Source organism: Legionella drozanskii LLAP-1, assembly GCF_001467585.1.
Lineage (GTDB): Bacteria > Pseudomonadota > Gammaproteobacteria > Legionellales > Legionellaceae > Tatlockia > Tatlockia drozanskii.
The window spans coordinates 341,205-452,455 of record NZ_LNXY01000020.1; the positions used below are offsets into that span (position 1 = coordinate 341,205).

The window sequence follows — 111,251 nt, forward strand, 5'->3', positions numbered from 1 at the left end:
GCAAGCCTAAAGTAGTGGCTCTTATGCTTCTGACGGTTGTCGTTGGAATGTATTTAGCGGCGCCTGGATGGATAGCTCTTGCTACTCTTTTCGCCTCCCTAGTGGGCATTGGGTTTTGTGCGGGTTCTGCTGCAACCATTAACCACTTGGTGGATAAGCGTATTGATGCCATTATGGCACGTACTAAACAAAGACCCATTGCCGGCGGTAGAGTATCCGTGAAGCAAGCCATGTATTTTGCAACGATACTGGCTGTACTGGGCTTAGCTATTTTAATCCTGTTTGTGAATACCTTAACCGCGGCCTTAACTTTTATTTCTCTCATTGGCTATGCCGGAATTTATACGGGTTATTTAAAGCGCGCAACACCACAAAACATTGTTATTGGTGGTTTGGCAGGAGCAGCACCGCCGATGCTGGGATGGACCGCTGTGACTAACCATCTTGATCCGCAAGCGTTGCTTTTAGTGTTAATCATCTTTACTTGGACACCGCCACATTTTTGGGCTTTAGCCATTTATCGCATAGAAGAATATAAAAATGCCGAAATTCCAATGTTGCCGGTGACTCATGGTGTCGCTTTTACTAAATTAAATGTCCTTTTGTATACTATTTTGCTGCTCGTGGTCACTGCACTGCCTTTCGTTGTAGGAATGAGTGGTTGGTTCTATCTAATCGGAGCTAGTTTACTCGGTATACGCTTTTTATATTGGGCGATTATTTTATATCGTTCGGAACGAGCAGTAGTCGCTATGCGTACCTTTCGGTTTTCTATTGTTTATTTAATGATGTTGTTTGTATTTTTGTTGATTGATCATTATATCTAAGGGGATAAAATGTCTACTCAAAAGAATCGCATTACTTTGACTGTGATTATTTTACTGGGTTTCGCTGCATTGATTGCAGGTCTGTTTGTTTCACAACATCTGCATTTTAAGAAGAAAATTGATGCCAACAACTTTCATGGTACCTTGCTTGAAAAACCAAGAGGGGTCAATCAGTTCAGCCTAACAGGTATAGATAATCAATCGTTCAACAATGCAAGTTTACAAGGACAATGGACTGTAATTTTCTTTGGATTTACCAATTGTGGCTATGTTTGCCCGACGACGATGACCGAATTAAATAAAATGTACCGCTTGCTTGAAGAGAAGCAGGTTAAACCTTTGCCGAAGATTGTCATGATTTCAGTAGATCCAGAAAGAGATAATGTGGATAAACTGAATCATTACGTCAAAGCGTTTAATCCTGATTTTTATGGAGCTAGAGGCGATGATGAAATGATTAAGCAAATGACGAGAGAAATGGGTATTGCCTATGCGAAAGTAGCGACACCGAATGCTCAAGATTCGGAGAGTTACGATATGCAACACAGTGCGGCACTCATGTTATTTAATCCCCAAGGTGAGTTAATGGCGTTCTTTACTACCCCACATCGAGCCGATTTGCTTGCTAAAGATTATCAATTATTAGTTTCATAATTCATTGCATTACTAATCAAATAGCTATCCTCTCCTCTAGCAGGAGAGGAGCTTAATTTAAAATTTATTTTTAAATTACGTGCTAGTCTTTAGATATAAAGAATAAAAATAAAACAAGGAAACACAGATTCATGAAAATTGCTATATTGGCGACTAATCCGCAATTATATTCGCATCAACGATTAAAAGCTGCCGGCGAACAAGCGGGTCACGAGGTCAAAATTATTAACCCTCTTTATTGTTATATGAATGTTGCTGCTTCAAATCCCAAAGTCCATTATCGAGGTGGCGAACCTTTACCGAAATTTGATGCGGTTATTCCTCGAATTGGGGCTTCTATTACTTATTACGGTACGGCCTTATTAAGGCATCTGGAAACCATGGGTATCTATACGCTGAACGAATCGATTGCTATCTCGCGTTCTCGCGATAAATTTCGCTCATTGCAGTTGTTAGCACGCAAAGGCATACCGATGCCTTTAACCAGTTTTGCGCAATCTCCGGATGATACTGAAGATTTAATTCGCATGGTCGGTGGTGCGCCTTTAGTCATTAAGCTTTTGGAAGGAACACAAGGAAAGGGCGTTATTTTGGCAGATAGCCATCAGTCAGCAGTTAGCATTATTAATGCGTTTAAAGAGATGTCAGCCAATATTTTAGTGCAAGAATTTATTGAAGAATCACGAGGCACGGATATTCGCTGCTTTGTGATCGGCGATAAAGTCGTCGCCGCAGTAAAAAGACAAGCCAAAGAAGGTGATTTTAGAGCGAATGTTCATCAGGGCGGTAAGGCAATCAAAGTAAAATTATCACCGCAAGAACGTGCGATTGCGGTTAATTCTGCCAAAACAATGGGGTTGAAAGTAGCGGGAGTGGATTTAATCCGTTCTAACCATGGGCCTCTAGTCTTAGAAATTAATTCCTCACCTGGACTAGAAGGAATTGAAAAGGCTACGCATGTGAATATTGCTGCTAAAATTATTCAATATATAGAGAAAAATGCGAAGCCAAAAAACGTGAATAGACGATTCCAAGGATGACTTATCGAAAATCGATTACTATTGCTAAAGAAACAATCAAAGCGGGTGAATCGCGTTGTGTTAAGTTAGCTCTAGCGATGTTGTATACCTCAGCCCCACTTGAGGTGCCCGTTTATGTTTTTCATGGCAAAAAAGACGGCCCTGTTCTTTTTATCACTGCTGCTATCCATGGTGATGAAATTAATGGGGTCGAAATTATGCGCAGACTGCATCATTATTCTCATATCAAGCGTCTTCGTGGTACTTTAATTACCATACCGATTGTCAATGTGTATGGATTGATGCTTCATTCGCGTTATTTGCCGGACCGACGCGATTTGAATCGCCAATTTCCTGGCTCTGAGAAAGGCTCAATGGCTTCGAAATTGGCTAATCTGATTATGACTGAAATTGTGGAACATTCCACGCATGGCATCGATTTACATACCGGTGCTATCCATCGCAGTAATTATCCTCAAGTGCGTTTTAGCCAGAAAAATGTAGAATCTGGTAAGATGGCAGAAGCCTTTGCAACTCCTATTTGTGTGCCATCGAGTATACGTGATGGTTCTTTGCGTCATGCCACCGAAAATTTGAATATTCCGATGATTGTTTACGAAGCAGGCGAAGCTTTGCGTTTTGATGGGTTTGCAATAAAGTTGGGTGTGCAGGGAATATTGAGGGTGATGAAATATTTAGGCATGCTATCTCCTTCACAAGGCAAGCACGTTGCCAAGAAAAAAAGCGCAACTGCTATAGCAAAATCAACCTACTGGATTCGAGCATCGACCAGTGGCATGATGATTGATAGCAAATCCCTGGGTGATAAAGTAAATCGCCATGAGTCGCTTTGCCATATAGTTGACCCTTTGGGTGATAATAGAGAAAGCGTTTGCTGTCCCTATGAGGGAATCATCATCGGTAAATCAAATATTCCACTCGTGAATGAGGGTGATGCTTTGTTTCATGTTGCTTTGTTTGAAGATCTGAATGAATTAGAGCTGCCGCCTGTAAGCAGCCCCGATGATTGGGATTAATTAACCTTATTGCACCTGCTCGATTTGCCCCCTCGTCCGCGCAAGGAATTTGACTAATGGATGATTTTTTTCGCGGTAGAGGGTTGGGGAGAGCAGTATTTATTAAATTTTTGAAAATAGAACAGTTCGAAGCTGAGGATCTTATTCATGACTAGTCTTTTGTCGATGTTCGCTCCTGCCAACTAACCATTCTGGGTTGACTTCGAACTCTTCAGCAATGCGAATCAATAAAGTTTGATCAGGAAGAGTGATCCCATTGATAAAGGCTTCAGCTTTAAATTTGGGAATTTTTACTAATTTAGAAAAAACTTCAATACGCTCATCCCTACGAGGTGGAACACCAATACTATCAAGTTCTTTGTTTAGACGATCAGCAAATTGTTTATTGGGCATATTCAACTCAATGTGAAAATTTTATATATGTTCTATAGCATAAAACAAAAGTTTTGCAATTGGATTGAAAAAATTCTTTAAATTTTAGTAGTTAATTCAGCACTTAAGTCGACAAGGGATTTGAAGGAGAAGGCATTGAGTTCGCATGTTGTTCTATGATGCGTACAAGACCATTAACCCAAAAATCATTATCATTAACACAGGGTATTAAAGTTAAGCGTTCACCGCCTAATGCCGCCCATTGTTCTTTAGCACGGATACCTACTTCCTCCAAAGTTTCTAAACAATCGGCTACAAAGGAAGGAAAAGCAATTGCTAAGCGTTTGACGCCTTTTTTAATTAATTCGGGCAAGATCTCATCGGTGTAAGGTTTTATCCACGGTGTTTTACCTAATCGAGATTGAAAAGCCATGCCGTATTTATCTTCGGGTAAATTGAGTTTTTTTGCTAATTCACGAGTTGTGATATGACATTGTCCTTTGTAGCAAATTGGATTGATTTGATCGTTAGGTCCGCAAGTTGGCGCACATATTTGCGTACAACCAATTCGCATTAAGTGCCGTTCGGGTAGGCCGTGAAAACTAAATAATAAATAATCATTTTGACTAAGTTGAGGTTGAATCAATGCGGCTTGGGCATCAATAAAACCTGGATGCTGATAAAAATCACGAATGATCGTTAATGCGGGTTGGGAATTCTTACGTTCAATTAATTGCATTACTTTAGCGAGGGATGAGCCCGTCGCTGCAGAAGAATATTGTGGGTATAGCGGAAGCACGGTAAGCTGCTGGCAATCTTCTAGTTGTTTCAATGCTTGATCGATGGACGGGTTCCCATAACGCATCCCCAGTACTATTTTCCATTCAGCCCCTAGTCGAGTTTGCAATTTATTCGCAAGGTTACGACTATTAATTAATAGTGGAGAGCCTTCGTCGGTCCAAATGGCTTGATAGGCTTTTGCAGTTTGTTTGGGGCGAAAAGGTAGAATTGCTCCATAAACGAGAGGGTATCTTATCAGTGCCGGCAAGTCGATAACATGTTTATCAGTCAAAAATTCACGCAAATATTTTCTAACTGCGGATATTTTTGGACTGTTCGGAGTGCCAAGATTTATGAGGAGTAGACCTTTTTTCATCATCAAATAAGAATAAGAACCAATTTGCAATGATATCACAATGATAGAAAATTTGGGTGGCATTCAATGAATAGAACCTCAAATACAAGATTCTCCACGCAGAAATAACCAAGAATCAGTGCTTTGAGGTCTTCCCGAGAACTGAAACGCAGCCAAGACGCAGTCAATAAAACCATCCAATTTAGAAGGCTCGATTTCCTAGTAGGAAATAGTTGCCTTTCTAAGCATCAATCGGTTCGCTTAGCGCAATGACATTTGAGGCATGCAAACCACGTTCGCCTTTTTCAAGATCGTAGTTCACTTGTTGCCCTGGAACTAAAGTTTTATAACCTGTTCCTTGAATGGCAGAAAAATGAACAAAAATATCTTCGCCGCCGCCTGCGGGCATAATAAATCCCCAACCCTTGGCATTATTAAACCATTTGACCTCGCCTGTAGCCATGATTCCTCCTTTTGCTAAAGCTTATCAATCGTCAACCACAATGGTTGAGCAATTGCATTCGTCCTTAAATGACAATTGTGGAAAAACCCCTTTTCAATGGGTAATCTCAACATAACGTATAATAGGGATACGCCACAATAGTTTTTTAAAAAAAAATTGTGTAATTAAATTAAAATCTTGTCAAGAATCCCCAAAATCAATGATAAAATGAAAAGTTACATCGGAGACTTTCTTTTTGCCTGCTAAATTTAAGATAATACACTGACATTTTTTGAGTTGGATAGAGTTATGACGATAGCACTGCTTGATGGATTAAATGAACGACAACGTGAAGCGGTGACCGCGCCTTTGGGAAATACTTTGGTTTTAGCGGGAGCCGGTAGTGGTAAAACCCGAGTGCTGGTTAGTCGCATTGCTTGGCTTATAGAACAAGAACAAATGTCGCCTCACGCAATTTTAGCGGTTACCTTTACTAATAAAGCCGCTGGAGAAATGAAATCGCGCTTGCAGAATTTACTGGAGGTTCCTTTATTTGGACTGTGGGTGGGTACTTTTCATGGTCTATGCCATCGCTTACTGCGTCGTCACTACAAAGAGGCCAATTTACCCGAGCAATTTCATATTCTTGATAGCGACGATCAGACAAGAGTTATTAAACGGGTACTCGCTGCTTTAAATCTTGATGAAGATCAATGGCCAGTCAAACAAGCACAGTCATTTATTAATGGCAAAAAAGACGAGGGTTTACGACCCCAGCATGTTCATACCCTTGAATACGGTCCTGGCCGAACTTTAGTGAAAATTTATCAGGCCTATGAGCAAGCCTGCCGGACTGCCGGTGTCATCGATTTTGCTGAGTTATTACTGCGGACCCATGAACTATTGCGGGATAATCCCGAAATTTTGGCCCAGTATCGTCAGCGATTCCAAGCCATTTTAGTGGACGAGTTTCAGGATACAAATACAATTCAATACGCATGGATTCGTTTATTGGCAGGTGAACAGGCTGCGGTCATGGTGGTTGGGGATGATGATCAGTCGATTTATGGTTGGCGTGGCGCTAAAGTTGAGAATATTCACCAATTTTCTCAGGATTTTAAAAACACATTAATTGTTCGATTAGAACAAAATTACCGCTCTACCTCGACTATTTTAGAGGCAGCCAATGCGTTAATTACCAATAATGATTCGCGCATGGGAAAAGATTTATGGACGGCTGGTGCCTCAGGCGAAAAAATCGTTGTGTACTCTGCGTTTAATGAATTAGAAGAAGCACGTTTTGTCAGCGAACGTATTGCAATGGAAATAAGTCGCGGACGCAGCGCTGAAGAGATGGCTATATTATACCGCTCCAATGCGCAATCGCGCGTGTTAGAAGAAGCCTTATTACGTGCGGGGATTGCTTATCGTATTTATGGGGGCGTGCGCTTTTTTGAACGAGCGGAAGTCAAAGATACCTTGGCTTATTTACGGCTGGTAGCCAATCCAGATGATGATACTGCTTTTGAGCGTGTGGTGAATTTCCCGACTCGCGGTATTGGCGAAAAGACTTTGGAAGAAACGCGTCATTTCGCTAGAAACGAAGAGATACCACTTTGGAAAGCTGCGAAGGCAATTTTGCACGCCGGATTATTACCTCAGCGCGCTGCTTCTTCCTTAGAAAAATTTATCGCGTTGATTGAAAATCTACAACAAATGACAGCTCATCTCGAATTAGATGAACAAATAAGCACCGTCATTGAGCAAAGTGGTTTATATGCTCATTTCTCTAAAATTAAAGGCGATAAATCGGAATCTCGATTAGATAACTTGCAGGAATTGATTAACGCAGCAAAACAATTTCGTTACGAGCAAACGGAAGAGTCTGAGTTACCTTTATTGGTTGCTTTTTTAGCGCATGCTTCGTTGGAAGCGGGTGAAATGCAAGCGGCAGAACACGAGCGTTATGTGCATCTCATGACACTGCATGCTGCAAAAGGTTTGGAATTTCCTCTGGTGTTTTTAGTGGGTATGGAAGAGGGCGTTTTTCCGGGCAAACAAATCATGGACGAGCCAGGTCGCCTCGAAGAGGAACGTCGTCTTTGCTATGTAGGGATGACGCGAGCGATGGAAAAATTAATTCTTTCTTATGCGGAAGTGCGACGACAATTTGGACGTGAAGAATATCATCGGCCCTCACGTTTTTTGCGCGAATTACCGGCAGAATTAGTTGAAGAAATACGTGTTAAAGCAAGATTCCAAACATCTCAAACCATGTCACAAAAAACGCTCCCTTCTGATGCAAAAGAGGCAGGTTTAAGGTTAGGGCAAAGCGTAAGTCACGCTAAATTTGGGCAAGGGGTAATTTTGGCAGTAGAAGGATCGGGAGCACATACTCGTGTACATGTAAAATTTGCTGAAGAAGGGTCTAAATGGTTGGTTCTCGCGTATGCGAATTTGACCATTTTAGAAGACAATTGTACTTCCTATTAATTTAACCCTCGAAAAGCAGGGTTTCGATTGCGTAAAATATTGAATTTCGCTTAAGCTGGTGCTACGGTTTGTGGGCAAAATAATTTTGATTATTATCATAAGGGGATAAGGCGTGAAATTGACAAGTTTATTAACAGCAGGCGCATTAGCGTCAGCGATGGTTTCACCAGTTGGAGCAGCAGATACAAATGGCGCTAATGGTGGAACCATGGCTCCTGCAGAGAAAAAGCAGATCGAGCAAGTCATTCATGATTATTTGGTGAGTAATCCAGAAATATTGCTAGAAGCGTCTCAAGCTCTGCAGCAAAAGCAACAACAAACGATGCAAGTTCAAGCACAAGCAGCTATCAAAGATAATGCAGGCCAATTATTTAGTGACAACCTCACCGTAGTCGGTAATCCTAAAGGAAATGTGACGCTGGTTGAGTTCTTTGATTACCAATGTATTCATTGCAAGAAAATGGCACCAGTTATTGCCACTCTAGTTAAACAAAATCCTAATTTACGCGTTGTTTATAAAGAATTCCCAATTTTTGGTAAGAGCTCTGATTCTGCTTCAAGAGCCGCACTTGCTGCAGCAATGCAAGGTAAGTATATGGCGATGCATGATGCATTACTCAAACAAGAAAACCGTTTGAATGATCAAATCATCATGGATACAGCAAAATCAATCGGTCTCGATATGAATAAATTCAAGACAGATTTGACTAGCCAAACCGTGAGCAATGCGCTTGATGCGAATCGTGATCTCGCAGAAAAATTGCATTTAATGGGTACACCAGCCTTTATTATTGCAGCAACTCCAGATGGCAAACTGAAAGATGGTAGTACACCAACCTTCATTCCGGGTGCTGCAAGCGAAGAGTCTTTACAAGAGCTTGTGAAGAAAGAAGGTTCTAACGGTTAATCAGAGTGGTTTAGGCTTCGAGACGGGGCTAAAGCGCCTCCTCAGTCCGAACGGGAGTGGAGCAGGGTTTCGTGACGCTGCACAACCTCTGCTCGAGTAGAGATCCTCAGGATGTGCGGAGTATGTAGCTACCCGTTCGGGCTGAGGAGGCCGAAGGCCGTCTCGAAGCCTTTACTGAGCTAGGTTTAGGCTTCGAGACGGGGCTAAAGCGCCTCCTCAGCCCAAACCAGGAGCAGTCAGGGTTTTAACTCTACCTAAGCAAAAAATTGTAGTCTAGCTATCCCATTAGCTGTATTTTAGCTGTATTCGTTATTTCGAGATAAATATGATGAAACCAAGCACTTTTCAAGAGATTATATTAACATTGCAACAATTTTGGGCATCCCAAGGTTGTGTCATACTGCAACCCCTCGACATGGAGGTGGGTGCGGGGACGTTTCATCCTGCTACATTTTTACGTGCAATAGGTCCAGAACCTTGGTCAGCAGCTTATGTGCAACCCTCTAGACGACCGACCGATGGGCGCTATGGTGAAAATCCGAATCGGGTTCAGCATTATTATCAGTTTCAAGTGGTATTAAAACCGTCGCCGCTGGATATTCAAGAAAAATATCTTGATTCCCTGCGCGCGTTGGGCATAGACCCTTTAGCGGATGATATTCGTTTTGTTGAGGATAATTGGGAATCACCCACCTTAGGTGCTTGGGGCTTAGGATGGGAAGTTTGGCAAAATGGGATGGAAGTTTCTCAATTCACTTATTTCCAGCAAGTCGGAGGCTTGGCTTGCAAACCTGTCACCGGTGAGTTGACTTATGGTCTTGAGCGAATTGCTATGTATGTTCTAGGCGTTGACAATTTATTCGATTTACCTTGGGCTAAAACTGCCCATGGCCTAGTGACTTATCGTGATGTTTTTCACCAAAACGAAGTAGAGATGTCAACTTATAATTTTGAACATGCCAACGTGGATGCTTTGTTCCAGCAGTTTGATTATTATGAGAGTGAAGCACAGAAATTAGTTACTTTGAATCTTCCGTTGCCAGCTTATGAAATGGTGATGAAAGCGTCTCATGCTTTTAACTTATTGGATGCGAGGCGGGCTATTTCTGTCACTGAACGGCAACGTTTTATTTTGAGAGTGCGCCATTTATCCAGAGCGGTAGCGCAAGCTTACTATGATGCGCGCGAAGCGCTAGGTTTTCCAATGCAAAAGGTGTGTGATGGCGAATGATTTTTTGTTTGAATTAGGTTGCGAAGAGCTTCCTTCAGGTGCTGTTTGGCCCTTGGCTGATACCTTGGCAGCTAATATAGCAGCAGCTCTCGATAAAGCACAAATTGCTTATGGTGAGTTACGTCGATTTGCCACACCAAGACGGATGGCTATTTTTATTGCTGATCTTCAAGATGAACAGCCAAGCCAAATTGTTTCACGTCGCGGTCCCGCTCTTGTTGCAGCTTATAATGCTGAAGGTCAAGCGACGCCTGCTTTGCTCGGATTTGCCAAATCTTGTGGCGTTGCTGTCACTGATTTAACCATTAATAAAACCGATAAAGGCGAATGGCTAGTTCATGAGTCTAAAACTCAAGGCGCAAAGACCAAGGATTTATTGCCAGCCATGGTTAACCAAGCGTTGGCAAATTTACCGATTGCCAAACCCATGCGTTGGGGAAATGGCGATGCTGAATTTGTACGTCCTGTTCATTGGGCGGTTTTATTATTTGCTAATGAGGTTATTTCTTGTGAGATTTTAGGGGTCAAGACGAGTGCTAATAGTTTTGGACATCGATTTCACCATCCTCAAGCAATAAAAATTGATAACGCAAAAAATTATGAAACGCTATTGCGCGACGCATTTGTTATTGCCGACTTTAACTCGCGACGCGATGCAATTCTTGCTCAAGTTAAGCAACTTGCTGTACAACAGGGGGCAGAAGCGGTCATGCCCGGTGAGCTAGTGGATGAAGTGACCTCTATTGTTGAATGGCCTCAAGCCTTGATTGCGAATTTTGAAAAAGAATTTCTAGATGTTCCGCCTGAGGCGCTAATTGCTTCCATGCAGGCCCATCAAAAATGTTTTGCTTTGCGTAATCGTGCAGGTCAATTACTACCGCATTTTATTACCGTAGCTAATATAGCGAGTTCAAATCCGCCGCAAGTTATTGCAGGTAATGAGAAAGTGATGCGCGCTCGTTTAAGTGACGCTGCCTTTTTCTTCCGTCAAGACAAAAAACAGCCTTTAAGTCATCATATTCCAGCTACAGAAAAAGTCGTATTCCAAGCCCAATTGGGTAGTTTGCAAGACAAAGCGAAACGGGTTAAAGCGCTAATGGAATTTTTAGCATCGCCCCTGCAATTGGATAAACAACAAGCCGGTCGAGCTGCCGAGCTTAGTAAATGTGACTTAATGACCGGTATGGTTGGTGAATTCCCCGAATTACAAGGTTTGATGGGCTACTATTATGCGAAGCATGATGGCGAAGCGGATAGCGTAGCGCTGGCTTTAAACGAGCAATATATGCCCCGGTTTGCTGGCGATCAATTGCCGAGCTCAAAACTCGGACTTGCCTTATCGCTTGCAGAACGGATTGATACTTTGGTTGGTATTTTTGCCATTGGCCAAAAACCCTCCGGTGTGAAAGATCCCTTTAAATTGCGACGCCATGCTTTAGCGGTGGTGCGCATGTTAATCGAAACGCCTACACGACTTCAACTAACGGAGTTAATCGCTAAGGCCTTTGCTATTTACGGCAATACTCTTGCGGCGGCTAAACCTTTAGTGGATGAATTAAAACCATTTATTTTAGAACGTCTGCAATCGCATTATCAGAGCTTGGGTTTATCTACAGATCTTATTTTGGCGGCGCGTGCACGACAGGAAGACTGGTTATATGATTTAGATAAACGAATTCATGCTCTCGCAAACTTTGTTAAAATGCCTGAAGCTGCCGTGTTATCTGCTGCATGTAAGCGGGTTAATAATCTATTGCAGCAAGCAGACGATTCTGAAATAAAAATGATTGGCATCGATGAAAGTTTGTTGGAAGAAGGGACTGAAAAGGCACTTTTCGCACATCTAAAAGCTGTCGAAGAGTGGGTTAAACCGCTTTATAGCAGTGAAGATTATGGTAAAATTCTCACTCAGCTAGCGAGTTTACGAGAGCCTGTGGATGCGTTTTTTGAACAGGTAATGGTTATGGTCGATAATCAAACAGTAAAACGGAATCGACTCAACTTATTAACTCGGTTACAAAACCTATTGCAGGGTGTGGCGGATATCTCTTTATTACAATTAAATTTATGAACAAAGTAGTGCTTTTAGATCGTGACGGTGTGATTAATAAGGACTCATTATATTATATTAAGTCCACAAAAGAATTCATTCCTATTCCTGGTAGCATAGAAGCCATTGCTCGATTGACTGCTGCAGGTTATCGCATCGGAGTCGCAACGAATCAGTCTGGGGTTACTAGAGGATATTATGATGAAGCGGAGCTTGCAGCGATTCATAACAAAATGCTTAGTCTTGTCCATGAAGCAGGGGGAGAGATTGAAGCCATTGAATATTGTACTCATATGCCCGATGAAGGCTGCTCTTGTCGTAAACCACAACCAGGAATGCTTTTTGCGCTTGCCGCACGGTTAAAATGTTCTTTAACTGGTGTTCCTTTTATTGGAGACAGGGTATCGGATATCCAAGCTGCAGAAGCGGCTGGGGCGACGCCGATGATGATTCTTTCTCCCATGACCGATCGAGTGGGTTTGCAGGCTTATCCTCAGGTACCTATTTTTAATTCACTTGCACTTTGTGTTGACTATTTATTGACTCGCACATGATAGAACAATTAGCGATAGGTTATGAAACCGAAGAACTCCTCGAGCAGGCAAAGCATTTGCAGCAGCAATTAAAGCTCAGGATAGATAACCAGGCGAAAGAACAATTACTTTTGACAACCGATAAACTGGTTTTAAAAATAGGTGAGTTCTTACCTTTATATGCTGATTTTTCCAGCAAAACCTGGCAAAAGCGCCGAGATGCCGGCAAAAAGCAAGGACTTGTTCGTGCTTGTAAACCGGGTCCTGGTGTGCGAATCATCGATGCCACCGCAGGTTGGGGACGAGATGCCGCTGTTCTGGCTAGTTTTGGTGCTGAAGTCTTGATGTTAGAACGTCAACCGCTAATGATGGTTTTGCTTAAAGATGCTTTAGAGCGACAGGATGAGCGCTCAAAAAAAAATTTGAACCTGAAGCTAGGTATGATTGATACAGCAAGTTATTTACAAACGTTGGCTGAGGCAGATTACCCTGATGTGATCTATATTGATCCCATGCATCCTCAACGACAAAAAACAGCTTTAGTCAAAAAAGAGATGCAAGTTTTGCAGCAACTCATTGGTCCCGATAACGATACACTTCCTTTGCTAGAGCTTGCAATGACTAAGGTTTTGAAGAGAGTTGTAGTAAAATGGCCGCAGCATTTAATACCTCTTTTGTCCCCCACATCGAGCGTTTCTGGAAAAACAGTACGGTTTGATATTTATAGTAGATCATAGGTTGACAGTGTTTAATTCCTTTTTGGCAAATAAAGAGTCTTTAGTTTTTATTTGGCCAAAACAATAAAATTTTACTTTTAAATAGAAGAATAATTATGAAAGAGCAAACAGAGTTTAGAGAACCAGGCGAATTACCCGAAGAAGTTTGGATAGCTATTTTATCATGGCTTGATCCCGAGGAGTTGATAGACAGCGTGCAATTGGTGAGTAAATTGTTTTATAACCTAGCGAATGATGCTTCCATTTGGAAACGTTTATTCCTATTGTTTTTTCCCGACGAAGTCCCTGAGCCCTTTCCTGCGGTTTTCGATTGGAAAAAGGAGTTTAATTATCTCTATGTAGAACATTATGGTGCTTTAAAAACGGAATTACGGAAGTTAATTTTCCCAATTATCGCTGGTAATACTGAGAAAGTGTGTAAGTCATTGGTTTCTATCGAAGACTTACAAGCCGCTGATTTTATTTTAATTAGAACGGCAGTCCAATTTAAGCAGCAAGCCATTTTAGCTCATTTCCATTCGTTGGTTAGGCAACAACTTCAGCTAGAGGAAGAGCACTTACCTCTTGGTTGGGCTGTATTATTTAATCAAAAAGAAGTTGTTCATTCAATTTTAGCAGCGCAACCCCATTTAATTAACTATAACGCGCTTCAAGGTTTAACGAAACAACCTAAGAAACGGGATAAGAAAACAATAACCGTGCTTGCCGCAGAGGCAGGCCATTTGGAGTTATTAGAAGAATTTCTCAAGCACCCTGGAAATCCAGAAATCAATAATAAGCTTTTGAATATCTACCATTCGATTATTCGATCTAGGCAGATATCGGTGTTTAAATGGTTCACGGATTTTATAAGTCATAATGAAGAAATATTTCCACACGTGGTTAAAATTGATACTGGTTTTCTTGCCTGCAAATATAATGCTAGTACTATCTTCAAAGCATCAATTAATCCCCTACATCAAGAAATGATTTATTGGGAAAAAGAGTTAAAACGACTTACTCCTGAACCTAATTTATCATCTAAGAAAAAAGTAGATTTTGTTGCGATACAACAGAGAACAAAAGTATTAGTTCCCCAACTCCCAGAATTAGATCCTTTAAAGAAAGAATTTGATGAAATAGAACTTCCTATGCTTCATGAGCGACAAGAAGCTATTTTAAAGCTAGCGAAGAAAACAGACGATGACGAACTTAAAAAGCTCATCGCGCCTTGGGCTTATGATTTACAGAGAGATAAATTAGAGTCATTAATGAAAGCTTCAATGTATAGTGCATCAACGAATGGCCAGATTAATGTCATAAGATATGCTTTGGATAATAAATTATTTGATATCAATGACCCGTTATCGGACAGGGGAGATACTCTCTTATATCAGGCAACTGTTTCTAATAAAGACAAACTAGTTCAATTTTTATTAGCTTATGGAGCTAATCCTGAATCAGCACTTGCTTTATTAATCGCCTTAAGAGAAAGTCCATCAGAACCTGAAGACCATTCTGAATTGATAGATTTATTTTTAGCTACTCTTAAAGAGAGAAAGCAAACACTCAGCAGTTTTCGATTAATGGAAACAGTTGTTACCCACAATAAAATTGACCTACTTGAGTTCTTATTAACTGTAGACCCTCATAGTATCCATCTCGTTAATCAGTATAATCATACACCTCTTTGTTCAGCTATTGTTGCGAAAAGCAATGAGTGCGTAAGATTTCTATTAGCTAGTGGTGCTGAGATCAATTTAGAGGTATTAAATGCTGCCATTAGTGTAAACGATAGCAAGTTAGTGCAAGATTTATTAGAGCGTGCAGGTGCTAATGCATCAGAACTAGTCAATGCTCTCTATTGTAAACTGATTGAATCCTCAATATCTCGTAAGTTAGTTCCTGAGCCAATTATTAAGTCATTAAAAAATCCAGAGATGCAAAAGCTTTTACTCCCTTATCTCAATAGAGAAAAGACGATTTGTAATATGTTAGAACAAACACCTGATCTCATTGCTCTTAGAAATGCACTTGATTGTAATGATCTGCTGCTAAGATTTCCTCCAATTGCCAAAGAAAAGGTATTAGCCTTCGTTCAGACGCTACGTCCAAAGCAAAACCTAATGGCTACAGAGCTGCAAATTGAAATTGAATTAGAGAAAAAATTAAGGGAAACAGCCATTCATGGCGATGATTTAGAGCTCACGATTGCAACTTTGAAAATACAAATTAAGGCAATGGGCTTAAGAAGAGGGCAGAATGCACGCTGGAAAAAAACTGACAGCGAAGATTTTTCTATGGCTGTCTCCTTAAAATTACCGAGTGACTTAGCAAAATTAAACGCTTATTTGCGCTTAGCCAGCTTATGGAAGGGACAATCAAATAAAATAAGCCAATTAAAAAATCAATTGAAGGAGCTTTATTCTCAAGCTTACTTAGAAGGGAAAAAAGAGCAATTTGAAGCGAGATCATCGTCCAAACGAAAACCCGAATCTAAACAGCCGGGAGAAAAAACTGCTAAAAGAAGCAGGCTGACTGAAGCAGAAGAAGTTAGGGTTGAAACGTCGGAAGCTGAGCAATTATCAGATAATCGAAAAGGAAACTCTACAGATGAAAATGAACCTCCACAAGATAGGGGATTGTTTGCCTCTGAAAGTAATATATCCTCTTTGAATCGCCTGGGGATGTTTGGAAATAGAAACCTAGCGGTCGAGACTAACAGATCTACAGCAAGTACTAGTACAACAAGTAGGAGTGAAGCTGCTGCAGAAGAAGGGCAAGCAGTATACTCACCTAGCTTTTTTGTGGTGTCGGAGCACAATTCTCAACCTAACGAGGATATGGATTTCACGCTAGAAGAAGATAGCCAAAGCAAAATTTTTTATAATTCGAACAGCTTCATCGGATAGCGAAAGATACTTTCCTATTGCTAGACGACAATACAATAACAATGCTTGCCGCAGAGACAGGCCCTTTGGACTTCTTGCAAGAGCTTTTGAATCATCCAGGTAAGGAAATAACCTTTCTATCATTTACGATTGACTAGGGTCTGTTGACATTTCAGGGGACAGACCCTAATAAAATCAGGTTTATATTAGCATTTGCAAGTGGGGGACATTGTTTTATCTTTGCATTGCTGATAACCAGTTACTTTATTGCATTGAGCAACTCCGCCATGGCGTGCGCAGCATCTTGAGGATTTAGTCGACGTTTGTTTTCTTAGCGATTTTGCCGAATTGCTGGTAGCTGATTTAGAAGAACTTGCAGATTTGGGGGTGATAGTTGCCGATTTAAGCGATTTAGTAGAGTTGGACGTTTTGGCTTTTCCACATGAGCAAGTGGGAGAAGTTGTACCGTCATTGCATTTTTGGTAGTTGGTAGACGCATTGCAACCCGCAACGCCGCCATGATTTGCACAACAACCTGCTTTAGCATAAGTTTCATTCAGCAAGAAAGTCAGCAAGAAAATAATAAGAATGAGTTGACCAATGATATTGATTTTTAAATAAGAGTTAATTGGCTTCATTTGCGGAATTCCCTATCCAAAATGTTAACCTAATAAATATATCATTTTTAATTAGCCTAGCAATAGCCTAAGAGCATTTAATTCACACAAGAGGGTTTAGAGCAATTAACTTTTTGCACAATGACTGTTTTTTGAACCACCATCTTGCGATTCCACCAGCCCCCGCCCAGCGCTTGAAATAAGGCTACCGTATCAACAAATCGATTGGCTTGATTTTGGACTAGCGTAATGCGTGCTTGCTGATAGTTTTGTTCTGCGTTAAGTACTTCCAGGTAACCCACCTCTCCCTCTTTCCACAGTGTTTGAGCAATGTAAAGGCTTTTGCGGGTTGCTTTCACTGCCTTTTCGGCTGCTTTTAAATTGATTGCATCAAATTGAATCGCTTTTAAGGTGTCGGCAACATTTTGAAAAGCCGATAAGACAACCGAACGATATTGGGCATCCGCTTCTTCAAAAGCGGCGACGGCAGCACGCTGTCTGTGCTTGAGCAGACCGGCCGCCAAGATGGTTTGAGCGACGTTTCCAGTTAAGGCATAAAAAAGAGTGTTCGTACTAAATAGCGTACCCGGATTTAAGGCGGCTGAGCCCCCTAACGCCGTTAATACAATATTAGGGAACCGTTGAGCAATAGCAACACCAATGAGGGCACTGGCTGCATGGATTTGAGCTTCAGCGGCCCGAATGTCAGGACGTTGTTCGACTAAAGTAGAAGGCAGACTGAGAGGTAGCTCACGAGGTAAATAAAGTTTATTGAGATCAAACTTAAGCATTATTTCACTGGGATAGTGTCCGCAGAGTACGGCAATTAAATGATGTTGTTGGGCAAGTTGATTTTGTAAGGGGGGTAAACTGGTTTCTAATAGTGCTAAGGCGGCCTCTTGGGCAGCAACACCTTGTAAACCAATCTCTCCGGTATTATGTTCGATGCGCAATAAGCGAAGTTGTTTTTTTCCAATAGCAATACTGCGGATTGTTGCTTGAATTTGCGCATGTAAAGAAGCTTCTTGGATGGCTGCCATCACAATATTTGAGGTGATGGTTAAAGCGAGTGCTTCTCGTTGAAATACCGCTGTTGCTACTTGGGCTTCCAGAGATTCTACTTGCCGGCGATTTAAACCAAACACATCCGGCGAGTAAGAAACAGTCAATTGTGGCGTAATTAAAGTATAAAAAAATGCATTAGTGGCGACAACTGGTGTTAAGGTGTGTGCTGTTTCCTGACGGGTTACGTTAAGATTCGCATCCAGTCTGGGCCAAAAGTAAGCGCGTTGTGCCAAAGCCGTTTCTTGGGCGATCTTTAGTCCTGCATCAGCCGCTTTTAAATCTGGATTAACACGCAGTGCTTCTTTAATCAGTTGATTGAGCGGCGCCGAATGGAAAATCGTCCACCACTCAGCGGGGATATCTTTGCCAGTAATAAAAGACTGACTTTTTCCCGCGGTGGTGGGGGCTGAGGCAGTACGTGCGGGTATAGGTTCAGTCGTATAGCGAGTGACTGTAGGTGGGGGTGGACGCAGAAAATCAGGTCCACATCCACTGAGTAAGCTTACTAAGGCAGTGAGAAAGAAAAATATTGATTTTGGTAAACCGAGCTTAGACTTTTTAATTCGCTTTGCCCTGATCATCGTTTTTCCTTATCCTGCAAATTAGCTGCTTTTTTTGCTTTGCGTGCAAGGAATCGTTCTTCGATTAAATAATATAAGGCGGGTAATAAAATTAAGGTCAATGCGGTTGCTGTAATTAATCCACCGACAATAACAGTCGCTAAAGGACGCTGTACGTCAGATCCTAGACCATGAGCCGAAGCTGCTGGAATCATACCGACTGCTGCCACGGTCGCGGTCATTAACACAGGCCGCATACGTTCTTTGGCACCATGGATAACCGCTTCTTTTAAACTACCTATTTCAGGTTGTCGTTGCCAGCGATTAAGGTTGGAAATCATGATAATGGCATTAAGAACAGCTACACCAAACAAAGCAATAAAACCGACAGCGCTGGACACGTTGAAAGTCATCCCCCGCATAAGTAGAGCAATTAATCCACCAAGCATCGCAAGAGGTACTGCTAAAAGAATCAACCCTGGATGGCGTAAATTTCCAAACTGAGAGAATAATAGAACAAACATCAAACCAAGTAACATGGGAATAATAATCGCAAGACGCGCCTGCGCTCTTTGCTGGTTTTCTAATTGTCCACCCCAAGCTATTTCGTAGCGTGTATGATCGTAATGCAAGTCCTTCTCAAGCCGTTTTTTACCTTCCTCAGCAAAGGATCCTAGATCGCGTCCACGAAGATTTAAGCGAACTGTTAGCTGACGTCTACTCATTTCGCGAGTAATGGTCGTTTGCCCTTCAACAAATTTAATTTTGGCTAATTGAGCCAAGGCGACGTGAGCGCCATTTGCTGCAGTCAAGAGAAGATTGCCAATTGCCTCAGGGTTGTTGCGAATAGTGGGAAGAAATCTTGCAGTCACATCGTAACTGCGATCCTCAATATAAATACGCGTTATAGGATTACCACCTATTCCTGTTTGAATCACATCCATAATATCGGAAATATTGATACCTAGACGTGCGATGGCTTGACGATCAACATCAATACGTAGTTCAGTCATCGGTGGCTCTTGATCAATGATCACATCTTGGGCCCCGGGTATCGTTTTTAAAATGTGCACGACGTTATTGGCAATCTTGCGTACACCTATAAGGTTATTACCAAAAATTTTTACCACTAAGTCGCTATGTGCTCCAGCTACTTTATCCAATACCCCATCAATCATTGGTTGCGAGAAGGCGACATGGACTCCTGCTAATTCCATATATCGATCTGAAAGATGTTTGATAAGCTCCTGCTTTGTCCAACCTGACTCCCAGGTGTTATAGGGATGTAGTGTAATGGCACATTCGATATGAGAAGGCGTAAACGAATCAGTCCCCTCGTCATTGCGGCCTACCTGGGAGACTATATGATTCACTTCAGGGAATTCCAAAGTCGCTTTGCGTATCTGATTTGCCATCTCTGTGGCTTTATCGAGTGAAATTCCCGCAGGGAGAGTAACCCCTAACCAAATTGATCCTTCATCAAGATAAGGTAAGAAATCGCGACCAATGGAGATACCTAGAAGGGTGACTAATACCAAAGTCATCGCGAAAAGACTAAGGACTAATTTGGTGCGACCAAGGAGGCGACGCAGTAAAGATTCATAACGCGGCAATAACCAGGTGAGAATTCTATTTTTGTATATTTTCACTGGATTATGATAAGACCAATAAGCTAGTCCAGGAACAAGCGTTAATGCCACTAATAAAGCGCCAATTAAAGCAAAACCAACAGCGAAAGCCATGGGTGAAAATAATTTGTATTCGATTTGTTGAAAGGCAAAAAGAACGGAATAAGCAGTAATAATTACTAGGATGCCAAAGAAAATAGGCTGTGTGACTTGCAGGCTAGACTTTAATACCTCTTCTTCGGTTAAAACAGCCTCTTCATTTGCTTCTCGCCGCCGCAAAATATTTTCCAAGACCACAATTGCACCATCGACGATAATACCAAAATCAATTGCGCCTAATGAAAGTAGGTTGGCGGGAATATTGAAGTTATACATCAAAATAAAGGCAATTAATAATGAAATTGGAATGGTAATCGCAACGATTGCTGCAGCACGTAGGCTGCCAAGAAAAAATAACAGAACAAGCGTAACCAGGGTCATTCCATCAAATAAGGTCTTACCGACAGTATGGACGGTCGCATGAACAAGATCACTGCGATTAAGGTAGGGAACCACTCTCACATCTTTAGGTAAGATTTTATTATTGAGCTCATCAATTGCTGTTTGAACACCGTTCATAACTCGTGAGGGATTTTCCTTTTTAAGTAACTGTACAATCCCTTGAATCACATCGGGATTGTTGTCTTTCCCTACAATTCCTCGTCGCTGCTTATTTCCTAGAGTGATTGTACCGAGATCCTTGAGAAAAATAGGCACGCCACTATTTTGAGCAATTTGGATATTGGCAAAATCTTTCAAGCTGTGAATTAAACCAACACCTCTCACGACAATGCCTTGTTCACCACGAACCATAATACTTCCCCCGGCATTGGCATTGTTGGCATTGATGGTTTGAATGATTTGTCCAAGTGAAAGGTTATATTTCGATAATTTGATGGGGTCAAATTCCAGCAAGAATTGCGTGGTTACGCCACCAAAATTGGTAACATCAGTCACTCCTGTCACTTGTTTGAGTTTGGGAATGACTTTCCAGAATTGAAGTTCTGATAATTCACGGAGGGTACGTGTTTTAGAGTCCAGTGTGTAACGATAGATTTCACCGATCGGTGAGGTGAGCGGATCGAGTCCGGCTTGTGCATTATAAGGCAGAGTGACGTTATTAATACGCTCCAACAAACGTTGCCGCGACCAATAATCATCGGAGCCATCCTGAAATACGACGGTAATTAAAGACAGACCAAAAGTACTTCGCGAACGCATCACACTAACCGCAGGAGTTCCCATAATTTCCCGTTCCAAAGGAATGGTAATTTGCTGTTCCACTTCTTCCGCAGCCAGCCCATTCACTTGGGTAATTACTTGCGAAGTGGTCGGTGCAATATCGGGATAAGCTTCGAGTGGAATTTGTTTCCAGCAGTAATAGCCATAAAAGCTAATAAAAACAAAGACAAGAATGACAATACCACGACGATGGAAACATTGGGTAACGAGACTTTCAATCATTAAGTATGATTCCCCCTTTAACAACCACTCGTTCGTTAGCTTTCAGTCCTGAAAGCACTTCAACTTTCTCATTAAACTGTGGACCTAGCTCGAGTAAACGGGGTTCAAATTGCCAAGGGGCTACTTCAACAAAAACGATGCTATCAAATCCTCGTTGAATGATTGTTGTTAATGGAAGAACAACGCGATTATGGGGCTGACTCAGAAAACTCGCTTTACCAAACATATTGGGTTTCAATAATCCTTGCTTATTGTCAAAAAGCATACGTACGCTGACAGTACGCGTGTCGGGATTGAGCAAAGCGCCGATATATTGGATCTTCGAGCGAAAATGTTGCGAGTAAGCATCCAAAACGACATCAACATCTTGACCCACATAAAGATGTCGCAGATCTTTTTCTTGAGCGCTTGCTTTGACGTAAACTTGCGATAAATCAGCCACGGTCATGATGGGTGCTGTAATATCATTCCAAAAACCACCTAGTGCGGCATTGAGATCAACGACGCGCCCAGAAAGAGGTGAGCGAACAATTAACCTATTTTCTTTAATATCCGTATTTTCTACATTGAGTGCTTTTAAGCGAGCATTAGCGCGTTCAAGCTCAGAGATCGCTTGTAGATTATCACTTTGCGCTTGTTGCAGATCGCGCCGCGCGTTGATATTGGATAAACTAAGTCTTTGTTGACGCTTTAGGTTTTCTTGATTAAAAGTCAAACTGGCTTGCGCTCTTGAAACATCACTGAGTGCTTGAGCGAGATCTGGAGAATCAATTGTAAATAAAATATCTCCAGCTTTGACGGGATCACCTAAGTGTTTATTGAGAGTCGTGATTCGTCCTGCGAGGGGCGGCAATACTTTAACTAAAGTAGCTGGATCGGCCTCTACAATGGCTGGAAGAGTAAACGGAGAAATAACTAATTGTTCTACTACTGGTTTAATAATAATAAATTGTCGTAGAGGTGAGTGCTCAGGAATAACTAAGCGTCCACCGATGTGGAGTATGGGCGGTGTTTGTTGGACCGGCTTATTCTTTTTACTGTAGGTAATAAGGATTAACCAGAAAACAAGCATTGCAACTATTAGGGTTAATAGGCCCCAAAAAATGTGCTTGAAAATTAAGGATTTAGGTATCAAGTAGATCTACTCCTTAGATCCTGGCTAAGGACTGATTTTATCTGGATTATTTAAGATAAATCAAATTCATCCGCGTAATATTTTTGCGAAAGTTGAAAAAAAATAATCAATGAGAACAAATTTAGACAAAATGGGTTTGATCCGGGCTACAATCTTGCTAAACCTACGAACCCTCCGCTTTCGCGGGGGTCCATAGCGATGATTAAGCTTTTAAATTCGCCTCTTCAAGACAAAATTGCTACTCTTGTTTTACAACCTACAAGTCTATGATCAAGAAAAAGAAAGCTCATCCTTTTCTTCCTTATTTCCTTTTTCTAAAACATCGATCTCTTCATTCATTTTTGAGTCTGTTGGACTAGGCTGAGACTCTGTCTTGGGACTGCCAAACAATCGTAAACGCCAAGAATAGTCAGAAGATCGGGAATTAAGTTTTTTAGTTTTTTCCTCAGAGGTGGGCGCGTTATCTGTTGGAATACTAACAGGCATTACCATTGTATTATCTTCAGCGACAAGCAACTCATTTTGCTCTGGCGAAGCTTTTTTCTCAGAACGTTCTTGTTTTTGTCTTTTATTAGTCTCTTTCTCAGGCTTAGAATGGCTTCTTGATTTCCTTTTGCCTGATGCTGGTTTTTCTGCTTCTGCTTTTTCTAGTTTCTCCTTAGATTTTTTCCGCGGTTTTTCATCTTCAGCGTCCGGTAGAGGCTTCCGCTTTTTTGTTTCCTTTTCAATTTTAGCTTTTTGGGCTTTAGAAACGCCTTCTTTATAAGCCTCTTCATAACGATTCTCAAGACTAGCACTTTGTGCGGGATCAGTTAAAAGTAAATTCTGGAAAGCACTTAATCCAAGCAAGTCCTGAGGAAATTTTATTTTTGCAGGCTGTTGAGTGTGATTATTCCCATAGCGCAGGCCTTTTGATAGCCCGGTAGCGATAACCTGTTGCTTTAATACTTCAAAGCTTTTTTGTTCGCTACTTATTTCTGCTGTTTCTAATTTTTTCTCTAAATCAATTTCAATTTTTAGAACGTCTGTAATTCGTTTTCGATCTTGCATTTCCGCAAAATTGAAAAAAACTTGTTTTTTAATTGGAGGGCGTTTTAGCACATGATCATTAAAATGGATGATGTTTCTTATATGCATTAGAGAAGCTTTCTGAATGATCATTTCGTAAAGAATTTCTTGTAGATCAACATGAGGCAGCAAAAGTTTTTGCATCTCTGAATTTCTAGGGAGAAGATAAACTATAGGTAGTTTTGTGTGTGGATCTAGTAAATTAGCCAAATCCCTGACGGGAGCTCCAGGTCGCTCAAATATTTTTTGTACACTCGATGTTTTTTGGTTGCCAACAAATAAGCGGAATTCATTAGCACTAATGTCGACCAATGGATCTTTGAGCAAGAATTCTACGCAAAGGTTGCTGTCCCACAAAGTACTATCCCGATTATATCCTCCAAAGACAACTTTTATTCTATCGGAGAGGATGTTTTTATACACTTCGTCGCCCTTTTCGATAGTTAATGCCCGCAGCTTTCTAAGTAAGGGAACATTATCAGCCTCGATGGTAGCGTTTAATGCGCTCTTAAAATCAACCGCTTGGCTTTCTAGCATGAATCTTATAAGATTTATCTGGCCATATTGTGCAGCATGGCGCAGTACTTCGGGTACTATGATCCTAAATCGTCTAGAACTTTTGTTCCAATCAAAACCTGAGGCTTGATCAATATCTCCATGCTCGTAATCTGGTGAAACAAGGGTTAGAAATAGATCCCGACTCCCATTTTTCGCGACGTAAGGGGCAAGTAACCTATTTTTAGATGAGTTTGGACGGCGGAGTAGATCCTGAAAAAGCCGAACATGGCCTATTTCGGCGGCAAGCATGGTAATTGTTCTTCCTTGATGCTCGGACCAATCAATAGCAGTTGGCGTATGCTCCAAATTTAAACGAATTGTTTCTCTTTGATTACATAAGGCTGCCCAAAAAAACAGAAAGACTTCCTGCTGATTTCTTATTTCCGGCGTTAGTGCTCCCAAGTCTTCTCGCGAGCGCATCGTTTCAGTGAATACAAGAGAATAAAAATAATCTAAAGCAGTCTGATTATTTGCTCGAGCTGCAGTTTTTAGTAAGAGAAAATTATCGACCAGTAAGTCTCGGCTGGATATTTCGCATGATTTCAGTGCATCCAGATCGCCTCTTATAATTAAACTAATCAGTTTTTTTGTCCTTCGATTAGCTGAGCCGTATTGCTCAAGGTAATGAGTTTTAAATGTTTCTTTCCAGCTAATACCATCAGCTGCCTCGTCAGGTTGCTCCTCAGGGAAAAAGTTTATAAATAAATTTTTCCATATATAATCATCTTGTGATACTTGATCCAGCATGTGATCTACCTTTTGTATGTTGACAAGAGAGGTAGAGTCAGTAAGAGCGAGGATTGAGAGCCAAACTTCAGTAGGTAAGGAGGGAACTTGTTTCAAAGTATAGTTATTAATTTGTCGAGGGCGACGGCCTTCCTGTATATCCAGCGTAATTTCAAGCTGATAGCCTGCCTGCCATAATTTATCGAGAGCAGAGCGTAGGTAATTTTTGTATTTATCATAATCACTTTGGTCATTGTTTAAAACAATTAATTGATTGGCATGTGCTTCTGATTGGTCTAAATAGCTGAGTATAGGCATCTTTAATGACTCATCTTCTAGGGTATCGTTAATTAGCTGCCGTAAGTAATCTAATCGATTGATAAAATCTTGCCAGTAAGCCGGTGGTAAGACTCTTTTCACTGCGGGTTCAAACTCTTTCTCTAAACTTTTAAAATTGTCTATAACATGGCGCAGTTTTAATTGCTGCAAAAACTGAGAGAAAACGCTCGAATTAGAGCGCTCAAATTCCGGGGGGGTGTTAATCAGTTGTTCTTCTATTAAATAGTCGAGAATAGCTAGCTGATTATAATAGGCAGCACGATAAGCGAGTTTGTTTACTATATGGCTAAAGGCTATTTTCGCTGCTGCTTCGTCTGGAGCTTTTCCAGTTTCTTTTTGCAGCATATTGCGATACATGGACAAAAGGATTTTAAATAATTCGAGATTTTTATCATCATAAGAAGCGAGATAAAGGACTTTAATAAAAGTATAAGCAGCTTCTCCTGCAAGGTTCTTATAATAGAGTTGTTCTTCTGTTGATTTTTGAGGATTAATGCGCTGCTGGTGATGAAAGTCGATGTAGCTAAGTAAACTCTCAATACAGTCTAGGCGATTATTTTTAACCATATAATTCGCTAGAGTATTGCCTTTGATATCACGTTGAGAAAAATTATAGTTTTTATCGTATAAGAGTACCTCAAAAAGTTCTAAGTGACCTATTTCCACGGCTAACATAGCTGGCGTACGGTTTTGCAAATCGATGCATAAGGAATTGCCCCCTTCATTTAAATGAACTTTTATCGTTTCAATTTGATTGCATAAAGCAGCCCAATGGAACCAGGGAATCCTAGAACAATCCTCTATGGCAATGGAATAATAGAAATCCAGGATTTTTTGTTTTTTTGCCGCTGCTTTAATGAGTGCAAAATCATTAGCTTCAAGCTCTTGAATTGTGGGTGGAACTAACCTAAGCCGTTGAAGTTCATTTAATTCAACATCAGCTTGAGTTGAAGATTGATCTGCTAGGGCAGAATTCGGTAAGGCAGCAAAAGGAGTGTTTAAAAAACTCTCATCAACCGCTGGATTTATTGCTATGTCATTACTAGAATGATTCTTTTGGTCACTAAAATTCTCTGTACTCTTCTCTTTCATTCGCTTCTCATTGGTAAAAAATTGAATAATTTACCATTATGAGCAAATAAAGAACATAGAAACTTTATATTTTTAAAAAAAATAGTTTGCAATTGAAACCCCGGTTGCAAGCAACCGAGGATTTATATAGAGAGGAGATTATACTAAGGTAAAGCCTTCGTTATTATCATCAGGTTTTTGATCGTCATTATTACCTGATTTTTGGGGGGCCTGCTCATCGAAATCACTGCTGTCTTTGGGTTTTGTACTCTGGCCAGCCGCTGTTTTTGAACTGCTCCAAAAACGGGAAAAGCCCCAATCTGAATTTGTTGAACTAGTTGATTGATTTTTTTCTACCGGTTCTTCCTTTTCTTTTTTCGAACTATCAGTGGGTTCTTGTGTCAAATACGCATATAGCGGCCGAAGGAGTAGATCTCCAGGTCGATAAGACTGAACAGGAGCAGAAGTACTAGAAGTACTAGTCTCATCCAGTTCTACTTCCTGGGTAAGATACTCATAAGCAGGTCTAAGAAGAAAATCGCCAAATTGATAACCTTTTTTGGACTCTAATTCAGATTTTAGATCTAAGACGGGAAGTTCCGAATTGACTTTTTCAATTGAGCCTTTAATCAATATTAGAAGCTCTTCAATCCGTTGAATTTCTTCAAAGGTCAATCTACTTGGATCCTCTGGGGTCAAATCATTGTTAAGCTTAATAATTGCTATTACCAGTAACTGATAACGAGGGCCTCGTTGAATAATTTGAATAAGAATACTCGCTAAATCTGATTGTTTAGCATTGGCCTTAGGGTCTGCAAGGTATAGTTCAATATCTTTGAAAGCTTCAGGATGCTCGCGTACCTCTTTGAGGTAGGTGGGATAAAGTTCCGAATAAATAGGGTAAATAGTAAAAAATACTTTGATTAACTGAGTTCTTTGTTGGCGTAATTTAGCTAACTCACTTGGGTCAAGATCAGTACGAATTGACTCTGTGACATTTTGAAGAAGTTTTGTAGAAACATCTTTTAGCTGAGGAAGTAGGCCTCTTAATTTGATTAGAAAATCATTATGTTTGGCTGTTTTACCATAGGAAGAGAAATAATTATCAAGAATATCTAAAGAACGGTAAAAGGTTCTTTCAGTATCAATTATCTCTTGGATGACTCGATTTTGAGATAGGTTGCGTTGAGGTAAGTCTTGATTTAATTGTTCATGAGAGGATTCAATGCTACTTTGAGATGAGGACGTTGTAGTGTCTAATTCTTTTTCTTTCTCAATCATTTCCTTTATTTGTTCTGATGCTAACATGAATACTCCTAAAATATCAAATAGTAAATAATTTGATCATTTTACCCGACAAAAATTAAGGCAAGCTTAAGAGTAGTGAGTTAGTTGATTTTGGGGGAATGAGTAGCAATTACTTGATAATATTGCCCCTTCATAATTGGCCACTTGCTTTGCCCTCCACTTTCGCGGAGGGTGATGGAAAATCTGTCGCAGAAGGGGCGGCGGTCAACCTACCATTCAACGCTGAGAATTTGAAGACTAAGCACCTACAGCTGGGTTTTCTAAACCTAACTCTTTAGCACAATCATCAACGTAGGCTTCTCCTTGCGTGTGTGTAACGAAAAATAAAGGATTTCGTTTACCTGTAACCACGGTGTAAGCTAGTTCAAAGGCAAAACCTAAAACTAACGCACTGCTTTTAAAGAAACGAGTCCAAGGTCCGTCACGATGAATTTTTAAAGCATCATTCGCACGTAAAAGCGCTTCACCGAAAGCTTGCACTCGCTCACTAGGAAGTGGACGTTCGTTTGTATCTTGCAAGATTGATTTTAAATTGATCACCAACTCTAATTTAGTAATTATTTTATCATAAACCTCTTTATCTGATTCAAATAAAGGTTGTAGGAGCTCAGGAAGAGTACCATCAGGATTTAATCTCAACTCAGGTTGATATTTTTGTGCTTGTTGAAGCAAATGAGTCAAGTAATTATTAGTAAATGGCAACAATTTTGTTTGGATTAAAACAATCTTTTCAGCTTCTTCCTGGCTCTGTAGTTTTTCAATTAACTCTTTATCTTTTTGAGTGTCAGAACTCAAAAGGACCCATTGTCCTACAAGACGTCCTATTTCCTCAGCTTGGCTTTGAACGGTTTCTTTTAATGAGCGGATTTCTTCACTATTCTCGCCTGATAAGCGCTCTAATCTTTGATTTAGCGCCTTGTTTTGTTCCGTGGCTTTACCTATCTTATCTTCTAGCTTAGAGATTGTTTCTTGTTGAGCACTCGATGAGTGTTCAAACCGTTGTGCTTCTTGCTCCTTTTGTTCACGGATTTCCCCTATCTGCTTCTCTAAAGCACGAGTTTTTTCCAGATGATCTTGTGCTTTTCTCACCATTTGAGATTCTTGATTTTCGATAACGGATTGCTGAGCTTTTTCTTTTTCTAATAGTTTTGTATTTTGCTGTTTTAGCTCATCAAGGAGTTGCTCTTGCTTTAGAATCTCCCTTTTCAAATCTTCGAGTTCGGGTGAAGGAGCACCAAGCTTGATGGCTTCTTGCTTGATTAAATTAAAAAAGGCTTCACCAACACAATCTGGTTTTTGCCGCAGATCAATCGTTCTTTCCTTTAATAAAATCCCTCCGGCTTTGACCAAGGTGTCAATACGGAAATTAAGTTGCTCTAGATCAATATCTATTTTTTCTTTAGAAACTAATCTCTGTTGTGCAGGATAGTCTTTCTTTAAGGTTTTCGCTAAATCATATAAACGCTCGAGATTGATTAAATAAGTCTCATCAGAGGCTTGGTGTATGTCAAAACAAGGTTGTAAGAGCTCAGATTGTTTACTGGAAATAAAGGCTTGGATTACTTCAAGCTTTTCTTCAGAGACCTCTCCTAGAGAAGCAATGGACTCACTCAATACTTTTTGAATATCCTCTATACTCCTAATTCGAGAGGATTCTATCCTTAATAGGTATTCTTTTACCTGAGTAAGTTCCTCAGGAGTATCGTTATCGGGCTCTGGTAGTTTAATTACAAACTCATGAAATACCGTGTAAAAATGTTCAGGAGGATTCAATAAATGCTCTATCTGAGCCTTTAAAGCATCCGTTTGTTGAATAATGGATGCATAGTGCGTTTCAATAGTGTGTTTAAATCCTGTCTGAATTAAGTCATCGAATTGATTAATAATCAATTCGTATTCTTTTGGAAAGTCTGCTTGTTTTGCTATTTCTTCTTTTACCCTTTGTATAATGCGAAACGGTTCTTCGATGACATTGCGTAAAGCTTCATCTTCCTCGCTACTAAGATTGTTACGCAAATATTTTTGACTCAGAGTTTCTATTAAAACAGCTAGGCCGTTAAAGAAAATTTTGCGTCCTGCTTCTTCTTGGAGGAGATTCAGTAATCCTTGACCGTCGAAGGACGAGCTAGAAGCGCGAGAGGATTCTTTAGAGGAATTGAACATTCTCGCAATGGTGTCTTTTAACGTTTCTGTAGTGGCGTGTATCATTCCAGCTAATGAATTTTCAAACTTTTCAAAATTTACGAACCCACGCAAATACAATAAGGCATGCTCTTGGTTGATAAAATCTTGATGAAGAGTAGGCACCGCAGCTTCCATAGGCATATGGTTATGTCCATGTAAATGAACAAAGCGTTGCTTGTCTTTAGCATACTGAGCACCAAGACGAGCATAAGAACCTTCTTGGAACCAGATAAAGGCATGAATGTTTTCTAGAACAGCATTGTAATGAGTTAATAACTTTTCGTTGCGTTTGGATTGATTCTGGTTAAGAAAATCATTTAATACCCCATCCAGTTGCTCATGCTTAAGCCTTACTTCATGACAGTTTTCTTGACTGAATCGATCCCCAGTACAACGATTCAAGAAATCAAATAACTTACATAAAACTAAATCTTGAACTGTTGTTGTATCGCGCTGTACGATGGATTCTGGAACCTCTACACCTTGCTGATTATAGCGATTACCACTTGCACTACCATGATGTCCTGGTATGGGGAGCGGTTGCATGCCTTCGGGAATAACTGGGCTGAAGCAGCAGGTTCTTTCATGTAGCTTAATTAGTAATTCGTAATCGTCGCATTGAGGGCGTTCATAAAATCTTGGACTAGACCAACGCAGGAATTTTAAATAATACTTACTGCCTCCTGGGACAGGGTCAATAAGAAAAGGATTGAGCTTCAAATTTTCTAATTTTGCTAATAGCGCTTTACGCTGTTCAGGTGTTTCATTAGCTTCTTTAAACGCAGGGTTGCCAGTTATTGCTCTGGCGATGCCAGTGTTATCTTCTGTTGTAGGAGCCTGGCATAGGATTTGATAGAGGGATAAGTCCGTTTCCTTTAATGCTTTAATAATTCGTGCTCTTTCGCTTAGCACCATGAGAGCTGTAACAGCACCACGGCTATGTGCTGCAATTTGCAAGGTTTCCTTACCACTGGCTGCTGCGCGCAATAATAAAAACACGCCTTGCGCTACACGCTCACCGACCTCGGAGCCTAAAGTAGTAGGGCCATTGACCACATCGACTGAGGGGGAGGTATAAGAAAGTGGCTCCTTCGGGGCACCCATTTCTGCCTCTTCGCCTAATAGCTGAACGATAGCCTGCGCGGAGTAGGATAGTGTTTCACCTCTTTCATAACACTTTTGATCCGCTTCGGTAAGACCAGGTAAGCCTTTAGTCGGCAGCTGAGTAAAGACAGTATCTGTTCCTAATAGGAATAGAAAATGGTCTTTTTCTTGAGAGGGTCGCTCTTCCAATAATGAAAAAATATCATTTAAATTGATTGGCTTAGCCATCTAGTACTCCAGGATAAATCGTTTTAATCTTCCCTGAAGCTTAATTGTCTTCGATGACAGTATAAATATGCTTTAAATATGTACGATTATAAGCAGCTAAATGATGAGAGATCAATATATTTTTACACAAATGTATTTATTTTTGATCATCAAGCTCAGGAGGGTGTCAATAATCGAATTGTTCATAGTTTGTATTGATCTACCAGCATAGAGCTGCTGGTAGATCTAATATTTGTCTGTTTAAGTAGGAATACTTTTGTTTTTAAAGCACCCACTACTGTTAAGGCCCTAACCTTGGCGCTGCTGATTTCTCAGCTTCCCTTGCTTTTGCTTTAAGGTCTTGAAGTTCGGCTTTTAATTTTCCAGTGTTATTACCTTTTATAAAAGCTTCTCGTTCTTCAGCTCCCTTTTGGAATTTACTTTTTGCAAATTGCAGGCGTTTAGGGTCATCTGTAAACAACTTGTCATCAACCTTGGCTTTCTTTGCTTTTTCATCATAATCGCTTGAATAGAGGGACTCGCCATTCACTTTAATATTGATCTTGTCGGGAGGAAAACCGGCTATAATTGCTGACTCAAACGCTTTTTTTGCAATTTCTTTAGCTCGCTTTGGATCGGTATCATTAATTTGGAAAGTAATCGTATCTGAACCCCGGGCTTTAAGTTCTTCGGCAATAGAGGTTAACGTTACATAAATCCTGTGGTCCGTTGTATACCAGCGATTGAATTCTGTACTAAGAGAGAATTCAGCGCCCTCACCACCAGCCTGGAGTGTTGTGCCTGTGATACTGACATGGGTTGTTAGTTTCGTGGGATCTATATGCTTCAATCGATCCGATCCTTTTATGCCGGAGTGCATAGAAAGCGTAGGATCTTTCTTTTCTGCCTCTGCTGCCATCCGATCAATTTCTTCCTTCATCGCCTTATTTGATAAATATCGATGGCCCAGGAAACTGATCCGCCAATATTCTTGCTCTGCTTTTTTGAATAATTGATTTGCATTATCTTCAAGCCCTTTTTTAAACTCATCCAATTTTTCGTCTTGGGATTTTTTTAAATCTGCGGTCATTTGAGTTTTAATTGCTTGAAGTTCAGCATCGCTACAACCCAATGCAGTTTTCATTTGAGTTTTAAAATCATCTTTTTCAAAAAGCTTAGATAAATTATCTCGTTCAAGTGTTTGCTGGGCTTGTATGGCATTAACGGCTGTATTTTTAGCTTCGAGCATATAGGAAGCAGCATCGCCAAGTGAATATTTACCTGCAAGTAATAAGTCATTTAAATTAGTTAAATCAGTATTAAAATCTTTTTTTGCGTCCTTGTAATTGTCAGATTGTTCCAATGCCGTGGTAATTGATTGTGCGGCAGTAGTTGCGTCCGGCGTTCCAACAGTTTTCAGTTTTTCACTCAGTTTTTTACCGTCAGGTGCCTTAACTTCGGAAAAACTCTCGACAGCGCTCATTCGGCTACTATCATAATTATTGAAACTGTTAGTACTCGCTAAACCCCCACTATCTTTGAGACTGCGAATAAAATGTTCGTAGACCTTCTTTTTTTCTTGAGTTTTAATCGCAGAAAGATCGGTTTGTACTTTAGTAACCATGGTTCACCATCTAATAGAATTGCATGCATAAAAAAAGTATAACAGTAAATTCTTAACTCAAAATTAACGAGCTAATCACCACGCCGGGGTTGCCGAATCACCAAAAAGCGCGTTTGCTTTATTTTTTACTTCTGGTGAATTCATTGCCTTAACAAACTCCTCAAGTTGTGGTTTTTTGCTGCCGTTACGACGAATCACAATCAGATTTGCATAGGGAGAATCTTTTCCTTCAACAAAAATTGCATCACGAGTTGGGCTAAGTCCAGCAGGAATAGCAAAGGTCGTATTGATTACTGCCGCATCGACATCCGCAAGGATACGAGGTAGCTGTGCGGCATCTAATTCTTTAATCACTAAGTGCTTAGGATTTTTAGAAATATCTGCAATAGAGACACTATTTTCACTCTTTAAATCAATTAAACCTGCTTTTTGTAGTAGCAATAATGCGCGAGCTTCATTGCTTGGGTCATTAGGTATGGCAATAGTTCCGTGCTCAGGTAATTGGGCTAAGGTTTTAATTTTGCTTGAATAAATACCTGTAGGATAAACAAACGTTTTGCCGATTGCTTCTAAGTCATAGCCATGAGCTTTCATAGCAGCTTGTAAATAAGGTAAATGCTGATAGACATTGGCGTCTAAGCTACCATCTTGAAGGGCTTCATTGGGTAAATTATAGTCATTAAATTCAACAATTTTGATGGTCAATCCATATTGTTTTTGGGCGACGTCTTTGGCGACTTCAACTAAGTCAGTTTCAGGACCTGCAATGGTTCCTATGGTTAAGGTATTAGGTGAAGGCTTATTGCAAGCCACTAAACCAATAAGTAAAACAAGTACAGAAAAAATACGCATAAAGCTCTCCGAAAAATAGTGTCCTAGCGCAATTGGGAAGGTTAATTGCGCGAATAATGGCGCGCTAAGCGATCGCCTCCCATTTGCAGCAGCTGAACGATGATTATCAAAACAAAAACAGTCGCTAACATAATCCCGACATTAAAACGTTGATAGCCATAACGAATGGCTAAGTCACCCAAACCACCGCCACCAACGGTACCCGCCATGGCAGAATAATTGACCAAAGTAATGGCCGTCACAGTGACTGCTTGAATTAATGCGGGAAATGCTTCGGGTAGCAAAATATAACGAATCATTTGCCAAGTATTGGCTCCCATGGAAAAACCTGCTTCGATCAAGCCTGCGGGTAGCGTTTGATAGACATTATCCACCAGGCGTGCAAAAAACGGAGTTGCACCTAAAGTCAGTGGAACCATTGCAGCATGTATACCAATAGAGGTACCCACCAAAAGACGGGTGAAAGGAATCAAAGCGACTAACAATATAATAAAAGGAATCGAGCGACTAATGTTAATTAATCCAGAAATAAAGCGACTTATCCAAGCATGAGGCTTGATTTTAGTACTCGTGAAAAGCAAGGTCCCTAAAGGAAGTCCTAAGATAATGGCAAATAGTGTACTAGCAACAACCATGTAGATCGTTTCGCCACTGGCTATCAGCAAATCATAAAGCATCGTCAGTGACATATCCTAAAATCTCCACAGTTAAATTGGCCTTCTCGCAACGTTCGATAAATTGTTTTAATAAAGCCTCATTCGCAGTTAATTCAACCACTAAAACGCCACAGGTAATCGTATCAAAGCGGTCAATATTTGCGAGTAAGATATTAATATCTAAATGTAATTCACGACTAGTTTTACTAATAAAAGGGACAGTCGCTGTTTCTCCTTGGAAAAATAAACGCAATAAAGGCTTATTATTAGGAAAATTGGATAAATTCCCCGAGAGACAGGCGGGTAATTGTGGACTAAGCTGGGCATACAACATCGCTTTAGCCACACTCTCTTCTTTAGAGAACACATTGGATAATGCCGTCGTTTCGACAATTTCTCCATTTTCCATCACTGCTAAGCGATGGCAAATACGTTTCACCACTTCCATTTCGTGGGTAATCAACACCATAGTTATGCCATAGAGTTTGTTAATTTTTTTTAGTAACTCAAGGATGGAATTGGTTGTTTCAGGATCTAAAGCGGAGGTGGCTTCGTCACAAAGTAAAATTTTAGGGGAGCAACTTAAGGCTCGCGCAATGGCTACACGCTGCTTCTGACCCCCACTCAGTTGGTCGGGATAAGCGTCTACTTTGGGTGAAAGTTCGACTAAGGGTAATAATTCATCAATTTTAAATTTAATGCTTTCTTCATCAATCCCTTGGATCCGCATCGGTAGGGCGATATTGTCATAGACCGTTTTGGAGTTGAGCAAATTGAAATGTTGGAAAATCATGGCCATTTTATGGCGGGATTTACGTAAGTTAGCCGGAGATAATTCGGTAATTGTTTCATTGTCAACAATCACCTGGCCCTGATCAGGCTGTTCTAAAAGATTAATACTTCGCAATAAAGTTGATTTACCTGCACCACTTTTACCAATGATGCCAAATATTTCACCTTCTTGTACAAATAAGTTAATATCACGCAATGCGAGCGTGTTATTGTAGGATTTTGTTAACCCATTTAATTCAATCATCACATCAACCTAAGGTATACAGATGCGGGATGCTAGAGAGTAGGAGAGAGGGTGCCCACCGCTTTAGCCGTATTTTCATAGGGATGACCTCAAGCCAAACCAATGAGCGCCCGCAAGCTGAGTTTCAAATCGGCGCAAACTGCCATGATACTATAAATAATGTGAATCATCTAGTTAGAAATTCTATTAGCTTAGATCCTCGGTTTTTTGAGCTTATGTAATTTTCCCTTTTTTAAGAAATAATAACTGAGTCCAAGAACGAGCCCATAGATAAGATGGCCAATTAGTAGAGGAGTATTCGCTTGTATACCTGCGAAATTCCATTGAGAGAATAAAGCTGTGCCAGTAGTTAAGCTAGGCAATAAAGTCATAGGGCCAGCAATCCACAACAAGCTACCAAAGAGAAGTCCTAAAAAGCTCGCAGACCACCAAGAATGAATTAACCAACCTAAAATGAAAGCAAAAATGACGCCGGCTATGATACTGACAATAAAATGAATCATGAGCCCACCAATTTTTGTTGGCAGGTGTGTAAGATTATCCATAAGAATTAAAAAAAAGGTGAACACAATCCCTGCTACAACCCCAGCAACGATACCATTACTAATGCATCTACTATCACACATACCACTCTCCTTAATGCTTTAATGCTGACCTGCTTGTTGTCTCAGTGGTATTCTCATTGCAAGTCTATTTGCAAACAAATCCCTGTATTTATTAGATATCTACGCCTGCCTTTAGTATAGACAAAATTAGAGGTGTCGTTTTTCTCAATTGAAGTGCTGATTCGGTGAACAAAGAAGATAAGCCAGATTCGCCCGATTGCAGATAATATCCCAACATTTTTTACAATATATGCCTTATTAAAACTCTCTTAATGTTCTGGTAATACAGTTTTTATTATAATTATACAAAGATGATTAATTTTAAGAGCTTTATGTCAAGAGAAAGTCAAGCACTATATATGCAGATTTTAGCAAAGCAGGCAAGGGCTCAAGCGCTGATTAACATTGATAAGCTAGCTTTTGATCCGCAGGGACGTATCGTGGTCGATGTTAAATTGCCACTGACAAAAATTATCGAAGAACTGAAATCCGAGTTACATAGAGATATTAGCGATCAAGAGGGTTTAGAAAATATTCTTGGTCAAAAAATTAGTCCTGTTACTACTGTTAGCTTAGATATTAGTGATGAAGAGGACTTAAAACAGACGTTTTCTGAAATAGTAGAAAAAGCATTGAAAAATGCAGGTAGCCCGGCTGATGAGGCTAAAAAACTTGCTACTCAATTTATGTCCCTGCCTAAAGGTAGCATTATCGCTCTGCAACAAGAGCTGCATTTCCATCTAGCTCTCGTTTCTCGTGTCTATCAGACAACGACTAAGCTACAGGACAGAGAACAAGAAATGCAAGCGGCTCATCAATCAGCGATGCTTAGAGTGAACGAATTAGTGATGAATTCCTTAGCCCAGGGTTTAAAGTCTTCGCTCAATCGTGATGGCACTATCAATACAGCTCAATTAAACAAAACACTCGATAAAGCAAGAAAAGCAATTGTGCCTGAAGCACATATTATTTTGCTCGAAGAAATTGCAAGGCACACGGGTGAAATTATTAGCAAGGCTGATCTTAAAATAAAAACGCTTAAAAAAGTTGCCGAAAAAACAACTGCAACACCTAACGATATTCTTCATACTGATAACAACGGTTTAGCGGTTTTAATAGAAGGGTCTGAGAATACTGCTCATGAACGCGTCAAAGGGGAAAAATTCGGACATCGACAAATTATTTCTCATAAGATGGGCCCGGATAATACTGTTGTGGCCAATCAGAATCTTCACATGCAAATTCGTACTCCATCACCTGTAGTGAAGGAAGATTTGGATGAACAAGAATATATTGAAGATGCTAGTAAAAAATTAAAACATATTACTGATAAATATGTGCTAAAAGATCGATTGACTACAGATGACACTAAGCCGAAAGCTTATATTTATAATAGTTATACGGCAATTAATGATACTTTAGATGATCTAACCTCTAAAAATCGACAAACCAAAAGCGCAATTCATATTTTGCGCGGTGCACATCGTCATAATGCTCGTCAATTATCAAACGCAAGCGATAATCCTTCAGATGCTGTTTTTTGTTTGGTTCAAAACATCTCAGTGAATGGCTTTGGAGATACTTTAGGCTATGACAGCTCTAACACTTTAGTCCAAGAATCGACGTTGATGGCAGAGCTAGCTATGCTACACACGATTTCAGATAGCATTAGCGCTAATAGTTCAACAGTAGTTAGGAAGAATGGCAAACCTAATTTAGAACCCGTTAAGGCAGATGTACAGAAAGAAAAAATAAAAGAGGTTTTCGAGCTTTATAAAAGGTTCCTTAACACTCCTGAGCGTAAATCTTTTTTTGCTGAATCAGCTGAAGGGCAACAAGCGATTCAATTAATCAGCGAACTTAAAGCCGATTGGCGAGCTGAAATCAATTTTTCCCCTACAGCCGGAATTATGGCAAATGCCAAGCTCGGTTTAAAAAATATCATGGCCAATAATCTACATTGGCGTCATGAAAATGCCAAGATTGTACAAGCTTTATGCGTTTTTTCTGAGGAAGTCTCTTTGGGTGGGTGTAAAAGTGGTAATGAGCGTGCGCAAGCCATCAATGGTCGTGTTGCCCTTTTGGATGATTTACTGAATAAAGATGAAAAAGATGCGCAGGAAACCGAAGTGGTTCATCATTTAGCTACACTTGCAAAAAGTGGTAATCAAATTACGGTGTCTAATATCGCTGCATTAAGAAAATCACTGGACAGGCTATACAATGAAAGAGGTCTACAATCAGCCATGTCGCTTATAAGCCTCGTTGATCAAGGCGGACCTGCGAAGGTGGAAGCAAAACCACGAGGAGTGTATGTCTCAAGGAATTATGCAGAAGAAAAGGTTGATAGCATCGATAATCTTTATCAAAAAAATTCAAGCCGGTTTCAGGCTCACAAAGAGTTAACGAGTATGATGCTTAAAGCGACTGAGGGCAATCTGCGCAGCTGGTGGGCTCGTATGAAGTCAACTCCGTTAGGAATTGTAGGAGCCATCGCAGGTACGGTTTTTGTTTTTCCTGCAGCCTACATCTTGATTGACACTTACCTGAGTAATAAAGAGAAGGTAGCAGCGGTTAGCATTTCAAGAATGGAGGCAGCCAAGCAATATAGACCCAGCACTCCAGAGGTTTCACCAGGTTTGGCCGGGTTGGGATCTAGAAATGACGAGAATTTTGATGATGAAGAGCAGTCTAATAATGGCTTAAGGGAAAAGGGTAAAGAAAAGGCTCAAAAACCTACAAAAGAAATGGATCAAGGGTCTTCTCTAGCTCTTTTAGAGTCTGACTCTGACTCTGACCATAAAGGGCCTGAATTTTCTTAGATAAAAGTCTGAACCTCAGGCCACTATCAATGTCTGTGTCTCTAACTACTCGCCTAATTCCTCACGGTTCTTAAAATGCTCAAGGGCTTCGGGATTGGCGAGGGAGTTAAGATTATTGACCTTTTTCCCATGAACAACTTCTCTGACTGCTACTTCCACAATCTTGCCACTGATCGTTCTGGGAATATCAGCAACTTGTAAGATTTTCGCGGGGACATGGCGAGGAGAAGCGTTGTGACGTATGGTATGACGAATAGTGTCTTTTAAAGGTTCGTCAAGCTCCACCCCTTCTCTCAATTTAACAAACAGCACAACACGGACATCATCTTGCCAATCCTGCCCAACGACAATGCTCTCTATAATCTCCGGAATTTTTTCCACTTGACGATAGATTTCAGCGGTCCCGATGCGCACGCCGCCAGGATTTAATACCGCATCCGAACGTCCATAAATAATGAGCCCATTATGTTTGGTTATTTCAGCAAAATCCCCATGCGCCCAAACCTTGTCAAAACGTTCAAAGTAAGCGTGCTTATACTTTGCTTTTTCAGGATCATTCCAGAAACTCACTGGCATGGAAGGAAAAGCTTTGGTACAAACGAGCTCACCACGCTCTTCATGGACAGCATGCATTTGTTCATCAAAAATTTCTACGGCCATCCCCAAGCCCAGGCATTGGAGTTCACCACGGTAGACTGGAAGAATAGGATTACCTAAAGCAAAACAAGAGACAATGTCTGTCCCCCCAGAAATAGAGCTCAATTGGACCTCCGGTTTGATTTCTTGATAGACGAAATCATAATTCCTAGGTAATAAAGGGGAGCCGGTGGAAAGAATTGTTCGTAGTGTTTTCAATGAAAAATGTTTTCTGGGGGTAATGCCTTCTTTTTCTACTGAAGAAATGAATTTAGCGCTCGTGCCAAAAACCGTGATTTTCTCGTCATCTATTAATTGAAAAAGTCGATCAGCTCTAGGGTAGGTCGGTGCCCCTTCATAGAGGGTGAGTGTTGCTCCTAAAGCTAAAATTGACACCATCCAATTCCACATCATCCAGCCACAAGTGGTGTAGAAACAGAGATTATCCTTGTCAGTCAGGTCGCTGTGTAAGCCCAGTTCTTTTAAGTGCTGCAATAAAGTGCCGCCCGCACCATGAACAATGCATTTGGGTTTGCCAGTAGTACCAGATGAGAAAAGGATATAGACAGGATGGGCAAAGGGTAGGGGGTTAAATTGACACTCTTTACTGGGCTCAAGAAAATCATCCCAAACTACAGCATGTTTCAGCTGACTAAGATCAGGGTTACTAAAAATAATAGGGCAGATCACGATTTTCGCTAGCGAAGGAATTGTTTTACTCAATGCTATTATTTTTTCGCTACCATCGTGTTTTTTACCTGAATATTGATGACCATCACAAATAAACAGTACTTTTGGTTCAATTTGACCTAAGCGATCAAGTGCGGCCTGTGGGCCAAAATCAGGAGAACAAGAGGACCAAATCGCCCCAAGCGAAGTGGTGGCTAACATGGCAATAAGGGTATATGAAACATTCGGCATCACCGCGGCCACACGATCACCAGTGACTACCCCAGCCTTTCTCAAACCTTCCGCACAGCTCGCAACCAACTCATACAGCATTTGATAGCTTATAACTTGTCGATCCCCATTTTCATTCACAGAAATCAGTGCTGGATGGTCATCACGACGGGATAATAATTTTTCTGCGAAATTAAAGGTCGCGCCACTAAACCAGCGTGCATCAATCATATCATCATAGTGATTGAGTATTTCTTTGGCGGGGGTGTTATAACTAAGACCAAAAAAATCACTAAGTGTTTGCCAAAACAGCGCGGGATCGGTAATCGACCAATGATGTAATTCTTGGTAGTTTTTGAATTGTAGTGGGGGGTGTCTTTGTTCTGTAAAACGCATGAATTGCCACATTCTTGTTTTTTCTGGCTGTTTGGGTTCCCATACTACTGATTTCATTTGTTACGATCCTTGCCTGTTGTAATTATTTCTTAAAATACATACTTGTATAGCAGTCAAGAATCTTTCTATTTTGATGTTGTGTCAATCTATTTTCTAAATTATCTGTGGGCACAATTTTGTCATTAGTCGCTGTCGCGTAATGTTTTATCCCCCTCTCCCTATCCCCCTCCTCTAGGGGGCTAGGGGATTTTTAAGGCATTTTTGTTACCTAGGTTCCGGTCATACAGAGAGGGATTTTAAACTATTACGCAAAAGCGACGAGTTAAGCTTTAATACAGGGCTGCTGTTGCGTAATGCAATGAATTCCCCCGCCACCGGCAAATACATCCAAAGCATCAATCTGAGTAATCTGATAACTTGGAAAAAGCTGGCAAAAGAGCTCATAGGCTGCGTTATCGTATTTTGCATGGCCAAATGCTGGCATGACAATACCTTGATTGGCTAAATAAAAATTAATATAAGACAGCGTCAAGCGTTCATTATTGATATAAGTAGCTGGAGGCTGTTCGACGGTAAAGATTTCAAATGGTCTACCTTTTGCATCAGTCGCCGCTTTTAAGGTTTCTAAATTCTCATGGAGAATGTGATAATTTTCATCCTCTTTGTCTTGAGTAATCAAGCAGAGAACCTTTCCTGGAGCGATAAAACAGGCGATTTCGTCGATATGGCCATCGGTTTCATCTCCGATTAATCCCTTGTTTAACCATATAATTTTTTCAGCGCCTAGATAAGCAAGAAGATAATTTTCAATTTCAGACTGAGATAATTGTGGATTACGATTAGCATTTAACAAGCATTCTTTACTCGTGAGCACAGTTCCTTCGCCATCGACATGAAAGGAACCTCCCTCCATGACTAAAGGCGCTTTAAAATGCCGTGCATGGGTTTCGCGAATAATTGCACTGGCAATTTGATTGTCTAAAGCGCAATCTGGGTAATTTCCTCCCCAGGCATTATGAATCCAGTCAACACCGGCTAATTCTTTTTGTGAATTCAATAAGAAGGTTGCGCCGGTGTCACGCGTCCAAGAATCGTTAATAGCTAGCGTGAGTAGGCGAATTTGTTCTCCACACAGTGTTCTTGCTGACTCTTCGTCTCCGGGGTTGACAATCATGGTCACCGGCTCGTATTGAGCAATCGCCTTGGCTACTCGAGCGTAGGCTTCCCGCGCGCGTTCAAAACCAATAGGTGCCCAGGTTTCTTGATGGCAAGGCCAAGCCATCCAACAACCGGCATGCGGATACCACTCGGGAGGCATGTAAAATCCTGCTTGTTTAGGTGTCAACATAATTATCCTTTCGTTTTGTTGCTGTCGAGGTAAGTTTGCTGTGTGAAAATGCTACGTAATTCATTTAAATAAGTCTGAATTTTTTCGTTGGGGAAATCGGCACTAATTAACTGTTTCTCATAAGATAACAGCAATTTTTTAGTATCATAATGCGCATAATTCAAGACATTCGTCACGGTATCACCGCTCACTAAATCGTTGATTTCAAAATGGCCATTCCCTAATAATTTCACATCCAATGAATTGGTATCCCCAAAAAGATTATGCAAATTACCCAAGATTTCCTGATAAGCGCCGACCAGAAAGAAAGCAAGATCGTAGGGCTTGGTTTCATCATAGGGTGGCAGCATTAAAGTGGTATTGATACAAGATTTGCCCGGGTACCGTTTTATCGTGCCGTCTGAGTCACAGGTCAAGTCTTGCAGGATACTGTGCATGCTGGGTTTTTGAATCAATTGCGAAATTGGGGCGACTGGAAAAATTTGACCAATGGCCCAGGCATCAGGCATGGATTGAAAAAATGAGAGGTTGCAAAATATTTTAGCAGCCATTCGTTCATTAATAAGGTCCATCAATTCGCAATCACTGGGGTTATTTTCATCCAATAGTTGCTGAATTTCAAAACAAATTGCGGTAAATAATTGCTCTACTTTTGCCTTTTCCTGTAAGCTAATAATACTATGTTTAAAGAGAGAATGGGCTTCTTCTAAAGCATGGCTAGCGTAGTTGTATATCTCAGAAGGAAGATTTTGAGAGATCGTTTGGTAAGTATCCCAGATGTCATGAATCACATTCGAATCACTGGCCTCGGGCCGGGGAAGCCTATCGGTTTTTTTAATTAATTCTACGTCAGTAATGTTAGTGACCAAAACGGCATGATGCGCAGTGAGGGCGCGACCTGATTCGGAAATGAGATTGGGCTCAGGCATATTCGCTTCTTCACAAAGAGGGCGTAGTGCTAAAAGAATATTGGTCGCGTATTCCTTTACGGTGTAATTCATTGAGCAATCTGAACTGGAGTGCGTGCCTTCGTAATCGACTCCAAGGCCTCCACCGACATCAATTGTCGTAATGGGCGCTTGTAGGCGTCGTAGTTCAACATAATAACGAGCGACTTCCTGCATGCAATGGCGAATATCGTGGATATTGGCAATTTGCGAACCCAAATGACAGTGCATTAATTGAAAGCAATCTAAGTAATTATTGGCCTTTAATTGATTGATGACATCCAGCACTTGTTCTGCATTCAAACCAAATTTTGATTTATCACCGCCGGTATTTTCCCATTTACCCGCTCCTTTCGTCATCAGGCGAATGCGTAGTCCAATTTTAGGTTTTATACCTAAGCGTGCTGATTCTTTCAGAATAATATCAAGCTCGGAACGTTTTTCAATAACAATAAAAACCTCATGTCCCATCTGTTGCGCAATTAATGCAGTGCGAATATAGCAACTGTCTTTATAACCATTACAAACGATAGTGGACGGATTTTGGCCGAGCAAGCCAATAACAGCCATTAATTCGGGCTTAGATCCTGCTTCTAGACCAACAGGATGGTCCGGTGCTTTTAAGATTTCTCTAACGACACAATATTCTTGGTTAACTTTAATTGGATAAACCAATTTGTAAGTCCCTTGGTAGTCATTTTCTTTAATCGCTTCTGCAAACGCTTGATTGAGCTTGATTACCCTGTCATGAAGAATGTCGGTAAAACGAATTAGGAGGGGCAATTGCAATCCCGCACGACTGGCTGCGTTAACTATGGCTTGCAATTCGACGCCTTTATCCTCGGGTTTTTTGCTAACAGCAATATTTCCCTGTGGGTTGATGTTGAAATAACCTTCACCCCAATGTTCTATGTTGTATAAATTATCATCAGATAATGCATTAACTATCATTAATTCATCCCACAATGGATTGACGCGGTTTAACTAATTCCTGATAAGTTTCAGGTTCTCTTTGAGTAGCAAAGGGGAATAGACGTCCCCATAGTGCTCGTTGACTAAAATCTAAGTCGGTGACTAATACAGCAGGTTCATGGCGTGGAGCTTGGACTAAAATTTCACCTAAAGGATTGGAAATAAAACTACTACCATAAAACTCTAGACCATTTTCGTTACCAATACGATTAACGGCAACCATGAAGGTATTTGCCATAATTCCTTGCGCAACCATGACTTTTTGCCACATGGGTTGACTATCAAAGCCTGGAGCAGTGGGTTCTGCACCAATTGCTGTAGGATAAACGATAATCTCGGTATCTTTTAAACCATAAATTCGGGATAGCTCAGGAAACCATTGATCATAGCAAGTCGGCATACCAAAGCGGTGTCCAGCTAAAGTATGAACGGGATAATTAGAATCGCCGGGTTTAAAATAATAATCTTCATGATACTTCTCGCCGCTCGGAATATGTTGTTTGCGAGTAACAGCAATCAATTGCCCCGACTCATCAAACGCAACAGCCGTATTATAGCCTGCATTTTCAAACAGCGAGGCAGTGATAGTGACCTTCGCTGATTTAGCTATTGCCGAAACAAAACTTGCAGTCGGCCCAGTCGCTATATCTTCTTTATAAGGAGCAGGGTCTACATCAGATCGAGTGCAGAAATAGGGCGAGAGTGTCAGTTCTTGTAAACAAACAATCTGCGCACCTTGTTTAGCAGCGGCAAATATCCCCGATGCAAGACGATCTTGGTGTTCCTGAGGATTTTCACTCCATTTTTCTTGGACTAAGCCTATTCTTAATACGTTCTTGTTCATCTATCGTCTCATTTAATTAATAACATTCTTTAAACCTGGAAAAAGCACTCGCGCCCCATAGCGAGGTGGTTTAGAGCTTTTCTAGATAGGAAGGTGAATTATAACCCGAAAATCTATTGTGTGACGTCAAAGTGGCGCTAAATTTGGTAAAATAGACTATATGAAATGCAGTTGCAATAAAAATTTCGATTCAAATTGCGTTGTTCTTGCGTTGACTTGTAGCCACACGAGCCTTTATCAAACATTAACTCTGATTAGCCAACAAAGCATTAGCTACTTTCGATTGATTCTTTTTCCCTAAGGCTTTACAAATCATGTCGCCAGCGGCCACGATCTTGAAAATATCGACGCCGGTTTCTATCCCCAAACCATGCATAAGATACAAAACATCCTCTGTGGCTACATTACCCGTTGCACCTCGAGCATAGGGACAGCCGCCAAGCCCTGCAACTGAGCTATCAAAACGGTTGATCCCGCATTCCAGGGAAGTAAAAATATTAGCTACCGCTTGCCCATAAGTATCATGAAAATGCATCCCTAATTGGGAAATGGGTAGGAGTTCTAACATTTCTTCGATGACTGCCTTAGTTTGTTTGGGTGTGCCCACACCGATAGTATCACCCAGACATAGTTCATCCACATTAAACTTAAGCAATTGTCGAGCGACTGAAGCCACTTGTTGAGGGGTAATTTTTCCTTCATAGGGACAGCCAAGTGCACAGGAAATATAGGCTCGAACTCTAATTTTATGTGCTTTAGCTAATGCTAATACGGGTTCAAAACGGGCAATGCTTTCAGCAATTGAGCAATTAATATTGCGCTGATTAAAGGTTTCGCTGGCTGCAGTAAACACCGCAATTTCTTTTACGCCTACTTCTAAGGCTTTTAACATGCCACGTTCGTTTGGCACTAAGGCTGAATAATGAACAGAAGCGAGTTTTTTGATTGTGGTAAATACTGCTTCATTATCGGCGAGTTGAGGAATTGCTTTTGGGGAAACAAAACTCGTGACTTCAATGTGCTCTAAACCACTTTCATTCAGCAAATTGATTAACTCCACTTTAGTCTCGGTTGGTACGAAGGATGATTCATTTTGTAAACCATCGCGTGGACCCACCTCAACGATTTTGACTTTTTGTGGATAGTTCATGGTTATCCCTAAACCGATTTAGTCTTTTAAGGCCAATAATTCAGCCCCTTCATTCACCTGTGAGCCCACTTCATAATAGAGCTCAGCAAGTACACCATCTTTGGGAGCGTGAATAGTATGCTCCATTTTCATTGCTTCCAAAACAATTAAACTTTCACCTTCTTTGACGGTATCTCCTTTATTTTTCAAAATGGCAACCACCGTGGCCGGCATGGGAGCGGTAAGTTGCCCTTTTTTTGCGCTAGTTTGTGCACCATAATTTTGCCAGTTGAAACGTTCAAGGAGAAGAGGACCTTGTTCAGTATACAAGCAAATACTCTGCGGTTGATTAACAAACAACATTTGATGCGTTTGCTGACCATCGTTTAAATAGAGGTGCTCGCCATCAAGCCCTGCGGTTATAGAACATTCTTCTTCTTCATTCTGCTGTAGTTTGAAAGTATTTAAATCAACAGGCGTAATTTTTACCTCTATCTGTTGCTCACCCATCAAATAACGCCAATGCCAATGACTGGATAAATGCATTTGCCAAGCAAAACTTTGTTGAAAAAGAGGATCAGAAAGATTTTTGGAGAGGGCGAGATAATCATGACTCGCTGCCATTAATAGGGCTAAATTCTCGTCAGGTTTGGGAAACTGAATCGTTTCTTGGCTTAAGAAATCAGTACTCAGCTCGGCGTTGCTAAAACGTGGATGCTCACAAATAGCAAGTAAGAAAGGGATATTGCTTTTTACGCCGCCGATCGCAAAGTGCTTGAGTGCTTGCTTTAGCCGGTGCAGGGCTTGCTCGCGCGTTTCGCCCCAGGCGATTAACTTGGCAATCATGGGGTCATAAAATTTAGAAATATCGGACTGGGTAGTGATGCCACTATCAATGCGAATGCCGTTGCCTGTAGGCTCTTTTAAGAAATTAATTTTGCCAATTGAAGGGATAAAACCTTGATTTGGATCTTCGGCATAAATACGGCATTCAATAGCATGGCCTTGGGCAAGAATATTAGTTTGTGCTACTGGAATAGGCTCGTTGGCTGCTATTTTTAATTGCCAGGCTACTAAATCAAATCCGGTTATCATTTCAGTAACAGGATGTTCAACTTGTAGGCGTGTATTCATTTCCATGAAATAAAAATGCTCATTGCCATCCACTAAAAATTCGACAGTACCTGCGCCGCGATAATCAATCGAACGAGCCACTTCGCAAGCTGCTTTAGCTAAACTTTGGCGTAAAGATTCTGATAAATTAGGTGCTGGTGCTTCTTCAATAATTTTTTGGTGACGTCTTTGAATCGAACAATCACGCTCAAAGATATGAACGATTTGCCCGTGATTATCGGCCATAATTTGCACTTCAACATGGCGAGGGTTGCTGATTAATTTTTCGATGAGCATGGTATCATCGGCAAAACTGGCCATGGATTCTCGTCTAGCACTGGCCAAGGCTTGAGAAAATTCTGTTTCATCATAGACCGCCCGCATGCCTTTTCCACCACCACCGCAGGCTGCTTTTAATAATACCGGAAAACCAATTTGGCGCGCTTCTTTCAGCAAACGCTCATCAGATTGTTCACTGCCATGGTAGCCTGGAGTCAGGGGAACGCCTGTTTTTTCAAGCATTTGCTTAGCTATTTGTTTGGAGCCCATCGCCTCCATTGCCGCGGCTGAAGGGCCAATGAAAACGATTCCTGCCTCCGTACAAGCTTTGGCAAAATGCGGGTTTTCGGATAAAAAACCATAGCCGGGGTGTATCGCTTCTGCACCACTGGATTTTGCTGCAGCAATAATCGCCTCAATGTTCAGATAACTTGATTTTGCAGGCGCATCCCCTACCCAATAGGCGCTATCAGCTTGGTACACATGCTGGCTATTTTTATCCGCGGTAGAATAAATTGCCACACTGTGAATTCCCAGCTGCTTTGCAGTTCTGATAATGCGGCAAGCAATTTCACCGCGGTTGGCGATAAGAATTTTATTAAACATGGAAATCCTTAGTTCCAGTTAGGTGCTTCTTTATTAAGAAAGGCATGTAATCCTAGCTGCCCTTCGGCAGATACGCGTTTCTTTGCAATTAGAGCAGCGGTGCGTAGCATAATGGCTTCGTCAATCGTTTTGCCAGAAACTTGATCAACTAAGGTTTTACAAGCACTAACCGCTTGCGGAGCAAGTTTAGCGATTTGTTCTGCATAATTGAAGGTGAAAGGCCAAAGTTCTTCGTCAGCCACACAATGTTGTACCAGTTGCAAGCGTTTAGCTTCCTCGCCATCAAAAGTTTCTGCGGTCATAAATAAATGTTTCGCGGCGCGCTCACCAATTGCTTTGACCACATAGGGACTGATGACTGCCGGGATTAATCCGAGCTTCACTTCTGAAAAGCAAAAGCGGGCAGCTGTTGAAGCAATTGCAAGATCACAGGCGGCAGCCAGACCGGCGCCACCACCAAAGGCAGCGCCTTGTATCATCGCAATGGTTGGTTTGGGGCTTTGATTGAGAGTGTACATCACTCGTGCAAGCACCAGCGCGTCGTTAAGATTCTCTTCTTCACTAAACTCTGCCATGCGCTGCATCCAGGCGAGATCAGCGCCTGCGGAAAAATGTTTGCCGTTCGCTTTAAGTATAATTGCGCGCACTTGCGGGTGCGCGATGGCTTCATCAAGGGTGTGTTGCAGGGCAGTCAATAAATGATCGTCAAAGGCATTATGTTTATTAACACGATTTAAAGTGATAACAAAAATTCGGTCCTGCAATTCGCTTAATAAATCACTCATTGTTTCCCCCTGTCACATGCGAAAGACGCCAAAATGAGTTGCTTTGATCGGTGCATTTAAGGCGGCTGATAAGCTTAATCCCAAGATCGTTCGTGTATCTTCAGGTGCGATAACCCCATCATCCCATAATCTAGCACTGGCGTAATAGGGGTTGCCTTGCATTTCGTATTGCGCGCGCAACTCGGCTTTAAATGCTTCCTCTTCTTCCGCTGGCCAGACTTTATCGTGTTTGCTGTATTTATCCCGATTCACTTGGGCCAGCACATTGGCGGCTTGTTCACCACCCATCACTGAAATGCGTGAGTTCGGCCACGACCATAAAAAACGCGGATCATAGGCGCGGCCGCACATCGCATAGTTACCCGCACCAAAGCTGCCGCCAACTATCACGGTAAATTTAGGGACTTGGGCATTGGCCACTGCGGTCACCATTTTCGCGCCATGTTTAGCGATACCAGCCGCTTCGTATTTACTACCCACCATAAAACCAGTGATGTTTTGTAAAAAAATAAGAGGAATTTTGCGTTGGCAACATAATTCAATAAAGTGAGTGCCTTTTAGTGCGCTTTCACCAAATAAGATGCCATTATTGGCAATAATTCCCACTGGGTAGCCAAAAAGGTGAGCGAAGCCGCAAACGAGTGTCGTGCCATAAAGTGCCTTAAACTCATCAAATTCTGAGGCATCGACGATTCGCGCAATTATTTCGCGAATGTCAAAAGGCTTACGGGGGTCGGTGGGAATGATACCATTCAATTCTTTGACGTCATAAACAGGCTCGCGGTTTGGAATGCGTGTCAGCGTTTCAGGTTTTTGACGATTTAAATGGCTGACAGCAATTCGCGCTAAATGCAGGGCATGAGCATCATTTTCAGCATAATGATCCGCGACCCCAGATTGTCGGCAATGCACCTCGGCTCCGCCTAATTCTTCAGCGCTAATCACTTCACCGGTCGCTGCTTTGACCAGCGGTGGGCCACCTAAAAAAATCGTGGCTTGTTTTTTAACCATAATCGATTCATCAGCCATGGCGGGTACATAAGCGCCGCCAGCAGTGCATGATCCCATAACTACAGCAATTTGCGGTATGTTTTCCGCGGAAAGAGTGGCTTGATTATAAAAAATTCGGCCGAAATGATCGCGGTCGGGGAAAACCTCATCTTGCCTAGGGAGAAAAGCACCGCCCGAATCAACAAGATAGATGCAAGGCAAATAATTTGCTTTGGCTATTTCTTGAGCGCGCAAATGTTTTTTAACGGTGAGAGGGTAGTAGGTTCCCCCTTTTACTGTCGCATCGTTAACGACAATCATGCATTGAGTACCGGAGACTTGGCCAATCCCGGTAATAATTCCTGCTGCTGGAACATGATCTTCATACACTTGATAAGCTGCAAGTTGCGAAAGCTCGAGAAAAGGACTACCTGGATCGAGTAATTGCTGTAATCGTTCACGAGGGAGTAATTTTCCATGCTGTAAATGCCTGTGGCGTGCTTTTTCATCACCACCTTCAGCGATTTTTCTAACGGTACGTTGCAAGCCATCAAGCATATCTTGCATATATGCCTGATTTTCTTTGAATTCATTACTAGCAGGATTTAATTGACTGATGAGTTTAGCCATGAATAACCCTTAAAAACGTATCAATACATTACTTAATACAATGACAAGCCATAAACACCAAGTTAATTCAATAAAATAGGGCATTTCTTTTCCCTTAACTAACCTGAAGCTGAGAGCCGGGATGGCCGCAATAATAACGGGTATAGCGACCAAAAGAATCACCTTGCGGAACACTAAGCCTAAACCACCTTGACTAAAAATGGGTGTTAATTTGATATTAATGAACGCGTATAACATATCGATATACACGATTAGCATGTGAGCAAACCGAGCGAAAATGACAACCACAATACTGAGTAATAAATAGATAAGAGCTGGTCTAAGCATGTACATCCCTTAGTTTGTTGAAATTTAAATACGGTTTATATTTCGCATCTAGGTTGGGCCTTGGCCCAACCTAGATTATTTATACCATTTCAATCGCAATTGCTGTGGCTTCGCCTCCACCAATGCATAAAGAAGCGATACCGCGTGATTTTTGTTGTTGCTTTAAGGCATGCATTAAAGTAACAATAATTCGCGCACCAGAAGCACCAATTGGATGACCTAAAGCACAGGCACCGCCGTGAATATTTACTTTGTCCGGATCAAGTTCAAGTTGAGTAATAGCAGCCATTGCAACCACCGCAAACGCTTCATTAATTTCATACAAATCAACTTCAGAGGAATGCCAACCTGCTTTATCAAGAACTTTACGCATTGCATCCACAGGAGCAGTAGTAAACCATTGAGGCGCTTGAGCATGACTTGCATGAGCGATAATGCGGGCCAAAGGTTGCAATCCTCTTTTTTTCGCATTTGCTGCTGTCATGAGAATTAGACTCGCTGCACCATCAGAAATCGAACTTGAATTGGCAGCAGTCACTGTACCGTCGGCTTTAAAAGCAGGGCGCAATTGGCTTATTTTGCCAAGTTTATTCGCATCGGGGCTTTCGTCTTGTTTAACGATGATTTCACCTTTACGATCGGCAATAATCACAGGAACAATTTCTTCAGCAAAGGCATTATTTTGCTGTGCTTCTAGCGCACGGGTTAAGGAACGTATTGCATAGTCATCTTGTTGCTGACGAGAAAATTGGAAATGACTAGCTGTTGCCTCTGCATAACAACCCATTAATTGACCGCGCTCATAAGCATCTTCTAAACCATCTAAAAACATATGATCTTTAAGCTCGCCATGTCCTAAACGATACCCTGCACGAGCCTTAGCTAATAAATAAGGCGCATTGCTCATGCTTTCCATACCACTGGCAAGAATAACATTGGCAGAACCTGCTTTGAGTAGGTCATGAGCCAGCATAACTGCTTTCATACCTGAGCCACACATTTTATTGACCGTTGTGGCATTCGCAGAATTGGGGATACCTGCTTTAATAGCGGCTTGCCTAGCCGGTGCTTGGCCAATACCAGCTTGTAATACGCAACCACTGATGACTTCGTCGATATCAGCAGGAGAAATTTTTGCCTGAGCAATTGCTGCTTGATGCGCAACAGCTCCTAACTCTGGGGCAGATAAAGCAGATAAAGCACCCATCATAGATCCCATGGGTGTTCTTTTTGCTGCAACAATTACAATGTCATTCTGTTCCATGTTTATTTCTCCCTTAGGCAGTTTCTTTAAAAAGTTCACGTCCGATTAACATTCGTCTAATTTCAGAGGTACCCGCTCCAATTTCATAGAGCTTTGCATCACGTAACAATCGGCCTGTTGGATATTCGTTGATATATCCATTACCGCCTAGAATTTGAATGGCTTGCAGCGCCATTTGTGTCGCTTTTTCGGCGGTATATAAAATCACTCCAGCGGCATCTTTCCTACTGACTTTAGCTAGATCGCATGCACGGGCGACGGCGTAGAGGTAAGCACGTGAAGCACTTAATTCGGTGTACATATCGGCTAATTTGCCTTGGATGAATTGGAATTCACCAATGGCTTGATTAAATTGTTTGCGTTCATGGACGTAGGGTAAGACGACATCCATGCAAGCTTGCATGATGCCGATCGGTCCTGCAGCTAGTACGGTGCGTTCGTAATCAAGGCCACTCATTAGAACCTTGACTCCTTTGTGGATTTCACCAAGGACATTTTCCGCAGGTATTTCGCAATCTTCAAATACTAGTTCACAAGTATTTGAGCCTCGCATACCGAGCTTATCCAGTTTTTGGGCTGTATGAAAACCACGAAGTCCTTTCTCAATGATAAAGGCAGTAATTCCTTTGCTTTCAGCTTGCTTATCTGTTTTAGCATAAACAACGAGGACATCCGCATCGGGGCCGTTGGTAATCCACATTTTAGTGCCATTCAAGATGAACTTATTGCCTTGGGCTTGTGCCTGTAATTGCATACTGACCACATCAGAACCGGAATTAGACTCGCTCATTGCGAGCGCGCCTATGTATTCTCCACTAATAAGTTTAGGTAGATAACGTTGTCTTTGCTCGGGATTGCCGTTTAGATAGATTTGATTGACACAGAGATTGGAATGAGCCCCATAGCTTAAGCCAACTGAAGCCGAGGCACGTGATATTTCTTCCATAGCAATGACATGAGCGAGATAGCCCATATTTGCTCCGCCGTATTCTTCACTTACAGTAATACCTAGCAGGCCCATCTCACCTAGTTTTCGCCATAAATGATTCGGGAAAGCATTTTCTGTATCAATTTTGGCAGCGAGAGGGGCTATTTCTTTTTGGGCAAAATGATAAACACTGTCGCGCAACAGGTCATAAGTTTCGCCCAAATGGTGTTGTAAACCAGTGTGCATAGATGACTTCCTGTAACTAAACCAAATAGGCTAGACTATACCCAATCGAATTGAACTTGCAACATCAATTTAATTTGCTTGACTATAATTGAAGTCGAAAGGAGTGAAACATGCGTAAACTCGTACTCTGGGGACATCATGCTGATGAATATCAGGAAATGTTTGATTTATCCAAAGAAGATATGAAAGCTCGAATATTAGAGTATGGTTGCGGACCCAGTGCAGTAAACGCCGAATTAGCAACAACGTCGAAAAATATTATTAGCTGCGACCCTTTGTTTAATTTGGATAAAGATACGCTTTATAGCAAGGTCACCTTGGTTTTTGCTGACATGGTTTCAAGAGTGCTTAAAGACCAGGAAAAATTTGATTTTAGCCGTTATGGTAGCCCCAAGTTATTGGTCGATGAGAGGCAAGAAGGAATTGCTAAATTTTTTGCAGATTATGAAAAGGGTAAAAAAGAGAAACGTTATCTAGGGTTAAGTGAATATGCTCTACCTTTTGCTGATTTTTCTTTCGATTTTGCTCTAAGTTCCCATTATTTATTTGCTGATTTAGATGATCAGGATGTGGATTTTCATTTGCAGGTCATCCAAGAATTAGCCCGAGTTGCCAAAGAAGTGCGCATTTTTCCCTTGATTGATCGTTACAACCAGCCCTCACCTTTTTTAGGACCCGTGTTACTTGGTTTACAACAGGATAATTTTGGCACAGAAGTTAGGGAGGTCGCTTATCATTTGCAGCCAAGTGGCAATGCCATGCTGCGAGTTTGGGCGCAGCAATGCCCCGTTTAAGGGGATGCTGGGTCCGTCGCAACTTCTTGAGAACTCTTTCTACGTGTGAGGATGCCTGTTCGACGTAAAATGAAATAATATGTATTTTATCATTATGATAAATTAGGCTCTTTTATTTAAAGAGCTACCGATGAGAGATAAAAACGAAGAAGAGTTGAGTGACCCACAAAAGATGGGCAAAACTGTGGGATTTACCTGCGGAGCAACTGGAGAAATTATCGATGCAAAAATGACGGCTATGGATGCGACCTGTCGTGGTTTAAAATCAGGCAGCCGGAGCTGCACCCACTGCGGCATCCATAAAATTGTCGTCCATTGGTTTGTATCCCAGAGGTTCGCTGGAGGGTTGTTTTGCTGTGGATTGAGTATCTGGCCATTTCACGCCCAGAGCTCTCGCTTGTTCTTCAAAAAGCCGAACGCAGTTTGAACGCTCGTATTTGCTTTCAGAACTTTGGGTGAATTGAAGAAATTGATTGATCTGGTTTGTAATCAAATCACACAATGGTTTATGCAATAACACAACAAAACGTTCTTTGGTTAAATAAAGCGAACCAATTAAAGCTTGCTTAGTAAATGGTTTACTTTGTAAATCTTCGTACAAATTATTCATTTCATGAACCAACTTTTTATTGGTTTTTCCTTTTCCAAAGAAAGCAAACATGGGGCTAAGTAATTGAGGGTGTAAATTACGCGATAGACGCCATTCAATATGAGAAATGAATTCTAAAATATTCAGTTTTTCTATTTCCGCCACTTTGGTTTTCAGTACATCTATTTTTTTAGTAAGAAATTTGATTTGTTGCTCATTGTGACCCTGTTTGTTCAAAAGGTTTCTAAAAATAGTAAGATGCATCTCGATAAAACTTGCGGTTATTTGCCTAACAACCGGGGTAACTTCTTCGGATGGGTTCCGTAATGAAAATAACTCAAGCCTTGATTGGTTGATTAACGAAGAAAGATAGCCGTCTAAGGTGTCAATTTTTAACAATAAGGTATCTTGCAAAGTTGTTGATAATTCGGAAGGGGTAAATGTTTTAAGTAGACCGTAGTAGCTCAGTAAATCAATCCCCTCTTTCTCTTCAATGGATTGCCTAAGAGCAATCACAGAAGGTAGTAATAGCGAATTATTCAAAAGCAGATTTTCTATGCTTAAATGAAGCGCATCAAGCTCAAAATTTAGCGCTTCGAGCTTTTCTTGAATAGCTATTGCACCGTCTTTGGTAGATAAACGTGTTTTATCTAACTCGAGTGCTTCTTTAATTCCTTTTGCAGTATCTGACATAACATATTCCTTATGTTAGCTCAAATAAGTCCGAGTAACTTTTAAACTAAGAACCCCATTTGCGGCGCTTTATTCTAACGACAAGAAAAGCTTTAAAACTTGTAAAATCGGTCTCTAACCTCTGTTACCTCATTTTATTGCTAAATCCTACATCAGTGTTTAAGTTAATACTGGCTATTGTTGGCTAATTTAAAGACCTCCAATCATGCATTTATTGCAAATTTTTACTTTTAGGATGCTTTAACTCACAGGTTTTATCAAAATTTTGTAAAACTCAGAGTGACAATCCCTTATGCAACGATCTTTTTGATCATTTGTCAATATATTATTCGAAATTTATAGTTTTTTTGGTTGAATCCTCTTCGATTTTTGCTTTCTTATCAGTAAACTCTGTCCTTTCCTATTTTTGCTGTAGTATTTCCCGCTGGGGTAATAGCAGGAGTTTGTTATGTATTCACTAATTCGTCCTTTACTGTTTAAGCTGGATGAAGAAAAAGCGCATGATTTTTCCTTATCGATCTTAGAGTGGATGCCCAAATTGTGCTTTAAGCCACCTGCTGGCCGAGAAATAACTGCCATGGGATTAACGTTTCCTCATCCAATTGGTTTAGCTGCTGGTTTAGATAAAAGTGGCGAGCACATTGATGCTTTAAGCAAAATTGGATTTTCTTTTATCGAACTGGGTACTGTCACTCCCTATCCACAGATAGGAAATCCTAAACCCCGTCTTTTCCGCTTACCCAAAGCGGCTGCAATTATCAATCGCATGGGTTTTAATAATTTAGGTGTCGATGCTTTGGTCCGCAATGTAGTTAAAGCAAAATATCGTGGTATTTTGGGGATTAATATCGGTAAAAATAAAGACACCCCTTTAACAAGAGCGGCGGACGATTATTTGCATTGTTTAAAGAAAGTTTATGAGCATGCGTCTTATGTCACCATCAATATTTCTTCTCCTAACACCCCAGATTTGCGTTTATTGCAGCAAGAAAAATTTTTTCGTCATCTTCTTGGTCAATTATGCGAAGAGCAAAAGCGGTTGTCGGATAGACATCAGCGTGCGGTGCCTTTAGTGATAAAACTCTCCCCAGATGAATCGGATGAAGGCTTGAAAGAAATGGCTGAAGTGATTGTCGAACTAGGTATTGCGGGCATTATCGCAACGAATACGACTTGCGCACGCGATGCAGTGTCTTCTTTAGCTCATGGAACAGAGCAGGGGGGCTTAAGTGGTCGTCCCTTAGCGGAGCGTTCAACGCAATGCTTGCGTGTACTAAAACAGGTCGTAGGTAATGACGTGACTTTAATCGGAGTTGGCGGCATTGATAATCCCACGGTGGCTCAGGACAAAATAAAGGCAGGTGCACAGTTGTTGCAAATTTATAGCGGTTTAATTTATCAAGGGCCGGGTTTGGTTGCAGAGTTGTCTCAAAGGTTACAATAATGACAAAAATAATAGTCGCTGTCGCGTCAAGTTTTTATCCCCTCTCCCCTTGGAGGCGAGTGGATTTTAGAAATTACCTCACTTTAACTTTCTCCCTTCGTGGGCGAGTGGATTTTTAGAAATCCCTCTCCTTTCAAGGGGGAGGGTTTTTAAACTACAACGCGACAGCGATTACCATCGAATCGCTGCCAATTTTCCTTGGCGTGTAGCTCTATTTAGCGTTACAATTCAGGCCACCTAATGCCAACCTAATCGCATACTAATGAATAAAAAGCCTCTTGGCAAAACTGGCCCGCTGTATCGGCGCTTGCTGTCCTATGTTAAACCGTTTTGGCCTGTCCTGTTACTAGGCATATTTGCTAATATTCTTTACTCCGTTATTGACGCGGGTTTTACCTATATGATGCGTCCTTTTCTTGATAAAGGGTTCATCCATATCGATTTGGATTTCGTTAAAAAAATTCCTTTTATTGTTTTGATAGGTATCACGGTACGTGGATTAGTCAGTTCTTTGGGTAGTTATTGTATGACCTGGGTGGCTCGCTCGGTCGTCAAAGTGTTGCGTCAGCGTGTTTTCTCCCATATCGTTAAATTACCTGCCGATTATTACGACGAAGCGACTTCAGGACAACTGCTTTCTAAAATTCTTTACGATGTGGAGCAAGTGGCGCAGGTAAGTGCTGATGCCTTAACTGATTTTGTGCAAAACACCTGTTTGGTGATTGGTCTGCTCACTGTGATGTTTGTGATTTGCTGGCAATTATCGCTCATGTTCCTGTTAACGATTCCTTTTGTTGGATTCATTGTGGCTTACACCAACAAACGTGTGCGTCGCATTAGCCATAAAGTACAAAAATCGATGGGTGAGGTCACTGAAATTGCTGGTGAAGTGATAGACGGTTATCGTGTGGTGCGTATTTTTGGTGGTGAGCAGCATGAGGTTGAGAAATTCGATCGAGCCACCGAGATTTCGCGAAAAAATGACATGAAAGTGGCTGTTTCTAAAGCGATTAACGTGTCGGGTGTGCAATTTGTTATTGCTGTGGGAATCGCGGTAATTATTTTGGCAGCGATTCAATTATCAACCGTCATTACCATTACAGCAGGTTCTTTTCTTGCCATTATCGCGGCGATGCTGCAGCTCATTAAACCGATGAAAACGTTAACGACCTTGAATGCTCAGATTCAACGTGGGTTAGCAGGTGCTGAGAGTGTATTTGATTTGCTTGATAAGCCGGTCGAAAGCAAAAAAGGTAAGCGACTCACGAAAAAAGCAAGAGGTGCCATCGGATTTGAGCAGGTTAGCTATGCCTATCGCCAAGGCCAACCGGTGCTGCATGAGGTGAGTTTTAACATTGCAGCAGGTGAAACAGTCGCTTTAGTGGGTCATTCTGGTAGCGGTAAAACGACAATTGCTAGTTTGTTACCACGATTTTATGAACTCAAAAAAGGTCGTATCACTTTAGATGGTGAATCGATTAGTGAAATGGCTTTAGACAGTTTGCGAGAGCAAATTGCCCTAGTGAGTCAAAATGTCACACTATTTAACGATAGTTTGGCAAATAACATTGCTTACGGCCGTTTTGATGTCAGTCGTGAACAGATTGAGCAAGCGGCGAGGTTTGCATTTGCAGATGAATTTATTAGACGATTGCCCAAGGGCTATGACACGCGTGTAGGTGAAAATGGAGTACTCTTGTCAGGTGGTCAGAGGCAGCGAATCGCGATTGCGCGAGCTATCCTAAAGGATGCTCCTATTCTCATTCTTGATGAAGCAACCTCCGCTTTGGATAGCGAATCAGAACGCTATATTCAAGTGGCTTTGGAGCAAATTATGCAAACGCGGACGACTTTAGTCATCGCCCATCGCTTGTCAACAATTAAAAGAGCAAATAAAATTGTTGTTATGAATCAAGGACATGTCGTTGAGCAGGGTTCGCATCAGCAATTACTGGACTTGGATGGACACTATGCTCAATTGTATCGAGTGCAGAAATTGGGTGTCGAACACGAAGAAGTTATCGCATAATGTTATTCAATATCGATAAATTATGGTATAAAAAACACCCATTGCGTTGGGTGCTTTGGCCCCTTGCTTTAGTTTACGCGGTTATTACTAAACTTCGTCGTTTTTATTTACAACGCTTTCATCAGCTACAATTTCCCGTGCCTATCATTGTAGTTGGTAACTTAACCATAGGTGGTGTGGGAAAAACACCTTTGGTTATAGCTTTAGCAAAGCAATTACAAGCTAAGGGATTGCGTGTTGGAATCGTAAGTCGGGGTTATGGTGCGGCGATTAAACGATTTCCCCACGAAGTTTCTCTTGATGATGCAGTAAACTGGGTCGGCGATGAGCCTTTTTTACTAGCAAAAAAAACGGGCTGTCCCGTGGTTATTGCTCCCAAGCGTGTTCAGGCAGTGAAGTATTTGTTGAATAAGCACCAAAGCCAAATCATTCTGAGTGACGATGGCTTGCAACATTATGCTATGGGACGAGCTATTGAAATTGTGGTGATCGATGGCTTGCGTCAATTAGGAAATGGGTTATGCTTGCCGGCAGGACCGCTGCGGGAAAGTGCCCAACGTTTGCAAAAAAGCGATTTCATTGTTGTTAACGATGGTGAATGGCCGAATGCCCATCGGATGACTTTGCAACCAGGTAAGTTAACGCAGCTTGTAACGGGACTTGAAATTTCGACTGAGAGTTTGTCGTCGCCAGTTGCTGCTATTGCAGCAATAGGTCATCCGCAACGATTTTTTAATACCTTGCAAAATATGGGATTAGCAATAATAAAATATCCTTTTCCGGATCATCATCATTTCCAGGTAAAGGAATTACAGTTCGTAGCAAAAGCCGTAGTAATGACAGAAAAGGATGCGGTTAAATGCCAATCTTTTGCAGCAGACTCTTGGTATTTTTTACCCGTAGAGGCAAAATTAAGCGACGCATTTTGGCAGGCGCTATGGTCACATGAACAACTACAGGGTTGCATTTGAAATGAGACATATAGGATTGCGCAAGTTGATTGGAAGCTTTGTTTTTTTCGTGGCAAGTATTTGTGCTGCGGAATCAAGTGATCCAACAAAGATTGAACCGCAGAAGATTGAAAATAATGTAGCGACCAACAATGCCTCGGAGGCTTATTGGGTATTCTCCGGTATAGTGACTAACGAAAGCGGTGAGCACTACAATTACTATTTCCAAATGCAACGTAAAAACACGCAATTTTATGCTGCGGCCACCCTCATTGACAATCAAAGTAAAAAAGTTCTGTTATTTGAAGAGAGTAACGCAGTTGTTGAACATCCTGACGCAAAAAATTGGCGAGTCGGAAAGGCTTTTATGCAATTTAATCCAATCAATAATAGCTGGGTTTTTGGCGTAAAAACGGATGCAAATAAAGGGTTTAATTTTAAAGTTGATATGTTAGGACAAGCGATTAGTGCTCCGATTAGCCAAGATTTACGCTCTGGGGTTGAGTTGCTCATTAATCAAACCGGTCGTTTAAATGGCCATTTACAGACAGGTGCTAACACAAAAGATCAATTTGTTACAGCACCCAAAGCCTGGTTTAAGCAAGTGTGGGTGAGCCAACCACAAGAAAGTTTACATCCCTTGACCGGTGTTTTATGTCAATTTAATGATGGATCTGGCTTTTATGCCGTCAATTTACAAGAACCAGATGCCTTAAGAGGGGCCATAGCCGGATGGCGTGATGGGCAGGGTGCTGCGACTGCTATGTCTCAGTTTGTGTCTGTTAAAGAAACAACACAAGAAGGAATCTGGCGCATTGGTATCCCCTCTCCAAAAGTTCAGCTCATTTTCCAGGATGCATTGGCAAGAGAAAAAAGAACGCATCAACTGATTGCAGGGGTTACCGAGGGTGAAATGCCTGGATTTTGCACAATAAGTAAAGATGATATTGGCTAGTTTAGCGTTTTAAAATGCACTATATACTCATGATTCCATTGCCATGATTGGCTTTGGTCTAATGAAATTTGAAACGATTTTACCGCTTTTGTATCCAATTCACTTGCTTGATTATATAACAAAGCAAATTCAGCAGTATTTTCTATCAATGGTGATAAAAGAAAGCCTGATTTTGCCATATTTCTAATAAAGCGGTATTGTTTTTTTATGCCATTTTGCAGCTCGAAACTGATTTGTAATGGAGCGGGTTTGAAGAAAAGAATGGCTAAATATCCTCCCCACGTCGGTTTAATCTCAATTTGAGCGAACAAGGGATGAGTCGTTTTAGGAAGCTCTATTGTCTCCCCTAAAAAATGCGTTTCACTGACTAATAATTGCGTAGAGTTTTCGGTAATCGGATTCCTTTTTTGTAAGAATAAGAAACCATTTTTAAATTCAACAGGTTGATAATTTGCAATTAATAAGGGCCAACTAGAGCCGTCCTCTAGAGAGGGAATTCTTTCATCGATGGGTTCTATTCTAAAAATAATATTATCCGGTCTGTTGTTCCCCAATAAATGCCTTCTATTTTTTTCGGCTAAATTGGCAGTAAACACGGAATAGCTTTGAAATACTGGGCGGGGCGACCAGGTATTAGGAGAAGCGATCAAATAGGATTGATTCGAAGAATAAATATCCGTCGTTCCTAATAAAGAAGGAAAGGAACTGCGCTGCTGCAGAAAATTCATTGCGAGCTCAAAATCCTTCCTGAAGCTATTTGGGTCATTAATCCTATGTTTAAGTCCAAACCAGGCAGCCGTATAGGTGGATTTGAAGTTATTAGCTATTGAAATAGGGGTGTAATGGCTGTTGATATAAGACCAAGTATTCAGCGAAAAAAGAATAAGAAGGAGCGTTAGCTTGGAATTAAACATAAATGGAAGCATCAGTGCAGCAATGAGAATCGATGAACTCGCGATGAATGCATGCCCGTAATGGCGTGTGAATCCTGTTTTAAAAGAAAGAAATAAGAAGATAAAAAAAATCCCTAAAATAAATAATCGAGCAGTCGCTGGTAACTGTTTCCTAAAGACAATAAACAAAAAAATGAGCACAGAATTAACCAGATATAAAATAATTTCATCATGAATACCGTCAACTGACATGGCTTCCGTGAAACTAGAAGCGAGAGAAATAGTGCTACTCATATAAGGTAATAAATTATTCACGGATTGCCCTGCGACAAGCCAAAATAACACTAAGGAGACAAGGGGGGAAAGGAGGCAAAGAAGAGCCGATTGATTTTTTTTATTGATTAAAAAATACCCTGCGCAAAGAGCTGCAACGAGTGCACACAAAATCAGAAGTGAGCCTTTGATCAAAGGGAGTAAACCAAAAGGGGCAAAAAATAAGACTAAATAGAATCTGTGAGCTAAGCCAGTTGGTTTTTCACAAGCATTCATTTTAAAGCAAGCTAATCCAACCAGAAGTGGGTAAGAGAACAATAATGAATCCCGCACATAAATCATGGTTAACAGCAGACCGCAAAAGAGCAGAGTCCAATGCCATTTAATTCCTCTCATTAAATAAAGAAAACACATCCAGTAGGATACAGCCAAATAGAAACTCCCACTCATCATCATTAAATCAGTGCTCGGGTGATAAGCTTTGGTATAGATGGCGGAATAAGGGCCGAGAGTAAAAACGATGTCCTTACCAAAGGCAAGGCCTAGAGCCAGCGCTTGATTTAAGCCAAGAGCCCAGGATGGATCAAGACCTGGAGCAGGCATTTTGGGAGAGAAAGGCACAAAAACGCTGATGGTGATCACTAATAGGAAGGATTTTAAAAACAGATCAATGAGGGCGTTGAGCTTGAAATGAGTAAAAGGTTTTATTTCCTTATTCAATGCGCTGTCCTATTATTTGTTATAAATAAGCCCATCCTACTTAAAGAATGGGTATAGAATTCGTCATTGTACTGCAGTACTCACCCTAGGTGAAATGTGAGGAAAAAAATGAATTTACGGGATTTACAGTATTTTGTAGTTTTAGCAGAGGTCATGCATTTTGGTGAAGCAGCAAAACGATGCCATGTGAGCCAACCTACACTCAGTATGCAGATTAAAAAGCTTGAAGAAGAATTAGGATTGACTCTCTTTGAGCGAAATAACAAACAAGTTATGTTGACTGAGCAAGGGAAGGCTTTAGTGGGGCGTGTGCAAGAAATCTTAGCGCAAGTGGCAGAAATTAAAGAAATAGCGCGAGCTTCTGCCGATCCTTTTGCTGGCGAGTTACGTTTAGGGGCAATTCCTACTTTGGCACCTTATTTGTTGCCTCAGATTATGCCAAAAATTCAAACGAGTTTTCCTAAGTTACGTGTGTGGTTAGTTGAGGACAAAACGCATCGTTTAATTGATAAATTAACTTCTGGGCAACTAGATGCAGCATTGATGGCGATACCGGTTGAGGGCGAGTTTGATAAGCAAATTCTTTTTGAAGAGCCATTTTATTTTGCTGCCGCGACTCACTCATCAATAAAAAACAAAACCGAGATCCAGATCAAAGAATTAGTTGATCAACCAATCCTGCTTTTGGAGGAGGGTCATTGTTTACGTGAACAAGCGATGTCGGTGTGTCGCTTAGCAAAGGCGGAAATACGTGCTGATTTTACCGCAACCAGTTTAGAAACCTTGCGGTTGATGGTGCAGTCAGGAATAGGAGTAACTCTTTTACCGGCGTTGGCTATTCAGAATACAGAAGCGAGTAATTTACAAATTCTACCCTTTGCTCAACCCGCGCCTTCACGCTCAATTGCTCTCTATTGGCGACCCAGTACAGCCAAGTTGGCGTGTCTAAAAGCGTTAGCACAATTGATTAGCTCGATAATTCAGCCTTTGCTAAAAGAGACGGGGGTGTAGGTAAGAGCTAGGCGTCATCAGGCTACAATAATTTTCCCTCCCCACAGTCCCTCGCCCGCGCAAGAAGCTCGATAACTAGGTGGGAATAGAACACGGATGTCTGAGAAAAATTTTTGGGCTATAGGCCTTGGCCCCACCTACGATAGCTGATGAATCTTAATTAACATCCCCGCTTGCGGATGGTCAAAATAATAAGTATCTCCCCCTTTTAATCGTTGTTTTTGCGCAAATACAAAGGGAGATTGCTGATTGTCTGGCGTCGAGAACAATAATTCGGTATTCAACAAATAATAATTCGAGCGTTGAATGCGCAGAGAGCCTTCGAGTTCCCAACCATCGCGATTAATTTTGGGGAGGGCGATAGCACGTTGATTATTGAGTGGCTGTAGCCAAGTGTAATGTAACAAAACACGATATTCAGGTTTGCGATGTAAGGCCCAATATTCTTCTCGTAATTGTGAAGAAGAGGAGGGTAGTAAATGATAAGGGGTTAATTTTTTAGTAGCCTCTGTTTGTAATGGAATAGCCTTAGCACTTTCGGAGGATAGCGTTGAGTGGAGGGATAATTCCGGAGTGAGAGCAGAGGTTCGTTGATGCGTGAAGATAATCAAATCGACCTGATAAAATGTAGCGGCATTTTCTTCTGCTTGCACTAAGCAAGACATGAGGATGAAAACCATCGTAATAGCGATTCTGACCATTTTTTATTCTTCTTATTATGAGTTTTTGAGAAATTATACCGAGGTGTTATCAAGGTGTCAGCATTGTTCCTTTGCTCATCTCTTGTTAGAGTGATCATTCCTTTTGATTCCTATTAGTTTATGAGCAAGTTTGTGGAAATTAAACAGCTAAGTGTTGCTTTTCAAAACAAGGATAAATGGGTTACCGCCGTTGACAGGCTAAATTTTATGCTGCATCCCGGAGATACTCTCGCTTTATTGGGTGAATCGGGTTGTGGGAAATCGCTGACTTCGCTAGCGTTAATGCGTCTTTTGCCACGCAATGCAGCCTACGGCCGCACCAGTGAAATCAAAATTGATGGGCAAGATATCTTGGATATTCCTGAGTCTGTGATGCGTTCATTGCGTGGCCGAAGACTTGCTATGATTTTTCAGGAACCCATGACTGCGTTAAATCCTGTGCTCACCATTGGCGAACAGCTTGTTGAAATTTTAGAAAAACATCAGGGTGGAGTTCGCCGAATGAAACAACGGTTGGTCGAACTGCTTGAAGAAGTAGAAATGCCTAAACCGACATTGCGACTTCAACAATACCCACATCAGTTATCGGGAGGGCAGAAACAACGGGTCGTCATTGCCATGGCTTTGGCTGCAAAACCCGAAATATTAATCGCTGATGAACCCACCACCGCATTGGATGTCACTATTCAGGCGCAGATTTTAGCTTTATTGAAAAAATTACAACGGCAACATCAAATGAGTATGCTACTCATTACTCATGATTTGGGTGTCGTAAAGGCAGTGGCCGATCGCGTTTGTGTGATGTATGCGGGTCAAATTGTTGAGCAAGCTGCTGTGGACGATTTTTTTTCTCAAGTGTTGCATCCCTATTCTCAGCAATTGCTCGCTTCACTACCTAATTTTAACAAACGACAACAGCGATTACAGGCCATCCCCGGTGCCGTGCCGACTTTAGATAGTTTACCTGAGGGATGTCGGTTTCATCCACGTTGTGCACATGCTTTCTCACTCTGCGATTTTAAAGAACCGCAATTACAAGTTATTCAGCGGCGGCAGGTACGTTGCCATTTATATCCCGAACATGAGCAACCGCCAGCGTTAACCGTTCAAGAAATAGAGCGCAGGGTTGTCAAGGAAAGTCATGAGCTATTATTGGAGGTCAAACAGTTGATGGTTCATTTCTCCACAAAGAGAAAATTATTTCAACGAAAAATAGAACCTATCAAGGCGGTTGATAGTTTGTCTTTTGATTTATATAAAGGGAAAACCTTAGCATTAGTTGGTGAGTCGGGATGTGGAAAAACGACCACAAGCCGCGCTTTATTGCGCTTACAACCAATCACTAGCGGGGAAATTTATTATCAAGGTCACAATGTGAGGGCTTTAAAAGGTAGAGGGTTACGCGAGTATCGTAAAAAGGTGCAGATTATTTTTCAAGATCCTTTTTCTTCGATGAATCCGCGGATGACTGTGGGTGAGATCCTAGCAGAAGGGATGCTCGCTCAAGGATTCAGTACAATGCAGATTCATAAAAAACAACAACTCCTTTTAGAGCAAGTCAATTTACCCCGTAATAGCTTACATCGCTATCCGCACCAATTTTCGGGCGGTCAGCGCCAACGAATTTGCATTGCACGAGCCCTAGCTACTGAGCCTGAAGTATTGATCTGTGATGAGCCAACGAGTGCTCTGGATATTTCGGTTCAGGCGCAAATACTGAATCTATTGAAAGATCTGCAACAAGAATCAGGATTAGCCTATTTATTCATTACGCATAACATGGCAGTCGTTTCTTACATCGCTGACGAGGTATTAGTGATGCATGACGGAAAAATGGTGGAGCAAGGAAGTTGTGAAAAGATTTTAAAACATCCTGAGCAAGCATACACACGTCAGTTGTTAGCCAGCGTGTTACAAATTAACTCAGAACAAAATGAACTATTCGTCTGAGGTTGAGACTTTAGTTTGATTGAAACTCCATTTGGCTTCATTTCGGTTTCTAAGGTATTTGTTTGTTGAGCGAGTTGCTTGACTCTGAAAACATAGGGATTCAACTCCTAGACAACGGTTCAGACTAAGGCTTGCAAGAAGCCTTTATGCATAAAGGCTGGCTGTCTCTTCCATTTCTTGATTGTATTGCTTTCGTGCCTCTTCTAAGGTTTTAAGCTTGTCTTCGAAAGAAGTTAGCTTAGCCAGTAATGAATCTTGATATTTTTCCGCACCTTCGCTAGCTCTTGGCGTGAATTTCTTCTTGCCTTCATCAATTGTTTTTTCGAGCTTTAGAAAACTCTCTTCGTTAGGATTTTCCTGATAAGCATTTAAATCACTTTCTAGTTGCGTCACAAACTCCTCTCTTTCTTGGGCATCGGTTTTATATCTACAGAAACAACTTAAGGCGATTGACGCATTTCGTGAGATAAAATCTTTGAACCAATAGGTTTCTGCCCGTTTTGCTAAATAAGCGACAAAAATTCCGGGGCTTTCAGGAGCTTTACTGAAATATGAATCGATTTTATTTTGAATTCTTTGCGAGAAAGCGGGTGTAGAAACTATAGGATCTCGCATAAATTCTAAAAGTTTTTCTTCTTGCTCGCGGACTATTTCAAGATAATTTAGTATTGCTTGATTCTTTGTTTTTCCAATCATTTCTAGATAATCTGAGTTATTATCCACTGCTTTGGACACTGTTATAGCCAAAGCAATAAAATGCTCTCCAGAAGGACCCGAATCTCTTCTAAGATTAAGAGAGTCAATTTTTTCGTTTAATCGAGCATAACGCTCTTTGATAAGCTTTAATTCTTCTATAGTTGTAAATTGGTTAAGTCCTCCTTCACCATTAATCAAATGACCAATCCGTTGGAGTTGAACTTTAAAAGCCCGATTATTTACCTTATAAATTTGAGTCAGGAGATCTGTATTTTTATCGACTACAGAGTGTATTTCTTCATTTAATGCTTTACTATCTTTCGATTCTACTGTCTTTGCCTTTTCGATGAGTTCTTTGTATTCGTCTTCTATGGAAGTTAGATTACCCTCGAGATAATTATTCAGAGCATTGATATGAATAGCTAATTGATCCTTGAGTTCTTTACTGCCAGTAGCCGCTATTTTGGATAAATTATCCTCATAATCCAAAAACAGGGTTACAATTTTTTTGGCTAATTCTTGTTTTTGAGCAGGATTTAATTCCTCTTTCGTCTCTGCGACGAGTTTACGATATTCAATTTCATAGGTTGCTAATACACGAAGCCGTTCAACAATAGCAATATTACTTTCTATTTTTTTTGCAAAATCAGCAATTCTTGTGCTGCAAGTTTCTCTTTGACCCGTTTTGAGTTTTGCTCTTTTTTCTTGTAATTGTCTAAAGTCATTAACTACGCCTTTTTGTTGTTCCTCAAGTTCTGGGGGGACTAGCTCTAAATGACTTTTCAGATCATGCAATTCAGCAGACTGTATTTGAAATGCTAATTTAACTTTTTTATGTTGTAATTCCTTGAGTTCAGCCTCTTGTTCCGGCTGCCTACTTACTTGATTGGTTAGGTCTTGAATAGACTGTGTTAACTTGTTCAACATTTCCTTTAATTGAATAAAATCTATTGGATTGCTGTCCTCGTCGATTTCTAACGCTTTTATTTGAGCAGAGTAGGAATCATCAATTTGCTTACTGAGCTCTAAGATGGATGAATCACGAAAATCTTGCTTGCTCCGGAATAACTGGCTAATTCCTTGTAAAGAAGGAGAGCCTGTTTTTTGTTGAAGTGAAGTTTCTTTATTTTTAATCAATTCTAATAATCGAGTGCTATCATTCTCTTTAATAATCTCATCGAGATCTTGTTGCTCGGCTTCAATTCCAATTAATTTATATTCAAATTGACTATAGGCCGCATCCAATTGCGCATTGACATGGGTGAGTTCTGCAAGCCTGGTCTCTAATTTAGCTATTAAAAGAGGTTGTTTTTCATGCAGTTTTATCTTATCTAACTCAGCTAATTCTTCTCCTTCTTGTTTTATTATCTTATCTATAGCGGATTGTTGTTGACTTAAGCTTTCTTGATATTGCTCCTGTAAGACATAGAGCTTGGATGGAGGAGAGGCATTAGCCTGAACTGATTCGGCAGCTGCTGTGATATCAATAGTTAATTCCCTTTCTATTGCTTTGAGCTTAGTGTCGACAACCTCAATCAAGTCGTCGGTATCATAATCGAAATCACTAGGTCTGAGGATGGTGGTATAGTGAGATCTCATATTAATGATATTGTCCCAGTTGAAACCACGCCGTTTCTGGGCAATTTCAGCTGTTTTGTAACACTTATCAATTGCTTCCTTACTCCATTCATCATCAGGATGTTCTAAATAAGTTAATAATTCGTCTTTAGGTACCTGAGTGGTGGGTATATAGCGACCTGAGCTCGCAAGCGCCTTTCTGTATTCTTCTAACTTTGGTTTTGCTTCTTCTAAAAATTTTATACGTCCGAATGCCTCGTCTAAAAGTTGGCTTTGTTCATATCCGTAATGATTAATAATTGAGCGTTTAGAATCACTGAAACGTCTGGTCACTTCTGCTACTTGGTCATTGTGTACATCCCGAAGATAGCCACTAAATTTAGCAGCAACTGGGACCTGTAGTCTGCGGATTTGTTCTAACTGTTCGAAGGCACTAGCGATTTTTTGTTTTTTTTCTTCAAAACGAGCTTTCATTGTTTTCTCAGACATCCTCGCTAAGGCCAATTCACTGTCATTTTGGTTTTGCTTGATTTGATGAATGTGTCTATCAGTGGTAATAATTTCTTCATTAACCAATTTAATTTGTTTAGTTAATATTACTTTAGCCCGCTCAATAACTTGACTATAAAGCTCATTAAGTTCGGCTGCAGGAGCAAGGTCTGATGCTTCAAAATGATCGTGCAGATACTCTAAATGGGCTTTATAAGCTTGTTGATTTTTCCGGTGGGCATATAACCCTGTTTTTGGGTCTTCTAGCTTGTTTTTATAAGCTTTAATAGTGAGTTCTAATTGTTTTTCTTTATCCAGCGTTGCATCAGGGAGTTCAATGTTAAGCCTAGCTTCAGGTTTCTGTGCAATCAGCTCATCAATCTTTTGCCCAACTAACTTTTCATATTCCACGAATTGCAAGTGACTTTGTTTTTCTTTTACTTGATGAATACGGTTATCAACAACCTCTAATTGTTTTGCAGTGGTTTCCTGCCTGGATTTTAATGCTTCGCTAGCCGGAGCGAGTATTTCTTTGCAAAGCTCTAGAAAACCTGGAGTTTTATTATCAGGAATAGGATGCGAATGTTCGGGATTTAAAAAGTTTTGGTGAGCGATTAGCTTTGAGCGATATGCTTCCAATTGCTCAATTAATTTACTACAAGCGCCGATATCGTCAGGTGCTTCCTCTCCTTTTTCAACGAGGTCAGAGGTTGGAATATCATTCGGGTGAGCTTGCCTATCTTCGAGGAAGTCTTTAATTTGGTCTGGGTATGCCTTTAACAACTCAGGTGCGTTTATTCGATCTTGTAATAATCGGATTTGAGAATCGAGTTCTGTCGATATTTTTTCAACCTCCTCAATCCTTTTCTTACCGTCTTCAAAGTCAGCGATTAATGCTTTTTTACCCATTTCTTTGTGTAGGTCGAATTCCTCATTAAATTGAAAAGGATCTTTATTGTAGAGGTCAATCCAGATTTTTTTAATTATTTCCTCTAAGGCCTCTAGATCTTTACTGTTCCCATCCTTTTTTATCTTTTCGGCAGCGAGAATATTTTTTAAAAGATCCGAACTCGCAAATTCGTCTGGTAAATCTAATTTTAAATTTGTCTCATTCCAATGTTGATTAAACACTTTAAAATTATTAATCACATCTTGGAAGTTCATTTTTAGAAGCTCTTCTTTTAGCTCCTGTAATTTTTCCAATTGTGTTTCTAAAAATTGTTTCTCTCCCTCGATAGCTTCCGAATCTAAATTTACCGGAGACTTAAGTAAGTCATCGGATAATGACATCTGTAGTTTGATTTTATTATTAATGAATATATGCAGTTCTCTAAACTTAGCAAATGGCGATCCATCCTTAAATCTCTCTTCTCTTCTTTCATTTTTTGTTCTTAAATAGCTAAGATTTTGAACATTATGTGCTTCATAAATTTCCATACGAGCGTTTAACGTATGCTGCATGTTAAGTAAAGTGGGTAGTACTTGACCTTTTAAATAATTTTGGAATAGTGTAGGAAATATTGAAAGCGCTTCTAATTTATCCTCTGTATTCTTTGGAATTAATTTGACTAAAAATTTCTGTAACGCAATACCAGCATAATAAGTTTTCTCATCAACAATTTTCGGGGTCCAGTTTGAGTCTAAGTAGCTAAAATTTAGCTTAACTTCAAAACCTTTTCTCCCTACTGCTATCATGCCATCTATCATTTCAGTCAAATCAGCAATATTATACAGCGCCTGCAATACCTTATCGGAATAGGGAGACTCCTCTGGAACGACTAAATCCAGGCTAGGGTCTATAGATAGCTTCATATCTTCAGGAAGGAGTGCTGGGTTGACAAAATTTCTTTGACTCTCATCAGTTTTATCCATTCCTGCACTGTCACGCTTAAGCGACGACTTGGACGCAACTTTTTCACTCGCATCAATTTCTTTAGGGGAAGATAACAATGGCTTCTTACCCTCTTTGATGCGATTTAAGTCTTGTTTAAGTTCATTTAATGCTTCAAGTAGAATAGTCATTACAACCCTTCATTGGTTGTTAAAAAGTTGGGAGTCAAAAATTACTTTTAGATAGTTTAATTGTATCTAATTAATATTAACGAAATATTAACAAATGGTCAGGCTGCTTGATAAAAAGACACTCCATTGCGGAGTGCCTTTGAGTTCGATTGGGCGTTAACTGAGTCGAGCACTAAGAAAATTACTGAGCTCGGGTAAACCGACGCTGTTTATCTCATCGCTATTTCTTGCTTTGTATTCAAGAGCATTGTTTTGCAAATTGCGCTCACTGACTACAATACGATGAGGAATTCCCATTAAATCACTATCTGCAAACAACACACCAGGGCGCTCGTTTCTATCATCGAGTAATACATCATAACCTTGCTGAAGAAGTTGCTGATAAATGGATTCTGCGGTTTCCTTTACTAAGGGTGAGCGATGACCATTGATTGGCACAATAACTAATTGAAAAGGAGCAATATTTTGTGGCCAAACAATGCCCCGTTCATCGTGATGTTGCTCAATGGCAGCTGCAACAACACGTGAAATTCCTAAGCCATAACAACCCATAATCATGGTTTGCAATTGACCTTCTTCATTAATAACAGCTGCATTCATGGCGCGAGCATATTTGTCACCTAATTGAAAGACGTGGCCTACTTCAATTCCGCGGCAAGAACGCAAATGCCCTTGACTATCAGGGCTAATATCGCCTTCTTTCACTTTGCGGAGATCATAAGCTTCTTGATACTGCGCGTCTCGTCCCCAGGCGGCATGGAGATAATGTTTATCGACTTGGTTTGCGCCACAGATGAATGCACTGTGAGCAAGTGCATGATGATCGACAACGATTGGAATATTTAAACCAACAGGTCCTATATAGCCCACCGGGGCTTTTAAGGTTTGCTGAATTAGTTGATCATCGGCGAAGCATAGAGGGGATTTAACGAGAGGGTGTTTACTTGCTTTGACTTCATTCAGTTCGTCGTCGCCGCATAAAACTAAAGCGACTAATGGAACTTCTTTTCCTTGTACAATTAAAGTTTTTACTATCTGCTTGTTATCCACGCCCAAAAACGCTGCAGCCTCAGCGATTGTTTTCTGATTTGGAGTATCAACAAGGGTCATCTCTTCTTTAGGAAGCGAAGTTGCTTTTTTTGGTAGTAAAGAAGTTGCTTGCTCCACATTGGCTGCATAACTGCTGCCATCGCTATAGAAAATTAAATCTTCACCTGAGTCAGCCAGTACTTGGAATTCATGAGAAGCTGAGCCGCCAATCGCACCGGTATCTGCTTCTACTGCTCGATAACGTAAGCCGAGTCGATCAAAGATTCGGCAATAAGCTTCATACATATCATCATAGGTTTGTTGTAAGCTTTCTTGCGATAAGTGGAAAGAGTAAGAGTCTTTCATAATAAATTCACGAGCTCGCATCACCCCAAAACGTGGTCTAATTTCATCGCGAAATTTAGTCTGGATTTGATAGAAATTTACAGGTAATTGTTTATAAGATTGCAATTCATTACGCATTAAATCGGTAATCACTTCTTCATGCGTGGGGCCAAAGCAATATTCGCGCTCATTGCTGTCACGCATTGTTAAAAGTTGGTCGCCAAAAGTTTCCCAACGTCCGGTTTCCTGCCAAAGCTCAGCAGGTTGCACTGCGGGCATGAGTACTTCCATTGCCTTAGCATGATTCATTTCTTCGCGCACAATTTGTTCAACTTTACGCAAAACTTTAAGGCCAAGAGGTAGCCAAGTGTATAGTCCTGAGCCTAATTTACGAATCATACCTGCTCTTAACATGAGCTGATGTGAGACAATCTCCGCATCATTAGGAGTTTCTTTTAGAGTAGTTATTAGCCATTGAGATGCACGCATGCCAGCTCCTGAGGGGGGTAAAAATCAATACCGATAATAGAATGGGTAAGAAATTATACCCAAGCTACTTCGAAATGCTAGATTTTAACGATTTGCTTTTTTGTCTGGTGTCTACGCGAATGAATAGAGCCAAGTCTTACTTACTCTTACCAGAGTCAGATCTACTTTCTTATTGAGCAAACAAAAGAATTCCTGTATTTTGAAAGCCCGCATAGGAGATCAGCAAATGAATACCATTGCTCTTATTCAGACCTTCTGCAAAGTGGTGCAATGCCGCAGTTTTACAGGAGCAGCTAAACAATTAGCGATCTCGCCAGCTGCTGTCAGTAAGCAAGTGAGTTTACTGGAGTCTGAGTTAGGAGTTTCCTTGTTGGAGAGAACGACACGCAAAGTCTTATTGACTTCTGTGGGACAAGTCTATTATCAAGAGGTGCAAACGGTGTTGCAGGCTTTAGAGCAAGCAAACTCTGTCGTCAGCGCATCGCAAACTGAACCGCATGGATTATTACGGGTAAAAAGTTCACGCTATTTTGCCGAAACAATTATTTTGCCACGATTACCAGCTTTTTCTGCGCGATATCCTCAAATTAATTTGGATCTCCAAATTGCAGAACAAGTTCCCCATTTACTTGATGAAGGACTTGATGTGGTTTTTGGAATGTCAATTTCAGTGGCCTCAAATTCAATACAAAAAAAAATCACCACCACTCGATATGTATTTTGTGCCTCGCCAGAGTATCTAGAACGATTTGGTACCCCAGAAAAACCGAGCGATTTACAGGATCATCATTATTTAACTCATAGTATGCGAAATCCCAACGATCAATGGATTTTTCCTTCAGGTGAAACGGTTTATCTAAACCCTCGGCTTTATTTGAACGATGCTGAAGCACTTTGTGATTCCGCTTGTCGAGGTTTGGGTATAACTGCACTGCATCATTATCAAGCTGCTGAGGCATTAAAAACAGGCAAGCTTGTTGAGGTCTTGTCAAAGTATCGCATGCCGATTATTCCTGTTTATCTTTTTTATCATCCCGCACGATTCATACAACCTAAGCTGCGGGTATGGATAGAAATCATGACCGCTGATTTAGATTCGTTCATGTAATCTACATTAGAAACAATAATAACTTTTTTTTTGTATTATTTATGGTATGATTGGACATTTTTTGATTTTGGTTTTTATATGGCACTTGATTTTGATGAAATTAAAAAAAATCAGAATAGACTCAATCAACATATCATAGATTGGAATTCTGTGGTTGCGAGAGGGGAGTTATTTAGGGAACGTCAAAAGCATTTTGATCGGCAAAAAAATCAAATTTTGAAACTAGATACTCTCAATTCAGCTTCTGATTGGTTTGCTTATGAGAATGTATTAATTGCATTAAAGCTCAAACTCGAGTCTTTAGTTAGAGATGTACAACTTCTTGATGCTACAGCCAAAATCGATCTTCATCTTTATTTATTGGTAGTACTCCCCTTATTAAATGAGAAGAGTCTCACTGATCGCAAGTCCCAAATTGAACTTAGAAAAACCGAACGTTTAGCCGTCATCTTGCGGCTTCAGCAAACAGTTGATTCAGCACTTATGGTGCTTGCTCCTAATAGAGAAAGAGTCTTCGCCATTAACTTAGCTGAGTTTAGAGTCGATTATGAGAAAGCTTATGTTACTCAACATGGCCAGGGTTGTTGGGGTTTTTTTGCCTTGCCTTTCAAATACTATTATCGCAAAAGTTCGCGCTCAGAAGAACTTAGATTTCTTGAAGACGTCAATATTTATTTGCAAAGCGGTGCTGGTGCTACACTTTTTCCGCTAGCTAAAGAAAGGTTTAAATTAAGTGCTTTGAATTTAGTGCGGATTAAGATAAATACGGAAGAGCATGGTAAGACTAGTCAGCTAAAACGTCTCATTGAAACTCGATTAGAAGATGCTGGTTTATCTGGTAATAAGAATACTGAGATTATTAAAAATTTTATTGATTTGTGTCAAAGCTGCAACATTAATGTTCCAGAGTGTCTTGTTACTAATTTTGAAAATAACTATAGACCTATTCCATCAATGTAGCTATTGTCTGCACTACCTAAGAATTTCCACCAATTTTTCACGTTCCCGCGAAGGAAATCATACTAATTGAAAACATTCGCGGGAATCCTATAATTTATGGGTATAAGCGGTTACTTAGGGGCATCCAACCCAGATGAGCTCAGTACTTTCTGTACTTTTTCAGCCAAATTATTATCCTTTGCGTGATCAAGATGTTCTAAGGTCGATGAGTAATCTTTGAAAGTCACTTTACCTGTATTGACATCGTAAAGAGCGCCTACTAAGCCTACGCTTTCTTGTTCAATCATTAGTTTTAAAATCTGACTATCGTGATAAATTTGTTGCAGGGTATTGGCTATATTAAGCTCAGTAACATTCTTTACGAAATGATCGTTTTTAGATGTTCTATCGCCGGTGGTTTCCGTTTCAGCCGAGACGGCAGGCTGAATCTTAGCAAGCAATTGAGTAATATGACCTTTTTCAACGTGATCACAAGCTGCTTGAATAGCACCGCAACGAGTATGGCCTAAGACGACAATTAATTTTGTCCCCACAACGTGACAAGCATATTCTATACTGGCTAAAACATCTTCATTAACAACGTTTCCTGCAATCCGTACGCAGAAGATATCACCAAAACTCATATCAAAAATAGTCTCTACGGGCACACGCGAATCAATACATCCTAATACCACAGCAATTGGATGTTGTGTTTTAGCGGTATATTTAATATCAATGTTGGTAATTCGATGAATACGTCTGTCTTTAAGAAAGCGCTGATTACCTTCTCGCAAGATAGCAAGCACCTGATGAGGCATTAAGTTAGATTGAACGTCATAGGTGGTTACATTGATAAAATCAATAAAATTGTGAATATCATACTTATCTTGGAAACCAACTAAATTGAGTGAGATTTGTTTTAAGGGTGCTTGCTCATGCTGGAATTCTTTAATAAATTCAATGATTTCTTTATCAATATAATCGGAATACCTTGCATCGATAATAAGCTGAGAATTTTTAGGTATTGAACTAAGCTCAGCGACTAAAGATGCTTTATTTAAAAAGGTAATTTGTTGCGGTAAAACTAAACGGTTTGTTTCACCTGTGGTGTAAATTTCTTTGATAATATCCAAACGAGCGGTTGAGTTGGATTTTAAAATATAAAACAGACTTATCGCCAAACCTATAAGTATGCCCGTTAAGAGATTAAAAATGACAATACTAACAACGGTTGCAATAAAAGGGATAAATCTATCCATGCCCTGTTGGAAAATAGTACGATAGATGGAAGGTTTAGTTAGTTTATATCCGGTAAAAATTAAAATAGCGGCTAATGAAGATAAAGGTATTTTATTGAGCCAATCTTCAATGAGGAGTACGGCTAAAAACAGAAATATCCCATGCAAGATGGTAGACATTTTTGTTTTTGAACCTGCTTGGATATTAACAGAAGTTCGCACAATCACGGAGGTCACTGGAATGCCGCCAATTAACCCAGCAGCTAAATTTCCAAAACCCTGAGCAACCAATTCTTGATCTTTGGAACAATAACGGTGTTTCTTATCCAGCTTTTCACCTGCTTTGACGTTGAGAAGGCTCTCCATTGAAGCGACAATAGCAATGATAACGGCATAGAGATAAATTTTAGGATTGGACCAAGCTGACCAGGCGGGGTACTGCAATTGGCTTAATAAATCCGTAAAACCATTGTGGCTGGGAATATTAACAAGATGAGGGTAATTTTGGGCAAAAGAGGAATGCGTAAATTGAAAGGCTTCATTCATTAAAATACCGGCAACAACAACAATAATTGGCGCTGGAATTCCTTTAATCCATTTTATTTGTGTTTTTTCAAAGAAAATCAATAAAGCAAAAGAAATAAGCGAAATAATCGACGCCCCAGTATTAATATGCTGGGATAGTTCATAGAGAGGATTAAGTGCAAGACCTTCAGTGGATTCTAAAAGATGACCTTCAAGTTCTTTAAGATCCGTTGATAAAGTGAAGGCCAAAGGCAGTTGTTTAATAATTAAAAGAATTCCAATTGCACATAAAAGACCTTGTACAACATTCGAGGGAATATAATCAGCCACAAAACCTGCCCGCAAGCTCCCAACAATGATTTGGAGAATTCCTGCAAGTAATAAGGCTAGAAGAAAGCTATTAAAATCTCCTAACTGAGAAAGTGCGGCTAAGACCACCGCAGCCATACCTGCTGCAGGACCACTCACACTCACCTGTGATCCACTCAACGCTCCAACAACAACCCCACCAATTATTCCGCTTATTATTCCAGAGAATAGTGGAGCTCCTGAGGCAAGAGCGATGCCTAAACAGAGGGGGACTGCAACAAGAAAAACAACGATACCTGCAATAAAATCAAATTTTAACTGGCGCTGTTGGTAAATACGTAATTTACGAAAACGAGTATTCATTGTTTCAATCATAATTTATACACCCATGGTTTGGTGGCTGCAATAGTAACCTAAGTCACATTATCTTTACAAGAAAGATATATTTCTTAACCTTTTTGTAAATATATTAGTAGTCTAATAGAGCTAAAGGATAGATTCTAGAGTCGAGTTTTATTGATAGGAAAACAAGCCTTATCAAACTTAACTTCTTATTTATCCAGGTTATTTATATTGATAAAGACTGATTTTTTCATAGTTTTCTTAAGGAAATATTAGTATGAAAAAATTTTGCAGTTAGTGATTCTTTTGATCAGAATGTTGTCCTGCGTTGTGCAGGATAGAGTTATGGATTGGGCCTACATTCCACCTAGCCTTGAGGCAGCGAAGCGGTCAAGCTTTATAAGCTTTCTAGTCTAACGAAGGAACTCCGTTGATAGAATGAACCTTGATTTCGCCTTGCGGAATCAAGGTTATGCTTCGGAAAGAGAAGCTATAGCAAGGGCTCTTCCTCTGTCAATTCTGGTATTTCCTCTTCAAATAATACTGACTCAAGCTCATCCCTTGTATTAATTAGCTGATTTTCCAAATTTTTAAATTGCCATAAACCTTGATCCATCAATTGGCTAGGTTTAATACTTTGTAAAGCATGCAAAATATTACTTGGAACTTTGGGATTCTCTTCGGCAAGCTGGTCAATGAGCCTTCCAATCCGCTTGCGAGCTAGGTTTTCCTGTGAGCCACATAAATTACAAGGAATGATAGGAAAAGCTTGTTCTTCTGCAAATTTAATGATGTCACGTTCTTGAGCATAGCAAAGAGGACGAATAACGATGTGTTTTTTATTGTCGCTTAATAACTTAGGCGGCATAGAACGTATATCTCCATTGTAAAGAATAGACATCATTAAGGTACGAATTAAATCATCGCGATGGTGGCCTAGAGCAATTTTTGTATATCCATGCTCTTCAGCATAGCGATAAATAATGCCCCGTCTCAATCGAGAGCAAAGTGAACAATAGGTTTTGCCTTCAGGTATTTTTTCTTTAACGATAGTATAAGTGTCGCGAGTTAAAATCTCATGAGGAATATTTCTTTGATGAAGCCATTCTCGTAATTGACTATCGTCCCAACCAGGTTGAGCTTGATCTAAAGTAAAAGCAAACACTTCAAATTTATTATTCGAGCGTTTTCGTAAATGATGCAATAAAGTGAGCAGAGTAAACGAATCTTTTCCGCCGGATAAACACACCATTACTCGGTCGCCACGTTGAATCATATTGAAATCGGCAATGGCTTTACCCGTATAGTGTAAGAGTTTTTTTTCGATTATAGAGGGGTTCGTAGACATAATTACAACCTAATAAAATGAAATTTAACGGATGAAAAAATAGATTTATTAATCGATAAAATTCGTCCGCGATGAGAGTTATTTAGTAACATTATTCGAAATTTGAGGCGGGAAGCTAGTGATACGAGTGGTTTCTAACCAAGAATTAATCTCTTCAATATCATTGACATTCAAAGTTCCTGCCAGATATTTTAAATTTAAAAAGGCATTGATTAGATTATATTGATCACTCGCAAGTTGTTCTTGAGCTTCAAACAGCCGTTGTTGCGCATTAACTACATCAACCATGGTTCGTGTTCCCACCTGAAACTGGGCTTCTGTGCTTTCTAACGAATTTTGTTGAGAAATAATGGTTTGCCTGTCGGCTTTTACTTTTGAAATACCATCGATAATTGTATTAAAGGCAATACGGCTGTTGACCTCCACATCGCGATAAGTCTGCTCTAACTGTTGACTTGAAGTCTGAAAATCATATTGTGCTTGTCTAGTTTTTGCTTCAACCAATCCCCCTTGAAATATAGGAAAGTTCATCGCAACTGCTAAACTGGCAGTCGTTTGCTTGAAGGGAACGAAAAATGAGGTTGTGCTGTCTGTTGCATTTACATTGGATTGGATATGAGTTTGTAGCGCATTCCCTTGCAAGGCAAAAGTCGGCCAGCTTGCAGATGATTGTGTTTTAATGTTTTCACGTGAAGAAAGCAAACGATATTTAGCCGAAAAAAGCTTATAATTTTGTCTTAGCCCTGTATTAACCCATTCAGTGACATTATCAGGTTCAGGTTTAACTAAGGGGATGCGGCTATCTCGAAGAGGCGAGAGGTGCTCGTACACATGATTGGTCAATTTACGTAGATTTTCATTTTGATTAATCTGGTTATTTCTCGAGGAAATAACTTGAGCAACGGATTGGTCATAAGCTGCTTTGGCTTCATACACAGAGGTAATGGCATCTAAGCCCACTTTAAAACGCTGTTCTGCCTGATCGAATTGGCGTTTATTAGCCCGTTTTTTTGCTTCCGCAAAGTTGAGTGTATCTTTGGCTAGTAAGATCTGGAAGTAGGCACTGGCAGTGCGTAGAATTAAATTTTGTGCTGCATCATTAAAGGTGGCTTGCGCCGCTTTAACTGAGGCTTTGGCTTGTTGAACCTGAGACCAGGCTTGGTAATTAAAAAGTGCTTGTGATGAGTTAACCTGCCAGTAATTACTATTATAAGTACTCACCAAAGAACCATCTGCAGTCACCACGTTCTCATAGTTACGAGCAATTTGTGCTTTTATACCCATTTGCGGGTATAAAGCGGAACGAGCTTGAGGAATTGCCTCAGAGCTGGACATATAAGTGCTATAGGCTTGCTTAAATAGAGGATCATTATCCAGCGCTTGCTGGTAGATATCCATCAAATCGGTTGCGTGCGACATGAAAGGTACGCCGAAAGCGAACAGCAAGCATAATAGCGTTTTTTTCATACAAAATTGTCCTAGAAAACAAATTCTTTGCGTTTTAACTTATCAATCAAAGGTGGGATGCATGTTTCAAACAGTACATGACCATGCCAGCTCCCATCGTGATCTAATTGATGCAATTGACCTTGCATGACGGGTGCTTGACCGACGATAGCAAATAATTTGCCGCCAGGTAAGATTTGTAAGCGGTGCGTTTCGGTTATTGCTTCAACTGCTCCCGTCAAGATCACCACGTCATAAGGTGCTTTATCGAGCCAGCCTCGGCAAGCATCGCCAGTAATGAGTTCCACATTAGTGCAGTGATGTTCATTGAGCTTACGTCGCGCGTAGCTAGTAAAATCAGAGAAGTAGTCGATGCTCAATACTTTTTTACTTAATCGGCTTAGGAGCGCTGTTAAATAGCCGGTTCCTGTGCCTACTTCTAAAACTGTTTCATGACCTTGAAGAGCAAGTTCTTGCAGAAGTATGCCTTCTTCTAAAGGCGTCAGCATTCGTTGATCGTGCATCAAAGGAATTTGCATATCTGAGTAAGCAAATTGCTGCATAGCATTGGGTACGAACTCTTGGCGTGGGATTTCATCGAAAAGAGAGAGAATTGTTTCATTAAGAACATTACCAGTACGAAGTTGCTGTTTGAGCATGTTAATTCGTGCGTTTTGACTTGTAGTCATCAGTTCACCATCACATTAAAGATCCGCTTATGCTAATCATTCAACTCTACATGGCATCGTAGGAACAATTATAAGCATAACCTAGGTTAAAACGTTGCGACGATTTTAGCAAGAATTGAGAAAAGGTGCGATCGATTCCATAACGATTAGGTCATTTAAATGTTTTTTTTAAATTGATCGGTGAAATTAAAGCATTTGCGTAGTGGACTTGTGTAAAATTTGTTATCATCGGCCCATTTTATTTAAGACCCAAAGGAGAGGATTGTGCGCGAGCGATTTACTGAATTCTTAAAAGATGAATTGAATACACTCAAGGACGAAGGCTTATATAAATCAGAACGTATAATAGCAAGTCAACAACAAGCTGCGGTGCAAGTAAAAGAAGGCGAAGTAATTAATTTATGTGCTAATAACTACTTGGGACTAGCCAATCATCCTGTTTTAATCGGGGAAGGGCAAAAAGCTTTAGAAAAATACGGCTATGGCATGGCTTCTGTGCGTTTCATCTGTGGTACACAAACAGTCCATAAAGAATTAGAACGTAAAATAAGTAATTTTTTGGGGACTGAGGATACTATTCTTTATTCCTCTTGCTTCGATGCAAACACGGGCTTGTTTGAAACGCTTTTAGGGCCCGAGGATGCCATTATTAGCGATGCCTTAAATCATGCCAGCATTATCGACGGTGTACGTCTCTGCAAGGCACAACGTTTTCGTTATGCCAATAATGATATGAGCGACCTAGAAGCTCAACTTAGAGCGGCTAAAGATGCACGATTTCGTTTAATTGCCACCGATGGTGTATTTTCCATGGACGGCATCATTGCCAATTTAGCGGCTATTTGTGAATTGGCCGATCGTTATGATGCCATGGTGATGGTTGATGATTCACATGCAGTTGGCTTTATGGGGGAAACAGGACGAGGAACACCTGAGTATTGTGGTGTCGCTGATCGAGTGGATATTCTCACCGGAACCTTAGGTAAAGCGCTTGGTGGTGCATCGGGCGGGTACACTTCGGCCAATGCGGTCATTGTGGATTGGTTGCGCCAGCGCTCAAGGCCTTATTTGTTTTCAAATACCTTAGCACCTGTCATTGCTCACAGTTCAATTGCCGTCTTAACTATGCTTGAGAATAGCAATGAATTATCGCAAAAATTAAAGAGAAACAGTCAATATTTTCGCAGAGGTATGACGCAACTTGGATTTAATTTGGTTCCTGGCGAACACGCAATCATTCCAGTTATGCTGGGAGATGCCGCTTTAGCGGGTCGTATGGCTGATCGTTTATTAAAAGAAGGGATTTATGTGGTTGGTTTTTCTTATCCCGTTGTACCTAAAGGAAAAGCAAGAATTCGCACGCAAATGTCAGCTGCTCATGAACTAGAACATTTAGATAAAGCTATCAATGCCTTTGGCAAAGTGGGCAAAGAGCTTGGGGTCATTTGATAAAATTTTAAGAGCTATTTTTAATACCCCTAAGTTAGCGGGTCGTTTTTGGGAGGTTGTATGAAATCATTAGTGAAAGCCAAGCGTGAGCCAGGAATTTGGATGCAAGATGTACCAGTTCCTGAATATGGCGTTAATGATGTGCTGATTAAAATTCATAAAACCGCCATCTGCGGAACTGATATTCATATCTATTCTTGGGATGATTGGGCTCAGGCAACTATTCCTGTGCCGATGACGGTAGGGCATGAGTTTTACGGTGAAATTGCGGAAATTGGTCGTGAAGTGCAGGGATTGAAAGTCGGACAGCGTGTGTCTGGAGAAGGACATATTACTTGTGGAGTATGTCGTAATTGTCGTGCTGGTAAACGACATCTTTGCCGTAATACGGTTGGAGTGGGTGTGAATCGTCCAGGTTGTTTTGCGGAATATCTAGTAATGCCTGCAACGAATGTCATTGTTTTACCGGATAACATTAGTGCTGAACAAGCAGCTATTTTCGATCCTTTTGGTAATGCAACTCACTGCGCTTTAGCCTTTGATGTGGTCGGTGAAGATGTATTGATCACCGGCGCAGGCCCCATAGGCATCATGGCGGTAGCAATTGTACGTCATATTGGTGCCCGTCATGTGGTTATTACTGACGTGAATGAGTGTCGGCTTGAACTTGCCAAAAAAATGGGCGCTACCCGCGCTGTCAATGTGAAAAATCAAAACCTCAACGAGGTGATGGATGAATTAGGCATGCTTGAAGGATTCGATGTTGGTTTGGAAATGTCAGGAAATCCGACAGCATTTAACGACATGGTCAAAGCAATGAACAATGGTGGACACATTGCTATGTTAGGTATTCCACCTAAAGAAACGCTCATTGATTGGAACCAAGTCATATTCAAAGGACTTGTGATCAAAGGAATTTATGGTCGCGAAATGTTTGAAACTTGGTATAAAATGATTGCGATGTTACAAAGCGGTTTGAATTTAGAGCCAGTAATGACGCATCATTTCCCCGTCGCTGAATACCAACAGGCGTTTCAAATTATGGCATCCGGTCAATCAGGAAAAGTTATTCTCGATTGGTCTTAACTGAGATACTTAAGATACTTGAGTATGCGCTTGAGTAATCCAGTCATATGGTTTACCTTCTGCGCCTGCTTTTAGTGAGTTGGAGCATTTATGTCGCAATACATTTTTACGATGAATCGGGTATCGAAAATTGTCGATAACCAACGTTTTATTTTAAAGGATATTTCCCTGAGCTTTTTTCCAGGGGCAAAAATAGGTGTCTTGGGCTTAAATGGCTCCGGTAAGTCCACTTTATTACGCATTATGGCTGGAGTAGACAAGCAACATGAAGGCGAGGCGAGGCCGCAACCAGGCATTAAAATTGGTTATTTAGAGCAGGAACCTCAGCTTGATTTTGATAAGACAGTGCGTGCTATTGTCGAAGAAGGTGTAGCAGAAATAAAAGGCAAATTGGCCGAATTTGATGAAATAAGTATGCGCTTTGCCGAGCCAATGAGTGATGAGGAAATGAATTCATTACTAGAGAAGCAAGGCGAGCTGCAAAATGACATTGAAACGCATGGTGGTTGGGATCTTGATCGACGTCTAGATATTGCCGCAGATGCGTTAAGGTTACCGGAATGGGACGCCAAAATATCTTTACTTTCAGGGGGAGAGCGACGTCGTGTAGCGCTTTGCCGTTTACTGTTATCAAGCCCAGACATGTTATTATTGGATGAGCCGACTAACCATTTAGATGCAGAAAGTGTTGCCTGGCTAGAGCGTTATCTGGAAGAATTTTCTGGAACCGTGGTTGCAATTACCCACGATCGTTATTTCTTGGACAATGCTGCTGAATGGATATTAGAGCTCGATCGCGGAGAGGGTATTCCTTACAAAGGAAACTACACCGCTTGGCTTGAGCAAAAAGAAGAGCGTTTGGCTATGGAAGAGAAGCAGCAAGCGTCTCATGAACGGGCGATTAAAGCAGAACTTGAATGGGTTCGCACTTCACCGAAGGGACGTCATGCTAAGTCTAAGGCAAGACTTGCTCGCTTTGAAGAAATGAATTCTAAAGAATTCCAAAAACGTAATGAAACCAATGAGTTATATATACCACCTGGTGAGCGTTTGGGTGATTTAGTCATCGAAGGAAAAAATATCTGCAAATCATTCGGCGATCGTTTATTGATTGATAATTTAAATTTCCAATTACCCAAAGGCGGCATCCTCGGTATTATTGGTCCGAACGGTGCTGGTAAGTCGACTTTCCTAAAAATGATCACCGGCCAAGAACAACCTGATCAGGGTGAAATTCGTATTGGTGATACTGTTCATTTAGCTTATGTTGACCAAATGCGCGATCACTTGGCGGATAATAAAACAGTATGGGAGGAGATTGCTGATGGTCACGATATTATGCAGGTCGGCGCCTTCCAGATGCCGTCACGAGCTTATGTTGGACGCTTCAATTTTAAAGGTGCAGATCAACAAAAGAAAATAGGTCTGTTATCCGGTGGGGAACGAAACCGGGTGCACTTGGCCAAATTACTTAAACGCGGTGGCAATGTCTTACTACTCGATGAGCCCAGTAATGATCTGGATGTAGAAACGCTGAGAGCTCTCGAAGGCGCTATTTTGAATTTTCCTGGCAGCGCCGTTGTTATTTCCCATGATCGCTGGTTTCTCGATCGAGTCTGTACTCATTTAATGGCTTTTGAAGGGGATTCTCAAGTTGTTTACTTTGAAGGCAACTACAGTGACTATGAGGAAGATAAGAAAAAACGATTAGGTGATGCAGCCACTAAGCCTTCACGAATTAAATATCGTCGCTTGAAAGGTTAAGATAAAAATAGGTAAACCAAATTTGGTTTACCTAAGCATTTATAAAATTAATAATAAAAGAGAGAAATTTTTACCATGAAAAAGTTGTTGTGGGCTGGCGCGCTGTGCCTTGGTCTGGCGGGTTGTATGGAATATTATGATGAATCAACATTAATCACCGACGATGTTGGTGTTGTACATCGCACGACTCATTATCTTCGTGATAAACGAGGACGTGAATATTTCCCTGTCAAAGCGCCAGCAACAGGCAAAAAGCAATTTATTTTTGATCCTAAGGCTTATGCTTGGGCTGCCTATGATCCAGAAGGCAATCGCTTAATGACAGGTAGTGCTTCAGGTGGTAAGGATGTTTGCGATGAAAATTCCGGTCAATCCTGTCGGACAGTTACCGGCAGTTTCCGTGTTTATAATAAACGTGGCCTTGAATGTCGTTCAGGCGAATACCCTGTAGAAACGACTGGCGGCGCAAAAATGCCTTATTGCATGTACTTCTTTAGAGGGTTTACTATTCATGCAGCGTATGAGGTTCCTTTTGCAAATACTAGCCATGGCTGTGTGCGTGTTCTTCCTAGTGCCGCTAAATGGTTAAACGAACAGTTTATTACGGTAGGAACTCAAGTGACTATATTGCCTTATCCAGACGAGAGCAGCACCTCATAAAATGGTCGTTGTGTCTTCCAACAAATTCCTTATTTTCCATTTGGTGAAAGGTTGGGCCTAGGCCCAACCTACAACTAATCACAATATTCTATATAAGATTTAATTTCCTTATTCCCAGAGATTACAAAACTAGTTATGCTAGCAATCAACTGATTTTTAATTGATTTTGTCTCGCTACTGCTGACTTAAGGGTAAACAATATATGATAGGGAATAGATTATTGTGTGGTGTTCTTAGTTTTGCTTGCATTATCTCATCGACGGCCTTTGCTTATGACCAGCCGGTAGTTAATTTAGGCTACACTAGCTTTTTGGATGGTGGTCCACCTTCTGGACCAGGATTGTACGTACAAAATTATTCTCAATATTATACGGTTAAAAAACTCACTGATAAAAGAGGAATGAAGCTGCCTTTTCCTCGTAACGATTTGAATGTAACTGCGGACATCCTTCAGCTCGTTTATGTTTCTACGAAAAAAATATTAGGTGCTAATTTAGGTATGTCGGCACTCTTGCCATGGCTTATCCGTGCTAGGGTTCATGATGGCCTACAACAACCTGTGCTAAGAGCTGCCGATGGCTCTGGCGATCTGTTTATTGGTCCTGCATTACAGTTTGATCCAATTATGCGTAAAGACGGAAAAGGCCCGAGATTTGTACAACGTTTTGATTTAGATGTTATAGTTCCCGTTGGTCATTTCGATAAAAAATATGCTGTTAATCCCAGTTCTAATTTTTGGTCATTGGCTCCCTATTGGGCAGTAACCTATTGGTTCACTCCAAAATGGGATCTTTCATACCGTCTACATTATTTATGGAATGCTATAAACCATAGACCTAACGCGTCCTTTGGGTCAACAGTCTATGCAACACAAGCAGGCCAAGCCGTTTATGCAGATATTGCAACGGATTATGCAGTCACTGAAAAACTTCATCTCGGTTTAAATAGCTATTTCTTTTACCAGTTTACAGACACCCGAGTTAACGATGTGAGTGTTCCGGGAAGGCGTGAGAAAGTTTGGGCTCTTGGACCAGGAATGCTCTATGGGTTTACAAAAAACCAATTTTTATTCTTTAACTTATACTTCGAGGCCGATGCGAGAAATCGCGCACAGGGTACGAATTTCATACTCCGTTATGTCATTCATTTTTAAATAGCATAGCATTGCTCTATGAATTTTTGTTCGTAGTTTGGTCCACCGTATGTGGAGCAATTAGATAGGCTTTGTTAGGAAGACCTCTTTGTGGCAATGAATTTGTTGGGCCGAGACCCTGAGGTATGGTCACTTTTTTTTAAACAAAAATAGCTTTTGCTCCAATCAGTAGCTCGCTCCGTTCGGGCTGAGTCCTTCGAGGGCCTCAGGACAGGCCTTCGAGACGTCGCTGGCGCTCCTCCTCAGGCTGAACGGTTCAGTAAAACACTGGATTAGGCTTGTAATATTATTCAAAAAAAAATGAAGATACCTCAGGCCAAGACCCAACCTGCACGAGGTATGCAATCAGAGGAGCCCCCGCGGCTTCGACCGCGGGGCACATTTTATGGTTGATGGCTTTCTGGAGTACCCGTATTTTCTTGAGTTGATTGTGCTGCTCCCGTATTATTGTTAGCCGGGCTTGTTGTTGTCTGGCGAGGAATGGCAATCATTTGCATAATACCTAAATCGCCGGATATCTTTCGACCGACAACTAAATTAATGGTAAGTGGTTGGGTTAATTTTTCTTTATCATTTTGATATACCACTTGCATAGGAATGACGACCTTCCATTGATTGTCCTTAATTTCTATTACTTTACTTTCTCCATTAACCATTGAACTCACCATCAGTTGCTGTGATTTAATTGCATTCAGGTTACCGGATTTTTGTAGAGCATCGTTGAAACCTTGCCAACCTTGCTCTGTGTAACAGGATTTTAAGGAGGACAACTGATTGTCAATCGTATTATGGTCAAAATCAAAAGATTGTTCTGCAGCATTTTCAGCCCATTTCATTACAATAGTCTGTTCAATGTGAGTTGTTTCTGCAGGGATACGGTAGTTGCAATTTAGTGGTTGAGGTGGTGTCACCGTGGCTGTCGCTGTGCCGCCAACTGCAGGGATTGTTGCACCTGTAGCAGGTGTTGCCGTATCAGCAGCCGGTGTTGCAGTACCAGTAGCAGGCGTTGTTGTACCTGTGGCCGGTGTTGCAGTACCAGTAGCAGGCGTTGTTGTACCTGTGGCCGGTGTTGCAGCACCAGTAGCAGGTGTTGTTGTACCAGTAGCAGGCGTTGTTGTACCAGTAACAGGCGTTACTGTAACGGCAGCAGGCGCTGTTGTATTAGTAGTAGTCGGTTGCGCGGCATCACTAACTGGCATTGTAGTTGTGGCTGATGCATGTCTACTGGCCTTAATGGTTTTTTTTGCAGCGTTAGCTGGATTTCGCTTCTCCAGAGATGAAGATTTTGCTCCAGGGTTACTGGATGTTGGCGTCGTTGGAGCGATATTTGATGGCGTTTTTGTACCTTTATCATTAGGCCTTTTGGGTGAAGGGGTAGGTACATTATCAGAAGCGACGTTTTCGACTCCTTGTGAGGTGGAACTATTTGATTGAGCATTTGCAGAGCCAGACATTGTTTGTCCAGGGTTTACATTCATTGATTTGCTACTATCTTCAGCATACACTGTTGTACTTAAAATAGTCATTAATCCTGCGCATAGCATGGATTTTTTCATTGATAACACTCCTTGCATTAAATAGTTATCTAACATACTCAAGACTTATCACTTTGCCAGTTTGTGGGATGTATTTCAACAGGGCTTTTGTCTGTTTGTTAATCTAAAATCGTGCGAATTGAGTTTAGGTCTGATATTATCGCCACAATTTTAATAAGGTCAATCAACAATTCAATGAGATTGAAATTTACCGTTAATTGAGCTTATTGTCTGATTAGTTTAATGAGGAATACGATGTTTCTAATTACGGGTGGTGGATCAGGGATAGGTCGCGCTTTAGCTCATGCTTTGGCTGCTCGCAACGAAGAAGTAATCATCGTAGGCCGACGCGAACAGGCACTCGCGGAAACAGCAAGCTTTTCACCGTTAATTAGTTATTTTTGTGCAGATGTATCAAATGCTGAAGGTCGTCAACAAATTACTTCCTACGTGCAAAAATTCCCAGCGATGGAAGGACTAATTCATAATGCCGGTATTATCGAACCGATGGATCCTGTTGCTTCTATTGATGAAGCATCTTGGCAAAAAATAATCGCCACGAATTTAAACGCGCCATTATTTTTGACGCAAGCGCTCATGCCTCAAGTACAGCAAGGACGCGTGCTTCATATTGGTTCAGGTGTGGCTTATTTTCCTGTGACTGGTTGGTCTGGATATTGTGTTTCGAAAGCAGCTTTAGCAATGCTGACACGCTGTTGGCAACTCGAAAACCCTCATTTTTCGGTGGCCAGTGTAATGCCTGGTATTATTGATACGGATATGCAAAGTGTAATTCGTCACGCTAAGTTTATGGATCTTGAAAAACGTGATTTCTTTCAGGCTTTACATCAGAAAAACAAATTATTATCCCCAGCGACAGTGGCGTTGTTTCTCAGTTGGTTACTATTAGATATTGAGAAAGATCTCTATGTGTCTAAAGAATGGGATATTTATGATAAAAGCCACCATCAATCATGGCTCATTGCCCCACATCAAGTGCCAGATTGGGAGTCAATATGAACTTCTGCGAACGATTATTAATTAATGCAACGACCATCACGGCTGAAGGCACGCAATTAGAGAATCAAGCTATCGCCATTGCTAGGGGGAAAATTGTATGGTGTGGGGCTCATGAAGCGTTGCCTTCGGAGTATCAACAACAGGCTAAAGTTATTGATGATTGTCGAAATCAATTAATCACACCGGGTTTGATTGATTGCCATACTCATCTTGTTTACGCAGGTGAGCGCGCCAATGAATTTAAGCAACGCCTTGAGGGAGTAAGTTACGCTGAGATTGCCAAGGCCGGGGGTGGTATTTTATCAACGGTCAGACAAACTCGCGCCGCTTCAGAAGAGGATTTATTACAGCAATCCTTACCTAGAATTTTAGCCATGCGCGCTGAAGGGGTGACCACTGTTGAAATTAAATCGGGCTATGGTCTTGATTTAGAAACTGAACTTAAAATGCTGCGCGTGGCCAGACGCCTAGGTGAGCTGAGTGGTTTGAGAGTGAAAACCACGTTTCTGGGGGCGCATGCAGTACCTCTGGAATACTTGAATAATAAACAAGGCTATGTGGATTTTCTATGTTCGGAGATGTTGCCTGCTGTTGCAGATACTGGTTTGGCGGATGCAGTCGATGTGTTTTGCGAATCCATTGGATTTAGCCTGGCACAGACAGAACAGGTTTTTATCAAAGCTAAAGAATTATCGTTAGCGATCAAATGTCATGCGGAGCAGCTATCTAATCTTGGAGCTAGTGAATTAGCAGCTAATTTGCAGGCGCTGTCAAGCGATCACTTGGAGCATTTGGATCAATCCGGCGTGGCAGCTATGTCGCGCAGTGGAACGGTTGCAGTTCTATTACCCGGTGCCTTTTATTTTCTGCGCGAAACAGTTAAGCCGCCCGTGGATCTTTTACGTGAAATGGGCGTGGGAATGGCGATTGCTACTGATACAAATCCCGGCACTTCTCCCACAACTTCTTTGCTACTCATGTTAAACATGGCTTGTCAATTCTTCTCCCTCAAAGTACAGGAAGCATTGGCTGGTGTTACTTATCAAGCAGCAAGAGCTCTAGGTGTGGAGAAAGAAACTGGAACGATTGCTGTAGGCTTAGCAGCTGATTTGGTGCGTTGGTCTGTGAAGGATAGCGCAGCGCTTTGTTATTATTTTGGTTATCCTCTGCCTCACAGTACAATGGTGGCAGGTGAATGGTTGAATTAAGGGGTTGTCAATGAAAAGATTGATTTACGCGACTATCTTACTGTGCTTTTCCCTGGGTTCATGGGCCTTAGTTCCAAAGACAGTTGAGATTAAAAAAGAAACTGCTGAAATGGACCTGCAAATTAAATACCCTCAAGGTTTTGCAGACAAATCGATTGATACCGCTGTCCTTACTCTTATCGAAGCATTGCAAAAGGTAGATACCCCGAAAAATGAGGCAAAATTGCCTGCGGATGTGCCGGGAAAAAATAGTCTATATATCGATTATAAGACCCAGTTTCAGAACAAACAGGCTCTAAGTTTGTTGTTTTCAATTTCCACTTACTCTCGGGGCGCAGCTCATCCTGCGAATCAGGTCAAATCCTTAAATTTTTTAAAGGGTTTGGTTGTAAATTTGGAGCAACTATTTAAACCAAATAGTGATTATTTAACTAAAATCGCAGCGTTGAGTCGCGAATCGATTATGAAGAAAAAAATCTCAGATAAAGATTGGGTCACTAAAGGAACTCAACCTACCGCTGAGAATTATAAGAATTGGTTTTTTACTAAAAATGGCCTTGCCATTGTGTTTGATACCTATCAAGTAGCCGCTTATGTTTACGGTCCGCAAACGGTTGAAATTTCTAAAGTTGAACTTAAAAATTTCTTGCGTCCAGAAGTAGTGAACGCTGTCTGGGGTAACCGATGAGTGACTCGATTCCGTTTATCGCCGCGGATAAAAAAGTCGCTGAACTAACAGTGCGTAGCATTGTGTTAGCGATAATACTGACTGTGTTATTGGCGCTATCGAATGCGTATTTAGCACTTAAATTAGGTATTTTAACCTCCGCTTCGATTCCGGCTGCGATTATATCCATGGGAATTTTGCGCTTATTTAAGGATCCAACCATCCTTGAAAATAATGCGGTACAAACTGCAGCGTCTGCGGGAGAGGCTGTTGCTGGAGGAATTGTTTATACGATACCTGCTCTCATTATTATTCAATACTGGGATGGATTCGATTATTTAACTAATTTCTTTATTGCAGCCTGTGGGGGAATTTTAGGTGTTTTATTTTCAATTCCTTTGCGACGTGTTCTCGTTAATGAGCCTGTACTGCGTTTTCCTGAAGGTCGAGCAATAGCAGAGGTACTGAAATCGTCCGCTGAAAAAGCAGGTATTCGCGATATTTTTCTTGGTGGTGCAATTGGCGCATTAATCGAGCTATTCCAATCAGGTTTTAAAATAATTGCCAGTACTTGGACTTTTTGGTTTACCGCTAAACGATCTTTATTTGGTTTTGGTGTGGGTTTTTCAGCGACCATGATCGGAGCTGGTTATTTAGTCGGTCATGAAATGGCGATCAGTATTTTTCTGGGTGCTGTCATTTCTTGGTTAATTGCTATGCCAATTGTTAGTCAATTTTACCCCCATTACCTCATTCATTATCCCCCTGAGAAAGCGGCAGTTTTTTTATGGAATAGCGAAATGCGCTATTTGGGAATTGGAGCGATGCTGTTTGCAGGGACTTGGACTTTTATCAAATTAATAAAACCATTGGCGAAAAGTATGAGTGTTTCATTTAGCGCTTTTATGACTAAAAGTCGCCAAGACAAACAATTACCTCGTACAGATCGAGATATTCCCATGCCCTTTATTTTAATAGGGGTTCTCTTAATGGGTGCTATCTTGTTTTTGTTCTTTCAATTCATTTTTCCCTTATCACAAGTTGGGCTTGATAAAGTTTATGGACCTAGCTTAGTTTTTGCGGCGGTGCTTTATGTATTAGTGATTGGCTTTTTATTTTCAGTCATTACCGGATATTTTTCCGGTATGGTTGGAGTCACTGCAAGCCCAGGAAGTTCTGTAGTAATTGCCGGGATGCTCTTTGCTGCCTCATTACTACTGACTTTAATTAATCATTCCTTACCATTACCCTTGACCGATGAGCAAATCAAGGCCGCAGAGGCAATCACGATTATTATTGGTTCGGTAGTTACTGGAATCGCGGCGATTGCTAATGATAACACCCAGGATTTAAAAGTCGGCCAATTAGTGGGAGCTACTCCTTGGCGTCAGCAAGTGATGCTGTTACTGGGCGTGGTGATTTCCTCTTTAGTCATTCCTCCAGTGATGCAATTACTGTTTGAAGTGTATGGAATAGCAGGGGTTATGCCGCATGAGGGCATGGATGTTAGTCAATCACTGCCTGCTCCTACCGCAGCTTTAATGGCAGCGATCACTGAAGCAGTTTTTCGCAATGCACTGCCTTGGACAATGATGTTCATTGGCGCAGGGGTTATTTTGTTAATTCTGGTAGTGAATTTTCTGTTTAAGGGTGATCGTTATTTTAGACTGTCAATTCTAGGTGTCGCCATTGGCATGTATTTACCTATTTCTTCATCCTTTCCACTGTTTTTAGGAGGAATGATTGCCATGGTCGTTCATCGTCGTATCAATAAACGAGCTATACCTAACGAAGAAAAACATTCGAGCAAACAAAAAGGAATTTTAATTGCCTGTGGTTTGGTTGCTGGCTCTGCTTTAATGGATGTGCTACTCGCTATTCCTTTTTCCATTCTACACTCTCCTGATGCTTTAACTTTAGTAGGACCAGACTGGCAAAGTTATAGTGTTGTTCTTGCCGTCATATCAACCTTGGCCTTAGCTGTTTGGATTGGCCAACGCGTTTGTGGGAAAAAATAAAAACTGTCATTTCCATTTTGAATGGCAAAAATTTCCTTACGCAGAGAGTTGAGAAATTCTCCTGGTTCGTGGCTAAGTAGGCTGTGCACTATACTTATTAGGATGGCAATCAACGACGTACTAAGGAGGATGCCATGGAAACACATTCTATATCATTTTCAGAGTTATTACGGTTAGTAGCTACAGCGGGTTTGTTATCTTTAGCAGCTGGCTACCCTTCTAGTGCTAATGCAGAGGATGGATGTGGGTGTGGCTATCATAGGAGTTTTGAAGGTGGTTGCATTCGAAGCTATCAAGGCTCATCATTTGTAACACCTACCGTCTATTATTCTAACTATTACCCGGCAAGTTATTACTCAGTAGGATATTCCCCAACTTGTTGGAATAATGATCTTGGCTATTGTTATTAAGCGATAACATTAACAACTAAACCTAGAACAATCTTCTCATTTCCTCCGATTTAATCGGAGGATTTTTTTCTTTGAGTTAAGCATGAATTGACATTGCTGCTGGAGAATTGCCATCCTCCTTCTCTGTTTGCACAGCGAATTTTCTACTCTTAATTTGTTCACCCTCTGCTGTTTGAAAAATCAACTTGCTAGACCTTGCAAGTTGTAGAGCAGCTTTCTCATCTAGAAATGATCCAACATGGTCACCCATTTCAGCGGGGAGCTCTAAACTACAGAAGAAGCCTATTCCTGCTCCACGAGCAAAGGCTAGATTAGGTAGTTCTAAATATCCTTTCTTTATCTCCTTACATTTTTTTTCTTTCCAATTTTCTGTCGTTTTAAAATCTTCCTCATCCAAAGTTAAGTTGGTTAAAAACGGGTAATGAGAAAAGATTTCCTGCAAGGTCTTTAAATCAGATGGTTTTTTTACCAGGCTATCCAAAATTTTATGTTTAACTATTAGCTTAAATAGCTCATCTTTGCAGCCAGGAAAAGCTTCGACAATCAATTTAACATTGTAAGTACTATTCATTATTTTTTCTAAATTAGCAGTACAGATAAGATGCTGATACAAGTTACTTTGATAGAGAGGAAATAGGTTAACGAATTTTTTAATGTATTCTGGACTAAGGGATACATTGTTCGAGTAGGCGGGATTCGCAATGAATTCAAATAAGCGTTTTCGTCCCTCAGGACACCATAAACCTAATTTCTCGACATCATAACCACAGGTCACTATTGTTTTCAGGTATGGCGGTAAGAATATGTTATCAATTAATTTCGTTTTATTCTCAGGAAAAGTTGTAAGTAAATCAAAAAAAGCAAAGGTATTCCCTAAAAACTTAGACAAAACGCTTGGGTCCATAATGTAGTCGAATAAATTCTGTTTATTTTCCACATCTAATTTTATAGCAAGCTGTCTTACCTCATTTGCAGATGTTAATTTGTCAAAGATTTCTTTCATAATTATCTAGTAAAATTAAATGTCACTGATTATACAAGTTGTGATTATTTAATGCAAAATTAAATGCAGCTTTCATCATTCCTTCAAAATGCGATATGACTTTCTTCAAGCAAGATTTTATTCGCCAAATTAATTAAGGCACCACTTGAAGGGGTGAAACGATTAATCATGATCGCAATGCCTGTACCTTTTGCAGGAATAACAGCGAGATAAGCTCGAAACCCATCAGTGGCTCCTGTTTTTCCGATTAGTGCATTGGGATTGAATTCTGATTTTTTTATTTTCTTTATTTGATAAGGAATAAATTGATAATGGGCTGGTTGATGAGTTAACTTTTGGATGGCGCTTGCTTTATTCAGCGGTGTAATAAGCCAACCTAAACCAAGCTGCGTTTCCTCATGAGGCATATCATAGTAAGCTGTTTGAGTTAGCAGCATAGCCTGATGTATTTTTATCGGGGTAGAGCGTTCACCCAGCGCTGCATTTAAATAAGAACGAATGTCTTTAACAGAAGCTCTCATTGCCCATGAACCACCAAATAAGCCGGATGGATGATAAGGAATGGGTTTTCCATGTTCGGTAAAGCCTTGCGCAAGGTATTTTTGATTTTCATCACTGAGATCTAAACCCGAGGAATTCATGTTTAGCGGAGATAAAATTTCAATCCTCATGAGTTCAGTTAAGGAAGTTTGTTCGTTTTTAGCCAAAATTTGACCTAAAAGCCCAAAACCAACATTTGAATACAGCATGTAACTTTTAGGCTTGAAAGGGGGAACATAGTGTTTTAAATAATTACGAAACTTAATTTGGTTTTGTGAAGAGGATGAGGCATTGTAAGCTAAGTTTTCAACATTGAAAGCTAAGCCTGAGGTATAGCTAGCAAGATCCAAATAGGATATTTTTCCAATGTTAGCAGAATGAGGTATTTTAAGATCAGGGTGAATTGCTTGGTCTAATCGTATTTTGCCTGAGATGACTTCTTTAGCAAGTATTAACCCAGTAAAGGTTTTAGTAATCGACCCTAATTCAAAAATTGTTTTTTCGGAAACTGGAACATGTTTTTTAGGAACAGCTTCTCCAAATAGACAGGTTCTTAATTTCCCATGATTGGCTATAACCACAGCGGCACCCGGAATATGAAATTTGCCCATGAAATTTAATATTCGTTTTTTTAAACGCTGATCAGTACAGGATACTGTGGCATTAGAAAATATCGGAATACAAAGCAGAAACCCCATAAAAATAATTCTTTTAAACCCTAATTGCATGAAGTCATCTCTATGAATTGATGTAAGAGGTCATCGAAACTGGCTTTATCTAGAATATTTCCAGAAGTTTTTATTCACGATGAGCTTGCCTTAATAATACCTTGAGTTTCAAATTTTTCGTTAAAAAATTTAACGAAAAAGGTCTTACTCAACTTGGGATTTTTTTTATTTATTCTCGTAAACTCTGCTATGAAGCCGCATTTTTTATAAAATTCTGGCGCTTGGAAAGCACTGGTCACTAAATTGATATTATTAAATCCCTGATCTTTAAAGTGATTTTCAAGAGCAAGCAATAACTGTTTGCCATAGCCTTTACCACGATAAGCACTGTCTACCCAGATATCATCCACGTAAATTTCCGAGAAAGCTGTAAAAGCATTAATTACTCCAAAAATTACTCCTTGTTCATTGGAGATCGTTAGAGAAAAGCGACGATAATTGACGTCTATACCATGCTGAGCCTCATAGTCAACAAAGCCTTTTGTCATTCTTTTTTCTGTGGTTTCATCAAGTTCGTCAACAAATTGGATTAAATATTCTTTTTTATTTTCTAAAGTCTCATTATAACCTTGTGTACTACTATCAAAACGAAAAATAACTCGATTGGATTGATGCGTATCATAATTTATCGGTTTAATTGCTTCCTGATAATTGCCGGCTGTGATACTTGAAATAGACTTACGCCAAAAGCTAAGTCCACGCTTGTTTTGCGGTATCACTGAAACTTCCCATAACCCTGGATGCATTTTCCATAGTTCAGAAGCAGCCAAATAAGCCAACCCTTTGCCTTGAAACTTGGCAATAATGAAAAATTCCCCCATGTTCCATACAGTATCAGAGTAATGTCCTGCTTGATTTAACAGAGCAAAACCTGCCAGTTCATTGCCTACCTTGATAAGAAACGCTTTTCTTGTCGGTTCTTCAAAATAATTTTTAAAATCAAAGCTCTCATAAAGTCCATCTGCAGGAAAAGCCCAATCGTCTGAAATAAAACCACAGTCACGCGAGAGATCGTAGACATAAAACCTTGCCATGTTTTGGATAGTAGGATAATCATCCAACGTTGCTTTCTTAAGGTTTAAAGCGGCTTGTAATTCTTTGATGTTCACAGCAGTTTCCTTCATTTTCAACAGTGTCTATAGTTTTTCTCGAACCGTTTGTTAATCAAAGCATTTATTCCAAATTGTTGTGGCAATTACTCATAAAATTCTGCTTCGTCCATCGTTTAGACATCGAACTATTGACTATCTATATCGAAGATCGTGGTACGTTGATTGCGTCGGGATCAGGACTTACCATTGTTTGGTCATTACTTGATGGTGCAATAGTGGGTCGTCGTTGCAGTCTTATGTTTTGAAAAAATTGCGATAAATGGGCAGAGGATTTCTGTGTTTGATCTTCAGTCAATAAATCGGGGTTAGTTACTTTGACTAAATCTCTTTGAATTTGCTTGGTTATTAGAATACCCGTAGCGACATAATTCCCTAAAAGTTTTTGCCCTGTTTGTTTTAACTCTTCTGGTAAGTCACCATGAAGTAACGATAATTCATCATAAGTCCAAAAAGCAAACAAGCTAGTTGATAAAAAACTCTGGCGAGAATCGCAACGAACAATGGCCTCTTTTAGATCGCTAATCAATTGCTCTAAAGATCGATAAGCATCTATTTCTGAAATTTTTTCATGACTCGCTAACTGTGCTTGGGCTTTTATATTAATGGGCAACTGTTTAATAAATTTTAATAGATTTTCTAATTCATTGGCCAATTGCACTGGCGTCATCAAATCTGAGGCTTCGGGTTGTTTTAATAAATTCCTATATTGCTCAAAACGAGTTGCCAATCTTTCCGGTTTCATTTCGCGGATACGATTTCTAGCCCATTTACGAATTTCTTCATGCCCGTCACCATAAAGGATTAAATCCAAGGGTCCATGCTTATCAAAAATCATCATTTTGTTCACGATAATATCGAAAAATTCATCATTGCTAACTGATGCACCAATTATCGGATAATGATTTTTGTTAATTTTTAATTGTTCAAGCGTTGGGGCACCTACTACAGTTTTTTTCCAAGCAGTAAATTGAATTTCATTCAATACCTTAGATTCAAATTTGATAATTTCCGCACTATTTTTTTCATCATTAATTTCTAAAATTTTATTGGCTATAGCCGCACAATCCTTCGCAAGGACTGTAATAAAACCCTCATCATTATTGTCGGTGCTTTTATGACTTAGTAAATGGAAAAGTTTATTTTCAGAGCTGTCTTCTTTTTGGCTTAAAAGTTGTCCGGGATTATCCTCTGCGCGGTGGAAGGCAACAATAATACAACTCCGTGGTATATTTTTTTCTTCGGTGCGATACCGATGATGCACCAAAGCTCCTGCTTCAAATACGGTCGTGGTTGGTTTGTCTGGATTATGAACTTCTACCACGAGAGGATGCTCAGTATTCAAGACCTTTTTTTGGATTTCAAAAGCTTGTTCTACTGTGTTTTCTTGTATAAAAATAGAGGCATCTTCTGTGGACCAATACCCTTTATCTTCCGAATAGAAACAATCTCTAACCCCTTTATGAGTGCCGGGAAGGTAGACAAAATTTTGCCCTTTGGGCCCACTCGCATGACCTCTTTCCCAAGTCACAATTATTTTAAATTCTCTGCGAAAGGGCGTGTTATCAATATGCAGCATATTATCTTGCGCCCGGACTTCCAATGGTTCCGCATCTTTAGCCCTAGCATCGACTATTCGAATAGCTCCCCCGCATGCGTGAGCAATTAGTGCAATCAATAAAGGATGTAAAAAGGCTTGATTAAATTCTTTATTGCTTAAAAAATCAGGATGATTTCCTAGATTTAAATAGGAGTGAATCCAACTTTTACTCCCATTCTCACCTAACAACTTATCGTAGCAATTAACTAATCCTTGAAATATCTCTTTATTAATTAATCCGCCAAAAATAAGACCGCCATCGTGATCTATAGTTTCTGTATAGGAAACAAATAATTTTATTAATTCTGCAGTGACTTCCGGCGAATAAATTTTAGCCCATTCCGTTTCTAAGGCCATTAGTAATTTTCTTCTAAACTGTTCTTTCTTATCCAAGGCTTGAAACCGATTATAGGAAAGTTGTTTTTTAGAATCATCGGTGACTCGATGAGTTGGAACGAGTTGCGGTTTGATAGAAGGAGCGCCAGCTCGATAGCTTATGAGCTCATCAATCTGAGAATCTTGAATATTAGTAACATCGATAATAATAGGGCACATAAGGTGAGCGTACATTAATTAAGCAGTTGAAACATAATACAATAGTTTGATTAACAAAATAACCAAATATTGACAAATTGGATTAAAATTTGTAGCGGGGGCAATTAAACCGATTTCTAACACAAAGCAGTTCAAGAAGGTAAGCTCGCTATTTGTATTATTATGCAAGGTCGACCTATCAATGACTTATCTGTTTATTAAAAAGAGTCAAACAGAAGTACCTTGTAACTAGGGACTGTTAACATTTGCTCCTCCCCGCCGTCCCGCGGCATGTCCTTCCAATAGACCCTAAGTATTTGTTGAAAAATGGAATTTATATGTTTCTAATCCGTTCGTCCCGCGGAGGCGCATTAGCGCCGTCTCGAAGCATTATAGTCCAATACTACAAAGGAGTTCAGCGTGTTTTTTATACATTCTTCAATCATTTAACTGTTGATGATTACCCAATTCTAACTTATCCCAGCCTAACAATTTCATAAGCTTTAAAAAATTAATCTTCCGAACTATTTCAACTCTACTATTTTTATAGTAGCATCTACTAAAAATATAGTAGATCATGTTTTATTTAGTTTGGAGAAAAAATGTCAACAAAAAAAGGATCTAACGCGTTTACTCACGATCGCCTCCTTACAGAGGTAGAACTTGAATTAATGAATATTATTTGGAGCCTTAATAAGGTAACTATTAAAGAGATTGTTTCACATCTGCCCAAAGAAAGACCTTTAGCTTATACCACTGTGGCAACCGTAGTAAAAGTGCTTGAACAAAAGGGTTTTCTTGAATGCCAAAAAAGCTCTTTTGCCCATGTTTTTGTACCTATAGTTACAAAAGCTGAATACGAAGGGACCTGTATCGAGCATATGGTAACTAATGTTTTTGATGGCGAGCCTGTGGCGCTGGTGCAAAGACTTTTGATGGCCAAAAAGTTAGAACAGGATGATATTCAAGCCATTGAGGAAGCGCTTAAGCAATTGTTAACTTCTGCAAAAAAAATCGAGGCCTAGCCATGTTATTTCTAGAAATTTTATTGAGTATTCATTGCTTACTCTTAGTAAGCTCGTGGGTGATCGGGGGTCGTTGGCTTGCGAATCAACCGTCTTTTAAACTCAAATTAGCTCGTCTTTTATTAGTTAGTTGTGTGATTTCTCCATTAATCGTCCATTGCATAAACCGATCTCCTGAACTTGAGCAACAGCACTATGTATCCTTTGATGTGCAAGAGTATGTGAATCAACCCATCTTAAAGGCTGAATCTTCGCTAAGAGCTCCTGAATCAACCGCTACTTTGTTAATGAATAATATGAGTTATTGCCAGCTCATTTATCTAGTGTTTGCTTTGCTTATCTTGTTACGCAGTTATCAAGTACTGTCAGCTATGAGGCACTTAAGAACTCTATTAGCTGAAGCAGTTCCTTATCGAACATCCGGTAAACTAGTTATTAAAGTCTCTCACCGCTGCCATATCCCTTTCTCAGTATTTCTATTTAACAAAGCTTATATCGTATTACCTCTATCCTTATTGTCTTCTGCCAAGAATGTGAAGATTGCGATTGCTCATGAAGGCCAACATCATCGTAATGGTGATTGCCTATGGGCCTATTTTATTGAGGTTCTGCGGATCATTTTCTTTGCAAATCCAGGTGTTTCGCGATGGGCTCGTATCTTAAGCCAATTACAAGAATTTTCATGTGACGAAGTATTGGTTGGCCAGCCAAAAATTTCGACCTATGACTATGGCCACTGTCTGTTTGATGTTGTACAGACAGCGGCTCAAAATTCCAAGCTATCTCACCGAGAAATTGCATGCACGGTAGGTATGGCGTTGGGCAAAGACAACGAAGACCGTACTTTTATTATCAGGAGAATTTCAATGTTATCAGCTTATCCACTTAATACAGCAAAATCCTTATTGTTAGGGGGAGTTTTTGCGGGAGTGGCTATTTTGGCCCAAATCTCTGTTGCCTATTCAGCAGTAGGAGCCTTGACTAATTCTAAGGGAAAAGAAGTCGATATCTCCCATTTAGATCGAAAAATTCAAAACATTGCAGAGAAAGAAATTAAAATCGCTGTGCAACGATATCATGCAAAATCGGGGGTTATTGCTATCGCCAATGCCAAAACCGGGGATATAATTGCTTTTGCTGAATCGGGCAAGAATCAGCGCAGTTGGAAGTCACGTGTTTTTGCCCCTGGTTCTACGATAAAACCTTTTATTGCAGCCGCAGCGATTGATTCCGGGAGCAGCTCTGAAACAAAAAACTATGATTGCCGTTCCCCCTATTCGATAGAAGGTAGAACCTTTACAGATTACTACGTCAATAAGGGCCCCATTTCATTGGCAGAGGCTATCGCAAAATCAAGTAATTTATGCCTTATTAAGGTTTCCCAGGAAGCTGGAGCAGCAGTGATTCGTAAAAAACTCTCTGAATTTGGTTTTGACATGAACAGTTGGTGGCAAGAAGCAAATCAAAGTGACGAATTACAATTGGCAATGGTTTCGGTGGGTGAGAATATACCCGTTACGATTGACTCCTTAACAAAATCCTACGCCATTCTTGCTAACAAAGGACGTTCATTCAAAGGAGGAGAGCCCCCTATTATTTCAGCAACAACGCTAAGCTCAATTAATCATATCCTTGAGAACGTTGTTATTAATGGAAATGGAAAACTAGCTGCGATTCCTGGTGTTAGCGTCGCTGGTAAAACAGGAACAGTTGCAGAAAATACGGATGTTGCTCAGGGTAAACAACTTTCCTTGTTTGCTGGATATCTACCAGTAAATTCCTCAGGTTACGCCATGGTGGTCGTGATTGAAGACGGTCATTTAAGCAAAAATGGCGAGACCTTGACCTCCGGTGGAGAGTTAGCGGCCCCTGTATTTCGCAAGGTCGCAATGAATAGTCTAAATAGTACCAATCAATAAATCACCTTAGGGGTACAGTCGCTTTTGCTGTACCCCTAGCAATGACATCGAAGTTGGAGTTTTTTATGAAGAAAATATCTACAATTCTAGGTATGACGCTATTATATTGTGTGAGTACTTGGGCTCAAGGCTCTTGCTTTTTGATCTATGAAGAGCAAACCCTGCTTAAGCAGGAAGGCAAGGATTGCAACCAGCGCTTTGCGCCGCAATCGACCTTTAAAATTGCCTTGAGTCTTATGGGTTTCGATTCAGGAATATTAAAAGATGCGCTACATCCTGAATGGCCCTACAAAAAAGAATATGAACTTTACCTCAATACCTGGAAATATCCTCATAACCCGCATAGTTGGATAAGAGATTCCTGTCTGTGGTATTCGCAAGTGTTAACGCAACAATTAGGCATGAAACGTTTTAAAAACTATGTTGATGCATTTCACTACGGTAATGGGGATGTCTCTGGCGACAAAGGTCAGAATAATGGCTTAACCCATGCCTGGCTTTCAAGCTCGCTTGCTATCTCACCCCTAGAGCAAATTCTGTTTCTCCAAGAAATAATCAATAAAAAATTACCTCTGAGCCAAAAAGCGTTCACTATGACTAAAGATATTCTTTATATCCAAGAATTAGCGGGCGGTTGGAAACTCTATGGAAAAACAGGTAATGGTCGACAGTTAACGAAGGACCAAAACCAAAAACTATCGCTGCAACACGGATGGTTCGTAGGCTGGATTGAGAAGGATAATCGGGTGATTACTTTTGCGAATCATATTGCCGATAGTAAGGAAAAAGCGACCTTCGCGAGTTTCAGAGTGAAAAACGACACCTTGAATAAATTATTTTATTTGATCAATGAGTTAGAAAAATAATAACGCAAATTTTTGAATGGAGCTTATCGTGCGACACCTTATCCTAGGGGCAGTCTTATTTTTTTGCAGCTATAGCGCAATTGCTCAATGTGAGTTACGCCTAAATAACCTCACTGATAAACCGGCTTTAGCATGGATTCAATATGACCAAAGATTAGATGATCAAGTAAATATTGCACCTCATCGCTCTTTATTCGTTGATTTACACTATGGTGGCTATTGTCATGATAAAGCTTATTTCAAGTTGTATCGTTATGCTCATGAATTATATTTTTCCGGGGTATTAGCCTCCGGACAAGTATTTGATATCCATCCTTAACCAGCTAGGAAAAATTCTTATGCTAACTATTTCCGTATCCAGCACGCTTCCTAGTAGAAATGCGGGCGAGATAGACATTGAACTTAGTGATAACCATGATTCCACAATTCATATTAAAGGCTCTCATGATGCCACTATCCCTGTTGACGAAAAGCTATGCTTATTAGCAGTAGGTGGCAATGGTATTGATGGCAAAATAGGTGCAGATGGCTATGATGGCACTTCCGGCGTTGATGGATGCGATGCGGGTATGTACCGTTCTGGAGGTAATGGTGGCTCGGGCGGAGATGGGGGGCAGGGGGAAGCTGGCTCTAATGGTGATCCAGCAGGCAACGGCGGCAAAGTTGACGTTTGGGTGAAATATGAGGATTTAGCGCTTTTAGATACAATTTCTTCAATAAATGTATCGGCTGGTATACCAGGAAAAGCAGGAAGGCATGGTGCCGGCGGGCCTGGTGGTCGAGGGGGGCGCGGAGGAGCATCTTATTCATGGAGTGAACCCTATACGGCGTATCGTACTGAACATTGGACCGATGCTGACGGTAATAGCCATAGCCATGTAGTCAGCGATACCCATTATAATTATCATTATTCTTCAGGAGGTATAGATGGTCCTGATGGTTCGGATGGGGGGACTCATATCTACCCTTTATATCCTGGAGCAGTAGGTAAAGTAGGCCAAATTCATTTTCATGTTATACAAGATACTTCGGCGGCGCTTCACAAAGAACCCTATCAATTAGTGACTCGAAATGTTTGTTTTCAGTCTATGGAAGAGGGTGGATTATGGGAGCCAGGAGATGTCGTTAAAGCCTATTATGGAATTGAAAACACCGGAACCACTATGATATCTCCACCAGAATTAATTCCATTAGTTTTAGAAAATAAGGAACATTTGGAATTAGTGCAAAGTGGTGAAGTTAGCGGCTGCATTCAGGCTGGGACAAGTCATTTTAGTGATTCAACTCCTTTGCTATTTCGCATCAAAGAACCACAAAGTCACACTGGAAGTGAGCCATATAAACTTGTTACTGCGGTTATGGTCACAGCACAAAATACTCGCCTTAATCAACCCTATCAACACAGTGGCACTAGAAATAACTTAACTATACAATATCCCGTATTGCTAGAATCTCAACCTACTCAATTCTCTATTGCAGAGAATGAATCACAGTTGTTACAGGCGACGATAAAGAATATCGGGACTAAAGATCTAGGAGAACTTGCTGGACGGGAGTTATTTGTAGAAATCACAGCAGCTGATACTTCTTCTTCCTTAGTTTCAGAACATATTTCATTATTAGAGCCTCAAAATAAACACCAACTCACCTATAGTGAACAATTTAAACCAGGGGCTGAGTTCGGTGAGCAACAAACTTACTATATGAGTCTATTTTTACAGCCAATTAATAGAAGCGATACCAAGGTTCTTATTCAAAGACAAACTATAATAGGTCAGCTCACTCCTAAATATTCTCCTACTAAAAACAAATTTACACTGGTTATTAATGGCAATACGACAAAAGAACAAATTAAATATTGGACTAACTTTTTAAGTCAATTGTCAGGGAATAGCGAAGTAGCAATTTGGAATACCTCTTACTATCAAGAACTGGATTTGGATGGAAGCCCTTGCTTATTGGAAGATAGTACTCATGGAACCGTAATTATTTTGGATGACTTATTCCCCAAAAATACATCAAATAAGCTACAACATAATACTCAGTACATCACTCAAGAACAGTTATTAAAAGCTTCACAGCAATACGATGTCTCGTTAGTGGCTTTAGGCACAAAAGTACTAACTAAACCTTATACGCATAGCGATGTTCTATCCTGGTCAGACCCCTTGAAAGAACATGACTCACTGAAACTATTAATGGCAGAATTGTTACATGAAGTGGATCAACCCATGTTATTACATCAGGTTACAATACCCTTAGAACAAGGGTTTTGTAGGGGAAGAGAAAAAGCGGATGAGGCTCTTAGATTAGTAATAGATAACCTGAATAAAGTGTTTCCTAATCGAACTTATCATGTAAGTATCGCAGGCGCTGATGAGCAGCAGCTCACTATAAATGTCCGTCGCTTAGCCGATACATTAGAGCAAAATATACTTCAAATACCTTTATCTGACGAAGAATTAGCTCATCCGGAAAATAACCATGAAATCATTCAATCAGGGATAATAGCTGCCTTACCTTTTTCACAAAAATTAGGTCTATTTATTCAAAAAAGTAATCCCTATCATAAGCATTTGGCGCAAGCAATTACTAAGGATTTATTAGACGAACAAAACATAGTCATGCAGACAGAAGCCTATGGCTCTTGGCTAGAGCGGATAGTACGAAAAAATCAGCGTGATTTTGCTGTAGAATTAAAAAGATTGCGTCAATTGGACAATTTATTAGAGCAATTCGTTCTGAAAGGAGATTTTGAGAATGTTCGCATATGGTCTCCCTTGATTATTCGCATGATTGCTCAAGTACAATATCATGCAAAACAACATTCTTCCTTTTGGACTCGCTTCATTCATTGGTTTCTACCTCAGACAAACGAGCAAATTATAGAGAGCTATGATGCGTTAGGTAATAAAATTTTAGATTTACAAAGCAGTTATTCAGGCACTCCTATTCTAGAAATCAAAGCATTTGCTCAAAGTGAGGAAGAAATTCTTACACTTGCTTTTCAGCTGAAAATATTTTTGAAAGAATACGATACAATCAATTCGAGCCGCTGTTTTTGTTTCTTTAACAAATCAGAAATAAGTGATATGGAGCGAAAAGCAGTGCAGCAGTTATTGTGTGTATGTACCGAAGATGTTGCCTTAGATACTTTGGATATTTACAGACAGACGTTGAGTGAAAGCACTAAGCTTAAAAAGTTTGTTACAAAATTTGAACGATTATTCCCTGAATTTGTATCCGATAAAATAACAGATAATTTAGCTCTACCCAATTAGAGATTGAATAGTCTTATGTTTTTTATTTCGATTATGCGGTTGCTCCTCAATTATTACGAAAATTAACTAATTTAAAGTTAGGCTTAGAGAGAGAAGAAACTTGCATTATAAGTCTGACTACTCAAGATAATCAGACCTATTTCTATTTCCATTTAGAATGAGATTGGACTTGTCTTCAAGAATAGGTTCTATGCAATAAAGCCAAAACAATGATTAGCACAGCATTTTAGCTTTTGTTCCACAGAACCTATTTCTAACTACTTACTGTACAGCAATTATAGTCCTAGAAGTAATGAGCCCCTTCCTGTTACTGGTGGAGCATAGCTTCCACTACTATATTGCTGCCAGGTTGTAGCGCGGGGAAGAATAGTATTACAAGGAACCATATGCCATCCTGTTCCTGTAAATTCTGAAGGAACTGCCCAGACTCCACATGTCGATGTTGTACACACCGTACGTGCTTCGCTTGCTCCCGCAGCAATCATGGATGTAGCAACTATTACCCCAGCTACTGTTGATTTGATATTCATATAAATCTCCTTATTTCTCGTTGCATAATGATGATGCACAATCCATCGTTCTAATTATAGCCTAGTCAACTTTCACATTAGGCCAATGATAAGAGTAAAGATTTAGTTAATTGGAGCATAGCCTTAGTGGGACAAGGGCAGTTTGGGGTAGAATTATTTGATAAAAAATTGTACAAGGCGGGAAAAATGTCCAAATGTGGTCAATGTAGTAACGAAAAAATAAGGTGCATTTGTCCTAAAGGCTTAGTTGGTGGCGCCAATACAGAAGAAGACGAGGCTTATAGTGACAAAGTAGAGCAAGTTGCCACAGCGATTTTAGAGCAATATGCTGTTATTTACAGGCAAGATCGCGATAAATTGTCTAATTTTATCAATAGTGTGCGACAAATTTTAAATGATGAGTCTGATGAAGATCTTATTAATCTATTAGAAGAAGGTATTTTTTTAGAGTCGGAAGCTGCTGCTTTTAAAGAAGAATTCATGAATCTAGGCCCTAATCGAGCAATGCTCGTCGATCTCTCAAATAAACTAAATTTAGAAGTATTCCCTAGCCCAGGAACTCAACTGAACACAGGCATTATAGAAGCCTTATCAGTATTAGATAAATGGCCCCCCTATCCAGATAATAGCGGTGATAATTTCCAGCAAGCCCTTCGATCCTATACTGACTATTTTAAGGATCTCTCTCCTGAGCCTGAGCGACAGCTAATTTTGTCTGATATTTTTTGGAAACAAATCGAAAAATTAGGTACGCCAATTATAGAGTCAAATCCTGAAAAACCCTCTGAATGTAACGTTTATTTTCTACTAGCTAAAGATGAGCTTGATGAAAGTACAGAGGAGCCTGGTACTAAAAAAGACCTCTATCTTCAAGGTGATTTTCATGGTTATGACACAAGTGATGGGCGTCAAAAATTAGAAGAGATTGCTAATACCGGAATTATGATCCAGAAAGACACTATATTAAGGGATGCAATTATCAATTATCGATATATTCAGCTAGAACCCAGCCTGAGAGGTAGAATCCCTCTATTTGATCTGCCTCCATTTTTTGGTCTTAGCGCAAAAGAGGAGGCAACCAGATTGATGAAAGATGTGCATAAAATTCTCTATGAATCGGGTCAAGAATATCCTCCCACACTGTCTGAGCGTTATGAAGAATTGGTTAAGGAGTTTGAAACCTTGAATCGCCATGACAGTTCAGATGTAGCCTATCAAAGATTCCTCGATGGCAATCCTCCTGGATTAGGTCTTACTGATTTAACTATCAACTTATGTGGCCTTGAGGGAGATCCATTCTGGTTCCTAGACAATCAATGCCCTGATCAATACAGTAAGCACAGAACCGCATTTTTGGGCCCAGGCCCTCAAGTCAAAGAAACTGTTTTTCGAGTCAATGAAAATCCAAAACTCGCTCGCCTACCTGGAAAAGCAGTGGTATGGTCAGACTTACTATCACCTCCAGAACCACAAAGTGACCCAAAAACGAAATTTGTCTATCATAATACATTCTATTCAAAATTAGACGGCAAGTTACATTCGAGCGATGAAACCATGAAACGAGATGCGTCGAATATCGATCTGTTTCATGGTAATGATGATTCACCCTATTCTGATTGCACCCGAGCTATCCATGTTTTTAAACCAATCGATGGCCTGATAGAGAAGGTTGTTGTGGTGAATGATGGCATGAATTATTTGTCAATTGGAATCATGGAAGAACTAGAGAAGATGGCAGGCTTATCGCCTAATACTGCCTTTGTGTTCATTACAACATTGCCAGGATTGGAAAAAACGCTTTCTCAAACCAACTCAAGGGCAAAATTACAAGGTTTAGGAGCTGGGAGAACCGTTGATTATGAGTTACAGATAGATGATTATGCTACATTTATTCGTGACGTACTGTTTCCTGAATTAAATGCAACCGGCGTTTTGCTGCCAAAGGACCCAAGCCATAGAGTAATGATAGGAGCAAGTTTAAGCGGGACGGCCGCAATTAAAATAGGATTCAAACACCCCGATCTCTTTGGTGGCATCATTGCGCAATCGCCATCACCTAGCAACAAATCCTGCTTAAACGATCTGATTGCATCTAATAATACCAAAAAATCAAATGTTCAACTGCATTTAAGCTGTGGTTTGTTTGAACAACCGAAGTATGCTGCTGCTAATGCTAATTTAATGTTTGCTCAAGAATTATCAGCTAGATTTGGTGTTGAGCCACTTCATATTGGTGCGAATGGCCATTACTTTTTAGCTTGGAGTAAAGCATTAGAACAATCGTTACCTGAAATTTTAAATAAAATGTGTAGTACTCATGAGCTTGGAGCTACACTCTCTTAGGCCATGACTGGAAAACAGCTTTTATAACTTAATAGGAACGACTGATTATAGACCTTGCAAAAATGGAAAATAATAATATCTACTTAATGATATATAAAACTTATTTTTCAAATGAATAAACCTGCCCTGAAAACACAGTCAGCTCATCTTTTTCTGTAAAAAAATAGATTTAGCTATTAATTACTTTCAAATTGATCGCAGCGCTTAGATACTTAATATTAAAATAAGAAAATTAGATTATAATTTAAGATAAACAATTCTTAAGAGTAGAATTTGTGGCAGGCGAACCCAATTTTTTTGATTTTTTGCATAATCAAAAGGGAATGACCCAAAAGGAAGCAGGCCTTGTTATATCTAAGGCTCAATTTCTTTCAAAGGAAAAATTTGTTGAGCAGCTGCTGGATTTTTTACAAACTGCCAATGATAAATCCATAGGAGAGTTAGGTAATTTTGCTTTTTGGATGAGAGAACTTGCTCACTTTCAATTTCAAATGTCATTATTAAAAGATAACTCGCCTACGCATGTTGCTGCTTCTCAACCCCAATTTCATCCAATACTTTTAGCTGGATTCCATTTGGATGACCTATTATCAGTTCAACAGGCTCTTCGAGATAAAGAAATTGGCGAGATAGTCAAAAGGAAGCTATCTGCTATTTTAATTGAGACGACTGAAAATTCAATGAAAGAATTGCAAAATGATAGCCTTTATTTCTTAGATATCTTAAATTGTAAAGTGCAGCAAGTAAAAAAGGGAATAGCTAACCTTATTGAGCAGTACAATACATTAAAGGAACAAGCAGAGAATTCGCCACCGGCGACCTATCAAATATTCTCTAATAAGCCCAGGTTCGAAGATATGGGCCGAAGTTTTTCTTCTTTTGCTAATGCCAAAAAATTTATATTCGAGGCTAGGAGCCAAAAAAACGATAATGATAATAAAGGCTTAAATTCCGAAGAGCCCGATTTTTTTGTTGTGGAAATACAGGCTAAAAATCCGCAAGAGCTAGACGAAGCGAAACAAGCGTTTGTTAGTAATTACTCTTCTTTAAAGGACCAAAGCCCCTCGTGGCCTAATGCAAAAATTAATAGCATCGCTTTTTTTACTCAAGGAAAAGAAGAAGAGCGACAATATAATCCTGATGGTTCAAATGATATCGCACGCACAATAAAACAATTAGACCTGATGATAAATCGCTTGCAACAAACCAATTGGTTGTGGAAATTACTTGAAGCTGTCACGGGCAGAAGTGGTTTAACAGATAAAAAAATTCAGGCTTTAAAAGAAATTAAAGATGAAGTTTTTATGCAAAAATCTGATATTGAAACCAAAGCTGTTTCTCTACGGGATGTCTTAAAAAATCAATTTGCACAACAAACTACGCAAGAAAATCAAATAACTACTTATAGGACTTTACTAAACCAACATCGATTTGGTTTTAGTCAAAAACCTACGAATACCGATGAGAGGGTTGATGAATTGATTCAAGGAATTAAACCAAAATAATATTTCAAAATGGTAAAAAATTCATGGAGAATGCCTTGAATTTACTGAAATGCTCTAAATGACAAAAATCTACTCCATAACCGATTGAATCTAAATAGGTAATTTATATTTCAACCAAAAAGCTTAAAAATTACCTGACAATGCCTGCTATTTTATTCTATTATTGATTTATGTACATCAATCATAGAATAAAAAATCATGGTGCGAGGCGGGTTACGACCTGGTGCTGGACGACCAAAAGGGCAGAGCAAATACGGAGAACAAACCAAAGCGATACGCATTCCTCTTTCACGTATAAACGACGTGATGCATTTCATTACGCATCCAAGTTTAACCTCTTATCAAATTCCGTTGTATTCAAGTACTGTAAGAGCAGGCTTTCCGTCTCC

The 111,251-nt window shown here is 40.3% G+C and carries 79 protein-coding genes and 1 pseudogene (1 of these 80 only partly in view); 39 read left to right on the forward strand and 41 right to left on the reverse strand.

Features of this window, described 5'->3' with window-relative positions:
- The 4 genes from cyoE to Ldro_RS05940 all read left to right on the forward strand — a co-directional run.
- Nucleotides 1-827: the 3' portion of a heme o synthase gene (gene cyoE / locus Ldro_RS05925; RefSeq protein WP_058495482.1), read on the forward strand. 61 nt of this gene lie to the left of the window's left edge; 827 of the gene's 888 nt are visible here — the last part of the coding sequence; the start codon falls outside the window, past its left edge; it ends in the stop codon at nt 825-827.
- 9 nt (nt 828-836) lie between these two features.
- A complete protein-coding gene (locus tag Ldro_RS05930; RefSeq protein ID WP_058495483.1) occupies nt 837-1,481 on the forward strand; it encodes an SCO family protein in 645 nt (214 codons plus the stop codon).
- Nucleotides 1,482-1,612: 131 nt separating this feature from the next.
- The gene (rimK, locus tag Ldro_RS05935; protein ID WP_058495484.1) at nt 1,613-2,521 is read left to right on the forward strand and encodes a 30S ribosomal protein S6--L-glutamate ligase; all 909 of its coding nucleotides are present in this window, start codon (nt 1,613-1,615) and stop codon (nt 2,519-2,521) included.
- Entirely contained in the window at nt 2,518-3,537 is a 1,020-nt protein-coding gene (locus Ldro_RS05940) for a succinylglutamate desuccinylase/aspartoacylase family protein (protein WP_238583980.1), read from the forward strand. Before rimK ends, Ldro_RS05940 begins: the two co-directional genes overlap by 4 nt.
- A 141-nt stretch (nt 3,538-3,678) precedes the next feature.
- Here the strand turns inward: Ldro_RS05940 and Ldro_RS05945 are convergent, their stop codons facing one another.
- The 3 genes from Ldro_RS05945 to Ldro_RS05955 form a co-directional block, all read right to left on the reverse strand.
- Nucleotides 3,679-3,930: a hypothetical protein gene (locus Ldro_RS05945; RefSeq protein ID WP_058495485.1), complete on the reverse strand. Its 252-nt coding sequence runs from the start codon at nt 3,928-3,930 to the stop codon at nt 3,679-3,681.
- 103 nt (nt 3,931-4,033) lie between these two features.
- Complete coding sequence (gene hemH / locus Ldro_RS05950) at nt 4,034-5,065, reverse strand: ferrochelatase (protein ID WP_058496078.1); 1,032 nt, start codon at nt 5,063-5,065, stop codon at nt 4,034-4,036.
- Between the two features lie 220 nt (nt 5,066-5,285).
- Nucleotides 5,286-5,507, reverse strand: coding sequence for a cold-shock protein (locus tag Ldro_RS05955; RefSeq protein WP_058495486.1), 222 nt, complete (start codon nt 5,505-5,507; stop codon nt 5,286-5,288).
- 288 nt (nt 5,508-5,795) lie between these two features.
- Between Ldro_RS05955 and uvrD the strand changes: the two genes are divergently transcribed.
- The 7 genes from uvrD (at nt 5,796) to Ldro_RS05990 (ending at nt 16,328) form a co-directional block, all read left to right on the forward strand.
- Complete coding sequence (gene uvrD, locus Ldro_RS05960) at nt 5,796-7,979, forward strand: DNA helicase II (protein ID WP_058495487.1); 2,184 nt, start codon at nt 5,796-5,798, stop codon at nt 7,977-7,979.
- Between the two features lie 112 nt (nt 7,980-8,091).
- Nucleotides 8,092-8,886 (forward strand): DsbA family protein, encoded by a 795-nt coding sequence (locus Ldro_RS05965; RefSeq protein WP_058495488.1) that lies wholly within the window; start codon nt 8,092-8,094, stop codon nt 8,884-8,886.
- 325 nt (nt 8,887-9,211) lie between these two features.
- Nucleotides 9,212-10,117: a glycine--tRNA ligase subunit alpha gene (gene glyQ, locus Ldro_RS05970; RefSeq protein WP_058495489.1), complete on the forward strand. Its 906-nt coding sequence runs from the start codon at nt 9,212-9,214 to the stop codon at nt 10,115-10,117.
- Entirely contained in the window at nt 10,107-12,188 is a 2,082-nt protein-coding gene (gene glyS, locus Ldro_RS05975; RefSeq protein ID WP_058495490.1) for a glycine--tRNA ligase subunit beta, read from the forward strand. Before glyQ ends, glyS begins: the two co-directional genes overlap by 11 nt.
- Entirely contained in the window at nt 12,185-12,721 is a 537-nt protein-coding gene (gene gmhB, locus Ldro_RS05980; protein WP_058495491.1) for a D-glycero-beta-D-manno-heptose 1,7-bisphosphate 7-phosphatase, read from the forward strand. Before glyS ends, gmhB begins: the two co-directional genes overlap by 4 nt.
- The gene (locus tag Ldro_RS05985; protein ID WP_058495492.1) at nt 12,718-13,437 is read left to right on the forward strand and encodes a class I SAM-dependent methyltransferase; all 720 of its coding nucleotides are present in this window, start codon (nt 12,718-12,720) and stop codon (nt 13,435-13,437) included. The genes gmhB and Ldro_RS05985 overlap by 4 nt, the downstream gene beginning before the upstream one ends.
- A 95-nt stretch (nt 13,438-13,532) precedes the next feature.
- Entirely contained in the window at nt 13,533-16,328 is a 2,796-nt protein-coding gene (locus tag Ldro_RS05990; protein ID WP_058495493.1) for an F-box-like domain-containing protein, read from the forward strand.
- A 185-nt stretch (nt 16,329-16,513) separates the two neighbouring features.
- On the opposite strand, the gene Ldro_RS05995 is transcribed toward Ldro_RS05990, so the two are convergent.
- The 12 genes from Ldro_RS05995 to Ldro_RS06050 form a co-directional block, all read right to left on the reverse strand.
- Nucleotides 16,514-16,945: a hypothetical protein gene (locus Ldro_RS05995; protein ID WP_058495494.1), complete on the reverse strand. Its 432-nt coding sequence runs from the start codon at nt 16,943-16,945 to the stop codon at nt 16,514-16,516.
- Between the two features lie 77 nt (nt 16,946-17,022).
- The gene (locus Ldro_RS06000; protein WP_083497907.1) at nt 17,023-18,570 is read right to left on the reverse strand and encodes an efflux transporter outer membrane subunit; all 1,548 of its coding nucleotides are present in this window, start codon (nt 18,568-18,570) and stop codon (nt 17,023-17,025) included.
- Complete coding sequence (locus Ldro_RS06005; RefSeq protein WP_058495495.1) at nt 18,567-21,680, reverse strand: efflux RND transporter permease subunit; 3,114 nt, start codon at nt 21,678-21,680, stop codon at nt 18,567-18,569. The genes Ldro_RS06000 and Ldro_RS06005 overlap by 4 nt, the downstream gene beginning before the upstream one ends.
- Complete coding sequence (locus Ldro_RS06010) at nt 21,673-22,752, reverse strand: efflux RND transporter periplasmic adaptor subunit (protein ID WP_065235915.1); 1,080 nt, start codon at nt 22,750-22,752, stop codon at nt 21,673-21,675. Before Ldro_RS06010 ends, Ldro_RS06005 begins: the two co-directional genes overlap by 8 nt.
- 333 nt (nt 22,753-23,085) lie before the next feature.
- Complete coding sequence (locus tag Ldro_RS06015; RefSeq protein WP_058495497.1) at nt 23,086-26,598, reverse strand: ankyrin repeat domain-containing protein; 3,513 nt, start codon at nt 26,596-26,598, stop codon at nt 23,086-23,088.
- A 138-nt stretch (nt 26,599-26,736) separates the two neighbouring features.
- Nucleotides 26,737-27,885, reverse strand: a complete 1,149-nt coding sequence (locus Ldro_RS06020) for a RhoGEF domain-containing protein (RefSeq protein ID WP_058495498.1) — start codon at nt 27,883-27,885, stop codon at nt 26,737-26,739.
- 237 nt (nt 27,886-28,122) lie between these two features.
- Nucleotides 28,123-31,401 (reverse strand): hypothetical protein, encoded by a 3,279-nt coding sequence (locus tag Ldro_RS06025; RefSeq protein WP_058495499.1) that lies wholly within the window; start codon nt 31,399-31,401, stop codon nt 28,123-28,125.
- 280 nt (nt 31,402-31,681) lie between these two features.
- Nucleotides 31,682-33,004: a hypothetical protein gene (locus tag Ldro_RS06030; protein ID WP_058495500.1), complete on the reverse strand. Its 1,323-nt coding sequence runs from the start codon at nt 33,002-33,004 to the stop codon at nt 31,682-31,684.
- 75 nt (nt 33,005-33,079) lie between these two features.
- Nucleotides 33,080-33,856, reverse strand: a complete 777-nt coding sequence (locus tag Ldro_RS06035; RefSeq protein WP_065235905.1) for a MetQ/NlpA family ABC transporter substrate-binding protein — start codon at nt 33,854-33,856, stop codon at nt 33,080-33,082.
- Between the two features lie 41 nt (nt 33,857-33,897).
- On the reverse strand, nt 33,898-34,545 hold the full coding sequence (locus tag Ldro_RS06040; RefSeq protein WP_058495501.1) for a methionine ABC transporter permease: 648 nt from the start codon (nt 34,543-34,545) through the stop codon (nt 33,898-33,900).
- Nucleotides 34,523-35,548, reverse strand: a complete 1,026-nt coding sequence (locus Ldro_RS06045; protein WP_058495502.1) for a methionine ABC transporter ATP-binding protein — start codon at nt 35,546-35,548, stop codon at nt 34,523-34,525. The genes Ldro_RS06040 and Ldro_RS06045 overlap by 23 nt, the downstream gene beginning before the upstream one ends.
- 191 nt (nt 35,549-35,739) lie before the next feature.
- Complete coding sequence (locus Ldro_RS06050) at nt 35,740-36,174, reverse strand: hypothetical protein (RefSeq protein ID WP_058495503.1); 435 nt, start codon at nt 36,172-36,174, stop codon at nt 35,740-35,742.
- Nucleotides 36,175-36,485: 311 nt separating this feature from the next.
- On the opposite strand from Ldro_RS06050, the gene Ldro_RS06055 reads away from it, so the two are divergent.
- Nucleotides 36,486-38,975, forward strand: a complete 2,490-nt coding sequence (locus Ldro_RS06055; RefSeq protein WP_058495504.1) for a hypothetical protein — start codon at nt 36,486-36,488, stop codon at nt 38,973-38,975.
- Nucleotides 38,976-39,020: 45 nt separating this feature from the next.
- Here the strand turns inward: Ldro_RS06055 and Ldro_RS06060 are convergent, their stop codons facing one another.
- The 11 genes from Ldro_RS06060 to Ldro_RS06110 form a co-directional block, all read right to left on the reverse strand.
- On the reverse strand, nt 39,021-40,964 hold the full coding sequence (locus Ldro_RS06060; RefSeq protein WP_058495505.1) for an acetoacetate--CoA ligase: 1,944 nt from the start codon (nt 40,962-40,964) through the stop codon (nt 39,021-39,023).
- 265 nt (nt 40,965-41,229) lie between these two features.
- Nucleotides 41,230-42,255 carry an agmatine deiminase family protein gene (locus Ldro_RS06065; protein ID WP_131764377.1) on the reverse strand — a complete coding sequence of 342 codons (1,026 nt, stop codon included), beginning with the start codon at nt 42,253-42,255 and terminating at the stop codon, nt 41,230-41,232.
- A 2-nt stretch (nt 42,256-42,257) separates the two neighbouring features.
- Nucleotides 42,258-44,153: a biosynthetic arginine decarboxylase gene (gene speA / locus Ldro_RS06070; RefSeq protein ID WP_058495506.1), complete on the reverse strand. Its 1,896-nt coding sequence runs from the start codon at nt 44,151-44,153 to the stop codon at nt 42,258-42,260.
- A gap of 4 nt (nt 44,154-44,157) precedes the next feature.
- Complete coding sequence (locus Ldro_RS06075; protein ID WP_058495507.1) at nt 44,158-45,018, reverse strand: carbon-nitrogen hydrolase; 861 nt, start codon at nt 45,016-45,018, stop codon at nt 44,158-44,160.
- Nucleotides 45,019-45,262: 244 nt separating this feature from the next.
- Nucleotides 45,263-46,168: a hydroxymethylglutaryl-CoA lyase gene (locus Ldro_RS06080; protein ID WP_058495508.1), complete on the reverse strand. Its 906-nt coding sequence runs from the start codon at nt 46,166-46,168 to the stop codon at nt 45,263-45,265.
- 18 nt (nt 46,169-46,186) lie between these two features.
- Nucleotides 46,187-48,145 carry an acetyl/propionyl/methylcrotonyl-CoA carboxylase subunit alpha gene (locus Ldro_RS06085; protein WP_058495509.1) on the reverse strand — a complete coding sequence of 653 codons (1,959 nt, stop codon included), beginning with the start codon at nt 48,143-48,145 and terminating at the stop codon, nt 46,187-46,189.
- Between the two features lie 8 nt (nt 48,146-48,153).
- Nucleotides 48,154-48,930, reverse strand: coding sequence for an enoyl-CoA hydratase-related protein (locus Ldro_RS06090; protein WP_058495510.1), 777 nt, complete (start codon nt 48,928-48,930; stop codon nt 48,154-48,156).
- A 12-nt stretch (nt 48,931-48,942) separates the two neighbouring features.
- Entirely contained in the window at nt 48,943-50,550 is a 1,608-nt protein-coding gene (locus Ldro_RS06095) for a carboxyl transferase domain-containing protein (protein WP_058495511.1), read from the reverse strand.
- A gap of 9 nt (nt 50,551-50,559) precedes the next feature.
- Nucleotides 50,560-50,877, reverse strand: a complete 318-nt coding sequence (locus Ldro_RS06100; RefSeq protein WP_058495512.1) for a hypothetical protein — start codon at nt 50,875-50,877, stop codon at nt 50,560-50,562.
- Nucleotides 50,878-50,956: 79 nt separating this feature from the next.
- Complete coding sequence (locus Ldro_RS06105) at nt 50,957-52,141, reverse strand: thiolase family protein (protein ID WP_058495513.1); 1,185 nt, start codon at nt 52,139-52,141, stop codon at nt 50,957-50,959.
- Nucleotides 52,142-52,154: 13 nt separating this feature from the next.
- Nucleotides 52,155-53,315 carry an isovaleryl-CoA dehydrogenase gene (locus Ldro_RS06110; protein ID WP_058495514.1) on the reverse strand — a complete coding sequence of 387 codons (1,161 nt, stop codon included), beginning with the start codon at nt 53,313-53,315 and terminating at the stop codon, nt 52,155-52,157.
- A 110-nt stretch (nt 53,316-53,425) separates the two neighbouring features.
- On the opposite strand from Ldro_RS06110, the gene Ldro_RS06115 reads away from it, so the two are divergent.
- A complete protein-coding gene (locus tag Ldro_RS06115; protein WP_058495515.1) occupies nt 53,426-54,109 on the forward strand; it encodes a class I SAM-dependent methyltransferase in 684 nt (227 codons plus the stop codon).
- 265 nt (nt 54,110-54,374) lie between these two features.
- Here the strand turns inward: Ldro_RS06115 and Ldro_RS06120 are convergent, their stop codons facing one another.
- Nucleotides 54,375-55,391 (reverse strand): hypothetical protein, encoded by a 1,017-nt coding sequence (locus Ldro_RS06120; protein ID WP_058495516.1) that lies wholly within the window; start codon nt 55,389-55,391, stop codon nt 54,375-54,377.
- 448 nt (nt 55,392-55,839) lie between these two features.
- On the opposite strand from Ldro_RS06120, the gene Ldro_RS06125 reads away from it, so the two are divergent.
- The 4 genes from Ldro_RS06125 to Ldro_RS06140 all read left to right on the forward strand — a co-directional run bounded on the left by Ldro_RS06125 (nt 55,840) and on the right by Ldro_RS06140 (nt 60,769).
- On the forward strand, nt 55,840-56,835 hold the full coding sequence (locus Ldro_RS06125) for a quinone-dependent dihydroorotate dehydrogenase (RefSeq protein WP_058495517.1): 996 nt from the start codon (nt 55,840-55,842) through the stop codon (nt 56,833-56,835).
- Between the two features lie 262 nt (nt 56,836-57,097).
- Nucleotides 57,098-58,864, forward strand: a complete 1,767-nt coding sequence (gene msbA / locus Ldro_RS06130) for a lipid A export permease/ATP-binding protein MsbA (RefSeq protein WP_058495518.1) — start codon at nt 57,098-57,100, stop codon at nt 58,862-58,864.
- On the forward strand, nt 58,864-59,835 hold the full coding sequence (gene lpxK / locus Ldro_RS06135; protein ID WP_058495519.1) for a tetraacyldisaccharide 4'-kinase: 972 nt from the start codon (nt 58,864-58,866) through the stop codon (nt 59,833-59,835). Before msbA ends, lpxK begins: the two co-directional genes overlap by 1 nt.
- Nucleotides 59,810-60,769, forward strand: a complete 960-nt coding sequence (locus Ldro_RS06140) for a hypothetical protein (protein ID WP_193786633.1) — start codon at nt 59,810-59,812, stop codon at nt 60,767-60,769. Before lpxK ends, Ldro_RS06140 begins: the two co-directional genes overlap by 26 nt.
- On the opposite strand, the gene Ldro_RS06145 is transcribed toward Ldro_RS06140, so the two are convergent.
- On the reverse strand, nt 60,766-62,655 hold the full coding sequence (locus tag Ldro_RS06145) for a hypothetical protein (RefSeq protein WP_058495521.1): 1,890 nt from the start codon (nt 62,653-62,655) through the stop codon (nt 60,766-60,768). The genes Ldro_RS06140 and Ldro_RS06145 overlap by 4 nt on opposite strands.
- Nucleotides 62,656-62,763: 108 nt before the next feature.
- On the opposite strand from Ldro_RS06145, the gene Ldro_RS06150 reads away from it, so the two are divergent.
- Nucleotides 62,764-63,666 (forward strand): LysR substrate-binding domain-containing protein, encoded by a 903-nt coding sequence (locus tag Ldro_RS06150; RefSeq protein WP_058495522.1) that lies wholly within the window; start codon nt 62,764-62,766, stop codon nt 63,664-63,666.
- A gap of 137 nt (nt 63,667-63,803) precedes the next feature.
- Here Ldro_RS06150 and Ldro_RS06155 read toward each other — a convergent pair whose 3' ends face one another.
- On the reverse strand, nt 63,804-64,367 hold the full coding sequence (locus tag Ldro_RS06155; protein WP_065235906.1) for a CsiV family protein: 564 nt from the start codon (nt 64,365-64,367) through the stop codon (nt 63,804-63,806).
- Nucleotides 64,368-64,487: 120 nt separating this feature from the next.
- Here Ldro_RS06155 and Ldro_RS06160 point away from each other — a divergent pair, with 120 nt between their 5' ends.
- A complete protein-coding gene (locus Ldro_RS06160) occupies nt 64,488-66,317 on the forward strand; it encodes an ABC transporter ATP-binding protein (protein ID WP_058495524.1) in 1,830 nt (609 codons plus the stop codon).
- 144 nt (nt 66,318-66,461) lie between these two features.
- Here Ldro_RS06160 and Ldro_RS06165 read toward each other — a convergent pair whose 3' ends face one another.
- Entirely contained in the window at nt 66,462-71,102 is a 4,641-nt protein-coding gene (locus tag Ldro_RS06165; protein ID WP_058495525.1) for a hypothetical protein, read from the reverse strand.
- A gap of 156 nt (nt 71,103-71,258) precedes the next feature.
- Nucleotides 71,259-72,965 (reverse strand): proline--tRNA ligase, encoded by a 1,707-nt coding sequence (locus Ldro_RS06170; protein ID WP_058495526.1) that lies wholly within the window; start codon nt 72,963-72,965, stop codon nt 71,259-71,261.
- 226 nt (nt 72,966-73,191) lie between these two features.
- Here Ldro_RS06170 and Ldro_RS06175 point away from each other — a divergent pair, with 226 nt between their 5' ends.
- Together Ldro_RS06175 and Ldro_RS06180 are read left to right on the forward strand one after the other, a co-directional pair.
- Complete coding sequence (locus tag Ldro_RS06175) at nt 73,192-74,073, forward strand: LysR family transcriptional regulator (RefSeq protein ID WP_058495527.1); 882 nt, start codon at nt 73,192-73,194, stop codon at nt 74,071-74,073.
- A 78-nt stretch (nt 74,074-74,151) separates the two neighbouring features.
- Nucleotides 74,152-75,033 carry a hypothetical protein gene (locus tag Ldro_RS06180; RefSeq protein WP_058495528.1) on the forward strand — a complete coding sequence of 294 codons (882 nt, stop codon included), beginning with the start codon at nt 74,152-74,154 and terminating at the stop codon, nt 75,031-75,033.
- A 110-nt stretch (nt 75,034-75,143) separates the two neighbouring features.
- Here the strand turns inward: Ldro_RS06180 and Ldro_RS06185 are convergent, their stop codons facing one another.
- The 4 genes from Ldro_RS06185 to Ldro_RS06200 form a co-directional block, all read right to left on the reverse strand.
- Entirely contained in the window at nt 75,144-77,459 is a 2,316-nt protein-coding gene (locus Ldro_RS06185; RefSeq protein ID WP_058495529.1) for a bifunctional SulP family inorganic anion transporter/carbonic anhydrase, read from the reverse strand.
- Between the two features lie 457 nt (nt 77,460-77,916).
- Nucleotides 77,917-78,774: a tRNA 2-thiocytidine(32) synthetase TtcA gene (gene ttcA, locus Ldro_RS06190; protein ID WP_058495530.1), complete on the reverse strand. Its 858-nt coding sequence runs from the start codon at nt 78,772-78,774 to the stop codon at nt 77,917-77,919.
- Between the two features lie 78 nt (nt 78,775-78,852).
- Nucleotides 78,853-80,241 (reverse strand): TolC family outer membrane protein, encoded by a 1,389-nt coding sequence (locus Ldro_RS06195; RefSeq protein ID WP_058495531.1) that lies wholly within the window; start codon nt 80,239-80,241, stop codon nt 78,853-78,855.
- Between the two features lie 11 nt (nt 80,242-80,252).
- The gene (locus Ldro_RS06200) at nt 80,253-80,909 is read right to left on the reverse strand and encodes a protein-L-isoaspartate O-methyltransferase family protein (protein WP_058495532.1); all 657 of its coding nucleotides are present in this window, start codon (nt 80,907-80,909) and stop codon (nt 80,253-80,255) included.
- Between the two features lie 264 nt (nt 80,910-81,173).
- On the opposite strand from Ldro_RS06200, the gene Ldro_RS06205 reads away from it, so the two are divergent.
- The 5 genes from Ldro_RS06205 (at nt 81,174) to Ldro_RS06225 (ending at nt 87,021) form a co-directional block, all read left to right on the forward strand.
- Complete coding sequence (locus Ldro_RS06205) at nt 81,174-82,358, forward strand: glycine C-acetyltransferase (RefSeq protein WP_058495533.1); 1,185 nt, start codon at nt 81,174-81,176, stop codon at nt 82,356-82,358.
- A 60-nt stretch (nt 82,359-82,418) separates the two neighbouring features.
- Nucleotides 82,419-83,444 (forward strand): L-threonine 3-dehydrogenase, encoded by a 1,026-nt coding sequence (gene tdh, locus Ldro_RS06210; protein WP_058495534.1) that lies wholly within the window; start codon nt 82,419-82,421, stop codon nt 83,442-83,444.
- 90 nt (nt 83,445-83,534) lie between these two features.
- Nucleotides 83,535-85,208 carry an energy-dependent translational throttle protein EttA gene (gene ettA / locus Ldro_RS06215; RefSeq protein WP_058495535.1) on the forward strand — a complete coding sequence of 558 codons (1,674 nt, stop codon included), beginning with the start codon at nt 83,535-83,537 and terminating at the stop codon, nt 85,206-85,208.
- 75 nt (nt 85,209-85,283) lie between these two features.
- Complete coding sequence (locus Ldro_RS06220; RefSeq protein WP_058495536.1) at nt 85,284-85,868, forward strand: L,D-transpeptidase; 585 nt, start codon at nt 85,284-85,286, stop codon at nt 85,866-85,868.
- 202 nt (nt 85,869-86,070) lie between these two features.
- Entirely contained in the window at nt 86,071-87,021 is a 951-nt protein-coding gene (locus Ldro_RS06225) for a SphA family protein (protein ID WP_058495537.1), read from the forward strand.
- A gap of 383 nt (nt 87,022-87,404) precedes the next feature.
- On the opposite strand, the gene Ldro_RS16270 is transcribed toward Ldro_RS06225, so the two are convergent.
- Nucleotides 87,405-88,577, reverse strand: coding sequence for a DotI/IcmL family type IV secretion protein (locus Ldro_RS16270; RefSeq protein ID WP_058495538.1), 1,173 nt, complete (start codon nt 88,575-88,577; stop codon nt 87,405-87,407).
- Nucleotides 88,578-88,811: 234 nt separating this feature from the next.
- Between Ldro_RS16270 and Ldro_RS06235 the strand changes: the two genes are divergently transcribed.
- From Ldro_RS06235 to Ldro_RS06255, 5 genes are all read left to right on the forward strand, one after another.
- Entirely contained in the window at nt 88,812-89,576 is a 765-nt protein-coding gene (locus Ldro_RS06235) for an SDR family NAD(P)-dependent oxidoreductase (RefSeq protein ID WP_058495539.1), read from the forward strand.
- A complete protein-coding gene (hutI, locus tag Ldro_RS06240) occupies nt 89,573-90,784 on the forward strand; it encodes an imidazolonepropionase (protein ID WP_058495540.1) in 1,212 nt (403 codons plus the stop codon). Before Ldro_RS06235 ends, hutI begins: the two co-directional genes overlap by 4 nt.
- A 10-nt stretch (nt 90,785-90,794) precedes the next feature.
- Nucleotides 90,795-91,472: a DUF3298 and DUF4163 domain-containing protein gene (locus Ldro_RS06245; RefSeq protein ID WP_058495541.1), complete on the forward strand. Its 678-nt coding sequence runs from the start codon at nt 90,795-90,797 to the stop codon at nt 91,470-91,472.
- Nucleotides 91,469-93,469: an OPT family oligopeptide transporter gene (locus Ldro_RS06250; RefSeq protein ID WP_058495542.1), complete on the forward strand. Its 2,001-nt coding sequence runs from the start codon at nt 91,469-91,471 to the stop codon at nt 93,467-93,469. The genes Ldro_RS06245 and Ldro_RS06250 overlap by 4 nt, the downstream gene beginning before the upstream one ends.
- Before the next feature lie 134 nt (nt 93,470-93,603).
- Nucleotides 93,604-93,879, forward strand: a complete 276-nt coding sequence (locus Ldro_RS06255; protein ID WP_058495543.1) for a GCG_CRPN prefix-to-repeats domain-containing protein — start codon at nt 93,604-93,606, stop codon at nt 93,877-93,879.
- 76 nt (nt 93,880-93,955) lie between these two features.
- Here the strand turns inward: Ldro_RS06255 and Ldro_RS06260 are convergent, their stop codons facing one another.
- The 4 genes from Ldro_RS06260 to Ldro_RS06275 form a co-directional block, all read right to left on the reverse strand.
- Complete coding sequence (locus Ldro_RS06260; protein ID WP_058495544.1) at nt 93,956-94,882, reverse strand: hypothetical protein; 927 nt, start codon at nt 94,880-94,882, stop codon at nt 93,956-93,958.
- An 83-nt stretch (nt 94,883-94,965) separates the two neighbouring features.
- The gene (locus Ldro_RS06265) at nt 94,966-96,150 is read right to left on the reverse strand and encodes a serine hydrolase (protein WP_058495545.1); all 1,185 of its coding nucleotides are present in this window, start codon (nt 96,148-96,150) and stop codon (nt 94,966-94,968) included.
- 74 nt (nt 96,151-96,224) lie between these two features.
- On the reverse strand, nt 96,225-97,259 hold the full coding sequence (locus Ldro_RS06270) for a GNAT family N-acetyltransferase (protein WP_058495546.1): 1,035 nt from the start codon (nt 97,257-97,259) through the stop codon (nt 96,225-96,227).
- Between the two features lie 139 nt (nt 97,260-97,398).
- A complete protein-coding gene (locus Ldro_RS06275) occupies nt 97,399-99,414 on the reverse strand; it encodes a hypothetical protein (protein WP_058495547.1) in 2,016 nt (671 codons plus the stop codon).
- Nucleotides 99,415-99,995: 581 nt separating this feature from the next.
- Here Ldro_RS06275 and Ldro_RS06280 point away from each other — a divergent pair.
- The 5 genes from Ldro_RS06280 (at nt 99,996) to Ldro_RS06300 (ending at nt 106,484) form a co-directional block, all read left to right on the forward strand.
- On the forward strand, nt 99,996-100,418 hold the full coding sequence (locus Ldro_RS06280) for a BlaI/MecI/CopY family transcriptional regulator (RefSeq protein WP_058495548.1): 423 nt from the start codon (nt 99,996-99,998) through the stop codon (nt 100,416-100,418).
- A gap of 2 nt (nt 100,419-100,420) precedes the next feature.
- Nucleotides 100,421-102,337 carry a M56 family metallopeptidase gene (locus tag Ldro_RS06285; protein WP_058495549.1) on the forward strand — a complete coding sequence of 639 codons (1,917 nt, stop codon included), beginning with the start codon at nt 100,421-100,423 and terminating at the stop codon, nt 102,335-102,337.
- Nucleotides 102,338-102,402: 65 nt separating this feature from the next.
- On the forward strand, nt 102,403-103,203 hold the full coding sequence (blaOXA, locus tag Ldro_RS06290; RefSeq protein ID WP_058495550.1) for a class D beta-lactamase: 801 nt from the start codon (nt 102,403-102,405) through the stop codon (nt 103,201-103,203).
- Between the two features lie 28 nt (nt 103,204-103,231).
- Nucleotides 103,232-103,522, forward strand: coding sequence for a hypothetical protein (locus Ldro_RS06295; RefSeq protein WP_131764375.1), 291 nt, complete (start codon nt 103,232-103,234; stop codon nt 103,520-103,522).
- A gap of 19 nt (nt 103,523-103,541) precedes the next feature.
- A complete protein-coding gene (locus Ldro_RS06300) occupies nt 103,542-106,484 on the forward strand; it encodes a hypothetical protein (protein WP_058495552.1) in 2,943 nt (980 codons plus the stop codon).
- Between the two features lie 275 nt (nt 106,485-106,759).
- Here Ldro_RS06300 and Ldro_RS06305 read toward each other — a convergent pair whose 3' ends face one another.
- Entirely contained in the window at nt 106,760-107,014 is a 255-nt protein-coding gene (locus Ldro_RS06305; RefSeq protein ID WP_058495553.1) for a hypothetical protein, read from the reverse strand.
- 186 nt (nt 107,015-107,200) lie between these two features.
- Between Ldro_RS06305 and Ldro_RS06310 the strand changes: the two genes are divergently transcribed.
- The 3 genes and pseudogenes from Ldro_RS06310 to Ldro_RS16760 all read left to right on the forward strand — a co-directional run.
- Nucleotides 107,201-109,357: an alpha/beta hydrolase gene (locus tag Ldro_RS06310; protein WP_131764374.1), complete on the forward strand. Its 2,157-nt coding sequence runs from the start codon at nt 107,201-107,203 to the stop codon at nt 109,355-109,357.
- A gap of 275 nt (nt 109,358-109,632) precedes the next feature.
- Nucleotides 109,633-110,862, forward strand: a complete 1,230-nt coding sequence (locus Ldro_RS06315) for a hypothetical protein (RefSeq protein WP_058495555.1) — start codon at nt 109,633-109,635, stop codon at nt 110,860-110,862.
- A 198-nt stretch (nt 110,863-111,060) separates the two neighbouring features.
- Nucleotides 111,061-111,251, forward strand: a pseudogene (locus tag Ldro_RS16760) (DNA polymerase V); the annotation flags it as partial.

What these genes read in the sequence shown, in the direction of transcription:
- Ldro_RS05990 (WP_058495493.1), top strand. Translation starts at nt 13,533, where the DNA reads ATGAAAGAGCAAACAGAGTTTAGAGAACCAGGCGAATTACCCGAAGAA.
- Ldro_RS06305 (WP_058495553.1), bottom strand. Translation starts at nt 107,014, where the DNA reads ATGAATATCAAATCAACAGTAGCTGGGGTAATAGTTGCTACATCCATG.
- Ldro_RS06160 (WP_058495524.1), top strand. Translation starts at nt 64,488, where the DNA reads ATGAGCAAGTTTGTGGAAATTAAACAGCTAAGTGTTGCTTTTCAAAAC.
- Ldro_RS06195 (WP_058495531.1), bottom strand. Translation starts at nt 80,241, where the DNA reads ATGAAAAAAACGCTATTATGCTTGCTGTTCGCTTTCGGCGTACCTTTC.
- Ldro_RS06310 (WP_131764374.1), top strand. Translation starts at nt 107,201, where the DNA reads ATGTCCAAATGTGGTCAATGTAGTAACGAAAAAATAAGGTGCATTTGT.
- Ldro_RS06265 (WP_058495545.1), bottom strand. Translation starts at nt 96,150, where the DNA reads ATGCAATTAGGGTTTAAAAGAATTATTTTTATGGGGTTTCTGCTTTGT.
- Ldro_RS06105 (WP_058495513.1), bottom strand. Translation starts at nt 52,141, where the DNA reads ATGGAACAGAATGACATTGTAATTGTTGCAGCAAAAAGAACACCCATG.
- tdh (WP_058495534.1), top strand. Translation starts at nt 82,419, where the DNA reads ATGAAATCATTAGTGAAAGCCAAGCGTGAGCCAGGAATTTGGATGCAA.
- Ldro_RS06255 (WP_058495543.1), top strand. Translation starts at nt 93,604, where the DNA reads ATGGAAACACATTCTATATCATTTTCAGAGTTATTACGGTTAGTAGCT.
- Ldro_RS06165 (WP_058495525.1), bottom strand. Translation starts at nt 71,102, where the DNA reads ATGACTATTCTACTTGAAGCATTAAATGAACTTAAACAAGACTTAAAT.
- uvrD (WP_058495487.1), top strand. Translation starts at nt 5,796, where the DNA reads ATGACGATAGCACTGCTTGATGGATTAAATGAACGACAACGTGAAGCG.
- Ldro_RS06280 (WP_058495548.1), top strand. Translation starts at nt 99,996, where the DNA reads ATGTCAACAAAAAAAGGATCTAACGCGTTTACTCACGATCGCCTCCTT.
- Ldro_RS06180 (WP_058495528.1), top strand. Translation starts at nt 74,152, where the DNA reads ATGGCACTTGATTTTGATGAAATTAAAAAAAATCAGAATAGACTCAAT.
- rimK (WP_058495484.1), top strand. Translation starts at nt 1,613, where the DNA reads ATGAAAATTGCTATATTGGCGACTAATCCGCAATTATATTCGCATCAA.
- Ldro_RS05930 (WP_058495483.1), top strand. Translation starts at nt 837, where the DNA reads ATGTCTACTCAAAAGAATCGCATTACTTTGACTGTGATTATTTTACTG.
- Ldro_RS06025 (WP_058495499.1), bottom strand. Translation starts at nt 31,401, where the DNA reads ATGGCTAAGCCAATCAATTTAAATGATATTTTTTCATTATTGGAAGAG.
- hemH (WP_058496078.1), bottom strand. Translation starts at nt 5,065, where the DNA reads ATGAAAAAAGGTCTACTCCTCATAAATCTTGGCACTCCGAACAGTCCA.
- Ldro_RS06225 (WP_058495537.1), top strand. Translation starts at nt 86,071, where the DNA reads ATGATAGGGAATAGATTATTGTGTGGTGTTCTTAGTTTTGCTTGCATT.
- Ldro_RS06075 (WP_058495507.1), bottom strand. Translation starts at nt 45,018, where the DNA reads ATGAACAAGAACGTATTAAGAATAGGCTTAGTCCAAGAAAAATGGAGT.
- Ldro_RS06000 (WP_083497907.1), bottom strand. Translation starts at nt 18,570, where the DNA reads ATGATCAGGGCAAAGCGAATTAAAAAGTCTAAGCTCGGTTTACCAAAA.
- Ldro_RS06250 (WP_058495542.1), top strand. Translation starts at nt 91,469, where the DNA reads ATGAGTGACTCGATTCCGTTTATCGCCGCGGATAAAAAAGTCGCTGAA.
- Ldro_RS06125 (WP_058495517.1), top strand. Translation starts at nt 55,840, where the DNA reads ATGTATTCACTAATTCGTCCTTTACTGTTTAAGCTGGATGAAGAAAAA.
- speA (WP_058495506.1), bottom strand. Translation starts at nt 44,153, where the DNA reads ATGATAGTTAATGCATTATCTGATGATAATTTATACAACATAGAACAT.
- Ldro_RS05955 (WP_058495486.1), bottom strand. Translation starts at nt 5,507, where the DNA reads ATGGCTACAGGCGAGGTCAAATGGTTTAATAATGCCAAGGGTTGGGGA.
- ttcA (WP_058495530.1), bottom strand. Translation starts at nt 78,774, where the DNA reads ATGTCTACGAACCCCTCTATAATCGAAAAAAAACTCTTACACTATACG.
- Ldro_RS06300 (WP_058495552.1), top strand. Translation starts at nt 103,542, where the DNA reads ATGCTAACTATTTCCGTATCCAGCACGCTTCCTAGTAGAAATGCGGGC.
- Ldro_RS05945 (WP_058495485.1), bottom strand. Translation starts at nt 3,930, where the DNA reads ATGCCCAATAAACAATTTGCTGATCGTCTAAACAAAGAACTTGATAGT.
- Ldro_RS06175 (WP_058495527.1), top strand. Translation starts at nt 73,192, where the DNA reads ATGAATACCATTGCTCTTATTCAGACCTTCTGCAAAGTGGTGCAATGC.
- Ldro_RS06030 (WP_058495500.1), bottom strand. Translation starts at nt 33,004, where the DNA reads ATGGTTACTAAAGTACAAACCGATCTTTCTGCGATTAAAACTCAAGAA.
- Ldro_RS06115 (WP_058495515.1), top strand. Translation starts at nt 53,426, where the DNA reads ATGCGTAAACTCGTACTCTGGGGACATCATGCTGATGAATATCAGGAA.
- Ldro_RS06220 (WP_058495536.1), top strand. Translation starts at nt 85,284, where the DNA reads ATGAAAAAGTTGTTGTGGGCTGGCGCGCTGTGCCTTGGTCTGGCGGGT.
- Ldro_RS06060 (WP_058495505.1), bottom strand. Translation starts at nt 40,964, where the DNA reads ATGAAATCAGTAGTATGGGAACCCAAACAGCCAGAAAAAACAAGAATG.
- Ldro_RS06260 (WP_058495544.1), bottom strand. Translation starts at nt 94,882, where the DNA reads ATGAAAGAAATCTTTGACAAATTAACATCTGCAAATGAGGTAAGACAG.
- Ldro_RS06235 (WP_058495539.1), top strand. Translation starts at nt 88,812, where the DNA reads ATGTTTCTAATTACGGGTGGTGGATCAGGGATAGGTCGCGCTTTAGCT.
- gmhB (WP_058495491.1), top strand. Translation starts at nt 12,185, where the DNA reads ATGAACAAAGTAGTGCTTTTAGATCGTGACGGTGTGATTAATAAGGAC.
- Ldro_RS06040 (WP_058495501.1), bottom strand. Translation starts at nt 34,545, where the DNA reads ATGTCACTGACGATGCTTTATGATTTGCTGATAGCCAGTGGCGAAACG.
- Ldro_RS06080 (WP_058495508.1), bottom strand. Translation starts at nt 46,168, where the DNA reads ATGAACTATCCACAAAAAGTCAAAATCGTTGAGGTGGGTCCACGCGAT.
- Ldro_RS05940 (WP_238583980.1), top strand. Translation starts at nt 2,518, where the DNA reads ATGACTTATCGAAAATCGATTACTATTGCTAAAGAAACAATCAAAGCG.
- Ldro_RS06185 (WP_058495529.1), bottom strand. Translation starts at nt 77,459, where the DNA reads ATGATTGAAACAATGAATACTCGTTTTCGTAAATTACGTATTTACCAA.
- Ldro_RS06285 (WP_058495549.1), top strand. Translation starts at nt 100,421, where the DNA reads ATGTTATTTCTAGAAATTTTATTGAGTATTCATTGCTTACTCTTAGTA.
- Ldro_RS06045 (WP_058495502.1), bottom strand. Translation starts at nt 35,548, where the DNA reads ATGATTGAATTAAATGGGTTAACAAAATCCTACAATAACACGCTCGCA.
- hutI (WP_058495540.1), top strand. Translation starts at nt 89,573, where the DNA reads ATGAACTTCTGCGAACGATTATTAATTAATGCAACGACCATCACGGCT.
- Ldro_RS06035 (WP_065235905.1), bottom strand. Translation starts at nt 33,856, where the DNA reads ATGCGTATTTTTTCTGTACTTGTTTTACTTATTGGTTTAGTGGCTTGC.
- glyQ (WP_058495489.1), top strand. Translation starts at nt 9,212, where the DNA reads ATGATGAAACCAAGCACTTTTCAAGAGATTATATTAACATTGCAACAA.
- Ldro_RS06050 (WP_058495503.1), bottom strand. Translation starts at nt 36,174, where the DNA reads ATGTGTGATAGTAGATGCATTAGTAATGGTATCGTTGCTGGGGTTGTA.
- Ldro_RS06110 (WP_058495514.1), bottom strand. Translation starts at nt 53,315, where the DNA reads ATGCACACTGGTTTACAACACCATTTGGGCGAAACTTATGACCTGTTG.
- Ldro_RS06015 (WP_058495497.1), bottom strand. Translation starts at nt 26,598, where the DNA reads ATGAAAGAGAAGAGTACAGAGAATTTTAGTGACCAAAAGAATCATTCT.
- lpxK (WP_058495519.1), top strand. Translation starts at nt 58,864, where the DNA reads ATGTTATTCAATATCGATAAATTATGGTATAAAAAACACCCATTGCGT.
- Ldro_RS06005 (WP_058495495.1), bottom strand. Translation starts at nt 21,680, where the DNA reads ATGATTGAAAGTCTCGTTACCCAATGTTTCCATCGTCGTGGTATTGTC.
- Ldro_RS06245 (WP_058495541.1), top strand. Translation starts at nt 90,795, where the DNA reads ATGAAAAGATTGATTTACGCGACTATCTTACTGTGCTTTTCCCTGGGT.
- Ldro_RS16270 (WP_058495538.1), bottom strand. Translation starts at nt 88,577, where the DNA reads ATGAAAAAATCCATGCTATGCGCAGGATTAATGACTATTTTAAGTACA.
- Ldro_RS06020 (WP_058495498.1), bottom strand. Translation starts at nt 27,885, where the DNA reads ATGTTAGCATCAGAACAAATAAAGGAAATGATTGAGAAAGAAAAAGAA.
- Ldro_RS06095 (WP_058495511.1), bottom strand. Translation starts at nt 50,550, where the DNA reads ATGGCTAAACTCATCAGTCAATTAAATCCTGCTAGTAATGAATTCAAA.
- Ldro_RS06155 (WP_065235906.1), bottom strand. Translation starts at nt 64,367, where the DNA reads ATGGTCAGAATCGCTATTACGATGGTTTTCATCCTCATGTCTTGCTTA.
- Ldro_RS06090 (WP_058495510.1), bottom strand. Translation starts at nt 48,930, where the DNA reads ATGAGTGATTTATTAAGCGAATTGCAGGACCGAATTTTTGTTATCACT.
- Ldro_RS06010 (WP_065235915.1), bottom strand. Translation starts at nt 22,752, where the DNA reads ATGCTTGTTTTCTGGTTAATCCTTATTACCTACAGTAAAAAGAATAAG.
- Ldro_RS06065 (WP_131764377.1), bottom strand. Translation starts at nt 42,255, where the DNA reads ATGTTGACACCTAAACAAGCAGGATTTTACATGCCTCCCGAGTGGTAT.
- Ldro_RS06120 (WP_058495516.1), bottom strand. Translation starts at nt 55,391, where the DNA reads ATGTCAGATACTGCAAAAGGAATTAAAGAAGCACTCGAGTTAGATAAA.
- Ldro_RS05995 (WP_058495494.1), bottom strand. Translation starts at nt 16,945, where the DNA reads ATGAAGCCAATTAACTCTTATTTAAAAATCAATATCATTGGTCAACTC.
- blaOXA (WP_058495550.1), top strand. Translation starts at nt 102,403, where the DNA reads ATGAAGAAAATATCTACAATTCTAGGTATGACGCTATTATATTGTGTG.
- Ldro_RS06150 (WP_058495522.1), top strand. Translation starts at nt 62,764, where the DNA reads ATGAATTTACGGGATTTACAGTATTTTGTAGTTTTAGCAGAGGTCATG.
- Ldro_RS06085 (WP_058495509.1), bottom strand. Translation starts at nt 48,145, where the DNA reads ATGTTTAATAAAATTCTTATCGCCAACCGCGGTGAAATTGCTTGCCGC.
- Ldro_RS06100 (WP_058495512.1), bottom strand. Translation starts at nt 50,877, where the DNA reads ATGCTTAGACCAGCTCTTATCTATTTATTACTCAGTATTGTGGTTGTC.
- Ldro_RS06200 (WP_058495532.1), bottom strand. Translation starts at nt 80,909, where the DNA reads ATGACTACAAGTCAAAACGCACGAATTAACATGCTCAAACAGCAACTT.
- Ldro_RS05985 (WP_058495492.1), top strand. Translation starts at nt 12,718, where the DNA reads ATGATAGAACAATTAGCGATAGGTTATGAAACCGAAGAACTCCTCGAG.
- Ldro_RS06055 (WP_058495504.1), top strand. Translation starts at nt 36,486, where the DNA reads ATGTCAAGAGAAAGTCAAGCACTATATATGCAGATTTTAGCAAAGCAG.
- ettA (WP_058495535.1), top strand. Translation starts at nt 83,535, where the DNA reads ATGTCGCAATACATTTTTACGATGAATCGGGTATCGAAAATTGTCGAT.
- Ldro_RS06170 (WP_058495526.1), bottom strand. Translation starts at nt 72,965, where the DNA reads ATGCGTGCATCTCAATGGCTAATAACTACTCTAAAAGAAACTCCTAAT.
- glyS (WP_058495490.1), top strand. Translation starts at nt 10,107, where the DNA reads ATGGCGAATGATTTTTTGTTTGAATTAGGTTGCGAAGAGCTTCCTTCA.
- msbA (WP_058495518.1), top strand. Translation starts at nt 57,098, where the DNA reads ATGAATAAAAAGCCTCTTGGCAAAACTGGCCCGCTGTATCGGCGCTTG.
- Ldro_RS06140 (WP_193786633.1), top strand. Translation starts at nt 59,810, where the DNA reads ATGAACAACTACAGGGTTGCATTTGAAATGAGACATATAGGATTGCGC.
- Ldro_RS06275 (WP_058495547.1), bottom strand. Translation starts at nt 99,414, where the DNA reads ATGTGCCCTATTATTATCGATGTTACTAATATTCAAGATTCTCAGATT.